The 109,237-nt window shown below is 57.7% G+C and carries 103 protein-coding genes and 2 tRNA genes; 52 read left to right on the top strand and 53 right to left on the bottom strand.

Annotated features, from left to right (window positions below):
• Positions 1-174: 174 nt before the first annotated feature.
• The 8 genes from ACVWYZ_RS04640 to ACVWYZ_RS04675 form a co-directional block, all read right to left on the bottom strand.
• Positions 175-822: a thermonuclease family protein gene (locus tag ACVWYZ_RS04640; protein WP_414343347.1), complete on the bottom strand. Its 648-nt coding sequence runs from the start codon at positions 820-822 to the stop codon at positions 175-177.
• Between the two features lie 450 nt (positions 823-1,272).
• Complete coding sequence (locus ACVWYZ_RS04645) at positions 1,273-1,746, bottom strand: YqeG family HAD IIIA-type phosphatase (protein WP_414329713.1); 474 nt, start codon at positions 1,744-1,746, stop codon at positions 1,273-1,275.
• 24 nt (positions 1,747-1,770) lie between these two features.
• Positions 1,771-3,024: an RNA-guided endonuclease InsQ/TnpB family protein gene (locus tag ACVWYZ_RS04650; RefSeq protein WP_457466402.1), complete on the bottom strand. Its 1,254-nt coding sequence runs from the start codon at positions 3,022-3,024 to the stop codon at positions 1,771-1,773.
• A gap of 132 nt (positions 3,025-3,156) precedes the next feature.
• Complete coding sequence (gene mltG, locus ACVWYZ_RS04655) at positions 3,157-4,341, bottom strand: endolytic transglycosylase MltG (RefSeq protein ID WP_457466338.1); 1,185 nt, start codon at positions 4,339-4,341, stop codon at positions 3,157-3,159.
• A gap of 102 nt (positions 4,342-4,443) precedes the next feature.
• Positions 4,444-5,205 (bottom strand): UMP kinase, encoded by a 762-nt coding sequence (gene pyrH / locus ACVWYZ_RS04660; RefSeq protein ID WP_011433861.1) that lies wholly within the window; start codon positions 5,203-5,205, stop codon positions 4,444-4,446.
• Between the two features lie 98 nt (positions 5,206-5,303).
• The gene (locus ACVWYZ_RS04665) at positions 5,304-5,453 is read right to left on the bottom strand and encodes a hypothetical protein (protein WP_011433860.1); all 150 of its coding nucleotides are present in this window, start codon (positions 5,451-5,453) and stop codon (positions 5,304-5,306) included.
• 100 nt (positions 5,454-5,553) lie between these two features.
• Complete coding sequence (locus ACVWYZ_RS04670; RefSeq protein ID WP_457440506.1) at positions 5,554-5,922, bottom strand: TMEM165/GDT1 family protein; 369 nt, start codon at positions 5,920-5,922, stop codon at positions 5,554-5,556.
• Between the two features lie 16 nt (positions 5,923-5,938).
• Positions 5,939-6,478 carry a TMEM165/GDT1 family protein gene (locus ACVWYZ_RS04675; RefSeq protein ID WP_457466340.1) on the bottom strand — a complete coding sequence of 180 codons (540 nt, stop codon included), beginning with the start codon at positions 6,476-6,478 and terminating at the stop codon, positions 5,939-5,941.
• Between the two features lie 98 nt (positions 6,479-6,576).
• On the opposite strand from ACVWYZ_RS04675, the gene ACVWYZ_RS04680 reads away from it, so the two are divergent.
• Positions 6,577-6,649: transfer RNA gene (locus ACVWYZ_RS04680), tRNA-Ile, on the top strand.
• A gap of 154 nt (positions 6,650-6,803) precedes the next feature.
• On the opposite strand, the gene ACVWYZ_RS04685 is transcribed toward ACVWYZ_RS04680, so the two are convergent.
• Both ACVWYZ_RS04685 and ACVWYZ_RS04690 read right to left on the bottom strand, forming a co-directional pair.
• Complete coding sequence (locus ACVWYZ_RS04685; RefSeq protein WP_457466342.1) at positions 6,804-8,009, bottom strand: D-alanyl-D-alanine carboxypeptidase; 1,206 nt, start codon at positions 8,007-8,009, stop codon at positions 6,804-6,806.
• A 198-nt stretch (positions 8,010-8,207) separates the two neighbouring features.
• Entirely contained in the window at positions 8,208-8,588 is a 381-nt protein-coding gene (locus ACVWYZ_RS04690) for a hypothetical protein (RefSeq protein ID WP_414389207.1), read from the bottom strand.
• A gap of 356 nt (positions 8,589-8,944) precedes the next feature.
• Here ACVWYZ_RS04690 and ACVWYZ_RS04695 point away from each other — a divergent pair, with 356 nt between their 5' ends.
• Together ACVWYZ_RS04695 and ACVWYZ_RS04700 are read left to right on the top strand one after the other, a co-directional pair.
• A complete protein-coding gene (locus ACVWYZ_RS04695) occupies positions 8,945-9,391 on the top strand; it encodes a Fur family transcriptional regulator (protein WP_011433855.1) in 447 nt (148 codons plus the stop codon).
• A gap of 206 nt (positions 9,392-9,597) precedes the next feature.
• Positions 9,598-12,039 (top strand): M48 family metalloprotease, encoded by a 2,442-nt coding sequence (locus ACVWYZ_RS04700; protein ID WP_457466344.1) that lies wholly within the window; start codon positions 9,598-9,600, stop codon positions 12,037-12,039.
• Positions 12,040-12,090: 51 nt separating this feature from the next.
• Here the strand turns inward: ACVWYZ_RS04700 and ACVWYZ_RS04705 are convergent, their stop codons facing one another.
• Positions 12,091-12,534, bottom strand: coding sequence for a phosphomannose isomerase type II C-terminal cupin domain (locus ACVWYZ_RS04705; protein WP_011433853.1), 444 nt, complete (start codon positions 12,532-12,534; stop codon positions 12,091-12,093).
• Positions 12,535-12,731: 197 nt separating this feature from the next.
• Here ACVWYZ_RS04705 and ACVWYZ_RS04710 point away from each other — a divergent pair, with 197 nt between their 5' ends.
• The 5 genes from ACVWYZ_RS04710 (at position 12,732) to ACVWYZ_RS04730 (ending at position 17,765) form a co-directional block, all read left to right on the top strand.
• Entirely contained in the window at positions 12,732-13,115 is a 384-nt protein-coding gene (locus tag ACVWYZ_RS04710; protein ID WP_011433852.1) for a 2Fe-2S iron-sulfur cluster-binding protein, read from the top strand.
• Positions 13,115-14,428, top strand: a complete 1,314-nt coding sequence (locus ACVWYZ_RS04715) for an O-antigen ligase family protein (RefSeq protein WP_457466346.1) — start codon at positions 13,115-13,117, stop codon at positions 14,426-14,428. Before ACVWYZ_RS04710 ends, ACVWYZ_RS04715 begins: the two co-directional genes overlap by 1 nt.
• A gap of 122 nt (positions 14,429-14,550) precedes the next feature.
• Positions 14,551-15,696 carry a quinone-dependent dihydroorotate dehydrogenase gene (locus ACVWYZ_RS04720; protein ID WP_457466348.1) on the top strand — a complete coding sequence of 382 codons (1,146 nt, stop codon included), beginning with the start codon at positions 14,551-14,553 and terminating at the stop codon, positions 15,694-15,696.
• A 31-nt stretch (positions 15,697-15,727) separates the two neighbouring features.
• Positions 15,728-16,615 carry a photosystem I biogenesis protein BtpA gene (btpA, locus tag ACVWYZ_RS04725; RefSeq protein ID WP_457466350.1) on the top strand — a complete coding sequence of 296 codons (888 nt, stop codon included), beginning with the start codon at positions 15,728-15,730 and terminating at the stop codon, positions 16,613-16,615.
• A 52-nt stretch (positions 16,616-16,667) separates the two neighbouring features.
• Positions 16,668-17,765, top strand: coding sequence for a GGDEF domain-containing response regulator (locus ACVWYZ_RS04730; protein WP_457466352.1), 1,098 nt, complete (start codon positions 16,668-16,670; stop codon positions 17,763-17,765).
• Here the strand turns inward: ACVWYZ_RS04730 and ACVWYZ_RS04735 are convergent.
• Together ACVWYZ_RS04735 and mutL are read right to left on the bottom strand one after the other, a co-directional pair.
• Positions 17,741-18,592, bottom strand: coding sequence for a vitamin K epoxide reductase family protein (locus ACVWYZ_RS04735; RefSeq protein WP_457466354.1), 852 nt, complete (start codon positions 18,590-18,592; stop codon positions 17,741-17,743). The genes ACVWYZ_RS04730 and ACVWYZ_RS04735 overlap by 25 nt on opposite strands.
• A gap of 36 nt (positions 18,593-18,628) precedes the next feature.
• Positions 18,629-20,377, bottom strand: coding sequence for a DNA mismatch repair endonuclease MutL (mutL, locus tag ACVWYZ_RS04740; protein WP_457466356.1), 1,749 nt, complete (start codon positions 20,375-20,377; stop codon positions 18,629-18,631).
• A gap of 326 nt (positions 20,378-20,703) precedes the next feature.
• Here mutL and ACVWYZ_RS04745 point away from each other — a divergent pair, with 326 nt between their 5' ends.
• Positions 20,704-21,366: a DUF3386 domain-containing protein gene (locus ACVWYZ_RS04745; protein WP_011431401.1), complete on the top strand. Its 663-nt coding sequence runs from the start codon at positions 20,704-20,706 to the stop codon at positions 21,364-21,366.
• A gap of 114 nt (positions 21,367-21,480) precedes the next feature.
• On the opposite strand, the gene ACVWYZ_RS04750 is transcribed toward ACVWYZ_RS04745, so the two are convergent.
• Positions 21,481-22,412, bottom strand: a protein-coding gene (locus ACVWYZ_RS04750; RefSeq protein ID WP_457466358.1) for an IS630 family transposase whose coding sequence is annotated in 2 segments (ribosomal slippage) — positions 21,481-22,076 and positions 22,076-22,412 — 933 coding nt in all. Because the reading frame shifts where the segments join, the coding sequence is not laid out codon by codon here.
• Between the two features lie 74 nt (positions 22,413-22,486).
• Between ACVWYZ_RS04750 and ACVWYZ_RS04755 the strand changes: the two genes are divergently transcribed.
• Together ACVWYZ_RS04755 and ACVWYZ_RS04760 are read left to right on the top strand one after the other, a co-directional pair.
• Positions 22,487-23,263, top strand: a complete 777-nt coding sequence (locus ACVWYZ_RS04755) for an SAM-dependent methyltransferase (RefSeq protein WP_099884669.1) — start codon at positions 22,487-22,489, stop codon at positions 23,261-23,263.
• Positions 23,263-23,595 (top strand): cupin domain-containing protein, encoded by a 333-nt coding sequence (locus ACVWYZ_RS04760; protein WP_011433845.1) that lies wholly within the window; start codon positions 23,263-23,265, stop codon positions 23,593-23,595. The genes ACVWYZ_RS04755 and ACVWYZ_RS04760 overlap by 1 nt, the downstream gene beginning before the upstream one ends.
• On the opposite strand, the gene ACVWYZ_RS04765 is transcribed toward ACVWYZ_RS04760, so the two are convergent.
• Positions 23,592-24,479 carry a TVP38/TMEM64 family protein gene (locus ACVWYZ_RS04765; protein ID WP_457466359.1) on the bottom strand — a complete coding sequence of 296 codons (888 nt, stop codon included), beginning with the start codon at positions 24,477-24,479 and terminating at the stop codon, positions 23,592-23,594. The genes ACVWYZ_RS04760 and ACVWYZ_RS04765 overlap by 4 nt on opposite strands.
• A 133-nt stretch (positions 24,480-24,612) precedes the next feature.
• Here ACVWYZ_RS04765 and ACVWYZ_RS04770 point away from each other — a divergent pair, with 133 nt between their 5' ends.
• The gene (locus tag ACVWYZ_RS04770; protein WP_011431398.1) at positions 24,613-25,287 is read left to right on the top strand and encodes a Fe2+-dependent dioxygenase; all 675 of its coding nucleotides are present in this window, start codon (positions 24,613-24,615) and stop codon (positions 25,285-25,287) included.
• Here ACVWYZ_RS04770 and ACVWYZ_RS04775 read toward each other — a convergent pair.
• Positions 25,284-26,657, bottom strand: a complete 1,374-nt coding sequence (locus tag ACVWYZ_RS04775; RefSeq protein WP_457466360.1) for a di-heme oxidoreductase family protein — start codon at positions 26,655-26,657, stop codon at positions 25,284-25,286. The two genes, ACVWYZ_RS04770 and ACVWYZ_RS04775, sit on opposite strands and share 4 nt — an antisense overlap.
• A gap of 45 nt (positions 26,658-26,702) precedes the next feature.
• Positions 26,703-27,935 (bottom strand): imelysin family protein, encoded by a 1,233-nt coding sequence (locus tag ACVWYZ_RS04780; RefSeq protein WP_011433843.1) that lies wholly within the window; start codon positions 27,933-27,935, stop codon positions 26,703-26,705.
• A 390-nt stretch (positions 27,936-28,325) separates the two neighbouring features.
• Here ACVWYZ_RS04780 and ACVWYZ_RS04785 point away from each other — a divergent pair, with 390 nt between their 5' ends.
• From ACVWYZ_RS04785 to pxcA, 9 genes are all read left to right on the top strand, one after another.
• A complete protein-coding gene (locus ACVWYZ_RS04785) occupies positions 28,326-29,360 on the top strand; it encodes a chlorophyll a/b binding light-harvesting protein (RefSeq protein ID WP_011431394.1) in 1,035 nt (344 codons plus the stop codon).
• Between the two features lie 56 nt (positions 29,361-29,416).
• The gene (gene fldA, locus ACVWYZ_RS04790; RefSeq protein WP_414358087.1) at positions 29,417-29,926 is read left to right on the top strand and encodes a flavodoxin FldA; all 510 of its coding nucleotides are present in this window, start codon (positions 29,417-29,419) and stop codon (positions 29,924-29,926) included.
• Between the two features lie 48 nt (positions 29,927-29,974).
• A complete protein-coding gene (locus ACVWYZ_RS04795) occupies positions 29,975-31,555 on the top strand; it encodes a chlorophyll a/b binding light-harvesting protein (protein ID WP_457440521.1) in 1,581 nt (526 codons plus the stop codon).
• A 237-nt stretch (positions 31,556-31,792) separates the two neighbouring features.
• Positions 31,793-32,536 carry an alpha/beta fold hydrolase gene (locus tag ACVWYZ_RS04800; RefSeq protein WP_457466361.1) on the top strand — a complete coding sequence of 248 codons (744 nt, stop codon included), beginning with the start codon at positions 31,793-31,795 and terminating at the stop codon, positions 32,534-32,536.
• A 215-nt stretch (positions 32,537-32,751) separates the two neighbouring features.
• Entirely contained in the window at positions 32,752-33,156 is a 405-nt protein-coding gene (locus ACVWYZ_RS04805) for a universal stress protein (RefSeq protein ID WP_011433838.1), read from the top strand.
• Between the two features lie 283 nt (positions 33,157-33,439).
• Positions 33,440-33,796, top strand: a complete 357-nt coding sequence (locus ACVWYZ_RS04810) for a ferredoxin-thioredoxin reductase catalytic domain-containing protein (RefSeq protein ID WP_414374512.1) — start codon at positions 33,440-33,442, stop codon at positions 33,794-33,796.
• A 112-nt stretch (positions 33,797-33,908) separates the two neighbouring features.
• The gene (locus tag ACVWYZ_RS04815) at positions 33,909-34,025 is read left to right on the top strand and encodes a photosystem II reaction center X protein (RefSeq protein WP_414374513.1); all 117 of its coding nucleotides are present in this window, start codon (positions 33,909-33,911) and stop codon (positions 34,023-34,025) included.
• A 227-nt stretch (positions 34,026-34,252) separates the two neighbouring features.
• Positions 34,253-35,656, top strand: a complete 1,404-nt coding sequence (locus ACVWYZ_RS04820) for a glycosyltransferase (RefSeq protein ID WP_011432449.1) — start codon at positions 34,253-34,255, stop codon at positions 35,654-35,656.
• A gap of 180 nt (positions 35,657-35,836) precedes the next feature.
• Positions 35,837-37,219 carry a proton extrusion protein PcxA gene (gene pxcA, locus ACVWYZ_RS04825; RefSeq protein WP_457466362.1) on the top strand — a complete coding sequence of 461 codons (1,383 nt, stop codon included), beginning with the start codon at positions 35,837-35,839 and terminating at the stop codon, positions 37,217-37,219.
• A 163-nt stretch (positions 37,220-37,382) separates the two neighbouring features.
• Here pxcA and ACVWYZ_RS04830 read toward each other — a convergent pair whose 3' ends face one another.
• Complete coding sequence (locus ACVWYZ_RS04830; protein WP_414374516.1) at positions 37,383-37,973, bottom strand: DUF721 domain-containing protein; 591 nt, start codon at positions 37,971-37,973, stop codon at positions 37,383-37,385.
• Positions 37,974-38,006: 33 nt separating this feature from the next.
• On the bottom strand, positions 38,007-39,851 hold the full coding sequence (locus ACVWYZ_RS04835; RefSeq protein WP_457466363.1) for a mechanosensitive ion channel family protein: 1,845 nt from the start codon (positions 39,849-39,851) through the stop codon (positions 38,007-38,009).
• On the opposite strand from ACVWYZ_RS04835, the gene ACVWYZ_RS04840 reads away from it, so the two are divergent.
• The gene (locus ACVWYZ_RS04840) at positions 39,833-39,964 is read left to right on the top strand and encodes a hypothetical protein (protein ID WP_414343450.1); all 132 of its coding nucleotides are present in this window, start codon (positions 39,833-39,835) and stop codon (positions 39,962-39,964) included. The genes ACVWYZ_RS04835 and ACVWYZ_RS04840 overlap by 19 nt on opposite strands.
• Here ACVWYZ_RS04840 and uvrB read toward each other — a convergent pair.
• Positions 39,961-42,048, bottom strand: coding sequence for an excinuclease ABC subunit UvrB (gene uvrB / locus ACVWYZ_RS04845; RefSeq protein WP_457466364.1), 2,088 nt, complete (start codon positions 42,046-42,048; stop codon positions 39,961-39,963). The genes ACVWYZ_RS04840 and uvrB overlap by 4 nt on opposite strands.
• A gap of 296 nt (positions 42,049-42,344) precedes the next feature.
• Between uvrB and ACVWYZ_RS04850 the strand changes: the two genes are divergently transcribed.
• On the top strand, positions 42,345-44,177 hold the full coding sequence (locus tag ACVWYZ_RS04850) for a DUF3352 domain-containing protein (RefSeq protein ID WP_457466365.1): 1,833 nt from the start codon (positions 42,345-42,347) through the stop codon (positions 44,175-44,177).
• A gap of 3 nt (positions 44,178-44,180) precedes the next feature.
• Here ACVWYZ_RS04850 and ACVWYZ_RS04855 read toward each other — a convergent pair whose 3' ends face one another.
• Entirely contained in the window at positions 44,181-44,624 is a 444-nt protein-coding gene (locus ACVWYZ_RS04855; protein ID WP_011432443.1) for an ATP-binding protein, read from the bottom strand.
• Between the two features lie 153 nt (positions 44,625-44,777).
• Between ACVWYZ_RS04855 and petP the strand changes: the two genes are divergently transcribed.
• From petP to ACVWYZ_RS04880, 5 genes are all read left to right on the top strand, one after another.
• Positions 44,778-44,975, top strand: a complete 198-nt coding sequence (gene petP, locus ACVWYZ_RS04860) for a cytochrome b6f subunit PetP (RefSeq protein ID WP_041436278.1) — start codon at positions 44,778-44,780, stop codon at positions 44,973-44,975.
• Positions 44,976-45,012: 37 nt separating this feature from the next.
• Positions 45,013-45,342: an HU family DNA-binding protein gene (locus ACVWYZ_RS04865; RefSeq protein ID WP_238376891.1), complete on the top strand. Its 330-nt coding sequence runs from the start codon at positions 45,013-45,015 to the stop codon at positions 45,340-45,342.
• Between the two features lie 12 nt (positions 45,343-45,354).
• Positions 45,355-46,815 carry a DASH family cryptochrome gene (locus ACVWYZ_RS04870; RefSeq protein ID WP_457466366.1) on the top strand — a complete coding sequence of 487 codons (1,461 nt, stop codon included), beginning with the start codon at positions 45,355-45,357 and terminating at the stop codon, positions 46,813-46,815.
• A 99-nt stretch (positions 46,816-46,914) separates the two neighbouring features.
• Positions 46,915-46,986 (top strand) — tRNA-Met (locus tag ACVWYZ_RS04875).
• Between the two features lie 133 nt (positions 46,987-47,119).
• Positions 47,120-48,049, top strand: coding sequence for a restriction endonuclease (locus ACVWYZ_RS04880; protein WP_457466367.1), 930 nt, complete (start codon positions 47,120-47,122; stop codon positions 48,047-48,049).
• Between the two features lie 120 nt (positions 48,050-48,169).
• On the opposite strand, the gene ACVWYZ_RS04885 is transcribed toward ACVWYZ_RS04880, so the two are convergent.
• The 6 genes from ACVWYZ_RS04885 to ACVWYZ_RS04910 form a co-directional block, all read right to left on the bottom strand.
• On the bottom strand, positions 48,170-48,613 hold the full coding sequence (locus ACVWYZ_RS04885) for a DUF29 domain-containing protein (RefSeq protein ID WP_457466368.1): 444 nt from the start codon (positions 48,611-48,613) through the stop codon (positions 48,170-48,172).
• A 489-nt stretch (positions 48,614-49,102) separates the two neighbouring features.
• Complete coding sequence (locus ACVWYZ_RS04890) at positions 49,103-49,747, bottom strand: Rho termination factor (protein ID WP_457466369.1); 645 nt, start codon at positions 49,745-49,747, stop codon at positions 49,103-49,105.
• A complete protein-coding gene (locus tag ACVWYZ_RS04895; RefSeq protein ID WP_414417643.1) occupies positions 49,740-51,080 on the bottom strand; it encodes an AAA family ATPase in 1,341 nt (446 codons plus the stop codon). Before ACVWYZ_RS04895 ends, ACVWYZ_RS04890 begins: the two co-directional genes overlap by 8 nt.
• Positions 51,081-51,136: 56 nt before the next feature.
• On the bottom strand, positions 51,137-53,344 hold the full coding sequence (locus tag ACVWYZ_RS04900) for a phosphoketolase family protein (protein ID WP_457466370.1): 2,208 nt from the start codon (positions 53,342-53,344) through the stop codon (positions 51,137-51,139).
• A gap of 34 nt (positions 53,345-53,378) precedes the next feature.
• On the bottom strand, positions 53,379-54,053 hold the full coding sequence (locus tag ACVWYZ_RS04905) for a cysteine hydrolase family protein (protein ID WP_457466371.1): 675 nt from the start codon (positions 54,051-54,053) through the stop codon (positions 53,379-53,381).
• A gap of 18 nt (positions 54,054-54,071) precedes the next feature.
• The gene (locus ACVWYZ_RS04910; protein WP_457466372.1) at positions 54,072-55,040 is read right to left on the bottom strand and encodes an isopenicillin N synthase family dioxygenase; all 969 of its coding nucleotides are present in this window, start codon (positions 55,038-55,040) and stop codon (positions 54,072-54,074) included.
• Positions 55,041-55,609: 569 nt separating this feature from the next.
• Here ACVWYZ_RS04910 and ACVWYZ_RS04915 point away from each other — a divergent pair.
• The 7 genes from ACVWYZ_RS04915 (at position 55,610) to ACVWYZ_RS04945 (ending at position 61,890) form a co-directional block, all read left to right on the top strand.
• Positions 55,610-56,083 carry a hypothetical protein gene (locus tag ACVWYZ_RS04915; RefSeq protein ID WP_414374534.1) on the top strand — a complete coding sequence of 158 codons (474 nt, stop codon included), beginning with the start codon at positions 55,610-55,612 and terminating at the stop codon, positions 56,081-56,083.
• 156 nt (positions 56,084-56,239) lie between these two features.
• A complete protein-coding gene (locus ACVWYZ_RS04920) occupies positions 56,240-57,310 on the top strand; it encodes a leishmanolysin-related zinc metalloendopeptidase (protein ID WP_457466373.1) in 1,071 nt (356 codons plus the stop codon).
• 114 nt (positions 57,311-57,424) lie between these two features.
• Positions 57,425-57,706 carry a hypothetical protein gene (locus tag ACVWYZ_RS04925; protein ID WP_457466374.1) on the top strand — a complete coding sequence of 94 codons (282 nt, stop codon included), beginning with the start codon at positions 57,425-57,427 and terminating at the stop codon, positions 57,704-57,706.
• A gap of 59 nt (positions 57,707-57,765) precedes the next feature.
• Complete coding sequence (locus ACVWYZ_RS04930) at positions 57,766-58,113, top strand: hypothetical protein (RefSeq protein ID WP_457466375.1); 348 nt, start codon at positions 57,766-57,768, stop codon at positions 58,111-58,113.
• A complete protein-coding gene (locus ACVWYZ_RS04935; RefSeq protein ID WP_457466376.1) occupies positions 58,113-59,012 on the top strand; it encodes a DMT family transporter in 900 nt (299 codons plus the stop codon). Before ACVWYZ_RS04930 ends, ACVWYZ_RS04935 begins: the two co-directional genes overlap by 1 nt.
• A gap of 385 nt (positions 59,013-59,397) precedes the next feature.
• Positions 59,398-60,510 carry a glycosyl transferase gene (locus ACVWYZ_RS04940; RefSeq protein WP_457466377.1) on the top strand — a complete coding sequence of 371 codons (1,113 nt, stop codon included), beginning with the start codon at positions 59,398-59,400 and terminating at the stop codon, positions 60,508-60,510.
• A 54-nt stretch (positions 60,511-60,564) separates the two neighbouring features.
• Positions 60,565-61,890: a class I SAM-dependent methyltransferase gene (locus ACVWYZ_RS04945; protein ID WP_457466378.1), complete on the top strand. Its 1,326-nt coding sequence runs from the start codon at positions 60,565-60,567 to the stop codon at positions 61,888-61,890.
• 141 nt (positions 61,891-62,031) lie between these two features.
• Here ACVWYZ_RS04945 and ACVWYZ_RS04950 read toward each other — a convergent pair whose 3' ends face one another.
• Positions 62,032-62,727 carry a hypothetical protein gene (locus tag ACVWYZ_RS04950; protein ID WP_414357768.1) on the bottom strand — a complete coding sequence of 232 codons (696 nt, stop codon included), beginning with the start codon at positions 62,725-62,727 and terminating at the stop codon, positions 62,032-62,034.
• A 687-nt stretch (positions 62,728-63,414) separates the two neighbouring features.
• Here ACVWYZ_RS04950 and ACVWYZ_RS04955 point away from each other — a divergent pair.
• A complete protein-coding gene (locus ACVWYZ_RS04955) occupies positions 63,415-64,698 on the top strand; it encodes an efflux RND transporter periplasmic adaptor subunit (RefSeq protein WP_414375006.1) in 1,284 nt (427 codons plus the stop codon).
• 118 nt (positions 64,699-64,816) lie between these two features.
• On the top strand, positions 64,817-68,026 hold the full coding sequence (locus ACVWYZ_RS04960) for an efflux RND transporter permease subunit (RefSeq protein WP_457466379.1): 3,210 nt from the start codon (positions 64,817-64,819) through the stop codon (positions 68,024-68,026).
• A 63-nt stretch (positions 68,027-68,089) separates the two neighbouring features.
• On the opposite strand, the gene ACVWYZ_RS04965 is transcribed toward ACVWYZ_RS04960, so the two are convergent.
• From ACVWYZ_RS04965 to ACVWYZ_RS04980, 4 genes are all read right to left on the bottom strand, one after another.
• A complete protein-coding gene (locus ACVWYZ_RS04965; RefSeq protein ID WP_414355602.1) occupies positions 68,090-68,347 on the bottom strand; it encodes a DUF2949 domain-containing protein in 258 nt (85 codons plus the stop codon).
• Positions 68,348-68,540: 193 nt separating this feature from the next.
• Positions 68,541-69,335, bottom strand: a complete 795-nt coding sequence (locus ACVWYZ_RS04970; protein WP_457393682.1) for a hypothetical protein — start codon at positions 69,333-69,335, stop codon at positions 68,541-68,543.
• A 128-nt stretch (positions 69,336-69,463) separates the two neighbouring features.
• Positions 69,464-70,207, bottom strand: a complete 744-nt coding sequence (locus ACVWYZ_RS04975) for a low-complexity tail membrane protein (RefSeq protein WP_457466380.1) — start codon at positions 70,205-70,207, stop codon at positions 69,464-69,466.
• 34 nt (positions 70,208-70,241) lie between these two features.
• Positions 70,242-70,466: an NAD(P)H dehydrogenase subunit NdhS gene (locus tag ACVWYZ_RS04980; protein WP_011432364.1), complete on the bottom strand. Its 225-nt coding sequence runs from the start codon at positions 70,464-70,466 to the stop codon at positions 70,242-70,244.
• A gap of 215 nt (positions 70,467-70,681) precedes the next feature.
• Between ACVWYZ_RS04980 and ACVWYZ_RS04985 the strand changes: the two genes are divergently transcribed.
• Positions 70,682-71,269: an FHA domain-containing protein gene (locus tag ACVWYZ_RS04985; protein WP_457466381.1), complete on the top strand. Its 588-nt coding sequence runs from the start codon at positions 70,682-70,684 to the stop codon at positions 71,267-71,269.
• Position 71,270: 1 nt separating this feature from the next.
• Here the strand turns inward: ACVWYZ_RS04985 and ACVWYZ_RS04990 are convergent, their stop codons facing one another.
• Positions 71,271-72,752, bottom strand: a complete 1,482-nt coding sequence (locus ACVWYZ_RS04990; protein WP_457466403.1) for a cation:proton antiporter — start codon at positions 72,750-72,752, stop codon at positions 71,271-71,273.
• 296 nt (positions 72,753-73,048) lie between these two features.
• On the opposite strand from ACVWYZ_RS04990, the gene ACVWYZ_RS04995 reads away from it, so the two are divergent.
• The gene (locus tag ACVWYZ_RS04995; RefSeq protein ID WP_414355607.1) at positions 73,049-73,924 is read left to right on the top strand and encodes an ABC transporter permease; all 876 of its coding nucleotides are present in this window, start codon (positions 73,049-73,051) and stop codon (positions 73,922-73,924) included.
• A 215-nt stretch (positions 73,925-74,139) separates the two neighbouring features.
• On the opposite strand, the gene pth is transcribed toward ACVWYZ_RS04995, so the two are convergent.
• Positions 74,140-74,814: an aminoacyl-tRNA hydrolase gene (pth, locus tag ACVWYZ_RS05000; RefSeq protein WP_457466382.1), complete on the bottom strand. Its 675-nt coding sequence runs from the start codon at positions 74,812-74,814 to the stop codon at positions 74,140-74,142.
• A 228-nt stretch (positions 74,815-75,042) separates the two neighbouring features.
• Between pth and ACVWYZ_RS05005 the strand changes: the two genes are divergently transcribed.
• Together ACVWYZ_RS05005 and ACVWYZ_RS05010 are read left to right on the top strand one after the other, a co-directional pair.
• Positions 75,043-76,263: an HD domain-containing phosphohydrolase gene (locus ACVWYZ_RS05005; protein ID WP_457466383.1), complete on the top strand. Its 1,221-nt coding sequence runs from the start codon at positions 75,043-75,045 to the stop codon at positions 76,261-76,263.
• Between the two features lie 282 nt (positions 76,264-76,545).
• A complete protein-coding gene (locus ACVWYZ_RS05010; protein WP_457466384.1) occupies positions 76,546-77,667 on the top strand; it encodes a methyl-accepting chemotaxis protein in 1,122 nt (373 codons plus the stop codon).
• 52 nt (positions 77,668-77,719) lie between these two features.
• Here the strand turns inward: ACVWYZ_RS05010 and ACVWYZ_RS05015 are convergent, their stop codons facing one another.
• Positions 77,720-78,121 (bottom strand): DUF4359 domain-containing protein, encoded by a 402-nt coding sequence (locus ACVWYZ_RS05015; protein ID WP_457466385.1) that lies wholly within the window; start codon positions 78,119-78,121, stop codon positions 77,720-77,722.
• A gap of 322 nt (positions 78,122-78,443) precedes the next feature.
• On the opposite strand from ACVWYZ_RS05015, the gene prfB reads away from it, so the two are divergent.
• Positions 78,444-79,572, top strand: a protein-coding gene (prfB, locus tag ACVWYZ_RS05020; RefSeq protein WP_414355612.1) for a peptide chain release factor 2 whose coding sequence is annotated in 2 segments (ribosomal slippage) — positions 78,444-78,515 and positions 78,517-79,572 — 1,128 coding nt in all. Because the reading frame shifts where the segments join, the coding sequence is not laid out codon by codon here.
• Here the strand turns inward: prfB and ACVWYZ_RS05025 are convergent.
• From ACVWYZ_RS05025 to ACVWYZ_RS05040, 4 genes are all read right to left on the bottom strand, one after another.
• Complete coding sequence (locus tag ACVWYZ_RS05025; protein WP_457466386.1) at positions 79,569-80,675, bottom strand: o-succinylbenzoate synthase; 1,107 nt, start codon at positions 80,673-80,675, stop codon at positions 79,569-79,571. The two genes, prfB and ACVWYZ_RS05025, sit on opposite strands and share 4 nt — an antisense overlap.
• Positions 80,676-80,987: 312 nt before the next feature.
• Positions 80,988-82,298, bottom strand: a complete 1,311-nt coding sequence (locus ACVWYZ_RS05030; RefSeq protein ID WP_457466387.1) for a M16 family metallopeptidase — start codon at positions 82,296-82,298, stop codon at positions 80,988-80,990.
• A gap of 60 nt (positions 82,299-82,358) precedes the next feature.
• Positions 82,359-83,663, bottom strand: a complete 1,305-nt coding sequence (locus ACVWYZ_RS05035; protein ID WP_457466388.1) for a M16 family metallopeptidase — start codon at positions 83,661-83,663, stop codon at positions 82,359-82,361.
• Between the two features lie 194 nt (positions 83,664-83,857).
• The gene (locus tag ACVWYZ_RS05040; RefSeq protein WP_457466389.1) at positions 83,858-85,072 is read right to left on the bottom strand and encodes a site-2 protease family protein; all 1,215 of its coding nucleotides are present in this window, start codon (positions 85,070-85,072) and stop codon (positions 83,858-83,860) included.
• Between the two features lie 417 nt (positions 85,073-85,489).
• Here ACVWYZ_RS05040 and nrdJ point away from each other — a divergent pair, with 417 nt between their 5' ends.
• Complete coding sequence (gene nrdJ / locus ACVWYZ_RS05045; RefSeq protein WP_457466404.1) at positions 85,490-88,876, top strand: ribonucleoside-triphosphate reductase, adenosylcobalamin-dependent; 3,387 nt, start codon at positions 85,490-85,492, stop codon at positions 88,874-88,876.
• A 128-nt stretch (positions 88,877-89,004) separates the two neighbouring features.
• Positions 89,005-90,006 (top strand): phenylalanine--tRNA ligase subunit alpha, encoded by a 1,002-nt coding sequence (pheS, locus tag ACVWYZ_RS05050; RefSeq protein ID WP_457466390.1) that lies wholly within the window; start codon positions 89,005-89,007, stop codon positions 90,004-90,006.
• A 67-nt stretch (positions 90,007-90,073) separates the two neighbouring features.
• On the opposite strand, the gene ACVWYZ_RS05055 is transcribed toward pheS, so the two are convergent.
• The 13 genes from ACVWYZ_RS05055 to ACVWYZ_RS05115 all read right to left on the bottom strand — a co-directional run bounded on the left by ACVWYZ_RS05055 (position 90,074) and on the right by ACVWYZ_RS05115 (position 102,069).
• Positions 90,074-90,370, bottom strand: coding sequence for a PipX family protein (locus ACVWYZ_RS05055; protein ID WP_011432377.1), 297 nt, complete (start codon positions 90,368-90,370; stop codon positions 90,074-90,076).
• A 198-nt stretch (positions 90,371-90,568) separates the two neighbouring features.
• Positions 90,569-91,144 carry a TIGR04376 family protein gene (locus ACVWYZ_RS05060; RefSeq protein ID WP_457466391.1) on the bottom strand — a complete coding sequence of 192 codons (576 nt, stop codon included), beginning with the start codon at positions 91,142-91,144 and terminating at the stop codon, positions 90,569-90,571.
• A 196-nt stretch (positions 91,145-91,340) separates the two neighbouring features.
• The gene (locus ACVWYZ_RS05065; protein WP_457466405.1) at positions 91,341-92,096 is read right to left on the bottom strand and encodes an ABC transporter ATP-binding protein; all 756 of its coding nucleotides are present in this window, start codon (positions 92,094-92,096) and stop codon (positions 91,341-91,343) included.
• Positions 92,097-92,150: 54 nt separating this feature from the next.
• Entirely contained in the window at positions 92,151-93,962 is a 1,812-nt protein-coding gene (locus ACVWYZ_RS05070) for an MBL fold metallo-hydrolase (protein ID WP_457466392.1), read from the bottom strand.
• A gap of 512 nt (positions 93,963-94,474) precedes the next feature.
• Positions 94,475-95,959 (bottom strand): cellulose synthase, encoded by a 1,485-nt coding sequence (locus ACVWYZ_RS05075; protein WP_457466393.1) that lies wholly within the window; start codon positions 95,957-95,959, stop codon positions 94,475-94,477.
• A 243-nt stretch (positions 95,960-96,202) separates the two neighbouring features.
• Positions 96,203-96,472: a 50S ribosomal protein L27 gene (rpmA, locus tag ACVWYZ_RS05080; RefSeq protein WP_011432382.1), complete on the bottom strand. Its 270-nt coding sequence runs from the start codon at positions 96,470-96,472 to the stop codon at positions 96,203-96,205.
• 76 nt (positions 96,473-96,548) lie between these two features.
• Positions 96,549-96,974 (bottom strand): 50S ribosomal protein L21, encoded by a 426-nt coding sequence (gene rplU / locus ACVWYZ_RS05085; protein ID WP_457466394.1) that lies wholly within the window; start codon positions 96,972-96,974, stop codon positions 96,549-96,551.
• A gap of 271 nt (positions 96,975-97,245) precedes the next feature.
• Entirely contained in the window at positions 97,246-98,004 is a 759-nt protein-coding gene (locus tag ACVWYZ_RS05090; RefSeq protein WP_457466406.1) for a PRC-barrel domain-containing protein, read from the bottom strand.
• 43 nt (positions 98,005-98,047) lie between these two features.
• The gene (locus ACVWYZ_RS05095; RefSeq protein ID WP_011432385.1) at positions 98,048-98,329 is read right to left on the bottom strand and encodes a chaperone modulator CbpM; all 282 of its coding nucleotides are present in this window, start codon (positions 98,327-98,329) and stop codon (positions 98,048-98,050) included.
• Entirely contained in the window at positions 98,326-99,261 is a 936-nt protein-coding gene (locus ACVWYZ_RS05100) for a DnaJ C-terminal domain-containing protein (RefSeq protein ID WP_414419461.1), read from the bottom strand. The genes ACVWYZ_RS05095 and ACVWYZ_RS05100 overlap by 4 nt, the downstream gene beginning before the upstream one ends.
• A 153-nt stretch (positions 99,262-99,414) precedes the next feature.
• On the bottom strand, positions 99,415-100,176 hold the full coding sequence (locus tag ACVWYZ_RS05105; RefSeq protein ID WP_457466395.1) for a ChaB family protein: 762 nt from the start codon (positions 100,174-100,176) through the stop codon (positions 99,415-99,417).
• A 259-nt stretch (positions 100,177-100,435) separates the two neighbouring features.
• Complete coding sequence (locus ACVWYZ_RS05110) at positions 100,436-101,290, bottom strand: M28 family peptidase (RefSeq protein WP_457466396.1); 855 nt, start codon at positions 101,288-101,290, stop codon at positions 100,436-100,438.
• Complete coding sequence (locus ACVWYZ_RS05115) at positions 101,287-102,069, bottom strand: HAD family hydrolase (protein ID WP_457466397.1); 783 nt, start codon at positions 102,067-102,069, stop codon at positions 101,287-101,289. Before ACVWYZ_RS05115 ends, ACVWYZ_RS05110 begins: the two co-directional genes overlap by 4 nt.
• Positions 102,070-102,194: 125 nt before the next feature.
• On the opposite strand from ACVWYZ_RS05115, the gene lpdA reads away from it, so the two are divergent.
• The 5 genes from lpdA (at position 102,195) to ACVWYZ_RS05140 (ending at position 106,975) form a co-directional block, all read left to right on the top strand.
• Positions 102,195-103,577: a dihydrolipoyl dehydrogenase gene (gene lpdA, locus ACVWYZ_RS05120; protein WP_414381400.1), complete on the top strand. Its 1,383-nt coding sequence runs from the start codon at positions 102,195-102,197 to the stop codon at positions 103,575-103,577.
• Positions 103,578-103,773: 196 nt separating this feature from the next.
• Positions 103,774-105,069 carry a class I SAM-dependent methyltransferase gene (locus ACVWYZ_RS05125; RefSeq protein ID WP_457466398.1) on the top strand — a complete coding sequence of 432 codons (1,296 nt, stop codon included), beginning with the start codon at positions 103,774-103,776 and terminating at the stop codon, positions 105,067-105,069.
• 233 nt (positions 105,070-105,302) lie between these two features.
• Positions 105,303-105,440, top strand: coding sequence for a hypothetical protein (locus ACVWYZ_RS05130; protein ID WP_011432392.1), 138 nt, complete (start codon positions 105,303-105,305; stop codon positions 105,438-105,440).
• Between the two features lie 94 nt (positions 105,441-105,534).
• A complete protein-coding gene (gene mutY, locus ACVWYZ_RS05135) occupies positions 105,535-106,599 on the top strand; it encodes an A/G-specific adenine glycosylase (RefSeq protein ID WP_457466399.1) in 1,065 nt (354 codons plus the stop codon).
• Positions 106,600-106,699: 100 nt separating this feature from the next.
• Positions 106,700-106,975, top strand: coding sequence for a hypothetical protein (locus tag ACVWYZ_RS05140; protein WP_099812344.1), 276 nt, complete (start codon positions 106,700-106,702; stop codon positions 106,973-106,975).
• A gap of 57 nt (positions 106,976-107,032) precedes the next feature.
• On the opposite strand, the gene ACVWYZ_RS05145 is transcribed toward ACVWYZ_RS05140, so the two are convergent.
• A complete protein-coding gene (locus ACVWYZ_RS05145; RefSeq protein WP_414349980.1) occupies positions 107,033-107,365 on the bottom strand; it encodes a hypothetical protein in 333 nt (110 codons plus the stop codon).
• 153 nt (positions 107,366-107,518) lie between these two features.
• Between ACVWYZ_RS05145 and rnc the strand changes: the two genes are divergently transcribed.
• The 3 genes from rnc to ACVWYZ_RS05160 all read left to right on the top strand — a co-directional run.
• On the top strand, positions 107,519-108,241 hold the full coding sequence (rnc, locus tag ACVWYZ_RS05150) for a ribonuclease III (RefSeq protein ID WP_457466400.1): 723 nt from the start codon (positions 107,519-107,521) through the stop codon (positions 108,239-108,241).
• On the top strand, positions 108,238-108,465 hold the full coding sequence (locus ACVWYZ_RS05155; protein WP_414399535.1) for a hypothetical protein: 228 nt from the start codon (positions 108,238-108,240) through the stop codon (positions 108,463-108,465). Before rnc ends, ACVWYZ_RS05155 begins: the two co-directional genes overlap by 4 nt.
• 188 nt (positions 108,466-108,653) lie before the next feature.
• A partial coding sequence (locus ACVWYZ_RS05160; protein WP_457466401.1) for an IS607 family transposase occupies positions 108,654-109,237 on the top strand: 584 nt, incomplete at its 3' end.

Raw genomic sequence — 109,237 nt, forward strand, 5'->3', positions numbered from 1 at the left:
TAAACAGAAAGATCAACTGGTAGTAATCCGTACTGAACATATTATACATTATTTTCAGTATAGTTGAGCTTATTATTGACTAGAGTCATGCTCTCACCGACCGGCGGAAGATGGCTGTTGAGATTATTCTCAACAAACAGGCCGGCAATTCCAGCTCTGGGTTTGGCTTGGTCTCTAGCGAGGGCCGTAGGTTGTCCAATAGCCGCGTCCTTGTCTTTTGGCTGCATCGGCAGCTTCAGTAAGAATGGGGCCGTACTTCAAGCCATCGGTTTGTGGCGACAACAGGCCATGCCCCAAAAACAGCATTTCCTGGTTGATGAGGGTATTGGCTTGCCAAACGTAGGCAGGCAAGGTGGGAGCAGGGGCTAGGGCAGGATCCAACTCCAAAAACACCTCACGTCCCAGCAGAGCAGTCTGCAGATATTGGCCGGCATTGTAAACTGCCAGAGGGGTTTGTCCGCGCAACTCCGTCCAGTTGGGGTTGATCGGGTCAGGCAAGGGATCGATCCCGATCAGTTGCACCAGCCGCAAATTCAAGTCTCCTTCAAGCTGGACAACCAGGGTGTTGTAGTTGACCACCCGAACCACGGCTGCACGTTTGAGGTCGCGCAGATCTGGACGCGCCACCAATGTTAAAGCCCAACCGGGCAATGTCGAGAATATCAACGGCAAGGCCAGAAAGCTGCCCAGCTTGATCAGGCTCCGTCCATTGGATGCCAGCAGGGATCTGGAGCGGGGGGAAGTCGGAGCAGAACGCAGGGATTTTTGCAGCATGGACTTTAGCCGTTGCATGGCGGACTTGACAATAGGGATGGTTCGCATGCTTGACCTTTGGATCTCACACCGCCCTCACACCGCCGCCTACTGGGCTTCAACGCGGGATCCGGCTCACCTGCCGTCACTCTACAAAAAATTGGGGCAGATGGGTCAGGTCTGGAAAATCTCTCTCGATTTTTGTCTTGATTTTTAGATGTGCTACCCATCCGGTCAGCAGTTGTCAGCGCTGACAACCTGTGGTTGGTCATTTCGATTCAAACTGGGACACTGTACCCACACCTAAAACATGCATGAAACATGCATGGGGCCACAGGGCTTTTCTCAGCTGCCCAGGCGTCTCACCCTAAACTGAAGTGACTAAGTCCTTCCGAGCAGCAGGATTGTCTTTTGGTCTTCTCTCTTTGCGAAGGAAAGGGGGAGTGCTTGGAAACCTTTTCAATTCAGTTTGAAACAATTACAGTTGTCCAACTCTCAAATCTCTCAAAAGCGCAGCCCCTAGAGGGTAGCAGGGTTCTTTTCGACTGCTTCGGACAAGAGGGAGTTGACCAGCACGGTTACCAACCCCAGTCGATTGCCCGCCAAAATATCCGTCAACAGGCGGTCTCCCACCATAGCCACTGCTTCTACCGGCAAGCCCATCTGGGCTACGGCCCGCCGCAAAGCCCGCCGTGAGGGTTTCCCAGCGCGGTGAATGTAGGGCAGGTTCAGGCTTTCTCCGATTTGTTGGATGCGGCTGCGATTGAGGTTGTTGCTCACCAGCCAAATTTGAAAGTGCGGACGCAACTGCTCCAGCCAAGCAGCCACAGCGGGATCCACCTCAACCTGTCGGCTCGGCACCAGTGTACCGTCTACGTCAAAGATGATGCCTTTTACCTGCCAGGCCCACAGGTCTTCTGCCCGCAACTTTAAGACAGTGCCGGCCACCACCAGATCCGGTTGCAGGAGCTTGAACCAAGGTTTGTGTACCATCCGCTCCGAAAGACCTACGAAACGCTAACAAACACTGCCAGAGTGTTCAGTGCCTGCCGCGCTTCTGCTTCCTTCCTGCTTCAGCGACCCATGACTAGCGGCAGAGTTCACCCCCACCACCCCGCCAGAGGAGTCTCCACAGGCGTCACTTCCCCCAGAGCTTGGGGTAGTTCTGTACCACCGCAACAGGTTTAGGGCTGCATTCAAGTCGCGGTCTAGCTCCAGACCACAACACGGGCAGCAAAACACCCTTTCCTGCAGTGGCATCTTCTGTCGGTGCCCACACCCTGAACACAGTTGGCTGGACGGATAGAACCTATCCGCCACCACCACCTGACAGCCGTAGAGCCGGGCCTTGTACTCTAGCTGTCGCCGTTCGCGATAGCGGGACGGAGTCCTCAACTCGTAGAACCCACAGTCTGACAGGGATCCCGCCAGCTTGCGGTTCTGGAGCAGGTTCTTTACCTGCAAGTCCTCTACCACCACCACCCGGTATCTCTTGGCCAGGTAAGTCGTCAGCTTGTGCAGACTGTCTTGCCGATCGCGTAAGCGGGACGGAGTCCTTATGTCTGCCACCCGCTTGTGAGCTTTGCCCAACTGCACCACCGCCTTCTTGCGGTTGGTGGATCCCTTCTGCTTGCGGCTCAGCCGCCGTTGCAGCCTAGCCAGCCGCTGCCTGGCCTTGCGGTAGGGCTTGGGATTCGCAAATACTTCCCCGCCGGAGCAGGTGGCCAGGTGATGGATACCTAAGTCCACTCCCACCACCTCTCCGGTCTTCTCCACCTGGGGTGTTGGAGCTTCGTACTTGAAGGAGATGTACCAATGTCCGGCTCTCAAGCTAACAACCACGTTCTTGGGTGTGGTCACCGGGAGCAGCTCTGCACAGCGCAGCCAACCGAAGATAGGTACCTTGATGCGGTTGCCAGAAGTGCGAATACTCCCTTCCAGGTAAAAGCTGTCTCGCACTCCCTTGCGTTTGAAGCGGGGAAACTTCCCCAACCCACCCCGCCAGCGCTTAAGGGCCTGCTCCAGGTTGCGGAGTGCCTGCTGAGGGGCGCATTTGGAGACCTGGTAGTACCAGGGATGCGCTTGCTTCACTTCAGCTACCAGGCGCTTGTGCAGGTCAATGGCGGTGGGGAGTTTTTGCTGGTTCTCCAGGGCTTGCCGACAGACCTCTAGGCCCCAGTTGTAGGCGTGGCGGGCTACCCCAGCATGTTGAGCTGCTAGAGTTGTTTGCTTGTGGTTGAGGATGAGTTGTGTTTGGAAGCCCAGTAACATGTCCGCCACACCGCAAAGCGTCCATGAGTTTCGTGCAACTTTTGGCTTGGCGCTCACCAGCCTCTTCCAGCTTTAGGTAGCCAATGTTGACTACTGTAAGGTTTTCGGCCTACTGCTGTCAGCCCTCCTCGGCTAAGGACTTGGTTGAGGACTATGGTGGGATCCCTGGGCAGCTTGCCGACGCTCTTGAATAATTTGCAATTGGGCTGCCTCGTGCTCTGCTAGGGTTTTGCTGAAAATGTGAGTGCCATCGTAGCGGGCCACAAAGTAGAGATAGTCGGTTTGCTCAGGCTGCAAAACGGCTTTTAAGCTGGCCAAGCCCGGACTGGCGATGGGACCAGGGGGCAAGCCCGGGTTGAGGTAGGTGTTGTAGGGAGAGGGGGTTCGCACCTCCGCAAGGGTGAGGCGGCGATCTGGGGTTTGCCGGATATTCAAGGCATATTCCACCGTCGGATCGGCTCCCAGGGGGATCCCTTTCTTAAGCCGGTTCAGAAAGACACCTGCAATCAAAGCGCGTTCTTCCGGCACCACGGCCTCCCGCTCCACAATGCTGGCCAGGGTAACCCACTCGTGCAGAGACAGGGAAGGGGTATGTTGGCGGAACAGGGGCAGGGCCACCGCGACAAATCGCTGCAGCATGGCGTTGACCACTATTTGGGCCTTTTCCCGATCCGGCAGGGATCCCTCCACCTGTTCGATGGGGAAAAGATAGGTGTCTGGGAACAGGTAGCCTTCTAGAGAGCTCAAGTGGGGGGGCAGCCAATCGAGGGGGGGAATCACCCGGGTCACGGCAATGAAGGCATCGGCTGCCAGCCAGTTGCGCTGGGCCAGAGCCTCTGCCATTTGCTCGATGCGCCAACCCTCCGGGATGGTCAGCCGTCTTTGCAGGATCCTTCCCTGCCGCAGTTGCTGGGCCACGGCCAGCATGTCCTGGTTGGGATCCAAAGCGTAGGTGCCCGCCTGAAACACCCAGTCGCGCCCGAAGGTGCGGCTCCACAGCTCCCAAGCCAGAGCTGAGCGAATCACCCCTGCTTGGCGCAGTTTTTGCCCGATCAGACGGCTGCTGCTGCCCGGCTGGATTGCTACTTGGATCGGTTCTGGGCCGCCCACCGGCTGGAGCCAGGTCTGCCACTGCCAGTAGCCCAATCCCCCGACCAGAACCAACAGGAAAATCAAGCTCTGCAAAAGACGCCGACCCCAGCGTTCGCGTAAGCGTTGCGTAGCAACATGGGGTGACCTGGGTATAGCGCCTTGGGCAGCAGAGCATTTGGGCAAGACGGGATCCTTTTGGGCCGAATGCTGAACCTGATCTGTCATTGCCTTTCCCTCCAAACGGCCTGAGCACACCCTTGAGCCAGGCTATCCTTCGGACTCAATCCTGGCTAGGGCGTCGCCGGACTCTCAAGGCCGATTTCCCCCCTAACTTGGGATCAACTCTCCTGGGCTGGGGATCCCGTTGTTCTCGACCGTCCGCTGTCCGATCCAAGTGCCGATGGGTTCTCCCTGCACCACTCGATAAATATTGCCAGGGGTAGTCAGGTCAAAGACCACGATGGGCAATTGATTTTCCTTGCAGAGGGCGATGGCGGTGCTGTCCATAACCCGCAGATCGCGGTTCAGCACATCCTGATAGCTGAGGACATCGTAGCGGCGGGCCTGAGGGTGAGTCTTGGGATCCGCATCGTAAACTCCGTCCACCTTGGTGGCTTTGAAAATCACCTCGGCATCGATCTCCGCCGCCCGCAAGGCCGCAGTGGTATCGGTGGTGAAGAAGGGGTTGCCAGATCCTGCCCCAAAAATCACCACCCGCCCCTTTTCCAGGTGACGAATGGCGCGGCGACGAATGTAGGGCTCTGCCACCTCTTGCATGGCGATGGCCGTCTGCACCCGGGTGGGGATCCCGGCTCGCTCGATGGCATCCTGCAGGGTTAAGGCGTTGATGACGGTGGCCAGCATCCCTACGTAGTCGGCAGAAGCCTGATCCATCCCTTGGGCAGCCGCCTCTTTGCGCCCGCGCCAGATGTTACCCCCTCCCACCACAATCGCCACTTGCACACCGGCCCGTACCACTGAGGCCACTTCGCCGGCAATGGACTTCAAGACCTCGGGGTCGATCCCGTAGGGGCGCTCCCCCATCAGGGCTTCACCACTCAACTTCAGTAGAATCCGTCGATATTTCATGCTTATCCGCTCCGGCCCACCCCTGCATACGATAGCAGGTTTGTTGAACTAGCTCCGCTCACAGGATTGACCGACAGAGCATCTCGACAAAAACAACCTTACTGCTGTTCTTCGCCAGCGCTGGCCTCGTTGTCGCGGGGGGCAGAACGGAAGCGGCGGCCATTGCGAGCACGACTTTTTTGGAACTGTTTGGCATATTCGCGGTTGCGCTCGGCTTTTTCCCGCTTCAGGTTGCGTTTTTTGGCCATGCTGGTTTTCCTAACCGGTTATCCGGTATGTGGTGGAGTGCTGAAATAAGGCGCTCCCCATCGTAACATGCCTGGTTGGAACTTTTCTGGGGCTTTCTGCTCAACCGGCTATTGGCAGGGATCCCCACAACAAGACTAGGCCCATCACAACAAACCCCACGCCTGCCAGGGTTTTGATCCAGCGAGGTGGGATCAGGCGGGCCACCCAAGCTCCTGCCCACACCCCAATTAGGCTGGTGCTGATCAAAGCAGCAGCAGCGCCCAAAAAGATTACCCCAGCGTTTTGCGAGCGGGCACTGAGGAGCAGGGTCGCCAATTGGGTTTTATCGCCCATTTCGGCCAGCAGAATCGAGCCAAAGCTCACCAGCGCAGCCCGTCCGGCCATTTGCCGCAGCAAAAAAGATGGAGTTTGGCTGTCGTTGTCTTGGATCAACACGTTCTTCTCCGCCCTATCTTGCTGGGTTGGCACCGGTTTCTCAGGGGGGCTAGCCTTCTGGGAGATTATCCCCTCGCCACTCCTGCCACAATACATAGCCCCCGATCACCAGGAACCCTGCACCCGCCAACCATTGTAGCCAGCCTGGGGGAATGACTTGCCCCAGACCTTCCCCCAACACTACGCTGAGCAAACTGGCGGTCACCAAGGCACCGGCGGAACCGAAAAAGATCGCCCAAGGCGATTGGGATTGGGCACTCATGAGCAAGGTTGCCAACTGGGTTTTATCGCCCATTTCCGCCACAAACACGGTTAAAAAAGTAACAAGCCAGAGCTGCAGCGGGGATCCCTCTGGGAGATTGCCGTCGGAAGAGGGGGGGGTAGTGAGGGGCAGTGCCGTCGGAGGCCCAGTACTGGGGGCGGAAGACAAGGCCAAACTCTCCCCGGCAGGCTGGAAATCCACAGCGGATCCATCCCCGTAGAGATAGTGCTGCCCAACGGCCAAGAAACCGAAACAGAGAGCCGAGGACAAAACAATCAGCCCCAAGCCCAGGGCCATTTGCCCCTGCCAAGAACGCGGCGAAGTCATGGCGTCAGACCCTAACCACCGACATGCAGCTTATCCTGTTTTCAGCCGCTTCTGGAGGAGACAAGGGCGCTAGAGTAAACGCTAGAGTAAAAGAATCAGGGGCGTTGGCCGAGCGGTTTAGGCAGCAAACTCATAATTTGCCTTACACAGGTTCGATCCCTGTACGCCCCATCGGGAATTGCTGGACGAGGTTTCTGGGTTGAGGGCTGTTGACAGCGGGCCAAGTCGATCTCAATTCCCAAACTGGGAGGGCGGACATAGGACTGCGTTCCGCTAACGCGACCGAGGTCACTCTGGGCTGAGAAAGAACCGGTTGGGCACAGTTTCAAAGACGCGGGTTCAGCTCCGTGCGGGATCCCGTATCTCCAGAGCGAGGGATCCAACGCTCAGGCAAGGTGGCAGGGGATCCCCATTGGGACTGGAGCTGGCTGAGGAATTGTCCCTGCTGGGTGCGAAAGCCGACCAGATCGGATCCGACATTCATCAGGGCAAACCAAATGTCCCCCTGCTCGGTTGGCAGTACACCCGCCAAGGTGCTGACGCTCCTCAAGGTGCCCGACTTGGCGATCAAGATCCCCGGTAACAGCCGCCGTTCCAACACCCCCACATCCTGGCCGACGACGGCAAAAGCATCGGCAAGAGAGAGCCCCTGCTCCTCCAGAAGGGATTGGATCGCTCGAAGCAAAGCTACATTGGCCCGCGGAGAAATGCGGTTTTCCACCCCCAACCCGGAACCATTGATCAGGTGTAGCTCTTCGGGCGGGATCCCGGCGATGGCCCGGGCGATTTGGGCCACTTGGTCTGCTCCCCCCACCGCATCGGCCAACATCTCGGCCATGGAGTTGTTGCTGTAGAGGTTCATCAGCTTGACCAGGTGAATGAGGGGGGGGGACTCATGTCTGAGCAAAACCTGAGCGCCGGGCGGGATCTGCTGGGCAACCCGCACCGAACCCAAAATCTCCACCTGCGGTCTGGGTGTGCCGGGGGGTAAGGTTTGAAATTGGGCCTCCGCCTCTGGCGGCCAGCGCCGCGCATCCAGCCCCTGCCGCAACAGGGATCCCGATTGCGCCACATCCCGGGAAAAGTTCATGTAAAAGCGGCCCACCACCACCAGATCCCCGCGCACCTGGCGGATCCCATAGGCATTGAGCAGGTTGCCGACGGAGAAGGCTTCCTCCCAGACGAACAAGGGATCCTCCCCCCCCACCACCCAGAGATCCCCCTGCAGCACCCCGTCGGCTGTTGGCGAGCCGGTGGTCAGCCAAGGGGTTACAAAGCGATGTTGTGGGCCAAAGTGCTGCAAAGCGGCCAGGGTCGTTGCCACCTTGGTCAAAGAAGCAGCCGGCAAGGGTGTGGATCCCTGATGCTGTCCCAAAACAAGGATTCTGTCCCGCTGAGGCGAAGGATCCTCCATCTGCAGCCAAACCCCCTGAGCTGTGGGCGAAAACCCCCGACCGGCCAACTGAGCCAGATAAGTTTCCACCTGAGGTTGCAGGGATCCCTGCTCCGTCGCCTGAGAAGTGGGAGACAAACTCAGCAACAGAGTGGCCGCCGAGAACAGTCCAACCCAGCTGGAAACCAGCTGTCTGCTGGGCCAGCCCCGCAGATGTCGTTCGTGCCGTGGCGTCAGCGTTGCGGAGCAACAGTGTTGTATAGCACCATGGGGTGCCGCAGGCATAGCACTTTTCACGGAAAACACCCTCTAAACATCCCGGCAACCGAGGGGGCATCAGCTCGTCAATTCCCAGCCACCCTCTTCCACAGGCTCTACATCGATGGTGCCGGGGGGTGTTTGCCGATAAAAACGTCCGTCTGCAACAAACAGCGGCTCTCCACAATTGGGGCAAAAGAAATGGCTGCCCTCAATGGCTTGCGATTCTGACCCACACACCGGGCAGCGATCGGTGGTAATCCAGCGGCGCGCCCACCAGCGAAAGGCCAGGAGCACCAATACCGGCAAGGACAGCAAAAACAGCAACAGAGCCACCAATCCGGCGACCAGCCACCCCAGCCCGACACTGGTCAGCAAAGCTGCCAACGCCAGGGATCCCAGCCAGAACCCCCAGCCACCCAGAGAAATGGAATAGGTTTTGGGCTGCTCAAACCGCATTTTCGTTTTCCTTCCCCGATCACTACGCTTGCCAACGCTGTCAGGATGCCGCGGGCCTTTTCTTGAGTATGTTAGCCTAGGCGCGCCCGAACACCAGAAACAGTCCGCCACATGGCTCTGCTCTGTAGGCTAGCTCATCCCGGATGGATGAGGGATTGGGTTTCCCGCACCCTTCCCGAGGCTCTCCCGGCAGCCCATGCGCCTCAGTTGCGTCCCTGTTCTATTGGGCCTGAACTGAGCCTGAACGATGTCTTCAGCAACCAAGTCGGGTGGTGTCGTCATAAATGAAGTTATTATCAATTACAGAACTTATTGACTGTTACGGCGACGTTGCCCAACAGCGGAGGGGCGGCATCATGGTCTACACCGAAGAGGCGTTCAAGGCAGAGCTCAATGCCAAAGGCTGGCGAGCCACTCGGCAGCGGGAGATCATCCTGCAAACGTTTCAAAACTTGCCTGAGGGCACGCATCTGAGCGCGGAGGAGTTGCACAAAAAGTTGCGGGAAGAAGGCCACAACATTAGCCTTTCCACCATTTACCGCACCGTCAAGCTGATGTCCCGCATGGGCATTTTGCGAGAACTGGAACTGACCGAAGGGCACAAACATTACGAGATCAACCAGCCGGCCCCCCACCACCACCACCATCTGGTGTGCGTCAAGACCAACAAGGTGATCGAGTTCAAAAACAACGCCATTCTTAACATTACTCAGAAGGTGGCCGAAAAGTACGGTTTCAAAGTGTTGGATTGCCAGCTCACCATCATCGGCATCAGCCCAGAAGGGCAGCGCTCGATTTTGTAGCCAAAAATTCCCTAGGGCTCAGGTTCTGAGGCTTTCCCAGAAGGGGAACTGTACTGGGCTGGTAGGAGGATGGGGATCCCGTCAACGGGAGGAAATGCCAGAATAGCTCCCGTGAGGCCAATCGGCAGTCGGCAACCGAGGCAACAGTTGAATGGTTGATGAATAGTTGATCTTCTTCTTCACCCCACTAGATCCGGGAGAGGGCCATGAACGAACAGGAAGTGGTGCAGTGGCTGGAGCAGGCGCTGGCCAATCCCCGCCTTAGGTTACAGGCCAAAGCCCAACCGCTCCAGGAGAGTCACAAGGCTTACGCCCTCGTCATTATGATCAACCGCCCTGCCGGCCTTGCTCTCAACTATGAGGAGTTGACGGCCTGGTTCCAGAAGGCGATTCCCACTCGCTACCCCCAAGTCAAACGGTTGGCCCTCTACAGCCGCCCCATGGGCCAGCAGGCTGCCGACTGGAAAACTCAGGTGAGGCTGGATCCGGAGCCGGCGACAGACAAGGTGGATCCCGGTTGTGTTAGCAGTGCAGAGCACTTTACCGCTACGCGACCCTCTCGCGAACCCGTCAGTGGGACGGAGTCCCCGGAGAGTCCGGATCTAAGCCGCCACTGCTTTGTCAGCGATCGCCAGTTGCTTACCGCCGACCTTCCTCAGCCGCCTGGTTTGCTCCGCCAGGCGGTTTTGGGTTTTCACAGCCTCACTTCTGGGCAAAAGCAGGAGGTTCTGCCCCTCCTGCCCACCTTGTTTCGCAATCCCAGCGCCGTCTCGACGGTGATGCTGTCGGTGGAAGCGGCCTTGTGGCTGGAGCCTCTGAAAAGCCTGAATCCCCACGAGCTGCGTCTACTGAGCGTTTGGCTGAGCCGCTATTGCTTCAACCCCAGCCGCACCCTAGCGGAATTGGATCCCGCCACCTCAGGTCTCAAAACTGGGCAAACCAAGCGCAGCTACCGCGCCCCTCAGGTGGGGGTTTCGCTGATTTTGGCCAGCTTTGCCGGCAACCTGACAATGGCCGCAGGCGTGACTCTGAGCCTGTTGTTCGGTATGGTGTTTGTGCTTTTCCTGGCCATCTTGGGCGTCTCAGAGGGGGGATTTTCCTTGGGCTTTTTCATCCTTGCCGTTCTGCTCACCCTCGCCTTCAACGCTTTGATTTTCTTCTTGTCTCCCTGGCTGATGGACTGGATCCAGCACAGCCTCTATGGCACCGAATGGGTGAGCTTGGCGGAAATTGGGCGTCGCAGCCCAGAGAGTGCAGAGGTGATTCAACGGGTTTGCCGCCAGTACAAGCTGAAGCAGCCGAAGCTGGGGCTGATCCGCGACCAAAACCCCACCGCCTTCACCTACGGCAGCCTGCCGGATACGGCCCGCATCGTCGTCAGCGAAGGGTTGTTCACCTACTTGGAAGATGAAGAGGTGGCTACGGTCTATGCCCACGAGCTGGGGCATGTGATCCACTGGGATTTCGCCGTCATGACCCTGGCTTCCACGTTGGTGCAGATTCTCTACCTTCTTTACGTCTACATGCGGGATGCGCGCGACAACGGCAAAAGGGGCAGCCTCCGCTCCCTGGCCTTGGTCGCCTACTTTTTCTATGTGGCCGGCTCCTACTTGTTGCTCTATCTGTCGCGGGTGCGGGAGTACTTTGCCGACCACTTTGCTGCCGAAACCACCGGCAACCCCAATGGGCTCTCGCGGGCTTTGGTGAAAATTGCCTACGGCATTGTGCAAGAGGGAGAGCGGGAGCGGGATGAGGAAACCCGACAGCGCAGTGCTCGCCTGCTGGAAGGAACGCGGGCTTTGGGGATCTACGATGCCAAGGCGGCGGTGATAGCAGGGACGGCCTACCGGGTTGCCTCGGATCCCGGCCAGGTGGGCAGGGTATTTTTGTGGGATCTGTTTAACCCTTGGGCCTGGTGGATGGAGCTGAACTCCACCCATCCCCTCACGGGCAAACGGGTGCGGGCGCTGAGCACCTATGCGGAGCAACTGGATCTGCCGGTGGAATTCGACATGGCCAGCGTGGTTGCCCAGGGCAAGCAGCTCAACCGGCAACAGCTCTACGGGAACTTTCTGCTGGATATACTGCTGTTGAACGCCGAGTGGCTGGGGGCGATTGTGGGGGCGCTGCTCGGGATCCCGGCTTTGCGGATGGGCTTCTATGAAATGTTTGCCGGGCTGATCCTGATGGGGGTGGGCTTGGGCCTGCTGCTGAAGATGACAGTGATGTACCCCAGCTTAGAAAACCCGCCAGCGTTGACCGTGTTGAAGGCCATGAGCAATCCCTACGCCAGCCCCTTGCGCGGGTTGCCGATGCAGTTGGAGGGGCGGGTGATCGGGCGGGGGGATCCGGGCTATCGCTTTGGCTCCGATCTCAAGTTCCAGGATGAGACAGGGATGATCTTCCTGCGCTATGCTTCCCGCTTTGGGCCGCTGGGCAACTTCCTGTTTGGAGCGCGCCAGGCAGGGGGGGTAATCGGCCAAGAGGGATCCGCAGTGGGGTGGTTCCGACGGGGGGTGGCCCCTTACCTGGATCTGGCCCGCTTCCAAACCCGCCATGGCCAGCCCATCACCAGCTACCATCCCTTCTGGCAGGCTATGTGGGCTGTGCTGTTGTTGGTGGTTGCCCTGCTGGTGATGCTGTTCTAGAGGAGCGCGATCCTCAGCAGCGAAGAGCTCGCCTAGGCCATTTGAGATTGGCTACTTTTGCCCACCGTTAACCCGGGCGTAGTCGTCGCTGAAGCGGACAATGTCGTCTTCGCCCAAGTACTGGCCGTTTTGCACCTCGATAATCACCAGAGGGATGACGCCGGGGTTTTCCAGACGATGCTTGGTGCAAGGGGGCACGTAGGTGGATTGGTTGGCCGTGATGAGCTTTTCTTCATCTCCGCAGGTGACCTTGGCGGTGCCGGCAACGACGATCCAGTGTTCGCTGCGATGGTAGTGCAACTGCAGGCTAAGGCGATGCTTGGGCAAAACCACGATCCGCTTGATTTTGTAGCCAGGGCCCTCTTCCAGCACTGTAAAGCTCCCCCAAGGCCGACTTTCAGCATTGCTCTCGATCAGCTTGTTGAGGGTTTCGGCAGAGAGGGAAGGCGAAGGTTTTTCCGGTGAGGCCAGATTGGCATTGGGGGTTTCCAGCATGGGATGCTCTCCTTGGGAGGCCTACCTGTAGCTTATCTCAACAACCAACTCGAAGTCTGTTTGTTTATCTTTAGAACCACCAACAGATCGGCTTCAGCTCCTGGGGATCCCCAGCCGGTTCAGGTTTGGTAGGGCAGTGGTTAAAATCCTGTGGAATCATGAAAAAGATTTCTGCTCTGCAAAAAGGCCACTTCCCCATGCGTTCTTCCTCTTCTGTCCCTTCTTACCCGGTTCACATCCATGACCGCCAACGGGACACTCACTATCTAATCCAGGTGCCGGCGGATCAATACATTTTGGCCAGCGCCGAGGCCCAAGGGATCCAACTGCCCTTTGCCTGTCGCAACGGCGCCTGTACCACCTGTGCGGTGCGGGTACGGCGGGGATCCCTGTACCAGCCGGAAGCCATGGGCATTTCGCGGGAGTTGAAGGAGCAGGGGTATGGGCTGTTGTGCGTGGGCTATGCCCGCTCGGAGCTCTGGGTAGAAACCCAAGATGAAGATGAGGTGTACGAGCTGCAATTTGGGCGCTACTTCGGCCAGGGGCAGGTCAGGCCAGGGATCCCCATCGAGGATGAGTGATGTCTTCTTCGGCACCGGTTTCGTCTCAACAACTGTCGCCGGATCCCTTGCCCTCTCAGCCGAGGGGCTGGCTGCTGGCGGCAGCGGCGCTGATCCCGGTGAATCTGGCCCCCAGCTTGCTGTTGGCTTTGGTGGGAACGATTCAGGGTTATACCCGCTGCGGTGGCCGGATCCTGCGGGATCCTCTATTTGGACTGGCGGCTCTCCTGAGCCTGGCTGCGGTGGGAGTGGCCTTTTGGGGGGAGGATTGGCGACTGAGCCTGCCGGGGATGTTCAACTACTGGCCTTTTTTGTTGATGCTGCCGGCCTTTGCCGATGCGCTGGCCTCTCGCGGTAGCGGGACGGAGTTCCATCCTGTAGGCCGTCGGCGTTTGGCCCAGATGTTGGTGTTGGGCAGCGGGCTGATGCTGCTTTTGGGTTGGGGAGAAGTGCTGTGGGAATGGCAGGGGCACTTCTTCTGGGGGCCGGTTTGGATCACGGGGGTTGCCGGGGGAGAGCGACCGGCGGCAGCTTTTACTTCCCCCAATATCCTGGCCATCTACCTGGTGATCCACCTGTGTTTGGCGGCAGGGCTGTGGCTGGATCGAGCCGATAGAGACTGGCCACAGGCAGTAGGGCTGGGAGCTGTGCTGGGGCTGGGATCCCTCTTGTTGCTGCTGACGGCCTCTCGCAACGGCTGGGGAGCGGGGGGGCTGGCGCTGGTGATAGGGCTGGCCCTACGGCGCTGTTGGTGGGGGATCGGGATCTTGGTCGGCATAGGGTTGGCTGGTTTGGCTGCTGCTTGGGATTGGCCGGGCTGGCGGGCCGTAGTGCCCCGATTGATTTGGAGCCGTCTGGCAGACACCTTCGATCCTCAATCGCTCTACTTTAGTTCCACCGCCAACCGGCTGGATGCTTGGCAATTCGCCCTGCAGATGGTGCAGGAGCGGCCCTTGACCGGTTGGGGCTGGCAAAGCTTTGCCGCTCTTTACAATGCTCAAGATCCGCCGGAGCTGCTGGGCCATTGCCACAATTTGTACCTGCACCTGGCGGCTGAGGGTGGGATCCCGCTGTTGCTGGGCCATCTGATCCTGTGGGGCTGGATTTTGGCGCGGGGATGGCAAGCTTGGCGGCGCTCGCAAGAAAGCGTCCTGTTGGGGATGCTGCTGGCCTTGACGGCATTTTTTGCCTCAGGGCTTTTGGACGTGGTGATGTTGGATGGCCGCATTCACCTGCTGGTAACCTTACTCTTGGGGGCAGTTTGGGGAGCCAGCCTTGAGCGGCAAAGGGACTCCATCTCCGGCAAAGAGCAAGCCCAGAGAGGTTACCGTTGAGTGCTGCAATGGGATATCCCTTAGCTGGCAGTGAGCCCGGAGTCCATCAGTTGCTCACCGATTTTTGCGACGCGGAAGCAAGCTACAGCCAAGGGGCAGTTTACCTGTAGAGGGTCTTTGCGGTGAACCTGTACCGAGATGTGTTGTGGCCTCTGCTTTTTTCTGGGCTGAGAGCCGACCCGGAAGCGGTCAAGATGGGCCTGCTGCGCGCCTTGCATTGGATCGATGCCACCCAGGCCACCGGGATCCTATCGGCTCTGGAGCGACTGTTTTGCTACCGGGATCCCCGGCTATCGGTGTCGCTGTGGGGCCTTACCTTTCCCAATCCCCTTGGGTTGGCTGCGGGCTTCGACAAAGATGGCCTGGCTCTGGGCGTCTGGCCCAGCCTAGGATTTGGTTTTGTAGAGGTGGGCACCATCACTCCTCAGCCCCAACCGGGCAACCCCAAACCTCGCCTGTTTCAACTGCCCCAAGATCGCGCTGCCCTCAATCGCATGGGCTTTAACAATCAAGGGGCGGCGGCTCTGGCCGAACGGTTGCGTCGGCTACACCAACGTCCCATCCCCATCGGAATTAACCTGGGCAAAGCCAAAATCACCCCCCTAGAAGAAGCGGCTGCCGATTACCTGGCCAGCTTCCAGCTGCTCCAGGATCTGGGGGACTACTTTGTGGTCAACGTCAGCTCCCCCAACACGCCGGGGCTGCGATCCCTGCAAGCTGCTGAGCAACTGGAGCCCATCCTGTCTGCCTTACAGCAGGAAAATCAGAAGCGAAAACCCCTTCTGGTGAAGATCGCCCCCGATCTGGACTGGCCCGACATCGACAGCATCCTGGAGCTGGCCCAAGACCATCAACTGGCCGGGATTGTGGCCACCAACACCACCCTCCGCCGCGATAACCTGAAGACCCGTTTCCTACCTGGCCACGGGATCCCCTTTGCACGGGCGGAGTCTAGGCCAATCCTTGCAGAAGCCGGCGGGATCAGCGGTGCCCCCTTGCGGGAGCGTTCCACCCAAGTCATCCGCTACATCCACCGCTCCACCCAAGGAAAATTGCCCATCATCGGAGTGGGGGGCATCTTCACCTTGGCCGACGCCTTGGAGAAACTGGAAGCGGGAGCCAGCCTGCTGCAGGTCTACACCGGCTGGGCTTACGAAGGGCCGGGGATGGTGCCGCAATTGCTCCGAGGCCTAGCCCGCTCTTCTCCCCCCAGCCCTGATGTTACACTTCCCCCAGAGAATACCCCTGTGGGTCAGATCCAGGCGTAAGATCGTTAGGGATCCCTGAGGAAGCTTGCCGGTGAACCTGCTGCAACACCTCTTCAAAACCCCCCATCCGGTCATTGGGGTGGTTCATTTGTTGCCGCTGCCCACCTCACCCCGTTGGGGGGGGGACTTGGAGTGGGTGATCGCTCAGGCAGAACAGGCAGCTACTGCCCTGGCTGCAGGAGGGGTAGACGGGATCCTTGTCGAGAACTTTTACGATGCCCCCTTTGCCAAGGATCGGGTGGACGCAGCGGTGGTCAGCGCCATGACCGTCATCGTCCAGCGGCTGAAAACCCTGGTCTCGCTGCCGGTTGGGATCAATGTCTTGCGCAACGATGGCTGCAGTGCTCTGGCAATTGCCGCCTGCGTGGGGGCGCAGTTCATCCGGGTGAATGTGCTCTGCGGGGCGATGGTGACCGACCAAGGCATTATCGAGGGGAATGCCTACCGCCTGCTGCGCTATCGCCGGGAGCTGGGGGCTAACATCAAGATTTTCGCCGATGTGCTGGTGAAACACGCCCAACCCCTAGGTCCCATCAGTCTGGATGCGGCCATCACCGACACGGTGGAACGTGGCCTGGCCGATGCCATCATCCTTTCCGGCTGGGCCACCGGCAAGCCACCCCTTCTGGAGGAGCTGGAGCTGGCCCGCAAAGTTGCTCCTCAGGTGCCGCTGCTCATCGGCTCGGGGGCTACTGCTGAAAACATCGGCAGCCTGATCCGGCGGGCAGATGGCGTGATTGTGGCCAGTTCTCTGAAGCGGTCTTCCCGTTCCGCAGGCATGCCGGCAGGCTATTCGGATCCCTTTCCCATGATCGACCCGATTCGGGTGCGGCAGTTTGTGGAAGCACTGCACCTTGGGATCCGCGAGCGGGTCTCCAACCATGCTTATTTGGCCGCTCCCGGTTCTGGTTCCAACTAGCTGTTGGCGCTAAGATTGGGATCCGACTACAATGGGCGATTCCTCTTTAGCTATGCCATCCCTTGATCTGGAGGGCTTGGATTCTGTATACCACCCTTCTGGTTCGGCTCTTGGGCCTGCAGAAGAAGAAGCCTTTTGGAGCTCTGTTCCGGCTCGCACCCCCCGCATTTGGGTTGTTGATGATGACCCAGTGGTTCGTTGCTACATTATCAATGTTCTCAAAGGCTCTCAGTACTACGTGGAAAGCTGGGAAAGCGCCCGAGCAGCTTGGGATTCCTTGCAAAGCTTGGAAGAGAGCGAGTGGCCCGACATGGTGATCTGCGACTGGGTCATGCCTGAGATGTCGGGGGTAGAGTTCTGTTGCCGTCTCAAGGGATCCGCAGCAGGGCAGTTCGTCTATTTCATTTTGCTCACGTCCCGTTCTGAAGTTGAGGCTCGGGTAGAGGGGCTGGATGCGGGGGCGGATGAATTCATCACCAAGCCGGTCGATCCTGAGGAGCTGCGGGCGCGGGTGCGGGCAGGGTTACGTCTCCAGCGGCTCACCCAAGCTTTGGCCCAGGCCAACCGGCAATTGCGAGCCCGCAATGAGTTGTTGGAGTCTTTGTCTTTGACGGATCCCTTGACCGGGGCGTTGAACCGGCGAGCTCTGGATCAGGCGCTGCCCCATTTGCTCAAGCAGGTGGGGCCCCGCGGGGAGGCTCGCTACCGCTATCTCTGCCTGCTGATGATGGATGTGGATCATTTCAAGCAGGTCAACGACAGCTACGGCCACTACATCGGCGACTGTGTGCTGCAGGCCATCGTCGGGCGGCTGCAAAATCAACTGCGGCCTTCCAGCCTGCTCTACCGCTACGGTGGAGAAGAATTTGTTTGCGTTACGCCCGGGCTTAGCCCCCCCTGCTGCGGTCGCTACGCAGAGTCTCTGCGGCAGGCTATTGCCAAACGGCCAATTGACATCTCCCCCAAGCGCAGCTTGCCGGTTACCCTCAGCATTGGTGGGATCGTGCTCAGCGAAGACTACTGCCCAGAACCGGAAACCGCCTTGCAGCAGGCGGATAGCGCGCTCTACCAGGCCAAGCAGGCGGGGCGCAACCGAGTTCACATCCTCACCCCAACCCCAGAGGTTTATCTGCCCTCTTCCAGCGGATAGCCAGAGGCCACTGCCAAGGCTTCCAGAGAGCGAACGCCTGTGTAGGTGCGGCCATTGATGATCCAGGTGGGATAGCTGGTGATCCCCGCTTCTGTGCATTCTTGAGCTTGGGGAGTGCCGGGGCCGTTGGGGGAGCACTCCACGTAGGGCACTTGGTCGAAAGCTGCCCCGAACAGCTCTTTCTGATCTTGACAATGGGGGCACCAATAGGCCCCGTACATGGTGCCGCCGATCTGCCGCAGGTGGGCTGCCAACCCTACCGCCAGGGGGCTAGGCGGGGGAACTTGGTTGGCGTACACCCCAATCGTGGTCACCAACGTGAGAAAGCCTATGAGAATGTAGCCAAAGACCAGCTTGCCCCAATCCAACCAGCGGTGGCCCAGCACGGTCACCAGCCCCAGCCCCGCCACCAAGATGATCGCGGTGGTGCAATACATGCAGAATTGCCGCAGCACCGCCACCATCAGGTAAAGCATGTACATCTCAAAGGCGGTCATGGCGGAAACGAAGCCAAACAGGGCCGGCCAGCGCCACCGCTTCACCAGTGGGATCCCATCCGGCAGCACCGCCAGCGCCAAGACTCCCAAAAATCCCAACAGGCCAACAGCCGCGGTCGGGATCCCCAAAAACTCTGCCCAACGGCTGGAGAGCACCAGGTCACACCCCCCATCCCCCGTGCAGAAGGCAGCGGGCTGCTCCGTCAGCTTGGTGTAGGTGAGATAGGCCGTCAACAGGGATCCCAGGCCGGCCAGGATCGCCAAGATCAGACGGGAATGGCGCTGCAGCCAGGTCTCTTCTTGGGCTTTGAGTTTGAGATAAGAAGCCATGGCGTTTCAGGGGTTTCAGCAGTTGGACACCCCCGATTATAGTGGGGCAGAACTGGCCTCGTCCGTGGGCTCCGACGCAGAAGAGCCGCTTGAGCGCCGCACCTGGGCAGCAAACCTGTCTCCCAGCGGATCCAGCCCCCACAGGGATCCCAGTTTGGAGTCGGAGATAGGCCGGTCGCAGAGACCCCAACGGCGGCGGAAGTAACGGGCCAGATCTTTTTCTGCCAAGGCCAGATACACTGGGCGACCATGGGGACAAGTGTGGGGGTTGGCGGTGCGCTGCCAGGCTTCCAACAGCTTTTGCATCTGCTCCAGGGTCAGTGGGATCCCATTGCGCAAGGCCCCTCGACAGGCCACCGCCACCTGGGCTGCCTGCACATCTTGACAACGGCTGAGCTCTAGCAGGGATCCCTGTACCTCCTCTGGATCTTCCGATGCAAAGGCCAGAGGAATGCGTCGGATGAGATAGGTATTGGGGCCGAAGGGTTCTGGCTCCAGCCCCAACTGCTCCAACCGCTCCAGGGCTTGGGGCGATAGTCCTTGCAGCGTTATGGGCGTCTCCGGTGCTACCAGTTGCCAATGCTGCCGGATGTACTCGTAGCGAACTCGCTCGTGGGCCAGGTGCTGCTCCACCAGCCATAGCCCCTGGGGATGCTCCGCCAAGATGTAGATCCGATGCAGTTGGGCCAGCGCCCTGAGGGGAGGCAAGGGAGAAGTTGGCCGGTCAGAGGGAGGAAGATGGCTCTGAAAATCGGGCGAGACTCGATAGACCACCTTGGCCTCGCTGGCCCGGATCAGATGCACAGAGCGGCGGCTGGCCTGCTCGGATCCCGATTGCAGAAGGGCATGCAGGTGTTGGCGCAACTGCTCCTGGCGGGCCGTCAGATGCTCCAGGTAGAGCTCGCTTTTGGCAGGATGACGGTTCCAATCCACCTGTTCTGGGGGCAGGCGCAGGTGAACAACCACCAGCGGATGGCGGTGGCGGGGCAATGCGTGGTGAAAAACCGACTGGATTAGCCGTTGCCAGTCGGGCATCTGCACAAACCGGCCGTTGACGGCCACGCGGATCCAATCGGGGTGAGGGCGATGCAAGCGATCCGGTAGGCCCAGCACCACTTCCCAATCGCTGTCCCCATCCTGGATCCGCCGATAGCGCAGATCTGAGGGATCCACCTGCGGCAACACCTGCAGCAGCAGATCTTGCAGAGACTTTCCCGGCCAGAGGCTGAGCAGCAATTGCCCCTCCTGATGCACCTGCCAACTGACCCAGGGATGGGCTAGGGCCGCATTTTGCACCAGGGTTAGGAGCGAGCGAGTTTGGGGCAAAACTCGACGGCGCAGCGGCCAGTCGGCAAACAAATCCGCCACCGTCACCACCGTTCCCAAGGCAGTGGCTGCCGGCTGCTTGTGAACCAACTCCCCCTGTCGATCGTAGGCGGCCAGCCAGCCGTGAGCATCAGAAACGTGGCGGGTCTGAATGGTCAGGGATCCCAGCCGGGCCAGGCTGTGCAAGGCTTCGCCCCGAAACCCCAGGCTGCAACCGTCCAACTTGCTGGTGGTGTGGCGACGGGCCACCTGCTCCAGCTCCGAAGCGGGGATCCCTTGGCCGTTATCGGCCACCCGCACCTGCCAGCGGCTGGGCCAGATCTCCACCTGAATGCGGGTGGCCTGAGCATCGAGGGCATTTTCCAGCAATTCTCGCAGAGCAGCCCCCAGCGAGTCGATCACCTCTCCCGCGGCCATCTGGGCGATCCGCTCTGGGTTCAGGGGTTGGATTTTGGACATGGAGTGAGTTGAGAAAGCAGACTCTCTTCCTGCCAGCTTGTCGCCAAAAGGCCAACAGCGCCGAGCTTTAGCTTAGCTCTCTCCCTCTGTTGCCAGTGGACAGCGCCTTGCCAATGGTTTTCATTAACTTCAAGGCTCCCCTCAGGCCAAGTGAAGGATTGAGGTTCCGCCTTCCTGCCCATCGGTAACCGCCAAGAACTTCGAGAAACTTCGAGAACAAGAGAGCTGAGCGGGTGGCCAGTCATAAGGAAACCTTAAAATCCCAAGGCCAGCCATCAGCCTCTACTAGGATTTAAATAGTAAAATTTCTCATTAAGGAGGAGATTATGGCAGCACAGCAAGCTCCGGCCCGAGAGCTATTCAAGGAGGCTTTTGAGAATCGCTACACCTGGGACAAAGACTTTCCTGGCTACCGAGCTGAGATAACCTACTTTCCCAAAGAAGGTGACAGCAGCCTCTCCTTCTCAGGAGTTGTGAGTATTGACCGCAACATGAAGATCGATGTTGCCGGCGTCGAGGACGAGGAGATCCGCCAGAAAATACGGGAACAGATGTGGGAAGTCATGGTGCATCGCGTTCGTCATTCCTTCGACGAGGAACACGGTGGCCACACCTTTGCCTATGGAGAGCCACAAAATTCAGACATCACTGAAGTTCTTGTTTCGGGCTTATCTTCTACCGATAGGTACTGGGTTCAGGGCAAGCACATTCAAATGGTACATCGCCATCTTGCCAATCGGACAATTACAGTCTCAGTTCAAGAGTTTTACGATACAGGTGAGGGCTACCTACCCACTCACTACACTGCTGAGTATTGTAGCCCAGGAACTGGAGAAAAAACTCAAGCAAAGATGATCTACGAAGATCGTTATCAAAAAATAGGTCGGTATTGGATTCTGGTTGAGAGAAGAATTTGGGAAGAGCAGGATGGCCAAAAAAGTTCATCCCCTCAACTTTTCCTCTTCTCTAATATTCGATTTTTCGAATAGCTGAGAAAAATAAGTTTTTCTTTGCGGCTGTGGGCATCTCTCATTATAGAAGGTGATGAGGTGCTCACAGCCAAGCTCAAAACAGATGGCCACAGGGTACAGCCTGTTAAGGACTCAAGGGGTACAATAGTAGCACTTAGCAAACCAACTTCGGAAGGAGGATGGATTGATCAGTAGTAAAGAAGTCTTCACTATCTGCTCCATGCTATATTTCCCAATTCTGCAAAGCTGCCGAATAAAATGCTTCAACACCGACCACATCATCTCAATGGGATTCAACTCCGGCGCATACACAGGCAGGTATAGGATTCGTGCTCCTGTCCCCCTAATCAATTCCTCAACTTCCCGACTCTTGTGGATATTTAAATCCTTCCTCGCATCTAGCTTCGGACATAGCTCGCTTCTCAAAAACTCCAAAAAGTCTCCTTTCTTCATCCCACCCTTGATGACACGACAGCCAACTACACCTCTCAAGGAAATAGCTCCAATAACCGTATACTTTTCACCCTTGTATCTCTGACGATAATGATAAGCCCTTTGACCACGTAAACTCCGAGATACTCTCCGCTCCATTCCCTCCCAGACTCCCGTCTGGTCGATGGCAATCAAATCCTCCGCTGGAATATTCCTGACTTCTTGACTATAAGCTAGTCGTTCCCTTTGCACCTCCTCTTCTTTGACTTTTGCACTGCGGTAGGTCTTTTTTTTAGAGTCATTCCTTGCTTTTTCAAGAAATTATGTATCGTGACGATGCTTACATTGATTCCTAAGCGCTCGCGCAACAGTTCTTGATACTGCCACAGGTAGAAGTCTGGGTGTTCTGTAATAATTGCGATCACTTCCTGCCGATGTTGTTCCAAAATGCCCACTCGCTTGGTGCCTGCTTTCTTAGGGGCTAAATCTTGAGTTTGTTGGTACTGTCGCACCCAGCGGTGTACTGTTCTTTTGGTAACCATGAAGCGTTTAGCTACCTGGCGGATGGAGGTGTTACCTGCCTGATAGGCTGCTACAACTCTTTGCCGCAAATCCAAAGAATGAGTCGGCATTCCTTTCTCTCCTTCCTCTTGAATACCTGTACCCTATTTTAAATTAAAAGGCTGTATCTTTTTTGGAGTTACCTATGTCTAAGCTGGACTCAAAAAATGCACCTGGACACCAGGTACTGGCTGCGGCAGGTAAAAAGGCACTTCGACCGGGGGGCTTTGGCGCTACCGAACGGCTCTTCAAGTTTGCCGAGTTCCGTCGAGGAGAAACTGTGCTGGAACTTGCCTCAGGCCTTGGCTACACGGCTATTCGATTGGCAAAGCGCTATGGCATACATGTTACCGGCATTGAGAAAAATCCAGATAACATTGCTCACACTCGCGCTAATGTTTCTGCAGCAGGGCTAGCCGGCCAAGTTGAGATCCTCGAGGGCGATATCTTTCACCTAGATCAAATCGATCAGAAATTTGACTATGTCTTGGCGGAAGCTATTTTAACAATGCAGTCCGATGCAGGAAAATCTAAGATTTTGTCAGGGATTTACAATTGCCTCAAGCCAGGGGGTAAGTTCCTCAGCCATGAGCTGCGAGTTGAGGGATCCAACAGCGACGCTATCCGCAAGGAGTTATCCTCCGTAATCCATGTCAATGCCAATCCTTTATCTACTGACAGCTGGCTTGCAACTGTTCAGCAAGCAAATCTTACGGTTGTCCAGTATGCCACCGGCCCCTTAACTTTGCTCAATCCCGTTGCTATTGCTACAGAGGAAGGATTGCCGACGCTCTTAACTATGGTGTGGAATGTGCTTACACGTCCTGTAATCCGGCAGCGGATCTTATCTATGAAGCAAATCTTTAGCCGATATCGAAATAACCTAGGCTACATCATACTGATTGCCAAGAAGGAGGCTTAATGATGTCTCTTGTCTCCCCTGAGTCACCTTTTTTGCAGCTCAAAGATCACATTGCTTATTCTGTGGAAGGAGTTCTCAGCAAGATCATTTGGAAAAGTGAAGTCTGCCAACATACTCTTTTCTGTATGGCGGGAGGCACAAGTATTTCCGAGCATACCTCCACAAGGGACGCTACTCTCCACGTCATTGAAGGAACTGGAGTCTTAACCCTTGCAGGTGAGAAGATCTCTCTATCTCCGGGCATATTTGTCTTAATTTCGGCAAATGTTCCCCATGAGTTAGAAGCCACTGCTGACCTTGCTTTTGTTCTGACTTTATCAAAGGCAAGTTAAGAACGCCGCCTTTTACTCAGCCAGCCGCTTAACATCGCCAAAGCAAACATTCCCAGCAAAGCAAAGCCCAGCAGCCACCTTTCCTGCTCTAGGATCCCTGCCCCCAGAGCCACTACTGGGGGTGTAGAGACGGCAATGCCCAAAGCTAGGGCGAGAAGAAAGTTCTGCCATTTTATTTGGGTTAGGCCGGCGGCGTAGGCGACAAAGTCGAATAGGCCCGTCATTAAAAAACCAGCTGTAAGAAAAATATTGTTTTCCAGATAGTTAGCTGAAAGGGCATCGACTTTGTACATCCATTGTCGCCCAACTACTCGCTGTACTAGGTCTCTACCAAACTTTCTGGCTAGGTAGAAGTTAAATGTACAAGAGATAAAATCAGCAATTGCAATGTAAAGGATTCCCGATCCAAATCCAAAGAGGGCTCCTGCCAAGATGGAGTAAAGGGTGCTGGGTATGGCAGGAATAATAATACTCAGGGAGCGTAATCCAATCAGGGCAAGGGGTGCCCAGGGGCCTAGTTTTGCTATAAATTCTCGAGTTGCCTCTGGATCTAAGCGACGGGCCAGCAAGATGGCAGCTAACAGGACAACAAGCAACAACAGCAGTGAGAGGATGTCTTTCCTTTTTCTGGAATTGATTTTGCTGCTAGAGGACAAATCCTCTGAGGGGGTAGGGGACGATCCTACTGACTCGCCATCTGCTGACTTGTCAAAGGTAGTGCCGGGCGGATAATAGAGTTCATCCTTCAGGATCCAACCTGTTTTCTGTTGCAGATAGGCATGTGTGCTCAAGCCCAGACGCTTTGCCTCGGTGGCAACAGCCTTGTAGTCTAAGCCCAATAGCTCGCAGAGCTCTTTTTGTCGAATACCAGAAGGTGGCTGCATAGGGCAAAAGATCTCTACTTTCTCTGCTAGATGCTTAAGGTTTCCGAGGGATGCTCGAAGTAGGCATGATTTTCATAAGGCTTGTTTTGCTAGTGTAGAAGGTGTCATGTATTTTGCTTTTTAGAGGTTGATAATGATCTTGTGTATTGGCGATGTTCTTAGTTTAGCAGAATTGCAACAGATTCTGTCCCTCATAGCCGATGCTGAATTTGTGGATGGTGCTCTGACGGCAGGCTGGAATGCCAGGCTTGTCAAAAACAATAGGCAAATGCCAAAGGGATCCCTTCAGCAACGGAAGATAGAGGAGATTATCTTGGCAGCTCTAGAGCGTAATTTGTTGTTCCAGATGGCTGCCCGGCCCAAGCTCATTCATTCCATTTTAATTAGCTGCTACGAAGCGGGAATGTCCTATGGCACTCATACCGACGATGCGCTGATGCTCGATCGGCATCAGCTGATGCGCACGGATATTTCCTTTACGCTATTTCTAAGTGCCCCTGAAGACTATGATGGCGGTGAGCTGAAGATCGAGAGTAGCGAGGGGGAGCAAGCCTACAAGCTGCCGGCGGGTGCTTTGATCCTCTATCCTGCTTCCACCTTGCACCGAGTTGAGCCTGTAACCCGTGGGATCCGCTATGCTGCCGTCAGTTGGGTTCAAAGCCTAATTAGGGATCCGCAAGAACGCGAGATCCTCTTTGATTTACAGACTGTGCGGCAGCAGATGTTTCAGGAATCGGGCAAGACACGCCACTTTGATTTGATCTCCAAAGTTTACGCGAACCTGCTGCGGAAATGGGCAGAGCTCTAGAGGGATCGAAGAAAATAGAGCAGGGCTTCTCTGTCTTCAGCAGCCATATTTTTAAAGATCTCGCGGGAGCGTTCAGCTTCTCCCCCATGCCAGAGAATGGCCTCCTCGAGGCTGCGGGCGCGGCCATCGTGCAAATAGCCGGAGGAGGGCAGAACTGTCTGCGACAAGCCGATGCCCCACAAAGGGGGGGTGCGCCATTCTCGGCCCGTGGCCTCGAAGTCAGCGCGGTCATCTGCTAGTCCTTCGCCCATGTCATGCAACAGCAAATCGGTGTAGGGGTGGATGACTTGGTTGGCCAGGGCAGGGATCTCATGAATGCCGGTTTGTAGCTCTGGTCGGTGACACTTGGCGCATTGGGCTTGGACGAAGAGCTTTTCCCCTCGCTGAACTTGGGGATCCTGCCAAAGGGCGCGGCCAGGCACGGCCAGGGTTTGCACGTAAACGGTTGTCGCTTGGAGAGTGGCCTCGTCGATATCTTGGCTGCCATCCGCGGCCGGAAAAAGAGGATTCGTGACACCCATGTCGTTGGCGTAGGCGGCCGCAGTTTGTTGCCTGAGGTTGGGGGTATTGGCTTTCCAACCAAACCGTCCCAGCACCAGACGCTGCTGCTCTTGATCCCAAACCAAGTTGGGGCGGCCAGAGATGCCATCCCCATCGGCGTCGTCAGGATCGGCTGCTGCCAGGATCCTAGAAGCGGGAACGGCCTCCAGTAGGCCCGCTCCAAACACCGGCTGGGGGATCCGCAGGGAGATGAGGACAGGATCGATGGGCGATCCCTCCAGAGTTAACAGCTTTACAACAGGAGAACGCAGCCTGTAGGGAGTTCCGTCGGCGTACTCTCTGGTCTGCTCTACCCAGTGCAACTCCACCTTGGCCTCTGGCCGATAGCCCCGAACGGCCTTTTCTTGAACCTGCGTGCCGATGCCGGCCACAGGGGGAGTGTTGCTATGAGGAGCAATGGCCTCCCATCCAAAAGGCTGGGGATCCCCGCTTCTATCCAGGGATCCAACCTGGCTGACTCTGACGACCCGCTGCCCCTTGTCAGGAAAACCTCGGCCGTTTTTAACATGACAACCGGCGCAGGAGTTGTTGTTGAACAGAGGCCCAAGGCCGGGGTTAACAGGCGCCGGAGCGGTGACGAAGCGAGCCTCAAAGGCGATGTCCCCCAGGGCATGCAACCTGGCCCAGCGGGGATCCAAGTTGGGAGCCGGCTGCTCGTAGGCTGTTGAGGTGCGGTTCCAAAGGGTTGTTTCGCCACCCGCTCGAGGGGGCAATGGCTGGGATCCCTCTGGGGCAGCGGGGAAAGCCAGAAAGCTCGCCGCCCAAAGAGAGGCCAATCCCAGCATGAAAATCTGGAGAAGACGACGCATCGGCTATCAAAATATCGGCAACTCAGCTCTTTTGGGACTTTCTTACTACTGCAGGAGCGGCACAACTTCCTGAGCAAAGCTGTCGAAAGCGTCTTCAATTTTTTCCATAGCGGCAGTAATAGATCCACGGGCATTGGCATCGCAAAGGCTTTTTTCGATAGGGGCAGGGATCCCCTGGAGAGCCGCCGCCGCTGCTTGTAACTCCGACTGAATTTGACTATCCAAATTGGGATTGATGTCCCGGACAAATTGGCTCAGGCCACGACCTTTTCTATCTCTAAATCCGCCCAAGTAAGCATACTGAACGCTGCGCACATTGGCCTGGAACTCCGGCAGCGAATGGTGGGCAAAGCGACTTTCCAGCAGAAAAGGATTTTGCTGGGCGAAGGCTTCGCCAATTTTGACCTTGCCCAGCTCGTCCAACATGCCGAGAATACCTTGGGCTATTTCTTCAGCAGCAGCTTGCAGCGTGAGATAACTCTTGCTGCCCTCGCCGGCTTTTACCCATTCTTCGCGAAAAGCAGGCAGCCCTTGCACTCCCTCTGTCCAGCTTTTGAGCAGCTTTGCCGCCGTATCCGCCAAAACTGGGCCAAGGGCAGCCAAGTACTCCCGATCCCGCTCGGTAAAGTCTTGCAAAGACTTGTTGTTATCCACGCCAAAGAGCAAGAAGGCCACGGCATGAAATCCCTTTTGCCCGCTTTCCAACTCGGCCACGGTCTCTGGAGTGAGGGGATCGCCGCTGTTGAGAACTTCCAGCACCTCCACCTCGTTCAGGGGCCATTCGTCCAAATCCGCATCCAGCCCCAAATAAGCCGCCGGCCCAAAGGCAAAAGCCTCGCTCTCCTCCCAAGTGATGCGGGCAACAGACCAAGCCTGGCGAGCCGCTTGCAAAGTCTGGGCATTGGGATCTTGCACGAAGGCCTGGATGGCCTGAGACAGGGCCTGGGTATCGGCGACCAACTGCTCATAGGCAGGGATCACCACCTGATCGGCAAAGTCGAGCAAAATCTGCCGATCCTGAAACCGCTGCTCAGGAGAGAGCACAACGGCTGGCCGGCGAGAGCCTGCCCCTTCTTCCCCACCCTCGCCGCCGCCATCCACCGGGATAGGCCGACACTCCGGGTTCATTTGAGCTGCCTGCTGAGGCGAAGCCTGGCTCAGGGCCGGTGGATCCCCGCCGCCCGCAGCCGAGGGATCCTTTTGGGTTTCCCCGCAAGCGGCCCCGCTGACCAGAACATAAAGCCCTATCCCCGTCCACAGCTTCAGATACCTCGACATCTCCTCCGACTCCTTTGCCCTCGACTTGGCCAACTTTGGCTTGATTGTAATCCAGCTATTGCGACTCAATCTTAAGAAGGGAGAGATTTTTATCACCGGCTGCCACCGGATCGCCCGGCTCGTCCCTCTGCGGGCCAGCTTCCATCTGCAGCTTCCCCAGGTGGGGCTATGGGCGGATACAAGTCCGACTCTTAACAAAACTTAACTCTAAAGACATTGATATTTGTTTGCAAGAAGCCTAGAGTAGGTCACAGCTCGCTGTTGAGATTTACTCTCAACAGTTGGTTACGTGTCTCGAAAGGATGTGTCCGTGCGGCCAGAGGCGGGCCTGGGGCAAGGTCTCTGGCCTTTTCCTAGAAAAGCTTGTTTAGAAACGCAAGAGGAGCGGAGATGACAGCGACGACACTCAAGCAAGAAGGGGGATCTAGCTCGCAACAACAGATCCCGTGGTGGGCGGGCAACGCCCGTTTGACCGATCTTTCTGGCCGGCTGCTGGGGGCGCATGTGGCCCATGCCGGGCTGATCGTTCTCTGGGCAGGGGCGATGACCCTGATCGAGTTGGCCAAGTTTGACCCCAGCCGACCGATGTATGAGCAGGGGCTGATTCTCTTGCCCCACCTGGCCAGCTTGGGGCTGGGGGTGGGATCCGGCGGGGAAGTCCTGGATACGGATATCTACTTTGCGGTGGGAGCGATCCACCTCATCAGCTCTGCCTTTTTGGGGTTTGGCGGCATTTTTCATGCCCTGCGCGGGCCGGCGGTGCTGGATCCCAAAGCCTTTCCCCTGTTTAGCTACGACTGGCAAGACAAAAACAAGATGACCACCATCCTAGGGATCCACCTGGTGCTGCTGGGATTGGGAGCCTGGCTTTTGGTGCTCAAGGCAGTGGTGTTTGGCGGCTTGTTCGACCCGGTGGCAGGAGAGGTGCGCCTGGTGTCTCCCAACTGGAACCCCTTTGGCCACCTGTTGGGCATAGAAGGGCGCCACTGGATCGCCGGGGTGGACACTTTAGAAGACGTGGTGGGCGGCCACCTCTGGCTGGGCTTGCTCCTGGTGGCAGGTGGGGTTTGGCATATCGCGACCAAGCCTTTTGCCTGGGCAGAACGGATTTTTATCTGGTCTGGGGAAGCTTATCTTTCCTACAGCTTGGGAGCTTTGGCCTTGATGGGATTTATTGCCGCCTATTTCGTTGCCGTTAACCCAGTGGTCTATCCCGAAGTTTTCTATGGGCCGCTGCTGCAGGTGGGCTTGGATCGCTATCCCTTCTTTGAGCAAGGGGGAGCTCTCACATCTAGGGTTTGGCTGGCCAATGCCCATTTTTGGCTGGCCTTTTTCTTCCTTCAGGGCCACCTGTTCCATGCCCTGAAAGCGCGAGGGTTCAATTTCCGTACCGGCAGAGTAGAACTTGCAGCGCAGCAGGCCTAACGGCAATCTAGCCATCTGATTTTGAGCTTTGCACTTGCAGTTTCGAGGTAGGAGCAATGGCAAAAGTAGGTCTATTTTTCGGCACTCAAACCGGAAATACCGAGAGAGCCGCTGAGATGATCCAAAAAGAGCTGGGCGAAGACAATGTAGATTTGATCAACATTGCCGAGGCCACGGTTGAGGACTTTGATAGGTACGACTACTTAATCATCGGCTGTCCAACTTGGAATATCGGGGAGCTGCAGGCCGATTGGAATGGGTTTTTCCCCTATTTGGATGAAATCGATTTTTCCGGTAAGACGGTAGCCTATTTTGGAGTTGGGGATCAGTTGGGCTATCCCGACAACTTTCAAGATGCCATGGGGATCCTGGCCCAAAAAATTGCCGAGCGCGGCGGAAAAAACGTCGGCTCCTGGCCTACAGAAGGCTACGAGTTCAATGAGTCCAAGGGAGTGGTTAACGGCGAGTTTGTCGGCCTTGCTCTGGATGAAGACAATCAGCCGGAGCTGACGGAAAAACGAATTAAAGAGTGGACGGCCAAACTCAAAACACTCTTCAATCTGTAATCTCAAACTCGGCTTCTTAGCTTGTTGTGGATACTGTGGGAGTTTGTCATGACTGGCGCAGTTCTATCTTCATCGCCTACCTCTGCTGAGGGATCCCCTCAGGTGAGCTGGCTGGCGGGCAATGCTCGCTTGGTGAATCTGTCCGGAAAGCTGCTGGGGGCCCACGTGGCCCATGCGGGGCTGATCATGCTGTGGGCCGGCGGCATGACCTTGTTCGAGGTGGCCCACTGGGATCCAAATCAACCTATGTACAGCCAGGGGCTGATTTTGTTGCCCCATCTGGCCAGCTTGGGCATCGGCGTCAACGCAGAAGGGGTGGTTACGGATCCCTATCCCTTTTTTGTCGTGGGCGTTCTGCACCTAATTGCCTCGGCAGTGCTGGGGGCAGGAGGGATCTTCCATGCCCTTTTGGGACCAGAGGTGCTGAGCAAGGGGAAAACCTTTGCCGAGTTTTTCGGCTACGACTGGGAAGATGACGACAAGATGACCACCATCCTGGGGATCCACCTGCTGCTGCTGGGGCTGGGTGCATGGCTGCTGGTGGCCAAGGCTCTCTTTTGGGGAGGGCTGTACGATGCCAACCTGGGCCGCGTGCGGATCGTTGCGGATCCCACCCTCAATCCGCTGCGGATCTTCGCCTACTTGACGCCGCTGATGGGTCAGCAGGGCATGGCCGCCGTGGACAACCTGGAAGACCTGGTGGGGGGACACATCTACGTGGGCCTGCTCTGCGTGCTGGGGGGATGGTGGCACATAGCCACGCGCCCCTTTGCCTGGGCCAAGCAAGTCTTGATCTACTCGGGCGAAGCCTACCTCTCCTACAGCCTGGGGGCCCTGGCTTACATGGGCATCTTGGCGGCCTATTTTGTCAGCGTCAATGAGATCGCCTACCCTGCGGCTTTTTACGGGCCGCTGGGGCTGGCCGCTGACGAAAGGGGAATTGTAAGCAGCCGTACCTGGTTGGCTACAGCCCACTTTGTCTTGGGGATCCTGTTTTTGGCGGGGCACATCTGGCATGCCATCCGGGCGCGGGCGGCGGCCAGCGGCTTTGACTTCCAGCGCGGGGGCTGGGTGCGAGCCACAGATCCCCAGGTGGGCAACTTGGACACGCCGGTAAACCAGGGCGATCTCACCCTGCTGCTGCTGCAAAACCTGCCCATCTACCGGGAGGGCTTGTCGCCTTTCCTGCGCGGTTTGGAGATCGGCATGGCCCATGGGTACTTCCTGGTGGGGCCGTTTTACAAGTTGAGTCCGCTGCGGAATTCGGAGCAAGCCCTGACGGCAGGTACGCTGGCGGCCATTGGTCTGGTGCTGATCCTAACGGTTTGTCTTTCGATCTATGGACGAGTCTCTTTTCCGCGCTCGCGGCTGGTGGCGGTGGTGAACACCCCCTATGGAGAGGTGGCCTATCCGACGCCGGGAGTGCAACTGATGGCGGAATCGCAGGGATCCCCTCAGCCGGTGCGAGTACCGGCAGGATCGGAGGACTTGCCCGAAAACTTGCGCACCCGTGCCGGCTGGAGCCAGTTGGCGGGAGGGTTTCTGGTGGGCGGCGTTGGCGGTGCCCTGTTTGCCTACATGCTCCTGAACAGTGCGGACGTGTTGGCCCAGATTTTGCCTGGGCTGTGAATGAGGTTTGAGGCTCCCTGGTTCGGGGATCTGCAGAAAGGAGAGGGGTATTGTCCCCTCTCCTCTATCCAGATCGGCTCGGATCCTTTGGGCCGCATTTTCCAATGGCAATTGCACTGTTCACAATTGCATGGTTCAACCGCACTTTGCCGGTTGGTTTCTGGCTACTGGACTTTGTAGATCTTTTGTTTGGCTAGCAGCCTTGATGGTTTTAACAGTCGAGATGGAATAGCGAATATGAGTTTAAGCTCCGCTTCTGCGCTCGCTTTTGAGGCCCTGTATCTGGGCATTTCTCCCAGTCTCAAGCTCTTTGATCAGCCTTTATTAGGATCCCTGGGGAAATGCTTTCGGATAGCCTACTGGGAGTACCACCAAACCCAGGATGAGCCTTGTAGCCTGGAGACTGTAATCACGCTGCTATACGAATATCTCAAAGCTTGGGATCGACCCGTTCATCTTATCGGCCACGGCTTGAGCGGGGTGGCCGCTTATCTTTTTGCCTGCCGTTACCCACAGCGGGTACAGTCTCTGACCTTGCTGGCCGTGGGAGGTTGGCCTGCTACCACTTGGCATGCCCATTTCTATGTGCAGCGAAAAATCTTTTGCTGGAGTCGGGAACAACTCTTGGTGCGTATAGCCCAGAGCCTTCTACCTACTTCAGAACAGCGGCGAGCACGCTCACTCTCCTATGCTCTGGCTAAAGATTTGGATACTTCTCCCATACCTCACTCCCTATTTCAGGTGATAGCGATTCCAGCCCAGAAAGTGTCGGTGCCGATGTTGGTTTGCGCCAGCAAGGATGACCCCATTGTGGATCCTGCTTCGCTCGAGAAGTGGAGAAACCACCTAAAGCCAGGGGATCAAATGTGGTTTTGCCCTGGGGGGCGACACTTTTTTCATTATTCTTTTCCAAGTTTGGTCAATCTGAAAATAATGGATTTTTGGCAGGAATTGCGTAAACTTCAGCCCAGCATGGCTTAGGGCGGCTGGACTTTCGCGGGATGATAGAATGGCTACTCATCCAAACAGCAGAGGAGCTCCGTTTGCAGCTAGGGCGAAGCAGCCCAGGTGGAGCCCCTGACAACAGGAAAACGGGCAGGGGTGGAATGAGGCCATTGAGCTCCCGGTAAAATTGATAGAATAGGGCAAGCCCCCAACTTGGATAGGGAATGGGCTTGACCGCGGAATCCTCGGCTATGTTCGACAAACTGCTCTTTCCCATCGATAACTCGCGTGAGACCAGCCACGCCTTGCCCTTGGTGGCGGACATAGCACAGCGCTACAAGAGCCAAGTGTATTTGCTTTCTGTGCTGGATGATACGGAGCTTGACCCGGAGCGAGCCGAGCAAGCTCGGCAAAACATCCACAACCTGCTTAAGCAAACGGAGTCCGGCCTGCATCAAATCGGCCTCAGCAACGTCAAGAGTGAGTATCGAGAGGGGAAGGTGCCTTTTGTCATCTGTGATGTGGCAGACGAGCTGGAGATCAGCCTGATCGTGATGGGCTGCCGTGGCCTCACCCTGTCTGGAGAGGGGCAGAACAACTCTGTAAGCCACCGCGTGATCGATCTCTCCCCCTGCCCAGTGTTGGTCGTGCCCTGAGGAGAGGGATCCCATTAACGGTATTCTCTGGAGTACGCCAAGGCCAGCTCTTGTTAAGGCGCTTGGGTGTTGCCTTGTGTAACAGCAAGGGCGTAATCTTTTGTCTTGCCCGGAGGTCTGCAGTACAACGAAGAGCGAGATACAGCTTTTCCCGACGTTGTGGGGGGTCTCAGTAGGATCCCGGCCCCGCATACGTTTGTACCGACTTCAGGAAGTGTCCCTGGAAAAAGCTGTGGGCCCCATTGCTAGCAACAGCCGGTTAGTTCCACTTTTGGGAATCGTCATGGAAAGTCGTGGTTACAACAAGTCTTCACAGAAGAGCTTTGAGTTGATGCGGCATTTCGCAGAAACCTACGCCAAACGCTCCGAGACCTTTTTCTGCTCGGATCCGTCAATTACAACGGCGGTGATCGAGGGCTTGGCTCTGCACAAAGAGCAGTTGGGCGCCCCGCTGTGTCCCTGTCGTTTTTACGAAGACAAAGAGGCGGAAGCAAAAGCAGGCTATTGGAATTGCCCCTGTGTACCCATGCGGGAGCGAAAAGAATGTCACTGTATGCTGTTTTTGACGCCGGATAACCCCTTTGCCGGCACCAGCCAGACCTTACAAGAGGTGCCTCTGGAATACCAAACCACCAAATGACAGCGCCTGGCAGAGGTCGGGAAACAGAGGCAGGCTTTGGAAAGGTGACAGGGCTCGGTATAATCGGAAAGCTGTTGGGCAACGGTTATTTGCACGAGGAGGAAACGCTCTTATGACTCCCTCACTTGCTAACTTCCTCTGGAGCTTGGTGGCCGGTGCAGTTGTGCTGGGGACTCTCTTTGGTGCCATCATCTTGGTCAGCCAAAGGGATAAAGTGCGTCGTCGCTGAGATCCCTGCTCGTCGGCACCTGCCCGCCGATGCTTCGCTTTTCCCTGTACCGCGGTCGCCGGGTGGGGGGAGACTCGGGTGCTGAGATGTGGCTGCGGTACACAATTGCCGGAGTGCTTCACCCCTGTTGTCAAGAACCCAGCCGGGTTGGGTGACCAGCAGAGCATCCATAGCACCTTATGATCAAAAGCTGAATCTAGCGACACCCTGGGGCTCCCTTGCCGGCATTGACCCACCCCTTGTATTACTGGCGGCAAAAAAACCGCTACTACCACGAGGATCTAGAGCGGCTGCATCGCTTTTTTGTCCCTGCCGGTTTGCGCATCTTGGAGATTGGTTCCGGCACGGGATCCCTGCTCAATGCCTTGCAGCCCAGCTTCGGGGTGGGGATCGACCGGGATGCGGACATTGTTGCCCAAGCTCAGGCAGAGTTTCCCCATCTCCATTTCCGGGTGCAAGATGCCCACACGCTGGACAAAGGGGATCCCGTCTTGGCGGAGCCTTTTGATGTGATCTTGCTCGTCAATACCCTGGGCTACCTGGCCGACATCCAGCAGGTTCTCCAGCAGTTGCGCCGCTTCTGTACCCCACGCACCCGCCTGATCCTCTCCCACCACAACCCGCTCTGGGAGCCGATTCTGGGCTTGGCAACCGCTCTCAAGCAACGGATGCCTCTGCCGGCAGCCAACTGGTTATCGGCAGCCGATGTGGCCAACCTGCTGCACTTGGCAGGATACGAGGTCATTCAGCAGGGCAAGCGGCTGTTGTTGCCGCGGCGGATCCCGTTCCTTTCGACTGTGATCAACCGGGTGATTGCCCCATTGCCCGGGATCAACGCCCTCTGCCTGACAGAGTACACGATCGCTCGCCTGCAGCCCGACCCGGCTTGGGATCCCCCCCCTGAGCAGCAGCCTTCCTGCACGGTGGTGATTCCGGCTCGGAACGAAGCGGGCAACATTCGCCGCTGTGTGGAACATTTGCCCGAGATGGGATCCCGCACCGAGATCATTTTTGTGGAGGGGCATTCCAGCGACGGGACTTGGGCCGAGATCCAGCGGGTGCAGGCGGAATACCAAGGGATCCGCAATATCCGGGCTCTGCGGCAGGAGGGCAAGGGCAAGGGGGATGCGGTGCGCAAGGGGCTGGCTGCCGCTACAGGGGATGTGTTGATCATCCTCGATGCCGATTTGACGGTACAGGCAGAGGACATGCCCAAGTTTTTCCGGGCTGTGGCTTCTGGGCGGTGCGACTTTGCCAATGGCTGTCGCCTTATCTACCCCCTGAAACCGGAGGCAATGCCTCGGCTGAACCAATGGGCCAATCGTTTTTTTGCCGCTCTCCTCTCCTATATTCTCGGCATCCGCATCAAAGATTCCCTCTGTGGCACCAAGGCCCTGTGGCGGGAGGATTACCAGCAGATTGCCAAGCTGTGCCAAGAGTGGGGGGATTTCGACCCGTTTGGAGATTTTGACCTGTTGCTGGGATCCGCCAAGCGCACCCTGAAGATCCTGGATATCCCCGTGCGCTATTTCCCCAGAACCTATGGTCGCTCCAACATTCACCATGTGCGAGAGGGGCTGCGGCTGCTGCAGATCTGTGGCTTTGCCCTCAAGCGCTTTAAGGGATACTGAAGTTTGCTCTGACCCAAAGGTGCCGGTCTGTACTTCTGTCGAGGCAGGGCCAGTCTTTGCAAGTGCTTCTCCGTATTTGGGATCCCTGCTCAGCTACCCAGAACTCGTTACAATAATTGGTCAATTGGATCACTGTAACGTGTGGATTGGCCCTGATGGGGAGTGCCACAGGAACAAGCAATGGGAGAATCCGTATTGAGCAGGCTGGGCCAATGGATCTCAAATACCCCCCTGCGCTCCCTTGACCAAGCTTATGAGGCTGCCCTGCGCATTAAAGCCATCGAGGATCAATACTTCCAGGGAGGATCCATCGGCAGCAACGGGCAACATGGCCAGAATGTCAGCCGCTACTTTCAAATTCAACTGCGCCGGCAACTGCGCCAGATCGATCTGCGTTTGGCAGAGTTCAGAGCCAGCAGCGCCTTTTCTCGCCTGCCGGATCCCGAGCAAAATGGCAGCGGCCCTACTTCTGCCCAAGATAAAGCTCAACAACTCCATGCCGCTGAGGCCAATGTTTCTGAAAGCAGCAGCGAAAACTCCGAGAATGGTTGCCAGAGACGAGATCTTTCCATTTTGGAGAAACTGCAGTTTATCGATCAGGTGACTTCTCGATACAAACGCCCGACCAGAAAATCCCAGCCCATCTCTGCTTCAATTTCCACTTCACCTGAGCCTCTCGAACCGCCAGAACAACCTACCTCAACTGAACCCAGTTCTTCTAATGTCTCTGTCAAGGCAGGCTCCGGCAATGGCGCTGCCCCGGTCGCTTCCAAAGCTGCGATTCTGCCCCGTTCTATTCTGCGCACGGCCAGCCAAATCCGCCGTGAGCTGAGTTCCCAGGCCGAGGAGGAACTGATCCAAGAGTATCGGGAGGCTCGCATTCGCACACTGGTATCGATTCGTTTTCTGTTGTTGTTGGCCGTTTTGCCTCTGCTCACCCAGATCCTCTCGAAAAACTTTCTGTTTGGGCCATTGGTGGATCACTTCCAACAACGGGAGCCTGCCATTGTGGCTCTAAGCCACGAATTCCAAGAAAAAGCCCTGTCAGAGTTCGAGTTTTTCAAGGAAAGAATAGAATTTGAGCGAGCTTTGCACCATCAACCCCCAGAGTGGGATCTGGAATCAGAAGAGCAACTGTCCATGAAGGCAGAGGAACTGCTGAAAAAATATAGCCGTAGGAACTCGGAAGGATTGAAGAATATCCTTGCTGATTTGCTTTCGCTGCTGGTGTTTGGCTGGCTTATCTTTATTGGGCGTGAGGAAATCGAAGTCCTCAAGTCTTTTTTGGATCGTCTGATCTACGGCCTCAGCGACAGTGCCAAGGCTTTCATTATCATTCTTTTTACCGATGTGTTTGTCGGTTATCACTCACCCCACGGCTGGGAGGTGCTGCTGAGTAATTTGGCTGCTCATTTGGGGGTACCGGAGAACCGCGATTTTATCTACGGCTTTATTGCTACTTTTCCGGTTTTCCTAGATACGCTTTTTAAGTATTGGATCTTTCGCTATCTAAACCGTGTATCGCCGTCTTCGGTGGCCACCTATCGGGCTATGAACGATTAAGGGTTCGCAGTTGCATTTCAAACTGGGTTGAGACGCTTCCCAAGCGCTCCTTGCCGCTGCCGTAACCATCCACAACCTCTCTCAGAGGAAGAAAGAAGTTGGGGATCGACCTGACGAATCGTTTGATTGCCATTTGAAGCAACCGTAATTCGAGTTTCCTGAGTTAGCTGGGCGGGCGTAAGGATTGTCGATGGCAGAACCCGCAGACAAACCAACGCTCCAATTCGGCGGCAGGGGTAGGACAGCGGCAGGCGGGGCAAGGGAACAGGTTTTGCTGGGTTTGTTGTTGCTTCACCACTCTGGCCCAGCGCTCGAAAGCCACTTTCGGGTCGGAGGTGGGCTGTTTTGGATTGGGGCTGCGACAGGATCCAGGGCGTTGTCCATCTTGGTCTGCTAGGCGGGGAGCGCCATAAAACTTGCTGGTCAGCTCCGCATCAGGATGGGGGGCAGCCGGGCTGGATCCCTTGTGCCAGGCACCAGAGCTGAAGCGGATATCGCTGAGGGGAGATTGTAGCCGGCTGTTGAGTTTCCTGAGAATGATCTGGCGTTGCAAGGTTAAGTTTTGTGCCCAGGCCGGGGTAGAGGTGGCCACCTGCAGCACCTGTCGGCGCAGGCTGAGAGGATAGGTTTGGGCGGCTACGGCCTCTCCGACGAGTTCGGGCCAGAGCTGCCGCAGGGTTTGCATTTGCTTCAGTTCAGCCCAACGGGGATGGCTGCCAAAGCTTCCCAGTACCTCATCTAACCGCTGCAACATGGTGTCGATAGGGTGTCAATGGCAGGCAATAGCTTAGGAAACACCATTTTGGTCTTCCGGCGATTGAGCCGCTTCTTTGAGGGCAGAGTGAATGGAGTCGGTATCGGGCAAAGAAGGGGATCCGCCATTTTGACTGAGGGGGGCAAATCCCTCTAGGCTGCGGATATGAATATCTTGTTGCGGGAAGGGGATGCGGATCCCACGTCGCCGAAACTCAGCCTCGATCAGGAAGTTTAGCTCGCTGATCAAGACAAACTGATCTTGAGGACGGTTGATCCACACCAGCAGCTCAAAGTTAAGTGCAGAAGGGCCAAAGGACTTGAGCCAGACTTGGGGGGCAGGGCTGCTCAACACCCGAGCATTTTCTCTGGCGGCGCTGAGCAGGGCTTCGGTAACCAAGGCGGTATCGGAGCCGTAGGCCACGCCCACAGGAATGTGAATGCGACAGCGGGGATCCCGGTAGCTCCAGTTCACCACCTTCGATTCGGTAAAGCGGGAGTTGGGCACAATCACAAAAATGCGATCCAGGGTGCGCAAGACGGTGGCCCGTGGGCCAATGCGCTCCACTGTGCCGAGCAGGTTGTCCACTTCCACCAGATCCCCGATTTGGATGGGGCGCTCCAGCAAAATGGCAATGTAGCTGATGTAGTTGTTGGAGAGGTTTTGCAAACCAAAACCGATCCCCAAACCCACCGCCCCGGCAATAACCGCCAAGGAGCCCAGATTAAGGCCGCTGAAGGGCAAGACCAGAAGGATGCCGAACAGGGTCAGGATGTACTTGAAGATGGCCGCCGAAGACTCTTGGGTGCCCAGATCCAGCCCCAGGCGTGCCAAAAAGCGCTGCTTGAAGCCAACACTGACGTAGTGGGCGCCAGTAAAAACCAAGATAGAAAGGAGGAGGAAGACCAGCAAGCTGGCAATCGAAACGCTGGAGTTGGGCAGAGGTTGGGTGAGAACGCCCAGAGCCGTGGCGACCACACGACCCAGGCCCAGGTAAAAGGAGCGCTGAAACGGTCGTAGGGCAGGGATGAAGCTGATACCGCGATCCAGCGAGATGCCGGCGATGAGGATTGCCCCCACGCCCCGCAGCAGCATCCCACCCACATCGATCCAGGTGCCCCAGGCCTCTCCGGCCTTAAGCTCCAACCAGCCTTGCAGACGGGTTAGGCTGCGGTCGAACAGCCGCCAGAGGAAGAACCCCACCACCAGGGTGGCGATCCCTGCCAGGAGGGTCAGAACCAGCACGCGCGGATCCTGGGCCCGCTGCAGAGCCAGCAGATCTTCGCGGTAATCGGCAATCGCTTGCTCCAACCGCCGCGCCCAACTGTTAGCCACCAGACGCACGTCATTCAGGCTCACCTGACCCGGTGCCACCCTGCGCTCTGCGGCAGCATCGGCATAGGTGACGGTAAACAAATACCGTTGGGTGGCCTCAAAGCGGCCTCTTTCCCCCAGGCGTAAGATGTATTGCCCATTGGCATCCTGGGCTACCCGTACCTCTGGCTGTGGCAACTGCCCTTCTTCGAGAAAGCGCTCGATGATTGCCCGAACGTTGTCGGCCCGCACATCGCTGGGGTAGTCTGCCGTCTGCAGGCGGAACACCGGTATGTTCCCGACCAGCACTTCTGTGCCCTCTTGGCCGGTCAAAGGGATCCCGACTGGGCTGGGAGCCGGAGCAGGGGATCCCTCAGGAGTTGGCGCTTCAGCCGGTGTGGGTCGGGGATCGGCCAGGAAAAAGTTGGGATCCCGAAATTCAAGGGCTTGAGCCAAGGGGATCCCTGAGGAGGCAGAGGCGACGGCAGGGGTAAGCCAGAGACCTATCCCCACCGTCAGCCCAATCAAGAGAACTGCTCGCCGAAATGGGACGGAGTCCTGCATGGCCGGTTTGGTACGAACGCCTATCGATCAATTGGGGATCCCTGGTGCTGCCCCGCAAGCTCATGGTGGCACAAGCCGACCTCAATTTTGGCCGATCTGAGCAAGGATTTTAGGTGCCCTGAGAATGGCCCAGAAGGCGTTGACGCAGCTTTTTGATTCTATCTCGCAGCTCGGCGGCTTCCTCAAATTCTAGGTTTTTGGCGGCCTCTTTCATCTTCAGTTCCAGTTGGCCGATCAGCTCCGGAATCTCGGAGAGAGGGATCTCTTGCGCAGCTTGAAAGGCTTTTTCCAAATCTGGGTCGTTAAGTTTGCGGGAGATGGCCAAAAAAGACAAGATGGCATTGCTGTTTTTCTTGACGATGGGCTTGGGCGTGATGTTGTGTTGGCGGTTGTATTGCAATTGAATTTCGCGGCGACGCTGGGTTTCGGCAATGGCCCGGGCCATGCTGCTGGTCATGGTGTCGGCGTACATCACCACCGTTCCACGGACATTCCGCGCTGCCCGCCCGATCATCTGAATCAGGGAGCGCTCTGCTCGCAAAAACCCTTCTTTGTCGGCATCCAAAATGGCCACCAAAGAAACTTCTGGCAAGTCCAACCCTTCCCGCAGCAAGTTGACCCCCACCAACACGTCAAAGGCCCCTTCTCGAAAATCTTGTAAGATTTCAATTCGCTCAATCGAGGTGATCTCGGAATGCAAATAGCGAACTCGGATCCCTCGCTCCTGGAGATATTCTGTGAGATCTTCTGCCATCCGTTTGGTGAGGGTGGTCACGATCACCCGTTCGGCAGATCCCTGCTGAGAGCGTTCCAATCGCAAGTAAATTTCTCCCAGCAAATCGTCCACTTGCCCAGCCGTGGGGCGCACATGCACCTCGGGATCCACCACCCCAGTGGGCCGAATCACCTGTTCGATAACCCGACCGCTGCCCTGCACATAAAACTTCAAGGTCTTGCCATCTTCCACCCGGGTTTCAAATTGGGCCTCGCTCTGCTCTAGTTCCCAGTTGCCGGGAGTAGCCGAAACAAAGATGCACTGATGAACTTTGGCCCAAAACTCTTCGGCTTTGAGGGGGCGATTGTCGAGGGCGCTGGGCAGGCGAAAACCGTGATCCACCAGCACCTGCTTGCGGGCACGGTCGCCATTGTACATGCCGCGAATTTGGGGCACGGTCACGTGGGATTCATCCACCACCAGCAGCCAATCGTTGGCCTTGAAATAATCCACCAAGCAGGCGGGGGGCTCTCCTGCTTTGCGTCCCGTTAAATGTCTAGAGTAGTTTTCGATCCCATTGCAATAGCCCACCTCCCGCAGCATTTCTAGGTCGTAGCGGGTGCGCTGTTCCAGCCGTTGGGCTTCCAGGAGCTTGCCTTCTTTGAGAAAGAGGGCCAGTTGCTCTTCCAGTTCTTGCTCGATGTTGAGGATTGCCCGCTCCAGTTGTGCTTCCGGCGTTACAAAGTGCCGAGCAGGATAAACTCTAAGGGCGCTGAGGCTGTTCAAAATCTCACCTGTAACCGGGTCGATTAAGCGAATGGCCTCGATCTCATCCCCAAAAAATTCGATGCGAATTACCCGATCCTCATACGCCGGCACAATTTCCAGCACATCTCCTTTGAGGCGAAATCGCCCTCGCACCAGCTCTAAATCGTTGCGCTCGTACTGGATGCTGGCCAGAGCCCGCAAGACATCCCGTTGGTTGATCTCCTGGCCGACTTTGAAGGGGATGGAAGCCTTCAGGTATTCTTCTGGCATGCCCAGACCATAGATGCAGCTCACCGAGGCCACCACAATCACATCTCGCCGTTCAAACAAAGAGCGGGTAGCCGAGTGCCGCAGCATATCGATTTCATCGTTGATAGAGGAAGATTTGGCGATGTAAGTATCGGTGCTGGGAACATAGGCTTCCGGTTGGTAATAGTCGTAATAGCTGATGAAGTATTCGACGGCATTATTGGGAAACAGCTCTCGTAGCTCATTGCACAGTTGTGCCGCCAGCGTCTTATTGTGGGCCATCACCAAGGTGGGCCTGCCGATTTGCTGGATGGTGTGGGCGATGGTAAATGTTTTGCCGGTTCCGGTTGCTCCCAGCAAGGTTTGAAAACGATGGCCTTCTGAAATCGACTTCACCAAGCCGGCAATTGCCTTAGGTTGATCTCCGGTGGGTTGATAGGGAGAAACCAGTTGAAACTCTGACATGGGTTTGACTTTCGGATGGGCCTAGATAGCTGCCGGGCTGGTCAAGGCAGGGCTGATCTGCACGTTGGTTTGGAATGGTGGTGCGGATCACAAAGGCTTGTGGGGTGCCTCTAAACTTGGCCGCCTGCTCAGCGGTGGGCTCCAGCTGGCACACCAGGGTTAGCCTCTGTTCCATGGTAAGGTTTTATCATGCAGGACTGAGGGCAGCGCTTCTTCCTGGGCCTGTTCATGCCAGTGATGTGAAGCATTAGGGCCTGGGTACACGCGCTACGTCTCCCTCGGTGAAGAGATGAGATATGGGACGACGGCAACTCTTGCGCGGGATCCTAATCGGGTTGGGTCTTCTGGCCGCCCTGATGGTGTGGGTTGTCGTGTGGCTGCTCACCCGCAGTCCGGTAGCTTTGTTGCTGGCCCACCCGGAGCTGCCACCCATTGTGGGCTTTGCCCCCAGCTCTGCGCAAGCGCTGCTGGTGTTGGCTGTTCCCCTGGACGAGGTGCAAGCGTTTTGGCAAGCGGCAACTCCTGCCCCCCAGCGACGCGCTGCCCGTCAGCAGTGGCAAAAGTTTTTCTCCCCCGAAGGCCCGGGCTGGCTGGGATCCATGCTGGCCGGGGGATCCCTTGATTTCGAGCGGGAGGTGCGGCCCTGGCTGGGGAGGAGCACCCTCTTGGCCAGCTTGCCGGAGTGGGGCACTTTGGTTGCCCTGGAAACGCGGGATGCGGCGCTCTCTCAGTTTGAGCTGAACCTGTTGTGGGAACGGCAGAGCTTGGCCGGGAGGCCGGTGCAGGTGGACACTTACAAGGGCATTCAGGTGGTGTCTAGCCCGATTCCGGGCCTGCAGGGGTTCTCGGCAGCCGTTTTCGGCGAGCAATACGTGTTGCTGGCGGAGCAGCCTGCTGCCATTCGGGCTGCAATCGATGCTTGGCAGTTGCCGCAGTTGTCTCTGGTGGCTCAGCCTCTGTTTCAGCAGGTCATCCAGCCCTTGCGGGAGGCGCATGTGGGTTGGGCCTTCTGGCAAAATCCAGAGGCGGTTTCTCCAGACGGGCTGACGTTGCAGGCGGTAGGGCTGGGGTTGGGGGTAAACTTCCGCGGCTTGGTGGCCGAAAGTGCTGCCCTCTGGCATGCGCCTGCCGGGTTCTCCTTGCCGACAGCAGAAGCCTTTCGCCCGCAGATCCTTCAACATCTGCCGGATGAGACCTTGGCGCTGGTTTCCGGAGAGAATCTGGCCTCAGTTTGGCAGAGCCTGGGGCAGATCCAGCCCCTAAATCCCCTGGGATTGCGGGTGGATCCCGGCCAGTGGCTGCAGCGCTTGCAATCTCAGGTGGCGCTGGACTGGCAGCGTCTGTTGCCGGAACGGGGAGAGTTTGCCTTTGCCCTTTTGCCCGGGGACGGGGATCCAGCCTGGCTGTGGGTCGGTAAGCTGCCGGATGAGTCGGTCGCGACAGCGGGACGGAGTCCTTATTTCGACTTGGATGAGCGGGCACGCGCCCAAGGCTGGCAGGTAATCTCTCTGGCAACGAAGCGCGGCACCGCCACTGCCTGGGCCCAACCGACCACTCCTGCGGGGGAGACGGAGTCCTTGCCGTCAGAACCCCCGCCGGTGGCGACAGCGGGACGGAGTCCTTACCGCTCTATCCATCGACCGGAGATCCCTGTGTTGGCAGGCGAGCCGCTGGAAGTCAGCGGGAAAGGAGGATCCGCGTCATTGCAGGCGGCAGAGGCTCTCCCCCAGTCGCGTCAGCGGCGCGGAGCGCTAACGCTGCCAGGGATCCCGCTGCCGGCACAGGTGTATCATGCCGATCGCAGAGGCTATTCCTACCTGGCCTCTTCTTTGGGGGCTCTGGAGACGGCCCTCGCGGATCCCCCCTTGAGTGCAAATCGCGCCTGGCGCAAGTTGGTGGCTTCCCTGCCCCACCGCAATTTGGGCTATGGCTATGGATCCCTGGGGTTGCTCTTGGAAAGCGAGCTGCCCGACCCGGTCGCGTCAGCGGCGCGGAGCGCTAAGGGATCCCGCTGGGCATCCACGCGCTTTGCCTTCGCCACCACAGCCCTAGCGGTTTCTGAAGCTCCCTACCCCGATCGGGGCTGCCAGATTACCCAAATGGGCAAGCTGTTTTGGGAGTGGCATTGAGGGTCAGACTATCCAGGGATCCCGGCAGTTGGCGTGGATGTATTTGGCCAGGTAGACCTGGTTGCCTGTTTCATTCCACTCCACAAAGTCGAAGATTTGGGTGAGCAGCAGCATTCCTCGGCCCGACTCTTCGGTTTCCAAGATGTTATGTTGGCATCGGTGGAGCTTCTCTTGGGGACAAAAGCCGGGCCCTTGATCTCGCACCAGCCATTGGTAAAAGGGCTCCGAGCTGGCGTACTCGATGATCACCTTCTTGTTGGGGTCGAGGCCGTTGCCGTGGCGGACGGCATTGATGATTGCTTCCTGTAGGCCCAAACGTATTTCCGCTCTCCAGGCAGGAGGGACTTTTGAGATCAAGAGATCGAGGACAGGCTGAGTGTAGAGGGTGGAGGGAAAGCTGATAACGCTCCAGGAGCAGTGGGCGGGTTTGAGGGAAAGGGCAATCACGGAGGCGGTCTTCCCGGGGGCGCAGCACTCTTACTCCATCCTAGCAATCCCATCGGGGTCAACTCCAGCAGAGGTGCGGCAGGATCTTGGCAAGGAGACTTTTGCCGTACCATCTTGAGTGGTAAGTCTCTTCGCGGTTTTGCCGAATCGGCTATGGCAATCAAAGTTGGCAATAAGGTCAAAGTTCGCTCTGTCCAGGATCGCGGACAAGAAAACCTCAGCGCCCTGGTGGGCAAAGAGGCTGTGGTGCTGGCACGGCGTGTGGTCGATGGCAGCGGTGTCGGCTACATTCTGGAGTTTCCCGATCGCTCTCGACATTGGTTTTTCGAGAGTGAACTGGAGGTGCTCTAAGCCCCTGTCTGTGTTCTGTTGTCTAGAGGGTCGGTTGGTGGCTTCTCCTCCTCATTTGACTCGCCGTTTGCTGGCCCGCCAGATGGCCGCGCAGGTGGATGGCCTGACCGTGGAAATGGCTGCTGCTGCTCTGGAGGCTATGCTGGACAGCATTAGCCAATGCCTGGCCCAGGGGGGATCCGTGCGGCTGGCTCGCTTTGGCACGTTCTCCCTGCGCCATCGTCCCGCCCGGCAAACCTATCATCCGCGCACCAAGGCCCCTGTTCACATCCCGGCTGCCGATGTGCCTCATTTTGTTCCCAGCCCTGAGCTGGGGCGTCCAGCTGGGGTTCGGGTGTCCAAGTCTGAGTCCGCGGGATCCGTGTAGGGTAGCTGCAGAATGACCGTCCTGCTGTGGTTTCGCACCGACTTGCGCCTGCTGGATCACCAGCCGCTGACGCGGGCCTGCCAACAGGGATCCCCTTTGATCCCCTTGTATTGCTTGGATCCCCGCCAGTTTGGCCAGACTTCCCTTGGGCTCCGCCCCAGAACCGGCCCTTTCCGCGGTCAGTTTTTGCTGGAGAGTTTGGCAGATCTGCGGCAGCAGTTGCGGTCGCGCGGCTCGGATTTGGTGATCCGCCAGGGACAGCCAGAACAGGTGATCCCCACCTTGGCACAGGAGTGGGGGGTCGAGGCGGTCTATGCCCATGAAGAGGTGGGCACCGAGGAGAAGGAGGTGGCGGCTGCTGTTGAGCGGGCTTTGCGGTCTCTGGGGATCCGGCTGCAGGTTGATTGGGGCCATACCCTCTATCACCCTGAGGATCTCCCCTTTTGTCTCTCGCAACTGCCGGAGCTGTTCACCCGCTTTCGAAAGCAAGTCGAGGAAAGCACTCCCATCCGGGATCCCTTGCCCATTCCCTCGATCCCCCCCCTGCCATCGGGTTTGGATCCCGGCCCTCTGCCCACCCTGGCCTCGCTGGGGCTATCTTCACCTGCTAGGGATCCACGGGCCCGCTTCACCTACCTTGGCGGCAGCACTGCTGCCCATGCCCGCCTGCAAACCTACTTTTGGGATCTGGATCGGCTGCGCATCTACAAAGAAACCCGCAACGGCATGTTGGATCCCGACGATAGCTCCCGGCTTTCTGCTTGGTTGGCGCTGGGCTGTATCTCGGCCCGCACCGTCTATGCCGAGGTCAAGCGTTATGAGCAGGAGCGGGTGCGCAATGAGTCCACCTACTGGCTGGTGTTCGAGCTGCTGTGGCGGGATTATTTTCGGTTTATCTTGGCCAAGCACGGCGCCAAACTGTTCCGTCCTTCTGGGATCCAAGGGATCCCTATCCCTTGGCAGCAGGATTGGCCGCGCTTTCAGGCTTGGTGTCGGGGTGAGACGGGCTACCCCTTGGTGGATGCCAACATGCGGGAGCTGGCGGCTACCGGATTTATGTCCAACCGGGGACGGCAGAATGTGGCCAGCTTTTTGACCAAGAACCTGGGCATCGACTGGCGCATGGGCGCTGAGTGGTTTGAGTCGCTGCTCATCGACTACGACGTGGCCAGCAACTACGGCAATTGGAACTACACCGCCGGCGTAGGGAACGATGCCCGTGGCTTCCGCTACTTCCACATCCCCAAGCAATCTCGCGAGTACGATCCCAAAGGAGACTATCTGCGCCACTGGTTGCCGGAATTGGCCGGGATCCCGGGGGATAAAATCCACGAGCCCTATCGCCTCACTGCTGCCGAGCAGAAGCAATTTGGAGTCCGATTGGGGGTGGACTACCCTCGCCCACTGGTGGATTTGGAGAAGTCTCTCGCGGCCAACCGACGGGTTTACGAAGCTGCCCTGGCCTGCCGATAGGCATTGCCTTGTCTGGGGCTTCTTCCCGAGAGGGGGCTGAGGGGATTTTCTGAGGCGCAGTTCCGGCCCAAGAGTGCTATTCTAGTTAAGCGCTGTCCTGGCTCAGTAGCTCAGCGGTAGAGCAGGGGACTCATAAGCCCTTGGTCGCGTGTTCAAATCACGCCTGAGCCATCCATGCCAAACTCTTGTCAGAGGTTTCCGAGCCTGACAGATACCCTAGCTGGCTTGCAGCAGAGGGTTGGCGTAAAGTTATGGGTGGAACCTACTTCGGTTTGAGATCCCTGTCTTCACATCGGTTCTACAGATGGCCGTTCCGGATTATCAGAGCTTGATGTTGCCACTTCTTCAGTTTGCAGCCCGCAAAGGCACTGAAATATCAACCAGCGAGGCTGTTGAAGCTCTAGCAAAGGAACTGGGCCTCACAGAGGACGATCTCAGGGAGATGCTGCCGAGCGGTGTACAGCCAACCTTTGTCAATCGCGTCGGCTGGGCTGCAACTTATATGAAAAAGGCAGGGCTGCTGGAAACAACGCGCAGAGGATTCTACCAAATTACTGACCGCGGAAGAGATCTTCTTGAAAAACAGCCCAAAACCATCAATGTAGAGTTACTCAGGCAATATCCTGAATTCCGAGAATTTGAGGGGCCCAAAGGCACAAGAAGCAGCAACAAGGCAAGCAAACAAAAAGCTTTATCAGAGACTTCGGCAGCGACACCATTAGAGCAGTTAGAAGCTGCGTATGAAAATCTCCGTGACAAACTGGCCGATGAACTGCTTGCCAAGCTAAAGAAAGTATCGCCTGCCTTCTTCGAAAAGGTTGTTGTGGAACTGCTGGTCAAAATGGGCTATGGAGGTTCACGAGCAGATGCGGGCAAAGCAATTGGCAAGAGTGGAGATGGTGGAATTGATGGGATCATAAAAGAGGACAAACTCGGTCTTGATGTTGTGTATATTCAGGCAAAGCGTTGGGATAGCAATCCGGTAGGTCGTCCTGATGTCATGCAGTTTGTGGGTGCTTTACAGGCTCAAAGAGCAAACAAGGGTATTTTTATCACTACCTCCAGGTTTACTGAAGACGCTAGCAGCTACGTTTCGCAGATCGGCAGTAAGATTGTTTTGATTGACGGCGAACAACTAACAAATCTAATGATTGAGCACGATGTTGGCGTATCTACAGTTTCATTGTATCCGGTAAAGAAGATTGATAGTGATTATTTTGAAGAGAGCATCTAACATCGGAGTGAGAAAATTGAGCTGCTAGGGCCAGCAGAGTTAACACAAGGAGCAAAGCTAGCAAAGTTCATGTAGTGCCATCGCCTTCTTAAGTATGGGCATAAGTATCGAGGTCTAGCGTCACTGGGAATTCTCCTGTTCGGGGTAAAAGTTGGGATCCATCACCTGATCCAATGTGTAGGGACACTGGGCAGGCAAATCGTCCAGAGATAGAGGCGTTTCTTTAACCACCAGCAGGACGCTCTTTTGATAAGCTTTATTCATTGCTTCAACCAGATAAGACTTAAGGCTGGGATTATCCGCAATTAACTCCTGCACCTCTTGCCGCTGTTCGATGATTGTGGCTGTCCAACTTTTGCTTCGTTGTTGAGGCTGAAACTGCCACTTTAGCAAATGGCCCACCAGGATCCCTAGCCGATTCACCAATTCGCGGCGTTCTTGCCTGCCCAAAGCCTCAATCTCCTCCACCAAGTTGGGAATATCCAATCGATCCCATTGCCCCGATCTCAGCAGTGCGGCTTGCTCTTGCGTCCAGGCATAAAAGTCGCAGTCGTAAAGCGCCATGATCCATTCCTAACAGGACACCGGCCAAAGATAAGTCAATCCTACCGGTTCCAGCCGTTGAGCTTCGACCTCATAAGTTTATCGAGTCCTCAAACTCTGTAGCTACAAAGCCTCGGATCTGTGGCAGCGTTGGATCCCAATGGGGCCTGACCCTGAACAATATGAGGTTTCAACAGGTCTGGAGCGCTTGATCACGGCCCAGGATCCAGGCGATAAGGGGGGGATCCCTGTGGTCAAGATAATACCGGACGGTTTGGGTCAGGTCGATCTCCAAGATGCTGGTGATCATCCTGTGCATGAGCTCCAGATGGATCCGGTCGTCCTAGGTAAGCAGAGCATACCTGCCATGGAGGCTGTTGTTGAGAGCGGCCAAGGCTGTTTGGGGTGGCAGTAGCCATTCAAAGGGAGGCTTGAGGCAGGCATCCCACAGCAAGCGGAGTCGGGCCTCGGTGATGTGGAGAGGAGAATATGTTTTTGAAGGGATCCCTTTCAGCTCTCTCCTTTTTTCCGCGAGCGAGTTGAGGTCGCTTTCTTCGCGCCAGCGGATGCGGCAGATCTCTTGGATGATTTCTTCAGAGTAGGGGGCAACGCTGTAGGAGTTACGAAAAATACTTCCGATAGGGCATCCAGTTTTTTGCCTCGCGTAATTTTGCACCCAAGCTTGGTTATGGGGGTTAAGTCCTGCCACCAACTTCTATCCGCCTCTGCAATCCGGGCAGCTGCAATGGTTACATCGACTCCCTTGAGGGGACTGCTGGGTTGCTCGGCTAGGTATCTTAGCGCAGCCAAGATAGTCTCTCTCGATGTATTGGTCAAATTTACCTTCGGAACAATTTCTTTGGCGAGAATCTGGGCCTGCTTAACCTGCTCTGGATCAGGATCGACAACGATACACCATAGCCTTTCCAGTCCCGCTTCTTGAGCAACTGCATAGACAAAATGGTTACCAATAACCTTGTACTGATAGTCGCCAGCCTCGACCACCAGCAGAGGAACCCAGTTGTGTCCTCCTGTCGCCCTTAGCTGATCTGCGGCTGCGGCAACAAGGAAGGAGGGAGCAGAAAACCCATCGGCGGGCGTAATGCTCTCAAGGGGTAAGTTAACCAATCTACCTAGATCTGAAAACTCACTCATCGATAAAGTACTCACGGGCAAGACTCTGGTAGTATTCTAAAACTCTCCTGTCCTTAAAGACGGCAGGAATTCGAGCAAACTTTGCAGAGGATATCACTGCATAGTCAGGTATCCTAAAAATGCTTTTGTTTTCATTACCTTTCTTAAAATGCGGCCAGAAATATGGACGTAGATCTACACTTTTCTCCTGGTTGATAAGCTTACTTATCTCTTCGTGAGCTAGTCTAATAGTGTATTCACTTCCCGAAGAGACGCCGTTGAAAAAGGTAGGCAAAGCAATAGGGCCACCATCCTGTCGTGACCTAGCAGTTTCTGGAACAAAGCTGGTGATTACTCTAGCAGCATTATTCAGGGAAGACAGATCGTCGGGGCGGGTAGGTATCAAAATAACATCGGCAGCAAAAACACCACTTTGGCTGAAGTAAAGCCATTGAGTTGGGCAGTCGATTAGGATGTAATCATACTCATTGCGAAGAGGAGCAATGAGATCGCGAAGGCGCCGAGTTCCCTTTGGGATATATGCTACTGCCCGGCTATCAGTCAACGTCTCTAGTTCAGGGTCTCTTGGGATAATGTCGAAGATGGAAAATCCCTTGAGTTTATATGTTTGGACAATGGCATGGACGTCTATTTTGGGATCCTTTAAACATTGCGTCAGTGTAATTTTTCCAGGAGTGGCTTCCAAACTTCTTGTCAGATCACCCTGAGAATCAAAGTCAACAACTAAGACCTTTTTTCTCTTGGTTGCTAGTGTTGTGGTTGCTAGTGTTGCCGCAAGGTTAATGATCGTCGTTGTTTTGCCTACGCCCCCTTTATTGTTATACACGCATACAGTCAGAGCGCGCTCATAGTTTTCTATCTTGTCTCGCAAGTTACGCACTATGCTCTCAATGTTATCTGAGCTAATATCAAGGTTTGCTGTAGCGGGGTGAACGACTTTTCCGTGCTTCCTCCAAAGCTGGATGTTATTTGCATTGGTGATAATTCCCCATTTTGCAGATTTGCAGTTCTTGGCAAGCAAGTAACTTTCTATCTGACAAACCGCATCTCTATAGCAAGATCCTTCTCTGAGATTAACTGCTCTAGATTTTGCCTCCAAAAGCAAGTAGGGATTCTTCGGGGATCTAAAGAAAATATCTTCAGGATCTCCGTTCTTTCTTGCTGCGAGATCGACCTGGCCGCAACCTGTCTCGAATTCTTCTCTAATTTCCAACTCGTCAAAGCCAAGCGCCTGCAGGAGAGGAACAGCAAAGTGTTGGACAATAACTCGCTCTACCCTCTCGGTGGGAGATATCCTCTCAAGCTTCTCTCGGAGAGAGCTAGCCGCAGTCATAGGAAAAAATAGGAAAAAATAAGGTGGACAATGCTAACCAAGCTAAAAGCTCGCCCTCAGCATAGCAGTTGCTTGGCTCGTTCTGCTAGTGCTTGGGCTGTCAGGCCGTTGTAGTCCATCAATTCGGCGGGGGTGGCGGTGGTTTCGCCGCGTTTCCAGGCAAAAATGTCGCGCGGGCCAGTGTAGCGCAATGTCAGAGGCTCCAACATCAGGCTGGCCCCGCCTGTTACGCCGATGAGGGCCTCGCCGGCAAACCAAGCGGCAAATTCTTGGTCGGACATGAATTCCCCATCTGGCTGGGCACAGGTGGACCAAGCCACGTCGCCGGGGCGATACAGACGGCGGGGGTTAATCACCGAGACGATTTTGCAGCCGATCCCTTGGGCTTGGAGCTGTTCAGCCGCCTCGAACACGGGCAGGAGAATCATATCCCCCACCACGGCAAAGACCACGGTGCGGGATCCGGGAAACTCCTGAAGGACGGTGCAGCCTTGCTCTACTGCTTGGCGGGCTTGTTCTAGGGTGGTGCGGATGGGCAGGGGGGTTTTGCTGGCGATGATAGGGATCCCTTTGTTGTGGGTGGATAAGGCCCATTCGTAGGCAGCTTGGGCACAGTTGGCATCCGGCGGGAAGAGGGGAAAGATGTTGCCGTTGCGCATCATGGCTGCCAGGTAGGCCTCAATTTCCGGGCGTTGGTGGGTCCAGCCGTTACGCCCCTGTTCCAGAGCGCCGGCAGTGAAGAGGGCAATGGCCGAGGGGGTGGGCCGGCGCAGCTCCGCCATGGCTTGGGTTACCGTCTGCCAGATGGGTAGGCCGTTGACGGCAAAGGACTCGTAGGAGCACCACAGGGAGCGTCCGCCGAAGAGGGCTAGGCCCGCCGTTAGCCCCGCGCAGGCATCTTCGCTCAGGGGTTCGTAGACCTGGCCTTGGGGCTGTTGGTTGTATAAGGGATCCACCGTGGGGTGAATCACCTTGAGACCTTGGTTCACATTGGCGATGCCGGAAGCTTCGTTGCCGTCGGCATTGGCCACCAAAAAGTCGGGATCTTTCTGCCCCACCTGCACCACCAGGGATCCGATGGCAGTGGTAGAAACCTGCTTGTCCCCCAGGGGAAACTCCGTCAGGTTCAGGGATCCCAAAGGCGGCAAAGGCCGAACGAACTCTGTAACCGCCACCTTGGCGGCTGGCCCCCCGGCTGCCCGTTGGCAGTTTTGTCGCACCAGGGCCCAAGCTGCCGGATGTAAGGCCCGCGCCCGCAGAGCCGCCACAATGTCCGGGTGATCCAGAGTGTGGTGGCCGTAGAGGTTGTGGGACTTGGATCCCTTGGCATGTACCCCAGCCCCCTTCAGTTGCTTGAGGATGAAAACCGTTAATTGTCCGCTCAGGGCTGATTGGATGGCTCGCTCCATTTCGATCAGCACCCTTTGGGCAAAGGCAAGGCGGGCTTCTAGGGAAAACTGAGTGCTGTCGACGTAAGGGCCAGGCTGTTGGGCATCGTCAAAGTCCTTGGCATCCACCAACACCACTTCCTCAAAGCCGTTGCCCCGCCAATACTCGGCCATCTGGGCGTTGCTGGCGGTGGAGATCATGCTGTGGTGCTCTTGGCTGTAGCCGTTCCAGACCAGCACCGGCAGGAAGTTGGTGCGCTGCGGGAAAGCGGTGTGAAAGTGAATCATGGAGCTCATCACATAGGGCTCTCCCAGGCCGCCATCCCCAATCGTGACCGGGAAGAGGCGATCTGGATAGAGCAGGGCTCCTGCCATGGCAAAGTGCTGCCCCTGCCCCAGTGGCCCAGCCGGTGCCAGCAGTCCGGGAATGTAGCCAGAGAGGTGACCCAACAGCCCTTCCCGTTCTCGAAAACGGGCCCGTAGGTCGGAGACGGTGTGGATGCCCATCTCGGCCAGGGATCCATCCAAGAACATGGCCGCGTAAAAGCCCGGCGCGTGGTGCCCGACTTCGGTGGGGATGTTCTTCTGGCCCAGGTACACCAGAGCTGCATAGGCTTCTGCTTGGCTGGCAAATCCGCCCGGATGGCCTGAGGCTTTACTGGCGGTCATTTGCAGGGTGAGGTAGCGCAAGGCATCGGCATAGAGCAAGGTTTGGTAGGCGGCCATGCGACTGCCGGGATCCCTCAGTTTCCCGGTGCCGGCATCCACTGCAGGGGCCTGGCCCAGGCGGTCAAATTCCGGCCAGGGATCCCCGAAGTACTGGATCCCTTCGCAAAAGGCGGGGACTTGGGCAGTTGCCTCCTGAGCCAGTGTCATCGGTTCAGCCTCACGCTTGTTGGGTTATTCACACTCACTGTAAACCCGATAACGCTTTTTGGATGTTCTGAGCAGAACTCGTCCAGCCGACGATGCCCCCTTGCGCCCGGATCATCTCCAGGGTGGCTTGCTTGAACTCTGGGAAGTAGCTGGCGGTGCAATCTTCCACCAGCAGGCACTCATAGCCGCGGTCATTGGCCTCGCGCATTGTGGTTTGCACGCAGACTTCTGTGGTTACCCCGGTGAACAGCAGGTGGGTGATGCCGCGCTTTTGCAAGATTGCTTGCAGCTCGGTGGCGTAGAAAGCCCCCTTGCCGGGTTTGGGAATGACGATCTCTCCCGCAAGCGGAGCAAGCTCAGGGATGATGGCGTTGCCCGGTTCTCCCCGAATCAAAATCCGCCCCATAGGGCCTTCGTCCCCAATGGTCAGGGATCCCTTGCCGCGTTTGCGCTTGCTGGGCGGGCAATCGGAGAGATCTGGCTGGTGACCCTCTAGGGTGTGGATGACGGTTAAGCCCTTTTGACGAAAAAAGTCCAGCAGCCCCTTCAGGGTGGGCACAATGGATCCCAGTTGGGTGACATCGTTGCCCAGCATCTCCCCAAAGCCGCCTGGTTCCAGGAAATCTCGCTGCATATCGATGATCACCAGGGCCAACTGAGACAGGCTGGGAACTTCATACTCGTAGGGCAGGGCTGGGATCCGAAACATAGAGACCCCCAGTTGGGATCAATGCTGGGGCGGGGATCCTGCCTCGGCCAGGCCAATTTCCCTCAACCGCTGGGCCAAGTATTCTCCGGCAGTCAGGGAAGGGAACCGAGGGATCCCGCCGGTGCGGGCCACACAAGTCGGCAAGGGCGTGAGATCCACCTCTGGCCGCGGATGCACAAAGAAGGGAATGGAAAAGCGGCATTCTTGAGGGTTGTCGGGGTTGGTCACCCGATGGGTGGTGCTGCGCAACAGGCCATTGGTGAGGTTTTGCAGCATATCCCCAGCATCGACAATGATCTGACCAGGGAGGGCCGAAATGGGCAGCCAAGATCCATCTCGTTGCAGAAGCTCTAGACCTGGTGCGGTGGCTTCACACAAGAGCGTGATCAAGTTGATGTCTTCATGGGCTGCAGCTCGTAAACTCTGGGGAGAGGCTTCAGCGGGAAGGGGCGGATAGTGAATCACCCGCAAGAGATTGGCTCCTCCTTCCACCGCTTTGGGCAAGTATTCGGCAGGCTCCCCCAGATACAGAGAGACCGCCTGCAACAGGCCCTGGGCACAGGTTTCCAGTTGGGCGAACAGCTCTACCATCACCCTGCGAAATTGGGGCACCTCCCGAGGCCAGATGTTGGCAGGAAGGTGGGGATCCCCTTCGCGCCCGATGTGCCAAAACTCTTTCAAGTCAGGGTAGGGGTGATTTTTGGCATGTTCTTTGCCGAAGTGGGTGTACCCTCGTTGCCCCAGCAGCGCCGGATCCTCATAGGCTCTCTTGGTTGGCTCTGGCAAAAGAAAAACGGCTTCTGCGGCTTCATAGGCTTCCCGGATCAATTCCGGCGATAGGCCATGGTTGACCAAGGCAAAAAAGCCAATCTGCTGCAGGGCTTCCCCCACCTGGCGGACAAACTGCTCCCGCTCACCTGCCGTTCCGTTTTGAAAGGCGGCGAAATCGACAACTGGCAGGGTCTGGCGTTGGGGAGTGGTTGCCATGGCAGAAGTCGTCTCTGGTGGAAAGTCAACACTTTCTCAGGCAGCGGGCTTGGTACCCTATGCTATCCTTCCTAAGAAGCCAAGGGGAGAGTTCTGAATCGAAGACGGTCTGTTCGGGGTTCATCTACAATATCTAGAGTCTAAAGCTGCTCAGCTACTTGCCTTCCCACAAGATGCAGGTAGAATCCTGCCGGACAGCCTCTGTCCCTTTTGTCTGGAGATTGCACCTTGTAGTGGCCTGTGCCCTTTTTGGAAGGCTGTGATAAAGTCGATAGAAGCAAAGCTATGGATTGATTTTGCCTTGAGAGCAGTCTGAGCCCTGGGTAGGCGGAATGGAGCGAGTTGTTCTGTTGTTGCACTGGGTTAACTGGATAAAGCAGGGCAGGCTACTTCTCTCTTTTTTAGCTGATTAAAGTTTTTGTAAAGTTACGGATACCTGTTGCTTGTCAACCATAACCGCGCCTAGAATTGCCGAGGATTGATGTTTCTGGAGATGGTTTGCAGACACTATTGATTTTGCTTTCCTTTGCTTGCTCTCAATCTATTGACCTTTCGAGACCGACTGCCCTATGACAGACACTCATCCCTGTGCCCCCTGTATTGTGAATACGGGAACTTTGGTGAACAAGCGGGATATTTACCGACTGCTATCCGATTTGGCCCGTGTTCGCTACTTTGATATCGTCGATGGCTCGGTACGGAAGCAGGGGGAAGGCTGCGTGGTGGATGTTTTTCAGGATCCCACTGCTGCCACACTGGTGGTAAACCGTAGCCTCTACTTAAATGTGAACAGCTTTGATTATGCCTGTCTGCGGGATCCCGCTTCAGAAGAAGAGATGGCCAACCTGGGCAAGGAGCAGCCGGGCGTGGTTATCGATTTGGTTCAAGACGGACGCATTCTGCGCTTGGTTCCCCTGGTGGAGCCGCGCTCGGATCCCGAGGAGCTCTTGGGGGATAGCCAGGCGTTGCGGGCAGCGGTGGACGTTTTGGCTGCAGGCTGGGGCATAGAAGAAGAAGGATCTTCTGACTCTTTGGATTGTTAGATTGAGGGCTTCCGACCTGAAGATATAGACCTCCAAACCCACCTCTTCCCGGCCTTGAAGTTGGCCGGTGCGGTGTGACGCAAATCATGCTCAGGAGGAGGGTCGCAACCGGTATGATCCAACTGGGCCGTGAGGCTCTTTGCGTTTGGGGGTGGTGTGAATTCAAGGCAGCGACTGCTTTTGGGCAGAGTGTGGGGCCTGCGCCTGCTTGGATCCCTGGTGGCTGTGCTTCTGGTACTGGTGCTCAAGGCTTGCGGCGGAAGTGGTGGTTCCTCTTCTGTAGGTGTCATTCCCACTCCCATTCCAACCCTCATTCCCACCTCTACTCCAACTGTTGTTCTCACCCCTACTCCGACTGTCATTCCTGCCCCTTTGCCCTCGCCAACGACTGCGCCTGCTTCCCAGTTCACCATTGACGTTCGCTTTCCCGACAACAGTCTCACCCCCACCCAGCAGTCGATCGTCCGCAATGCCGCTCTGCGCTGGCAACAGATCATCGTTGGTGACCAGCCGGATCTGCCCCCCACCACCATTCGGGCCGACGAATGCGATCGAGGGTTTCCCAGCACGCCACTCAATTTCCCCATCGACGATCTGCTGGTGGAGGTGCGGGCCAGAAACCTCGGCAACGAGCGAATTTTGGGGGGAGCTGCTCCCTGTTTTGTGCGGGCCTCTAACGGTCTGCCTTTCTACTCCGTCATTTTGTTCAACAGCCAAAACCTATCGGCTTTGGAAGAGCGAGGGGATCTGCCCATTACTGCCCTGCACGAGTTGGGCCATGCCTTGGGCTTCTTGCCCATCGTCTGGGATCCCAAGGGGCTAACGGTGGGCTTGGTGAGGCGGGATCAGCCTACGCCCCCTGGCTATGATCCCCGCTTTATCGGCCCCAGGGCGGTCAGCGCCTTCGCCACGCTGGGAGGAAACGCGCCCTCTGTTCCTTTAGAAAACGAGTTTGGGGAGGGATCCCGAGATTCCCATTGGCGGGAGAGCGTCTTGGGCCGCGAGCTGATGACCAGCCGCATCGACCGGGGGGTAGCCAACCCCTTGAGCATTCTCACGGTGGGAGCAATGGCAGATATCGGCTATGAGGTGAATCCAGCAGCGGCGGATGGCTTTGCTTTGGGGCGCAGTAGAGGGATCCCTCAGCCTTTGGAACTGCAGGAGCTGGAGTTGATCCTGCCCCTACAGCAATTTGACGCCGAGGGCAGGCGGGTGGGGGATCCCTGAGAAAAAGAGCATATTTACTCATGGCCAAGATGCTGCTTCTTAACAATAATGAAGGTCAAGTTGTACAACTTCACAACTTCGACAATCTCTCACCTCATTTCTTTGCAATGAGCCATGGGTATCCTCAAGAAGCTTTTCGGCGGCCTGTTCTCCTTTTTCGGCATTCTCTTCAGCGGCTTGGTGGATTTTGTTACCGGGCCTTTTCGTTCTGCACCAGCTTCTCCCAGCTCTGCTCCTGCGGCTACAGCAACTGCTCCTGCCAACAAGCCCAAGGTGGTGGTGGAGAAGCCTTTTGTGACCAATGAGATCTCGGCTCCGCGTCCTAACCGTCGCCCTGGCCCGGCTTTGGATGTGTTCCGGGCTATGGTTCAGGAGATCCCTTCGGCGCGAGCTTAGTCTGCCCATCTTCGGGAGCAGCCCGTAAGATGGAGGTGAAACGCTGGAGACTGCTCTCTATGTCCGATCTCTCTTTCTCAGAACAAGAACGGCTGAAACAGCTTGAGCGTGAACTGGAGCAGGCGGCTGCAGCCTCTGGGGAGTCGGGAACATCCGTTGCGTCTCGGGGGAAAAGTGCCGTCCGAGCTTGGGTTGAGACTTGGGGGCGTCCACTGGTGACGGTCTTCGCCATTCTGGGCTGTATTCTTCTGGTCGGGCTGTTCTTCCGGGTTTTCGGCACCGTTCTCAGGTGGGCGGTGGTGGCGGGGTTGGGCTATCTGCTCTATGCCTGGGTGGTGGCACCGCGGCTGGGCCTTCCCACCGGAGCTAAGTCGAAGCCAGAGGACAGCAATCTCGACAGCTTTTGATGCCTAGGGATCCCTGGCGAGCATATGCTTACCTGGCGGCGGCCATCTTGGGCTGGGCTACGGCTGCCAGCGCTTTTAAGTTTGGGTTGCGGTACCTGTCGCCGACGGTCTTGCTGATTTTTTCGGCATTGAGCTCTTGCTTGATCCTGGGGATCGTTTTGGTGGTTACAGGGCGGGCAGGGTTCCTCGGCAAGCAGAGGGGATCCCAAGTCCGCCTATCGGCTCTTCAGGGGCTGCTCAACCCCCTTGGCTACTATGGGGTGTTGTTCCAGGCTTATGACCGCCTGTCGGCTCAGGCGGCGATGGCTTTGAACTACACCTGGCCGCTGGTGCTGGCTCTTTTGGCGGTGCCGCTGTTGGGAGAGCGCTTTCGCTGGCGGCTGGTGTTGGCCTTGGGGGTGAGCCTGCTGGGAGTGGTGCTGGTGGCTACGGGGGGATCCTGGGGCACCTTGCAGGTGGAGGATCCCTGGGGGGTGCTGCTGGCGGTGGGCAGCTCTGGACTCTGGGCGCTCTATTGGCTACTCAATGTGCGGGATGGGCGAGATGCGGTGCTGAAACTATTCATGGGGTTTCTCTTTGGCAGCCTCTACGGTCTGCTGCTGCTGCCGTTGCAGGAGGTCTCTTGGAGCCTTGCCGGGCTGGGTTGGGCAGCTTACATTGGTCTGGCGGAGATGGGCTTAACTTTTGTGTTTTGGCTGCGGGCTTTGGAGTTGGCGGGCCACCGGGGATCCCTGGCCAACTGGGTGTATGTGACGCCTTTTTTGTCGTTGGGGTTGATTGCGGTGCTGTTGGGCGAGACGATTGCGCTGGGATCTGTGGTGGGCCTGGGCTTGATCTTGGCGAGTAACCTGTGGGGATCCCATAGGGAAAAGCCCCCCGCGGATCCTGTTCTGTCTTGAGGTGGTCGCGTTCGCGCCAGCGGGACGGAGTCCTATCGCGTTAGCGGGACGGAGTCCTATCGCGTTAGCGGGACGGAGTCCTATCGCGTTAGCGGTGCAGAGCATGACTCTAGTCAATAATAAGCTCAACTATACTGAAAATAATGTATAATATGTTCAGTACGGATTACTACCAGTTGATCTTTCTGTTTACTTTCGAGTCTGCCAACATGGTAGCCAAAGCAAAGCAGAAAATTGGTAGTAAGACGACACGGAAACTGCGCTTTGGGTATTCTACTCAAAGCTTTGCGGGATACCGCCATTCTGTTTGGAAACAAACAGAATGCTATCGCTGCATAGTTGAACAGTGATGTTCAGCAGTGTTCAGCGTAAATGTATCAGCACAATGAATCCCGTTCCTCTCTATGTGGCGGCAACAGCTCACGGGTTTGGGCACGTTACCCGTCTGGCGGCGGTCGTGAATGCTTTGCTGCGGCGGGATCCCCATGTTCTGCCCATCTTTGTTACGCCGGCTCCCCGCTGGCTCCTGGAGCGTTACGTGGAGGGGAAGTTTCTCCATCGGCCGCGGGCGTTGGATGTGGGGGTGGTGCAGCCGGATGGGCTGCAAGCGGATCTGCCGGCTACGTTGGCTGCCCTCAAGGCGTTTAAAGCCAGCGCTGCGGAGCTTGTTCGAGAAGAAGCGGATTTCATTCGAGCCCAGGGGGTGCCTTTGGTGTTGGCGGATGTGCCGCCCATTGCTGCGGCGATTGCCCAGGCTGCTGGGATCCCTTGCTGGATGGCCAGTAATTTTGGCTGGGATTTCATCTACCAAGAATACGGCCCTGAGTTTCAACCGTTTGTGGCCTGGGTTCGGGAGCTCTATGGGCAATGTGACCTTCTGTTTCGCCTGCCTTTTAGCGAGAGCATGGTCGCGTCAGCGGTGCGGAGCACTAGCGCTTTTCCGCGTCAGCAGGAGGTGGGGCTGACGGGATCGGATCCCCGCTACGGGCCGGAGGAGGTTGCCGCCCAGTTGGGGTTACACCCGGAGCAACCCAGGGCTTTGTTTACCTTTGGCGGGCTGGGGGTGCAGGGGTTTCCTTACGAGCGGCTCCAAGATTTTCCCGACTGGCAGTTTCTCACCTTTGATCCGGAAGCTCCTCCCTTGCCCAACTTGCGGGTTTTGGATGGGCAGGTGTGGCGACCGGTGGATGTGATGCCCCTCTGCCGCTGGGTGGTGTCCAAGCCGGGCTATGGCACTTTGGCGGAGGCCCTGCGCAGCCGCACACCTATGGCCTGTGTTACCCGCTCTGGGTTTGCCGAGTCGCCGTTGCTGGTTGAGGGTCTGCAGCGCTACGGCTGGCATCGCATCCTCTCCCCAGAGGAGTTTTTTCAAGGATCCTGGGACTTTTTGCAGGATCCCGCCCACCCGCCCCAGAGGCCGGATGGGTTGGATCTGCAGGGGAATGAAACCCTGGCTGCGGCCTTAGAGGCATTCCTGCGGGGGAGGGATCGCGGGTAGGATAGGGGGCAGCTTTCTGCAGCGGATCCCTTCACGGTAGCGGTGTGGAGCCCTATGGCTAGCAGCTCGTTCGGGTCAGCGGTGCGGAGCACTGCGGAATCTTTGCGGCAACTGTACGAAGAACTGCCCTACCCCAATGTTTCCATTGAGGCCTCGGGCCGCAACGCCATTGAGGGGCTGTACCGCCTGAGCTTGACGACGGCTCAGTACGCTCGCACTCGCGCCATTGTGCCCAGCGAAGGCGCTCTCATTTTGAATGCTGGCTGCGGCTCGGGCTGGGAAACGTTGATCTTGGCGGAGGCCAATCCGGGGGCGCGGCTGGTGGTGTGCGACCTGTCGGCAGAGTCGGTACGGGTGACGGAGCGACGCTTGCGCTACCACGGTTTTGGAGAGGTGGAGTTGTATGTTCTCGACCTGTTGGATATCGAACAGTTGGGGTTGGAATTTGATTTCATCAGCCTTAACGATGTGCTCTATCTGCTGGACGATCCGGTGGCGGGGCTAAAAGCCCTCAAGCGGGTTCTCAAACCTGACGGGATCCTGCGGGCCAACCTGCACCACGCCTACCAGCGGGAGGTCATCTTCCGCATGCAAGAGGCGTTTCGGCTGCTGGGGCTGTTTGATCTACCCACTCCTGAGGCCTGTCAGCGGGTACGGGAATTCATGGCCAGTTTGGCCTCGGACGAAATGCGGGCAGCCCTGCGCTGGAACCCTGAGATCTACAAAGACGACACCAACATCCGGGCCAACTACCTCTTGCCAGGAGACAAGGGCTTCCTGATCCCCGACCTGATGCGCATGCTCGAGGAAGCTGAGCTGGGCCTGGTTTGTCTGGTGGACTATGCCGACTGGGATCCGGCGCTTTTGTTCAAGGAGAGGGCCATGCCCCCCTGGTTGCAAGCTGAGTTGGACAAGCTCTCGCCTGCGGATCAAAATCACTTTTATGAGCTGATCTACCCCAACCATCGCCTCATTGACTTTTGGGCGGAACACCCCGGCTCTTCCTTGGTCTTGCCCTGGAGCGACGCCGATTGGCTGGGGGGCAGAGTGCAGCTCAACCCCATCCTGACCGACAACGTCGAATTTCGCCAAAACTTTGCCAAAGCTCACGAGAAAAAGCTGGAGTTTGCTATGAATTGGCCGGGGGCTAGCTATGGGCGCCTGACCATTCCAGCTCCTCAGATGGCTTGGTTGGGATCCCTGTTGCAGGGGCCAACGCCGGTGAAGGCCATGATTGAGCAGGCAGCTCAGGTCAACACGTTAGAGCCGGAAGCGGCCCAGGAGGAGGTGCTCACCTACCTGGCAGGGCTGGAGTCGTTTTTGTTTGTGATGTTGGATCCTGCACCCGTTCCAGGAGAAGGAGTTTTTCCAATCGCTTGAGATCCCCGAGCCTTTCTCCCAAGGGTAGAGGGAAGCCAATGGGCCGGTTCACGGCAACTTGGAACGACTATTGAGGGATTGAGGCTCTGCCGGGCTGCAAGAACGGTCTTGGGCAGATGTCAGATGGGAAGAGATCCCTCTCTAGCGATCCACCAGGCGCAGCTCGAAGGTGAGGATGTTGGCGGCCAAAATCTCCAAAGCCCCGCCCTCAATGAGGTCGCGAGTGAGGGCAGCCCCGGAGCCACTTTGTTGGATCAATTCGCGGCTGCGGCGCACCGTCTCCTGTCGCTGGGGATCATCCACAACCACCTGCCGCTGATTGGACAGGCTGAGGCGATAGAAGTTGGGCAAATCTCCCCGGGTGGCATCAATGGCCAGATTGGTCTCTTCGGGGGCCACACGGAAGGGGGCGCGAGCGGTGAGCAGAGCCACCTGAATATCTTGATCCCGCCCATCGAGACCCTGCAGCTCGGAGATATCGATCTGGAAGTTGAGGGTATCGCGGTCGCGGGTGAGGCGATTGACCCGTACCTGGTTAAAGCCGACCGCAAACTCTCGTTCCGGCTCTCCAAACCGCTGGATGGTGGCCTGCAAGACCGACTCTTCGTTGAGGGGGGTAACCCGAATGAGGTAATCCCAGTCCCGCACAAAGGTGTACTCGTTGGGCCCCACACGGACGTTGGGATCCACCAAGTTGGCGGTGGGACCGGGGCTACCGGCCCGGCTGAGGGCCACCACGTACCAGTAGTTGGGGCTGATGGGCAAACCCAGAGTCATGCGTACTTCCAACACAGGCCGGGCCCAAGCTGCAACAGCCGTGAGAGCTGTTATGGCCATGGCCCCGAAGCAACTCCACAGCCAGCGCTGGGGAGGAAAATTAAGCTGCGGCGGGCGAGAGCAAGTGATGGCTGTAGTTCTCATTCAAGCCTTTTCAAGGGCAGTTGCCTGTCTGATACATTCACGCTGAACTCTCCTGAACATAGTTCAGGAAAGAAGCGATCGCATCCTGCCTATCTCTGAGCAGGAAGGGGGTATCCCGCAAAGCCCTGAGGAATACCCCCGAGCGCTTTCCCCCTTCACTTCCCGGCAACCGTTGCGGTGGACTTAAGGATCAGGGGGAAACTTGGTCTACTATATCCCTCTCAATGACTTTTGCCAAACCGCCTAAAGCTCAGTAAATTCAGCAAAGTTCAGGGTTTTGGGGGTTAGAGGCATGCTCTCCGGCAGGGGGTGGAAGCCTGAACTCCTTTCCTGCTGATCTGGGAACAGTCTAGCCAGGAGTGGCGTGCCCTCAAAGGGTATCCTTATCGCGTTAGCAGGACGAAGTCTCATTGGGGTGGGGCGAAGCGCGGCGAAAGTTTTTGTTAAGCATACACCTTAGTTCCGGACTGGGAAGATTTCAAGCGCTTTTGCACAGGTTTGGGGAGGCTCTCGTTCATTACCTTGGTTGGTTAAGCAAGTGCAGGGGTGGGATCCCTTTGTCCACCTACCTGTCCCTATGCCTATTGTGGGAGCAACTTGACGATGCGAGCGCGAACGGCCTTGCCGCTGCTGTGTCTTTCTTTGCTGTTAACTGCCTGCCGAGCTGGAAGGCCGCCCCAGGAGATGGAGGGGGACGGCCAACCCCCCACGCCAGTGGGAATAGGAGTGGTGGAAGAACGGATGATTGAGGAGGCGTCGGAATTTATCGCCAGCCTCGGATCCCAGCAGGTGGCCAGCATCCGGCCCCAGGTGAGCGGACAGGTGACTCGGGTGTTGGTGCAGTTGGGATCCCAGGTGGCTGCTGGGGCACCTCTGTTTGAGATCGACAGCCGTCAGCAACAGGCGGCGGTGGCCGGCCAAACGGCGGGGATTGCCGCGGCCCAAGCCAACCTGGAGAGCAGCCGTGCTCTGCTCAGCCAGTTGCGGGCGGATCGGATGCGCCTAGAGGCAGCGGCGGAGTTTGCCCGGGATCTGCACGAACGTAACCTGCGCCTATTGGCGGAGGGGGCCATCAGCCAGTTGCAGGTGGATCAGTCCAGCCGCGATCTGCGCCAGGCGGAGGCGGCTTTGGCAGCGCAACAGGAGCAGATCCGCGCCCAGGAGGCAGCGATTTTGCGGGCAGAGCGAGAGGTGCAGCGGGCCCAGGCAGAGGCGGAGCGGCAGCAGGTGCAATTGCAGTTTTTCCAGGTCACGGCTCCCTTTGCGGGCATTGTGGGGGATGTTTTGGTGAGGCAGGGAGACTACGTGACACCGCAAACGGTTTTGACTACCCTGACCCAAAACCAGGCACTGGAGATCAACCTCAATATCCCCCTGCAGCGGGCCCCGCAACTGCGCATCGGCACCCCAGTGCAGCTCCTGGACAGCCGCGGCGAGGTGATCGGCACCAGCCAGATCTCCTTTATTGCTCCCGAGGCGGAAGCCAGCACGCAGTCGGTTTTGGCCAAGGCCCTTCTGGAGAATCCAGCCGGGCAGTTGCGCTCGGCGCAGTTTGTGCGGGCTCGTGTCATCTGGGAGGAGCGACCGGCCTTGCTGATTCCGGTGACAGCGGTGGCCCGCTTGGGAGCGCAAACCTTTGTCTACACAGTGCAAACGACGGAGCCGCCAGCAGAGGGCATGCCCCCGGGGGCGGTGGCGGTGCAAAGGCCGGTACGGCTGGGATCCATCCACGGGAACAGCTATGAGGTGCTGGAGGGCCTAGAGGCCAATGAGCCAATTGTGCTCACTGGCCTGCAAAAAATCCGCGATGGCGCACCGATTATTGATGAGGTGATCCTTCAGCAGAGGGGGCAGCAACAAGGTGGAGAGGGGGGATCCCCGCCCTAGAAGAGGCTGTGCATTCTCAGCAATTCTTATTTGCCCCAGTTTTGGCCCAGTCATCCAAGCTTCAACTTGAAGGGCGACCAGCTCAACCGGTATCTCATCGCAGCGGATCCTTAGACTTATGTTCGTTGACTTTTTCATTCGCCGTCCTGTTTTCGCTACCGTCTGCTCCATCATCATTGTGCTGGTGGGGGCGGTGAGCATTCCCCTACTGCCGGTGGACTACTACCCTCAGGTGGCGCCGCCAGCCGTAACTGTGACAGCCGTTTACCCTGGGGCCAATGCCGAGACGGTGGAGACGACGGTGACCAACGTGCTGGAGCAGGAGATCAACGGCGTCGAGGGCATACGCTACCTCTCTTCGGTGAGCAGCAGCAACGGTACCAGCCAAATCACGGTCACCTTCAGCCCCGATCGGGATCTGGACATAGCGGCTGTGGATGTGCAGAACCGAGTTGCCCGAGTTCAGGCGCGGCTGCCGGCAGAGGTGATCCAAAACGGCATCAGCGTGGAAAAGGCCGGCGACAGTGCTTTCGTGCAGGTGGTGGCGCTGCGTTCGCAGGCAGGGGAATATGATGAGCTGTTTTTGAGCAACTACGCAGAGCTGTTTGTGCGGGATGCTTTGCGGCGCATCCGGGGCGTGAGCGATGTCATCATCTTTGGAGAGCGCACCTATGCCATGCGCATCTGGCTGGATCCGACGCGGCTGGCCAGCTATGGTCTGACAGCTCTGGATGTGGTGAACGCGGTGCGCCAGCAGAATATCCAGGTGCCTGCCGGCCAAATTGGCAGCCAGCCCAGCCCGCCGGATCAGGAGTTTCAGATCAGCGTCCAGGCAACGGGGCGGCTCTCACAGCCGGAGGAGTTCGCCCAGATTGTCCTCAGGGCCAACCCCGATGGCAGTTTGGTACGCATTGCCGATGTGGGTCGGGTGGAGCTGGGAGCGCAAAGCTATGATACGTTCTTCCGCATCGGGGGACAGGAGGCGGTGGGGATCGCCATTACCAAGCAGCCGGATGCGAATGCCTTGGAGGTCTCGCGGCAGGTGGAGCAGACGTTGGAGGAGCTCTCCCGCAACTTTCCGCCCGGCTTGATCTACGAGATCCCCTTCGATGCCACCCTGTTCATTACCGAGTCGGTGCAGGAGGTGATTTTCACTCTGTTGCAGGCGATTGGCCTGGTGGTGTTGGTGCTGTTTATCTTTTTGCAGGATTGGCGCATCACCCTCATTCCCACCATCACCATCCCGGTAGCGCTGCTGGGTACTTTTGCTTTTGTGCGCCTGTTTGGCTTTTCCATCAACACTCTGACCATGTTTGGCCTGACTCTGGCCACCGGTCTGGTGGTGGACGATACCATCGTGGTGGTGGAAAATATCTCCCGCTATATCCGTGATCGCGGCATGCGGCCTCTGCAGGGGGCCTCGGCGGGGATGAATGAGGTGTTGGGGGCGGTGATTGCCACTACGTTGGTGCTGTTGGGGTTATTCCTGCCGATTGCCTTTTTTCCCGGCACCAGCGGTCGCATCTATCAGCAGTTTGCCGTCACCATTGCCGTGTCGGTTTCGCTGTCCACGTTCAATGCCATTACCTTGGCTCCGGCTTTGTCGGCGCTGCTAATTCGCCCCCGCTCAGAGCAGATGTTTTGGCTGCTGCGCTGGTTTGACCGCGCCGTGGAAGGGATCCGAGCGGCCTACTGCCGCCTGCTGGAGCTGGTGGTGAAGCTGCGGCTGTTGGTGGTGGCTGGATTTGTCGCCTGTTTGGGCCTCACCTACTGGCTGTTCCAAATTGTGCCGACGGGGTTTGTGCCGGATGAGGATCAGGGCTTTTTCATCACCATTGTCCAGGGGCCGCCGGGGGTTTCCCTCAACTATACCGACAGGGTGATCCGGCAGGCCGCCGCTATTTTGGAGGGGATCCCTGAGATCGAAAATCGGGTGATCGTGGGGGGGTTCAGCTTTACCGGGCCCTCGCCGGGGAATGGGCTGATCTTTGCCACCCTCAAGCCCTGGGAAGAGCGGCGGCAACCGGAGCAATCGGCGCAAGCGATTGTCAACCGGCTATTTGGGCCTTTTTTGGGCGGGATCAGCCGCGCATTGGTGATCCCGATCCTGCCGCCGGCCATTCCCAATTTGGGGGTTGCGGGCGGGTTTACTTTCCAGCTTCAGGATCGGGGGGTCAACGATTTCAATCTGTTGGAGCAGACGGCCAACACCCTGTTTTTTGTGGGCAACTCGCCGCCCCAGCCGGGCCAACCTCCCTTGGGCCTGCGGGTTAACCCGCCCACTTTCAACGCCAATTCGCCGCAGCTAGAAGTACAGGTGGATCGGGAGATGGCCCAGTTGCTGGGGATCCCTCTGTCGGATGTCTTCGGCACGCTGCAAACGCTGTTGGGGGGCACCTACGTCAATGATTTCGACCTGTTCAACCGCAATTACCGGGTCTACGTGCAGGCAGATCAGATCTTCCGGGCCAACCCAGAGAGCATCGGCCAGTTCTACGTGCGCGGGGGCCAGGGGCAATTGGTTCCGCTGAGCACTTTGGTGCAGGTGGAGGAGACCACCGGCCCGGCCATCATTAACCACTTCAACCTTTTCCGTTCTGCCGAAATTCAAGGTAGCCCCCTGCCGGGCTTCAGCTCAGGGCAAGCGATTCGGGCAATGGAAACGCTGGCCGCCCAGTTGCTGCCCCAGGGGTTCGGCTTCGAGTGGTCGGGCCTTTCCCTGGAAGAAATCGAGTCGGGAGGACAGGCGCCGCTGATCTTTGCTTTGGGCCTGGTGTTCGTTTTCCTGGTGCTGGCGGCGCAATTTGAGAGCTATGTGGATCCCTTGATCATTTTGTTGGCGGTGCCGCTGGCGGTTCTTGGGGCTCTTTTGGCGCAACTGCTGCGGGGCTTGACCAACGACGTCTTCTGCCAAGTCGGGTTGGTGATGTTGATCGGGCTGGCCAGCAAAAACTCCATCTTGATTGTGGAGTTTGCCAACCAGTTGGTTGCCCAAGGGATCCCACTGCTCAAAGCTGCCACCCAAGCAGCCGAGACGCGCTTCCGCGCCATTCTGATGACCGCCCTGAGCACCATCCTGGGTATTTTCCCTCTGGCAGCGGCCACGGGCGCAGGGGCAGCCAGCCGTCAGTCGCTGGGCACGGCGGTGATCGGCGGTATGCTCGTTTCAACGGTGCTCAGCTTGCTGATTGTGCCGGTGCTCTACCTGGTGATCAAAGGGATCCAGGCGCAGATTTTGGGGGGATCCCCTTCGCCTGTGGATCTGGCGCATCTGCCCCCACCGGAGGATCCCAAGGATCTGCTGCCTGGTGGCGACAGCGTTGGGTAGCAAGAGGGATCTGCTTGCTTCTTCTCTTCTGGCGGAAAAGCGAGTGGGGGAAGGGGGCACCTTTCATCCACCGAGGGCCCTGTCTTCGAGCAGTTCGAGCTCGGCTCCGCCGGGCATTTTTTCCCAGAACTGAGCCAGGTGTTGCAGGCCCACAAAGCCCAACTGCCAGAGGATCAAGGCTAGAGGGCCGTGCTGCTGCCGTTGGATCTTCAGGGCCAGAGCCAGTTGTTTGGGCTTGAGGAGCTGTTGCTGCTCAGCAAACTGGCAGAACTGTCGATCCCATTGGCTAAGGGCTTGTAAATCCGGCAGGGTCGGTTCCATAGGTTTGGCCGGGCAGGAAAGGATTGAATGTCGAGGATCGGGATCCTCGTACTGATTCTGGGGATCTTCTTGCGGATCCCTTGCAACAGGTTTCTTCCAGGGTACGTGAGCGCCCAGGCATCCCCAAGGCCAGTTCGGGCAGAGAGCACTGAGCTTTGTCGCAAAGCTGGCTTATAGATCCTGGCAGGACGGTCTATCCCCAGGGGTCGTCGTCGAAAGGACTATCTGACCAATAGCCACTCTGCTGGGATGGGGGGGGCTGTTGGGGGAGAGGAGGCGTGTAGGCAGGAGGCGGTGTTGGGATGGGGGTGGGTTTTTCCAGCTCCTCAAGTCGAGGCAGGTCGGCGGGCTTGGGCTCGACACCAAGGCTTCTCAGCTTGGCTTGCGTTTCTTGCACTTGAGCATTGAGCTCTTCCAGGTAGGCGCGGTAGTGGTTGGCAGCTTCCAGGTACTGCTTGGCTTTCTTTTCGTTTTCCCGGACGACCGCCTCCAGTTCTTTGGTGCGAACGGTGTAATCGGCCTCTTGATTGGTGAGGTTTTCGATGGCTTGGTTGAGTACAGCCCGCCGTCGCTCCAGTTGGGCTACAATTTCCGACAACTGTCGTTCTCGCTCGCTAAGGCTGCGTTCCCGGTTTTGAGTTTGTTCCAGTTGAAAGCTGGCCTGGCTGAGCTGCTCTCGCAAATACATCACCTGGGGCTCCGTCTCGTTGCGTTCCTGTTGCAACTCAAAGACCCGCGCTTCCAAGTGATCTTTTTCCTGCTGCAACACTTCCCGCTCGTTCAAAAGACGGGTGTAGAGCTGGTTGAGAAAGTCCACCTCCATCACCACCTGGCTAAGCTGAGTGGCGTATTCCCCAACCAAAGCCAACTCCCGAGCGAGGTTTTGGGTTTCACTGGTGGCTTGATCGGTGAAAAACTGAGGAAGTTGGGTGGTTTCTCTGAGGCGTTGGGTAAATTGCTTGAAGCGGAAAGAAAAGTTGCTCGCCATTGCCGGTGCGGTAGCCTCGAAGATCAGGGGAATGCCGATGGTTGGATTTCACAGGGCTTGGATTGCTTCCAATCTACTTGGATTGCTTCCAATCTAACATCGAGCTACAGCTTTTGCGGAAGCTTGCCTTAGGTGGGATCGGGGGGAGTTTCAGGGGCCGGCATGGCAACTTCCCCAGAGGGATCCCGTTTCTCGGATTCCGGCTGGGGGTTTTCTGTCGCTCTGTTTTTATCCTTGTCTTTTTGGTCTTTCGAGGTGCCTTCTGAATCTTGGCCGGAGATGCGGCGCAACAGCCGTTGCAGGAGTGGGCTGCGGCGATCGCCGATGACGGAGAAGCGGCTTTCGATCTCTTCGACGGGGACGGGATCCATTTGGGCCAGCTCCGGCTCGCTGAGGAGGAGTACCCGTATCGTTGCAATGGGGATCTGCAAGAACAGGTTGGATCCCCAAAATCCAAAGGCAGCTATGGCTAGGCCTGCCAGACGGGTGCCGTTGCCAGGGGTGAGCGGGGCAAAGAGGGGGGCAAAGTCGTAGAGGCGCTCACCGACTTCCAGCATCAGGATTGCCGCCAACAGCGTCAAAATCTTATGTTCGGGGCTGAGGAAGGCGGCCAAGATGCGGCGCTGCTCGAGGGTGAGTTCTTCTGGGGGGACAGAAGCCACCCACACGCTAAAGATGTCAAACGGTTTGCGCCACTGCATAGCAAAGACCGGCCCAATGCCCACCACGGCCACCCAAGCCTGCTCCGCCCCCACCGGCAGGAGGGGATCCCCTGTGGCCAGCCCGATCAGGGTCAGCCCCACCCACAAGGGGAAGAGGAGGATGCCGGCGGCATGGATCCAGAGGAAAGGTTCCTGCCAATGGCTGCGCATGGGGAGATGCCAAAAGGGACAGGGGAGAGCAGGGCTAGGGGCGGGATTTGTCCACCACTTCCAATTCTGTGAGGCGGAAGGTGACCAATTTATCCCAGTTGCCGCCTTCAAAGAGGACAGCGGCATGGTTGTCGGTAACCCGCTGTACCTGGCCCTCAAAGCAGTAGTAGGTGTCGTTGGGGTTGATGACCCGCACGGCAACGCCGGGGTAGATCGGGGGAAGGGCTTCGAGGAGGGTTGGGGTTGGAGTCGTGTTCACGTTTCAGCTATCCTCTTTTTTTGCAGAAGCTCTGCCTTACTATTATGGGGGAAAGCCCCTCTCTTGCCGAGTCTCCCCCTCGTTGACCTTCTCCCCACAGCGGTTCGCCGAGGGTTGGGCAATGGGCTGAGGTGTGGCTGCCAGCCCGCTAACACGAAAGGGGCCTGCACTGCGACTTCGACGGTCAATCCAGCTCCAGCTCAAGGCCCCAGACCATGGCTACCGGCGCACAGTCTTCCCCCTCCCAAATCTGGCATGTGTTGGTGATCGATGATGAGCAGGGACGGCGGGCTGTGGCCCTCAGTGCTGCCACCTATTCCATCGGCAGGGATCCCAGCAATGCGATTGTCATCGATTCGGCGGCGGTTTCCCGGCAACACGCGCTGCTGCTGCGGCTACCCCAAAAAGATGGCCAGTATACCTACCGGCTGCTGGACGGCAATATCGAGGGCAAGCGCAGCACCAACGGCGTCTCGGTGAATGGGCAGAGATGTCTGAGCTGGGATCTCAAGGATGGGGATCAGATCCTGTTGGGGGATCGGGTGCGGATGCAGTACTGCATTCGTCGGTTGTCGGACGAAGATTTTCAGCAGTATCTCCAGTCTGTAAGCTTTCGCAGCGTGAAGGCGGAGGTGGTGGATCGACGCTCCACAACACTGCAGCGGTTTGATCCGCCCTCGATGCAGGCAATTTTGCCCCAAGAGGAGACGACGGAGAGAATTGACGTGAAGCCTCAACGCCGCAATCCGCTGCGGCTGCTGTTGCAGACGCTCTGGGAGCGTTTGAGGGGAAAGCTGAGATAATTTAGCCCTCAGGAATGCCCACCCGTTCTGAGTCTGGGAGCGCTGATGCAGTCTCGTCGGTGCTGTCTTTGCGCTCTTGCTCTGACGCTTCTGCCTGCAAGTCCAGGAGGGAGGGGGAGTTGGCTTCCCCAATCAACACTCCCCGCAGCCAGAGGGGAGCGACAAAGGTGGTGGCAATCACCATGACGATAATGCTGACATCGAGGGCATCGGAGAGAACCCCACTGGCGGCCCCCACACCGGCAAACACCAGGCCCACCTCACCCCGGGGAATCATGCCCACTCCGATGGCGTAGCGGTTGATGCCCGGCTTGCCAAAGGCCCCCAAGCCCGCTGCCAGCTTGCCCACAATGGCAACTCCGATCAAGAAGACGGCAATGATCAGCCCCTCTCGGTTGACGGGGAGGGTGGGGTTGAGTACGGCAAGGTTGGTTTTGGCCCCAACGCAGACGAAGAAGATGGGCACCAGTAGGTCGGAAATGGGCTTGATCTGTTCTTCCAGCTCTTGCCGTTTCTCGGTTTCGGCCAAGATTAAGCCAGCGGCAAAGGCGCCCAAAATCGCTTCTAGATGAATGATTTGCCCCACATAAGCCAGCAGAAAGGCGAGCACAAGGGCGGGCAGAAGGGGGTTACCTCGGGTCTTCAGGCTGTTGAGAAGGGCAACAAAGTAGGGGCTGAGAAGGCGCCCCAAAACAATGGAGCCGACCAAGAAAAGGATGGCACTGAGGATGATGATGCCAATATCGGAAAGGTTGACTTCTCCGTTTTTGGCCAAGCCCGCCACCACGGCCAAGATGATGATGCCCAACACGTCATCCAAGACGGCGGCACCAATGATCACCTGTCCTTCTGGGGAGGTGAGTTTTTGCAGCTCGGCCAAGACGCGGGCGGTGATGCCGATGCTGGTTGCTGTGAGGGCAGCGCCGGCAAATATGGCGGGGATAACGGGCACATGAAACAGGTAGAGCAAGCCCAGGGTTCCGGCCAGGAAAGGCACAGCGACCCCGATGACGGCTACGGCTGCGGCTTGAGGGCCGACCCGCAACAGCTCGGCCAGATCCGACTCGAGGCCGATTTCAAACAAAAGGACGATCACCCCGATCTCGGAGAGGATGTCGATGATCTGGCTTTGGGAGGAGAACACCTGTACCAGGGATCCCTCGTCGAGTCCGGCAGTGGCTTGCAGAAATTGCATCAGTGCTGAGGATTGGGCCAAGGCGTGCAGCTCTTGGCCGGAAACTTGTCCTTCCGGGAAGACCAACAACCCCAGCGCGGAGGCCCCTACCGCGACGCCCCCCAGCAGCTCTCCCAACACGGGGGGAAAACTCAGGCGGACGGCAATTTCTCCGGCGATACGGCTGGCCAGATAGATGACCACTAGAGCCATCAGCACCGCTACCAGGATCAGGGGCGAAAGATTGGCAGCTCCTTCAATGGGGGCAGCGGCTTCGACGGCAAGCAAAACGGGATCCCAGCAATTCAACAGCAAGATCTCAACCTCAGGTGGACTGCTTTTTGTCTTGGGTTGGCACAAGCAGAGCGGCTCTGTTCAGGCAATCGCTCTGCCAGAAGACTGTTACAAAGGCTAACCCTCATGGCGATCCGCTTGCAATGCCTGCATCGGCACTTTATGAGGACTCTGTCCCGCTGATGCCAACAGAATGGTTTCCGATGAAGTTGCTCTGGTTGGAAATGGCTATATTTCTATGGCGGTGCGGGTTCTCAGCTTGGGATCCCAGGTGCCGTGCACTCTGTCTCGATCTACCGCGAGGATTAACGGTGATATCTCCTCTACGCACGCTGAGTGAACGCTGGCTACCCATCCTCCTGACAGGGATCCTACTGCTGCTGGTTTGGGATCCCTTGGCGATTTGGGCGAACAGCCCGGCGGCGCAACGCCTCTTGGAGCAGGGCACTGCAGACTGCAGCACGGTCAGGGAGTGTGCTCGACTATTGCGCAACCCGATCCTGCCTTCTTTGGGTCAATTGGCGGAGGGCTTGAGAAATATGGCGTTCCCCCTCACTTCCACGAGCGCAGTTGGGTATAACGCTCTGGTCACGGCAGCAGAAACGCTGGTGGGGTTGGGGCTGGCTTTGCTGGTGGGGTGGGCAACGGCGGTGGCGTTGGTGTTTTCGCGAGCTTTTGAGCGGATGATGCTTCCCTGGATTGTTGCTTCCCAGAATGTGCCAATTGTGGCTTTGGCGCCGGTGCTGGCGGTGGTGCTGGGGCAATATGGGGTGCGGGGTCTGTTGCCGAAAGCAATCGTGGCGGCCTACATTGCTTTTTTCCCGCTGTCGATCGGCATTGCCAAGGGGTTGAGCAGTGTACCGCCTCTGCAATTGGATTTGATGCGCACTTACCATGCCCACCCGCTGCAGGTATTTCGCTGGGTGCGGATCCCGGCGGCTATGCCGATGGTGTTTACCAGCCTGAAGGTTGCGGTGGCGATGGCTCTGGTGGGGGCTATTGTGGCAGAGATTTCGATTGTTAGCTTTGCAGGGCTGGGGCCGATGTTGTTAAGCCGTTCCTATTACGGCGACATGGTGGGGTTGTGGGTGATCATGCTGGTGGCGGCAGCTTTGGGGATCCTCTTGGTGCAGGGGATTGGCCTGCTGGAGAACATCTGGACGCGGTGGCGGCGACCCACTCCGTAACCCACTCAACACTGGGGATCGACGGGGCTTTGGATCTGATTTCGCGATGGGGGTTTCGTGGGCTGCTCTGGTTCCATCGGTGGATAGTCCAGATAATTGACACTTATCTGGAGTATTGCCCTTCATCCCTTTGCATCAGGGGGACGAAGCCCTTATCACCCCGCTCCTGGAAAATCCCTCAGAGCCAACAACCCAGGTGGACGACGAGCTGCTCCTCAGGAGGAAGCCTCGCCATGGCCCGGTGCAGGGTTGGATCCATCCAAATCGGACGATGGCCCAGACAGATCCAGAGGATTAAAGCGGTTCATGGCTGTCCTCAGTCCCTCTTGCCAGCAGCACTCCACGGCCTCTACCGCCACATCCAACACCCGCTCCAGCACCTCTTGTTCTGCAGGGGCGAATCCACCCAACACATGCCCGACCACATCTTGGCTGCCCTTGGGTTTGCCCACCCCCAAACGCAGCCGTGGAAACGCCTCGCTCCCCAAGTGCTGAATGATGGACTTCATGCCGTTGTGCCCACCGGCAGAACCGGATCCCCGCAGGCGCAGACGACCCAGCGGCAGATCCATATCGTCGTACACCACCAGCACAGAGGCGAGATCTAACTTGTACCAATCCAGCACCGCCCGCACCGATTGGCCGGAACGGTTCATGTAGGTTTCCGGCTTGAGCAAGCGTCGCTTTCCTCCCAGGGCAAACCCTTCTCCGTAGCTACCTTGGAATCGCTTCTCCAAAACCAACGGGATCCCCCAGCGCTGCGCCAGCCGATCCACCACCATAAAGCCGCAATTGTGGCGGGTATTGGCGTATTGAGGGCCGGGATTGCCCAGGCCCACAACGAGCTGCAGGGAAATCTCATCGGTTCCCTTGGGCTTGACCTGGGTCACAACGTTTCTCACCTCCTCGAGCTAAAGTAAGGCATCGCTGCTTTGAGTGGTGTTGGCGTGTTTTCGGGCTGCTGGTCGCCCCGGAGGTTCGGATACCCAGCCGGACTGAGTCGGGACAGCGGTGAGGATCCCTGGGGGCAAATGGCTCGCCGCCCATGACTCTGCCATTGTTTATTGTCAACGCTCATTGTGAACGCTTCTGACCAAACCTGCCATCGAGGACCAGCCGTGCCCCACCTGTCCACCCCCTTCAGCCCTCACCCTGGCGGAACTGAATTCGAGGCCTTGGATGCCTTACGCCTCAGCCAGCGTCTGATTCAGGTGGGGATTGCCCTCTCCTCAGAAACAGATCTGGGGCGGCTGCTGGAGTTGATCGTTGCTCAAGCCCGAGAACTGACCCACTGTGATGGGGCCAGCCTCTTTGTCCGAGAGGGAGAAGAATTGCGGTTTTTCGTGGTCAACCGCCATGAGGAGCTGCGGGATCTGCGCTTGCCCCTCAGCCCTTCCAGCATTGTGGGCTACGTGGTGCTCACCGGGGAAAGCTTGAATTTGCCGGATGTCTACCGCCTGCCCGCCGACCGGCCCTATGCCTTTAACCCACAGGTGGATCGGCAAACCGGCTATCGCACCCGCTCCTTGCTCACCGTGCCGATGCGGGATCCCTCAGGCAAGATCCTTGGCGCCCTGCAACTGTTGAACCGCCTAAAGCCGGATCACCCCACCCCCCTAGCTCCTGACCAGGTGGCTGAGTGGAGCCAACCTTTTTCTGAGCTGGAAGTCAGCGTGGCAGAAGCCCTAGCCTCCCAGGCGGCGGTTGCCTATCAAAACGTCCAATTGCGGGAAGAGCTCAAATCTGCCCACTTCGAGACCATCTTCTGTCTGTCTCTGGCCGCAGAATACCGGGATCAAGATACCTCCTTTCACCTGAAGCGGATGAGCAACCACTCTCGCATCATCGCCAAGCACTTGGGCCTATCCAGCCATGAGCAAGAGCTGATCTTCTACGCCAGTCCCATGCACGATGTGGGCAAAATCGGGATCCCGGATGCCATCTTGCAAAAGCCGGGGCGTCTGACCCCAGAAGAGCGGCAGATCATGAACCGCCACCCTGAGATCGGCTACGAAATTCTCAGCAAGTCCGACTCCGAGCTGATGCAAAAGAGCGCCATCATCGCCCTTACCCACCACGAGAAGTTCGACGGCAGTGGGTATCCGCGCGGCCTCAAAGGAGAAGGGATCCCTCTAGAAGGGCGGATTGTGGCCTTAGCCGATGTCTTCGATGCCTTGGCCAGCCGTCGCCCCTACAAAGAAGCCTGGGCTTTGAATGAGGTCTTTCAGTTTGTAGAAGACAACAGCGGCAGCCATTTCGACCCGCAAGTGGTGGCCGCCTTTAACCGAGGACGCAGCGAAATTCTGGAAATCTACCACCGCTATCCAGAAACCCGCTAAATCCAGCTCCAGATCAATCAGGGATCCAAGATACCAACCCAGAACATTCAGCTCCAAAGGGATCCATCCCCGCAAACTGCAAAGAAGGGATCCCAGGCCATCCTTTCCGTACAATCCCGCAGAATCTTATGGGCAAAAGGTGGGATCCCAGGGCAAACTGAAGGTGGTCGATTTTCTGCACAAATTACCCCATTGAAGGCCGATCTAGAGCCGACTTTTTGTGTTCCTCTACACATCAGTCTCCAACCCATCTGTACCCAACCTGTGCCGAGGATCCCTGTGATGGCTACCCTGACGAACCCGCCCACTCCCACCCTATCGATCAACACCAAGCTGCGTGACTTGGCCTTGGTGGAGTTTCAGGTGAACGAGTCCACCCCTTGCGAGAATGTGGTGCGCCGCCTGGAAGATGACAGCAGCCTTTCAGGAGTCATCGTGCTGGACGAGCGGTCGCAGGTGCGGGGAATGTTGACCCGCCGCGCCATTTTGGAGTGGATGCTCAGCAAGCCCTACGGCCTGGATGTGTTTTTGAAGCGGCCCATCAGCTCCATGGTAGAGTTCCATAGCCGGGATTTTCTCTTGCTCCCCGGCGACTGCGATGTCATCCAAGCAGCCGACCGAGCTTTCCAACGGCCCGAAGAGACCATCTATGACCCCGTGGTGGTTCAACTGGGATCCCAGGACTACCGCCTTCTCGATGTGCCGGTGTTGTTGGTGGCCCAGGCTCAGGTGCATCTGGCCACCCAGCGCAAGCTACAGGAGCAGCAGGAAGAGATGAAAAGGATCTTGGCAGAGCTGGAGCAGGAAAAAAACCGCAGCCTCCAGTATGCCCGGGATCTGGAGCGGCAAAAAGCCGAGATCCTCAACCAAAACCTGGCCTTAGACATGGAACGTCGCCGGGCCCAACAGCGCTCCGAGGAGTTGGCTCGCCTTAACGCCCGCATCATTGAAATCAGTTCTGTGCTCTCTGAGAGAGGCAAATCCACCTTTGCCGCCACCTTTGCTGGGGTAGAAGCGGTGCGCACCCTCTTCCAGGAAATTGCCGACAACAACCAGGAGCTATCCCGCGAACTCAAGGAGATCAACACCATCGTGGATTTGATCGTGGAGGTGGCAGGATACATTCGCCTGCTCTCCTTTAACGCGGCTGTAGAGGCCAACCGCAGCGGTGGTGCCGGTGGCTTTGGAGCCATTGCCCAGGAGATCCGCAAATTGGCCGGGCGAACCACTGAAGCCAGCAACCGCATTCGCAGCTTGGCAGATCGCATCCAGCGCCAGAGCCAATCCACACTGCAATCGGCCCAGAGCAGCGCTGAGGTAGTGCAATCCCTTTACCAGCAGGCCCAGTCGGCCCAGTTGGCCCTGGAAGAGCTGCAAACCCTGTTGGAACGAGCCCAAATCTAGCCTCCCTTTTGAGATTCTTCTGGATCCTGAGAGCCTGAGGTTGCCATGGTGGCTAGGGGGCAGCTTTCCCCTCTCGAATCTCATAAGTATAAAATTGCCCAGCCACGGCAAGGGTTTCAAAGTGGTAGGTGGGCAAGGAAATCCCCAGCGGGCCAAAGTTGAGCAACGACAAATCGGTGGTATAGAGGCTGAAGAGGATAAAATTCTGCCGGCGGGTTTGGCGCATGAACAAAGCTTCCAGTTCGGGCTGAAGCTCTCGGACAAGGGCATGACATTCCTCAATCAAAGTGACCAAGAAAGACGGGATCTGAGCGCAGTATTCTCGCGCAGCGTAGGCGGCCAGTTGTTGCCCTGCATGGGTTCTGTACTCTTCTAAGGTGGGATTGGTGATGGCCAAAGCAGCCACTCCTCCCGCCAAAACCAGCCCGGAAAGCAAGGAAAAGACCTTTAGCATCGCAGCCTCCGAAACCAGGTTTTCCATTCTGCTACAGGCTTGAGCCACCTCAACAGGGATCTTCCGGCAGAAGCCAAAGGGTTCTGTCCCGCTGACGCAATCGACCAAAGCCGACCCGTCGATCCCGTAGCCCTTTCGCCAGCCGCCTGCGCGGGATCAACAGCCAAACGCTCTACCCCGAAAGGACTCCTAGGAACCCGGTTCACCGGCGCTGCACGGCAACAGTGTTCCGGCAAGCCCGCAGAAGGGCTATATCCCTTGATTGAGTTGCTGGCCCACAGGATAGGATGGGATCCGATGTGCAGATGGTTTGATGTTCTCTATGGAACTTGCCGATCTAAGACGCACCCTAGAATCGCTCACCTTACGCCTGAGCAACGCTCAGGACTATCTTTGACCTGCCTCACCTGGAGCAACAGATCGCCATCCTAGAGCAGGAAGCCTCCCAGCCCCAGTTTTGGAATGATGTAGAGGCAGCCCGCCGCCACATGCAGCAGCTCAACAGCCTCAAAGCCTCCTGGGATCAGGTGCATCGCTGGAAGGATCGCCTAGAAGATGCCGTCAGCGCCCTTGAGCTGCTCCAAGAAGAGCCCGATCCAGAACTCTTAGCCGAGACAGCGGGATCCCTGGCAGTGGTGGAGCGGGAGTTGGGCCAGTGGGAGCTACAGCAACTGCTCTCCGGCCCCTACGACAAAAACGGTGCCATCCTCACCATCACCGCCGGCGCAGGGGGAACCGACGCCCAGGACTGGGCGGAAATGCTCCTGAAAATGTACACCCGCTGGGCCGAAAACCAGGGCTACAAGGTCAGCCTCTCGGAATACTCCGAAGGTGCCGAAGCCGGCATCAAGTCCGCCACCCTGCTGATCGAAGGCCCCTACGCCTATGGTTATCTCTCTGCCGAGAAGGGTAACCACCGGATGGAGCGCATCAGCCCCTTCAACGCCAACGGCAAACGGCAAACCAGCTTCGCCGGCGTAGAGGTGATGCCGATCCTGGAAGAGGAAAGCGAGTATGAGCTGAAGATGGAAGATCTGGAGTTCGAGACCTCCCGCTCGGGTGGAGCAGGTGGCCAAAACGTGAACAAAGTGGAAACAGCAGTGCGGGTGATCCACAAGCCCACCGGCATTGCTGTGCGCTGTACCGAAGAGCGCTCCCAACTGCAAAACAAAGAGCGGGCCATCCAGATCTTGAAGGCCAAGCTGATCGAGATGGAAGAAGAAAAACGCAGACAAAAGCTGGCCGAGATTCGCGGCGAGATGGTGACTCAGGGCTTTGGGGGGCGTATTCGCACCTACACCTTCGATCCTTACAAGTTGATCAAAGATCACCGCACCAACGCCGAAACCTACAATGTCGAGGCCTTTATGAACGGTGAGCCGAGCGAGCTGATGCACTTTATTCAAGCCTACTTGCGGCAGGAAAATGCCAAGCAAGCCGCTGCCGTTTAGAGTCGGCTCCAGCGCTCCCACACTGCCTGCATCAGAGCAAGCCGCTCCTCCGGTGAGGCCATTTGGAGCTGAACGGGATCCCCTTCTGGAAAGACCCCCCCTACCCCCCACCCCACAGCTCTGGGGCAAGCCGTCTTCTCCTGCAGGGATCCCGCCCAGGCCAGTCCATGCCAAGCGCCGATGGCAGTCTCCAGCGCAGAAGAAAAAACCAGATCCAGGCCGGGATGTCGGCTGAGATACTCCCGCAGCGCGATACAGGAGCCCACCAAAGATGGCTTCACCACCAGGATCCCTGTCCATCCTGAGCGATGGACGGCTTGCAACTGTTCCAAACAGGCCACCGATTCATCCAAAGCAATGGGGGTCTGGTACTGGCGGCTGAGCTCCACCAGATGGGAGTGCTGATTCGGCGGCAGAGGCTGCTCCAAAAACTCGATCTTGCCCGGCGAGTCCTGGTTAAGCCGATCACAAACGGCCAGCCACCGGTGGGCCTCCGCAAGCCCTAGTCCCCCATTGGCATCCAAACGCAGACGGGATCCCGGCGGCAACCGCTCCAGCCATTGCTCCAGCTTCTCCAACTCCTGCTGCATGGGATCCCTCCCCACCTTGAGCTTGTACACCGCTCGCGTCAGCGGGACGGAGTCCTTGTAGGCTCCCGACGGGATGGTCTCCCCCAAAAGTTCACAGAAAGAGAGCAAAGAGAGATCCCTATTCAACCCATCGGGATCCCGACAGGCCAGCCAAGCGCATTCAAACCCAAACCGGCAGGTTGGCAGTGCTTCTGGGATCCCCAAAATATGCGCCTCCGACAAAAGAGGGGGCAACTGCCGACAAAACTCCAGAGCCTGCTCCAGGGTTTCGCTGCCAAACCAAGGGATGGGAGCAATTTCCCCATATCCTTGACAGCCTGTCTCCCGATCTGTAAGCCGGATCAGGATCCCTTCGCGCACGGACCACAGTCCGTGGTGGGTACGCAGGGGCCGCCGAAAGGGACGCCGATAGGAGCAAAACGCAAAGGAAAACCGCTCTTCCAGCCGCCTGAGCGGTGCAGACTCCTCTTTCTGGGTATCCCCTGCGGGTGATCTACTGTGCCTACCAACCACAAAAAACCAAGCAGGATAGATAGATAAAGAAGGGAAAAACTCCGGCTTTCTCAGAGGTCTGCTCTTCAGATCAAAAACGATCCCCGTCGCTTTCTTTAACACCCTGAGATTGACTCATAATGGCTCATAATAATATTTTTATAATAGTATTTATTTATAATAATGACCTCAATCCAAAGTTCTGGTCACTTCAGGTCAGGGTGAGACACCTGGGCTACTGAAAAAAGCCTTCTGGCACAATGCATTATGCATTATTGCTCCGCAACGCTGACGCGACGACGCAACCAACGTTTTAGGTGTGGGTGCAGTGTCCTAGTTTGAATCGAAACGACCATAAAACACCGGCTCAACTTCTGCCAAGGCAGCTTCCGGCCCCACCAGAGCAATGGCCGAGTTGGTCAGGTAGGTTTTTGCGGCTTGATGGAGCTGCTCTGGGGTGAGTTGCCTGACCCTCTGCAAATACTGCTGGTCAAACTCCATGCCCAAGCCCAAAATCTCGTACCAGCCCACCAGTTGGGCCACCTGGGCATTGGTTTGTTTGCTGAGGGCGTATTGGCCCAGAAGTTTGCGCTGCGCCATTTCCACCTCCGCCGGATCGAGGGGATTGGCCTGCAGACGGTGGATTTCTGCTTGTAGGCGCTCCAGGGCCACCTGAGTATTCTCTGCCGCAGTGCCCATGTAAACCCCAAAAGGGGCGGGATCCCGACGGGTGGCAAAAAAAGCCGAGACCTCATAGGCCAGGCCACAGCGCTCCCGCAGTTCCACGAACAGACGGCTGGACAGACCGCTCCCCAAGTAGGTGGCCAGCAACTTCAGGGCCGGATAATCCGCAGAAGCAGCAGGGGATCCGCGAAACCCGATCAAGATCGTCGTCTGCTGAGTGGGCTGGGGCAACCTCAGCAGTTGGGGATCCCTCAGAGGGGGTAGGGGAACATCCCGATCCTCTGGAGAGGGGCCGGGAACAACCCAGTCCCCCAAAGCCGCTTCCACCTGGGCAGCCATTTGCTCCGGCGGCTCTGGGCCGATCACCACCATCACCATTCCATTGGGACGACAGTAGGCCGCGTGATAGGCCACCAAATCCTCGCGGGTCAGGGATCCCACCGTCTCCAGCCGTCCCAACCCCGGCAGGGCGTAGGGATGATCCCCATAGAGGGCCTGTCGCACCTGATCGAAAGCCAGGCTGAAAGGCCGTTCCTGCTGGGCGCGAATGGCTTGCAGCATCAACCCCTGCTCTCGCGCCACCTCCTCTTCAGGAAAACTGGGATCCCGTAATATCTCCGCCAGCAAATCCAGCAGCTCCGGGAAATCGGCAGCCACACAGCGCAGGCTCACCTCGAAAGAGTCGGCAGAGCTGTCCACCGATAGCGAGGCCCCCAGCGATTCCACCCCAGCAGCAATGGCCTGGGAGTTGCGCCGATGCGTGCCTTTGGTGAGGACAGCCGCCATCAAGTGGCTCACCCCCGCCTGTTGCGGTTGCTCTGCCCGGCTGCCACCGCGGAAAAAACAGTGGGCAGCCAAGATCTCCACCGTTGGGTTCTGGCCCAGCAACAGCGTGATGCCATTGACCAAAAGGACGCGCTGTAAACGGCCACGTTGGGTGGCAAGCAGAGCAGAGTTCATGCAGGCAAGGGATCCCGTCCAAAATCCGAAAGTCAAGAGTCCAGAGCGTCGAGGCAGCGCTCACCGACAGGCCAGTTGCAGCTCCGAGGCCATTGCTGGATCGAGGGCAGTCGGCTTGAGAACGGTGACTACATAAGCCTCCGGAGACAAGTACTGCTGAGCCAACTCCCGGATCTGAGCCGGAGTAAAGGATTGCACCAGCTCCAGGTACTCTTGAATGCGTTGCACCCCGCCCAGCGTCTCGTAGTAGCCATAGATGCCCGCCAATTGGCTGGGGGACTCGGCGGAGAACAGAAACTCATGGATGAGCATACGCCGGGTGCGATCCAACTCTGCTTGGCCAATGCCATCCTGCTGCAGCTTTTCAATCTCGTGCAGGATCGTCGCCTCCACCCGCGCCACATCCTTCGGCTCCAGCTGAGCGCCGATACAAAACAGTCCCCCCTCCTTCAACACCAGCGAAGAACAGCCAATGGCCCTCACCCAGCCCCGCTGTTCCCGCAGCAGATGCACCAGCCGCGAAGTACGGCCATCTCCCAGCAGAGAAGCCAACATCTCCAGGCCACAGGCTTGCTGCCAATCGTCAATGCCAACAGTAGGCCAGGCCAACTTCAGGCGGGCTTGCTCCAAGCGGGCATGGTCGCTCTCCCGGCGCAGGATCCCTTGGGGACGAGGCTGGGGCGGGATGGGGGGGCTGGCCGGTGCTGGCCCAGCAGCAGAGCTGCCAAACTGCTCCTCCACCAAGGCCAACGCCCGCTCGGGATCGATGCCACCCGTCACCACCACCGTCATGGATTCAGGCCGATACCAAGCGCGGTGGTAAGCGCGCATCACCTCAGGGGTCAGTTGCATCAAGCTTTCCGGTGTGCCCAACACCGGTCGTCCATAGGGATGCTCCCCATAGGCGGTCTGCATCAAAAGCTGATAGGCCGTGTAGTCCGGGTTGTCGGCGGCGCGGCGAATTTCCTCCAGAACCACCTGCCGCTCCCGCTCAAACTCTGGATCCGGGATCCCGGCCCGCAAAACCACCTCTGCCAAGTAGGGCAGGGTATCCGCCAGGTCGGCAGCAGCCACCGTAATGTAGTAATGGGTGTAGTCTTGGCCGGTGGCAGCATTGGTAACTCCGCCCCGTCCTTCCACGGCCCAATCCAGCTCACCAGGGGCCAGCCGCTCGCTGCCCTTAAACACCATGTGTTCCAAAAAATGGGATAGGCCCAGCCACTCCGGCGGCTCATGGCGTCCGCCTGTCCGTACCCAGACATCAACGGTTACAGAATCGGCAATAGGGATGGGATGAAGGATAACGCCTAACCCGTTGCTCAGTCGGTGGGTGTAGGCGGGCAAAAGACGAGGAGAGCGGTTCAAAATTCTTAACTGATGGAGAACAGTCTTAATTGTAGATGGAGAGGGTCTCCCGGAAATAGTATCTGAGACTACTTTTCTTGGTCTTCTCTCCCCGGCTTGCGGAGGCAAAACGCTCCGCCCCTTTTGGGGAACCTTTTGTGGAAGAGGAAGAACCTAGGCGCCTTGGGCCGCCCCCTGTCCACCCATCTCCCCAACTAAGGCTCTTGATGGAAATCCGGGGATCCCTGCCAAGCCAGACTGGGGGATCCCTCTCCGGCCAGATTGTCCTCCACCTGAAATCCAGGGGGCCATTCTTCGCTATCGCGCACCCGCTGCACCACCTCTTGGGGCAGCACGACCCCCAACTGCCGGGCAGCCATGGCCACCACATCCCCCCGGTCGATCAAGCCAGCAATGGCGCCGGTGGGCGTGAAAACCAAAATGCGGCGGGGTTCTGCCTGGCGCATCATCTGAATTACCTGGGGAATGGGGGTCTCTTCTCGTACCCCCTGCAGTTGCTCCATCGGCTTGAGAATGGCTTTCAGGGTGAGGCGATCCCACTGGCTGCGCTCGATGTCGTTGAGCAGTTCTGGCCTGACCAACCCGCGGTAACGGCCATCTTCCTCGGCAAAATAAACCTCCGCTGGCTGAGTTGGGGCTTCCGGCCTGAGAGAAGAAGGCACCAGATAGCGATCCACAAACTCCCGCAGGCTCATGTTCGCGTCCAAAACCCGAAACTGGCGGGTCATCACATCTGCAGCTTTCAGGCGGGCCAGCACCTGCTGCAGTTGCGCGTACTGGCTGTAGCGGCGGGCGGTGTTCAAAATAAACAGGCCGATCAACCCCACCCAGAGGCCGTTGAGGCTCCCCCAAAATACCACCAGCAGACCTAGCCCCACCAAACCCCAGCCCACCCCCTGGCCGGCTCGGGCCGCCCACAGCATACCCTTTTGCCGATCCCCTGTCCAACCCCAGATGGCCGCCTTGAGCATTTGCCCCCCATCCAGAGGCAGGCCCGGCAGCAGGTTAAACAGGGCAATCGTCAGGTTGATGGCAGCCAAGCTGGTGAGGGTTGAGGCCAGCATCGACTCCGGCACAGCCCAAGCCCGGGCCACGCTGAAGAAAACAAACAGACCCAAGCTGAGGAGAGGGCCTGCCACCGCCACGCAAAAAGCCCCAAGGGGGCGGGGAACTTCCCGCTCAATCGCCGCCATACCCCCAAAAATAAATAGGGTTATCGAGTTAACCCGTACCCCATAGGCGCGGGCCACCAAGCTGTGGGCCAACTCATGGGCCAGCAGAGAAAGAAACAACCCCATCGCCGTCAACACCCCGTAGGAGAGCACCAGCAGGAGGGCCGCCGGGAACCAGGTGTAGTCGATGAAAAAGGGGATCCCCCACAAGCTACCGATGCGCAGGCGACTGGTCATGACGATACAACTCCTTACACAGCTCTCACTGGGGAGAAGGCCCAGGAAGGTGCCGTTGAAGACGACAAGCAGCCCCTTAACTTGGGATCCCTCTCCTCCACTGTAGCCCTTCTGCCGGGCCTTCCGTTCCCTTGCGGCTCCCCCGGCAGACAGCGGGCCTGCCCTATCCCTAGAGGCTCTTAAAGATCTTCTCAGAGCAGATCTTCTCAGAGCACAACACTACCTACAACACCGGATCCCTGAAGATTGTGATAACGTGGTTGGGCGTTGGGTCGGCGGGGCCAACCAGCACTCAAAAGTTGGAACGACCGAGCTTTAGCAGGGGAGCTTTGCAGAAGAGGTGTAGCTATGGTGTGGACTTCGTCCCACTCAGGCGAACAGAGCGAAGAAGTACAGGGACTTGATCCCGCCCAGACGATGGGAGCCGCGCCTCCAGGCGAGTTTCCGGCCACAGCCCCGGCGGCCAGCCCGGTGTTCTACCGCACCTACAGCCGTCGCCGCCCAGATGGCAGCCGCGAGACTTGGAGCGAGGTTTGCGATCGCACCTTGGCCGATATTGCCCGGTTGGGGCGCTTCACCCCTCAGGAGCGGCAGTTGGTAGAACGTCTGCAGCGGCAGTTGAAGGCGTTGATCTCCGGTCGAGCCTTGTGGGTGATGGGCACCGACTGGATCCAGAAGCCGGAAAACTTCTCCGGCGCCTACAACTGCACCAGCACCACCGTGGTGGACTGGCAGGCTTTTGGCCTGATGATGGATTTGGCCATGATGGGCTGCGGCACAGGAGCGGTGCTGGAACCCCAATTCATCAACCGCTTGCCTCCCATCCTCAACCGCCTTCAGGTTCACGTCAAGGGATCCATCGGCGCCACCCCTCCCGAAGAGCGGCAGGAACACACCCGCATCCACTGGCAGGGATCCCAGGTGCACATCCAGGTGGGGGACAGTCGCCGCGGCTGGGTGGAGTCCTACCAAGCACTGCTGGAGCTGGCCTCGGATCCCGGCTTTGGCGGTCAGGTGGACGTGACGGTAGATCTGAGCGATATCCGCCCTGCCGGCGAGAGGCTGAAGGGATTTGGGGGCGTGGCCAACCCCATTAAGCTGCCCGGCTTGTACGAGCGCTGTGCCGCCATCCTCAACAGGGCAGTAGGGCGGCAGTTGAACTCCGTGGAATGCTGCCTGCTCATTGACGAGGCGGCGGTGGTGGTGGTGGCGGGAAACATTCGTCGTAGCGCTGGCATTCGTCAGTTTGCTGCCGACGACCAGCTGGGATCCACCGCCAAAGACAACTTGTGGCAGCAGGACGAAAACGGCAACTGGAGAATTGACCCCGAGCGAGATGCCCTGCGCATGGCCAACCACACGCGGGTGTTTCACCGCAAGCCAACGCGGGAAGAATGTGTTGAGGCCGTGCGGAAGCAGTTTTACTCAGGCGAGGGGGCCATCCAGTGGGCCGGGGAAGCCGTAGCACGGGCCAATTGCGACCTTATCCCACCCGACCTAAAACCCGACTTTCTCAAAGCCTATGAGGCAGGAACGGCCCGAGAATGGCTAAAGGGACGGGATCCCTCCCTAGGGGAAGAGGAACTTCAGGATCGCCTGTGGCGCTATGGGCTGAATCCCTGCGTGACAGCCGATACCTGGGTGCACACGGGCGATGGGCCGCGCCAGGTGAGAGACCTGATTGGGAAGCAGCACAGCACCTATGTCAATGGAGAACTATTCAGTACCACACCGGAGGGGTTCTTCTACTCCGGTACCAAGCCTGTGCTGAAGCTTTTGACCAAGGAAGGGTTCTCTCTGCGGCTGACAGGCAACCATCGGGTTCTCAAAGTCACCGCTCAAACCCAAAAGGCACAATACACCGAGTGGGTACCGGCAGAAAGCCTACAACCGGGCGACCGCATCCTGCTGCACAACCATCGCGATCTCACCCCGTGGGATGGGGCGGGTACCTGGGAAGAAGGCTGGCTTTTGGGGAATTTGCTGGGTGACGGTAGCCTTACGGCAACCCCGTGGAACGACACGGCTTTATTACGCTATTGGCAAGATACCCAAGCCGAAATGAGCCAGTATGCGATTCAGCTTTTGCAAACGGCAGTGGGTTACGAGCCCCGCCAGCCAGAGGCATATCACTATGCGCAGCTTGGGTTGCGGGTTATCGGCTCCAGGGGGTTGGCAAAACTGGCGGCCCAGTTCGGCATGAGGCCCGGACAAAAGCAGATGACAGAGGCGCTCGAAGCCACCAGCTTCCAGTTTCATCGAGGCTTCTTGTGCGGGCTCTTTGATGCGGATGGCAGCGTGCAAGGTAATCAGGAGAAAGGGGTTAGCGTGCGGCTCTCTCAAAGCCATCTGGGTACCCTCAAAGCGGTTCAGCGCATGCTGGCGCGGCTGGGCATCATTGCAGTTTTGTATGAGAATCGCCGTCCTGCTGGATATCGCCTGCTGCCGAACAGTGCTCGCCAACCTGCACCATACGCTTGCAAAGCCCAGCACGAATTGGTTATTGCCAACGACAACTTGCATCTGTTCCAGGAATGGGTCGGCTTTCGGGAACCGCACAAAGCCCAAAAGCTAGAGGCACTGCTGAATGGCTACAAGCGCCAGCTCAACCGAGAGCGGTTTGCTGTGACGGTTGCTGCCCTTGAGGCAGACGGGGTAGAGCCGGTGTATGACTGTACTGTCCCCGGCCCAGCGTGCTTTGATGCCAATGGGTTTGTTGTCCACAACTGTGGCGAGATTATTGGCCACACATTCCATTGCAACTTGGCCGAGATCCACCTCAACCGTTTGGATCCCCACAACCGGCAAGAGCAAGAGGAAGCCTTCACGGCGGGAGCCCTCACGGTGGCAGCTCTACTCCACCACCGCTTTGTGGAACCCCGCTTTCAGCGCTCGCGGGAATGGGATCCCATCGTCGGCGTCTCGTTCACAGGCCTGTTCGACTTTTGCGTCAAAGCCTTTGGGGTTGAATGGCTGCGCTGGTGGCAGGAAGGGAGACCCGATACCCCCATCGGGAAGGAATTCAAGCAGCAGGAGCGGGAATACCTCAGCCGCTGGAAGGAGATCGTCCACCGCGTGGTCTGGGACTACTGCGACCGCCACAGCCTGCGCCGCCCCAACCGCTGCACCACGGTTCAGCCCGCCGGCACCAAGTCGCTGCTCACCAACGCCTCTCCCGGCTGGCACCCGCCCAAAGCCCAACGCTACATCCGCCGCATCACCTTTGCCAAAAATGACCCGGTGGCGCTGGCCTGTCTGGACTATGGCTACTCGGTGGTACCTGCTCAGGCGGACAAAGATGAAAACGGGAACTTGCTCAACGACCCCTTTGATCCCCGCTGTACCGAATGGCTGGTGGAACTGCCTGTGGAAGTAGAATGGGCCAACCTGCCCGGTGCTGGCCAGATCGAGATCGAGCAATTCTCGGCCCTGGCCCAGTTTGACTTCTATATGCAGGTTCAGAAGTACTACACCACCCACAACACCTCCGCCACCATCGAGCTGCGGGAGGACGAGGTGGAAGCTCTGGGATCCCGTATCTACGAAGCCATCCGCGACGACGAGGGCTACATCAGCGCAGCGCTGCTGGCCCGCTTCGATGCCCCCTTCCCCCGCCTGCCTTTTGAGAAAATCGACAAGCCCACCTACGAACGACTGGTGGCCGAGGTCAAAAAGAGACGGCGGACAGATAACTTCTTCGCGGCCCTGGCCCGCTACGACCGCAACTTTACCTTGGCAGCAGAGGGGCCGGCGGGGTGTGACGCTCTGGGGTGTCTGCTGCCAGATTCGGCGCCTCAGAGCTAACCCCCAAATTCTCCCCGCTGCTGGCCATCCCCACTGGCTGGGAAAGCACAGTCAGGCTCCCTCCTGTGATACTTTTATAGGGATTCCCTCAACCCCCAGGGATCCCTTCTGCCCTTAGAACTGCCCCCATGCAAGACGAAAAAGACACGCTTCGCCAACAGTTTCTCACCCTGCAAAGCGAGGCCCTCGCCCAAGTGGAACAAGCTGACAGTCTGGAGGCTCTGGAACAGATCCGCATCGACTACCTGGGCAAGAAAGGTAAGCTCTCCAAAATCTTGGGGGGGATGGGGAAGTTGCCCCCAGAAGAACGGCCTGCCATCGGCGCTTTGGCCAACACCTTCAAAGAAGCTCTCCAATCCAGCCTGGAGCAGCGCAAACAGGCCCTTGGCGAAGCTCAACTGCTGGCCCGCCTAGAAGCAGAGCGCCTAGATGTCACCATGCCCGGGCCCCGTCGGCCTCTGGGGCGGATCCATCCGCTGCAGGCCACCATCGACCGCATGCTCGATATCTTTGTGGGCATGGGCTACACCGTGGTGCATGGGCCGGAGATCGAGACGGAGTACTACAACTTCGAGGCCCTCAACACCCCTGCCGACCATCCGGCGCGGGATATGCAGGATACCCTCTACCTGGCCGACGGCTATCTGATGCGTACCCAAACCTCCTCGGTTCAAGTGCGCTACATGGAGCAACACCAGCCGCCGCTGCGCATTGTGCATGCCGGTCGGGTGATGCGCCGCGATACCGTGGATGCCACCCACTCCGCTGTGTTTCACCAGATGGAAATTTTGGCGGTGGGCGAGAACCTCACCTTTTCCGACCTGAAGGGCACCCTCAACACTTTCATCACCCGCCTATTGGGCAAGCGAGAAACCCGCTTTCGGCCCAGCTATTTTCCCTTTACCGAGCCTTCTGCTGAGATGGACGTGCGCTTTGGCTCGAAATGGCTGGAAATCTTCGGCTGCGGCATGGTGGATCCCAATGTATTTCAAGCGGTGGGCTACGACCCGGAGCGCTACACCGGATTTGCGGCAGGGATCGGCATTGAGCGGATGGCCATGCTCCTCCACGGCATTCAGGATATCCGCCTGTTTTATACCAGCGACCTGCGCTTTCTGTCTCAGTTTTAGGTGGCTATCTTATCTGAGGAACAAAACCCTCGTCCTGAGCCCTGCAAGACCTTCAGAAAACCCTCTTTCAGGAAAAGGTTTGCTTGTAGATCAACTGCAATTGTTCTAGCTCATCTTGGCGGGCAGCACGGCGCAGCAGGCGCATTTGCTCTTCGATGAGCTGGCGAGCCTCATTACGGCTAATCGGATCGAAGACCAACTCCTCCATGGCAGCAGGATCCCCGCTGTTATCCGGCGGCCTGAAGTAAACCCGAAAAAAGAGCCTTTGGGCGTAGAGAGTGGTGAAGAGAGCCTGATTTTCGTCGACCTGACACAGGCTGTAGAGCAGACCAAATGTGGGGTGATTCAGATACAACTCATTCATGCCCAATAGCGTATCACTCTTGGGGGAGAGGAGAGACTTTTCTTCCCGGTCGGTGCCAGAGAAAGTTCTGGAAATGATGTGGCTATGGCTCTTGAGACCGAGGGTTTGAATCACAAGTTCCGCCCAGCTCGATTTTGGCCGTTGCGACTGGATTCAACATTAGCAAATTAACAAAGTTTTTAGACATGGGTCAGGCCGTTATCGCCGCTGCTGTTCCTGCACCTTCCTCTTCGTGTCATTCAATTCGTTTTCCACCTCTAGCTGACGAAATTGCTCTTCCAATTCATCCCAAGCCTCGAAAGGTTTTCCCCAAGGGCTGAAATTCCGGTCCGGGTTGTCGATGCCTTTGGCTTGCGCGGCTCTTACCTCCTGCAGCTTAGCCTTCACTTCTTGGCGGCGCTGGCGAATTTGCGGCAGCAGCGCTTCCATTTGTTGGATTTTCTCCTTTTGGGCCTTCATTTGACTCCATAGCTGGCTGCCCCTCTCCAACAGCTCAGCTTCCCGGCGTCGCGCTCCTTCGGCTAGATCGGGGCGATTGGCCCGCTGCGCCTTCTCAATGCGAAAGTGCCAGGTTTTGATCTCCTCAGCCAAGTTGAGAATGCTTTTTTGGAGAGCTTCCTCTTGGGCGCGGCTTTCCTGCAACAACCGCAGGGTATCGGATTCCTGCTGGCGCAACTGCTCATCGAGGGCTTGCAGCTCGATCTCAGGGTGGGCCCTGAGAAATTCTTCCAGGCGGGTTTCCAAAAACCGGATGATATCTTCGATCAGTTTCATGGACGGATCCTCTTCCCAAGCCCTCAGTTGCGTTTAGAGTAGCCCAAGCTGGGCCATCCTAGATAGGGTTATCCCATGCCCGTTTAAGACATTCCCTTCGACCTTCACCCAAAGTGAGGCCAGGGATCCATCCGGCACGCCAGTTCACCGCAACTGGGAACTCTCCTGAACCCAACTGCCCCCAGGCGGATCCCTCTCAATCCAGCAAACGGCCATCCCCAACCCGGATAATGCGCTGGGCGGCCTGGGCTACTTCAAGGTCATGGGTGACCACGACCAGGGTGATGCCCTGCCGGTGGAGCTCCGCAAAAAGGTTCAGCACTTCCTGGCCAGTATGGCTATCCAGAGCCCCAGTCGGCTCATCAGCCAGCAACAGTTGGGGTCGGTTGACAATGGCACGAGCAATCGCCACCCGCTGCTGTTGGCCGCCGGAGAGTTGGGCCGGGCGCTGATGCAGCTTGCTCCCCAAGCCCACCTGTTCTAGGGCTTGCTTGGCCCGCTGGCGTTGCTCCGGCTCCGGGATCCCAGCATAGGCCAAGGGCAGCATGACGTTCTCCAGCGCCGTCAGGACGGGCAGGAGATGGAACTGCTGGAAGACAAAGCCAATTTTCTGGTTGCGAATGTGGGCCAAGTCGCGATCGGTCAGCGTGGAAACTTCCACCCCATCCAGCCAGTAGCGCCCTGAGCTGGGCCGATCCAAACAGCCGATGAGGTTCATCAACGTGGATTTGCCGGATCCAGAGGGCCCCATAATGGCGCAATACTCTCCCGGCTGGATCGCCAAGTCGATATCGTAGAGGGCCTGAAAACTGCCCTCCGGCAGTGGATAGACTTTGTTCACCCCAACCATCTGCACTACGGGCGGGCTGGCCGCAGCCAAGGCCTCGGCTGGGCGCTCCAGGGATCCGACCGGCCCACGGCGATGATTTGCCCAGGAATCTTGCTCAAGCATGGTTGGCACCGCGACTTGCCCCATTCTAGCCTTTGGGCTTCCCTGGCTTGACGGCTAACCGGAAGAGCGGATCTCCTGCGGCTGATGGTAGGGGCAGCTCCCCTGGGGATCCACCCTGAGGCGGTAGAGGGGAGAGCGTTCCTGATCGCAGCGAAAGGCTTGGGCTTGGGAAGTCAAGATCTGGCGGGCAAAGCGACAATTTTGGCACTTTTTGCCACCGTGATGACTGGATACAGAAGGCTGTTTTGGACGCGGCACGATCCCTGCTGGAGAGGGAGCAGCCTCTGCCGGGCGGATCAGCTCCCGTGGAGAAAGGCCGCGCAGCACCAGTTCGGATCCCTGCCAGCGGGCTTCCACTAAGCCGGTATCGGCCCAGGCCGGCCAACGGGGATCCTGGGTGATCTGGGGCGGCAGACGCACCTGTACCCCCGCCAAAGTCCGCGGCGACCCCTGCTCCTGCCAAACTTCTTCCACCTCCCCCTCATAGCGCAAAGGGGGATCCCTGATCTCGGCGGGGGAACCGGCCTTCAGCTCCGCGAGCCTAACTGGGGTTTGTAGGTGCCCATCGGGCAACTCCAGCCAATGCCCAGGCTGAGGGCAGTGGACATGGTAGCGATTGCACAGCTCCGGCAGATCCGCCAGATCCTGAGCCTGCTTGGGGTCGGCGTGAACCAAGACCAAATGCTGGGGGCGAAAGGTGTGGATGATCTGGGTGAGATGCCCGACATCGTTGTGGCTGTGCCAGGTTATCCATTCAACGGCAATGCGGGAGCGCAGCGGCGCCGGCCAACGCTCAAACGGGGTAGCCAGTTCCACCTCTGGCAGCCGCACCAGCAGACAGGAGCGCTGCGGTTGGGCCAGCAATCTCGACCAGATGGGATCCCAAGCCTCAGGCCCAGCATCGGCATCGCACAGCAGCAAGCCTTGGGGCAGAGGATCCGCCTCGGTAAGGGGCTGCACCTGGGGGTGTAGGCGGTCTTCCCAGAACAAAGGCTGATAGGTGGCGAAATTGCGCACCGCCTCCGGCAGGTAGGGAAGCAAACGCTCATAGAGATCGCAGCCTGCCGCCAACCCTGGCGCCACCCACACCTTATCGCCGCGCGACGCTTTCGCAGACAGCGCTTGGGGAGACTGGGTAAAGCGATGGTGGGCTTTGAGGAGAAAGATCAGCTCCTGCCCCAACCCCAGCACCGGCAGGGGAAACAGCACCGTTTGCCCCGCTTCCAGGGCGCTGAGCAACCGCTCCACCAGGCGATTTTCCAGGTGACGACGGGCCGGATGACGGGTGGATCCCAGCGAGGCTTCCATAAGCAGCACATCCGGCTGCCAGTGACGCAAAGCGGCGAGATCCAAGCCGGGGGCAAAGCGAGTTGAGGCCAGCGAACAGTCGCCCGTGTACACACAGGTTTGGGCCGGAGAGGTTTGGGTATTTTGCAGCAGGGTCGCCGCCGCCCCTGGCAGATGCCCAGCCGCAAAGAAAGTGAGCATCAGATGGGGCAAAATCTCTCGCGCCCGGCCCAAAGGCAGCGCCCGAAAGGGGGGAAAGCGAATGTCCCGGTCGTAGCCCGGCCAAATACCGCGCTCCCACAGACCAGCGGCCAAATGGGCGGTCACCGGCGTGGCGTAGAGAGGTACCTGAGGATAACGGCGATGAAAGGCAGGCAGCCCCTGCACATGGTCGAAATGGGCATGGCTGCAGATCACCGCATCCGGGATCCCTGGCAGAGCCTTAAAGAGAGCAGGAGCGGGCAACCCACAATCGAGAAGCAAGCGGTGGCATCCGATCTCCACCCAATAGGCACAGCCCTGTTGACGGGGATCCGTACCCAGGGGTAGCAGTCGCAGGGGCGGTCTCTCTGACTCCACAGTTGCGTCGTTTTTACCTACAAGCCTACAAGACCACTTAAAGCCTGAAAAAACGGTTGGGAACTCAGACAGGGACTCCCCCCAGCGCTTACTAACGCACTCTCTTTTCTAGCAAATCAACTCGGCGTCGTTTTATGTTCTGGGTCTCTACAGTCCTAATGAGTCCCGATTCTAGGTCAAGCTAAGATACCAATCTAGATTCCAGCATAGCTTTTGCCATCCAACCCTTTCCACATAGCAGAGAGATAGAATCCCAACAGCCAGGTTCCGGAGAGGGTTGCCAGCTCAGGAGCAGATCGTCAGTTTGGACGCGGGCTGTCTTGGCTCTGCACCCCTAAGAATCTCCGCTCGTGCCAGCGGTGCGAAGCCCTTACAGTCGCTTCAGTCTGGGGTGAGACACCCGGACTACTGAGAAAAACCTTCTGACCCGGTGCATTATTGCTCCGCAACGTTATTGCTCCGCAACGCTGACGCGAAGACGCGACCCATGTTTCAGGTGTGAGCGCAGTGCCTTAGTTTGAATCCAGATGACCGTAATTCTCCTCTGCCCACTCGGCGGTGCGGTTGTTGAGCAGGGCAAGGCCGGCAAAATCGTGATCGTCGGGGCGCACCGTCAGGATCATCAGGTTGTAGAAGGCCCAGACCAAGCCAAACAGCAGCTCAGGCCAAGAGGGATCCCAACTGCCGGCAGAACGCAGGGATCCCACCCCCATAGCCAGAAAAGTCAGCACAATAGCCAGAGCCTGAGGCCCCAAGGAGAGCTGGGAAGGCTGCTCGGGATAGGGGGGCACTCCCTGCAGACTTTGCACCAGCGCCTGGATGGACTGAAAAAACTGGCTGCCCGTCTGCCGTTCCGACTGCCAAGCTGCCCCCCACAAATGCGGGGGAAAGGCCAAGAGCCAACTGATGCGCCCTAGGAGAGCATAAGGCAAAAACCACGCGAAGAAGACCCGGTCAAAGGCCGGCACTGGCATCCACCCCGTGCAGAGAAAGACCATCGGCACCGCCAAGTAGACCAGCTCCGCCATCCCACCGGCAGCCCAGAGGGCCAGCCACAGGTATTGAAAGCGCTGCTGCTGTGTGGTCGGCTTGCCCCAGAAGGGATTTTCCCTCAAGGCCGAAAACAAAGCCAGCAAAGCAACGCGGCGGTTGCGCAAGGGCAACAAAACACCCGTAACCTGGGTTTGGCGAACCAATTGAGACTGCCAGCCGCGGCAGTGCATCTGACACCCCAACTGCACAGGGCGACGAATGTCGATCCGCGGGATCCCTTCCAAAGCCTTGCGCCGGATGAGACAGCCAGAACCCAACAGGGGTGCCGCCTGGTAGCCCTGGGATCCCACCGCCAAGAGCTGCTGCAGTGGGTGAACGGCTCTGGGCTGGCCTAGGGTGCGCAGCATTGCCTGCACAAAGCCAGTTCGGTTGACAATTGGAGCCCGCTCCGGCGAGTCGTAAAAGTGGGGCAAGGTCTGCCACAGGAAGTCCCGCTCGAGAAAATGGCCCGGCTGTACTAGGAGGAGATACTCCCCTTGGATATGAGGGGATCCCATTGCATAAGCCAGGGGGTCGGCTGTGGGGCTAGGGCAGGCCCAGTATTCGCAGGGAATGGCCCGGGCCGCCTTGGCCATCTCCTCATCCTCTACCCGATCCACAATGTGGACAAACAACCGCTCCCAAGGGTAGTCGAGGTGCAGAGCCGAGAGCACCGTCTGCCGGGTTGCCTCTACGGAATCCCACTGGCGCAGCACCAGTACATCCACTCGCGGTAACTGGAAAAACGACCGCCGCAGGACCTCTGGGGATGGGATCGTCTCTCTCGGCACTTGGGGATAGCGGCTGAGGGTAAAGCCCACCGCCGCCAGCCAAACATACAGCTCTGCCCCCCAAAACAAAAGGGATCCCAAATCCATCAACCCGGCTGTCAGTCGCCAGTAGAGGTACATCACCCCGGCAATGAGGTGAAGCAACCCTGCCCAGCGAAACAAATACACCCGCATCAGCTTTCTGCCTTCCGTGCTTTTGCCATTTTCGCCCTCGAAGGGGCAGGGATCCCTAGCTCCTCTCCTCTTCCGGCTGGCCCCAACCTGCAAGACCGGAGAAATTCAGGAATCAGCAACAGCAAAACCCTGTCTGCTCTGGAGCAGACAGTTTTCAGCCCGGCAAGCAGCTTGGTCGACAGAAGCGAGAATCTTCTCTTGCGGAAGAAACTCTCCCAGGCAGTTTCAAAGCTGGGCCTTTCCCTACTGGGCAGCCACCTCAGCTGGGTAGACACTCACCTTTTGCCGCCACTTGCCATAGCGCTCAAAAGTCACAATGCCGGTGACCACAGAATACAAGGTGTCGTCGCCGCCGATGCGCACGTTCACCCCTGGGTGAAACTTGGTGCCCCGCTGCCTGACCAGAATGTGGCCGGGATGCACCAGCTCGCCCCCATAGCGCTTCACCCCCAGCCGCTTGGCATTGGAATCTCGACCGTTGCGAGTGCTGCCCGTTCCCTTCTTATGAGCCATAACGCCTCCTATGCAACTGCGTGATCAACAGAAACGAGATAAAAAAATCGGGATTCAGGACACCTGAGTTCAGAGTTTATTCCTCATCCGCAGGGATCCCTGTCGCCGCTGCCGAAGGGGCTGCCTCTGGGTTAGACTCTGGAGCCGATTCCGCACGGGATGGTGCCGTGGCTAGGGGCACCCCATTGAGTTCAATAGACTCGATCAGCAGACGGGTCAGCGGTTGCCGATGGCCTCTCTTTTTGCGGGTCTTTTTCTTTGGCCTCATCTTGTAGACGATGATTTTATCGCCGCGCCGATGCTGTAAAACCCGTGCCCTGACGACCGCCTCCGAAACGTAGGGATGCCCCAATGTGATTTGTCCCTCGTGGTTGATCAACAGCACACGAGACAAATCGAAGGGGCTGTTCTCCTCCACTTCCGCCAGGCGATCGACCTCGTAAAAACGCCCCGGCTCCACCCAAAGCTGCTTACCGCCGGTTTCCACAATTGCGTAAGTCATCTTTCTCCCTGCCGTACAGGTGCCCTGCGGGGGTCTTGAAACCTGATCCGAGCATTGACAGCGATCCCAAATCTTAGCGGAAAAGGCCGCCATCTGTCAGCTAGAGTTGGGCGAGGGTGGCCATTTCCAACGGGTTTGCAACAGTTCCGACGGCGCAGTGGGACGGAATCCCCCTGCTGCTGACCCTCACCCCCAGCCCCCTTAGAGGGAGAGGGGAGTTAAGAATCAACTTCGCAGCATCTGTAGCGACCGCAGGCCAGAGGTTGCAGAGTCATTCTTTGCTATTCGTCAGCTTCTCCCAAGCAGCCTGAAGGGCAGCCTGCATGCGCTGAGCGGCGCGGCTGAGGCGATGTTGCCAGGTTTCCCACTTGTGTTGCAGAAACTCTGCCGCCTCGTCCAGTAGGGAGAGATCGAACTTGCCCCCTTTGGCCAGCTCGTCCCGCACCTGCTTCACCTTAACGCGCACCACCTCGGGCGGATCCTGTGGGCCAACCAACGCCTTGAGGCGATCCCCCATGCGCTGGATAAGCTGTTTCACCTGCCGAGATTTTTCGCTCCAAAAGTTCTTTAAGCCTTCCGCTTCCGATTTCAGCCGTTGCGGAGCATCCTCCTTAACCACCACCGCGTCCACATCAATGGCTTCCACGTCCTCAGGCAGGAGAACAGCCCGCCCCCCCCAAGGCTCGGCAATGCTGCCACCCAGAATATAAGCGGCAATCGCTCCAGTCTCCCAGTCAAAGAGAAAATCCTCAATCCAGCCGACCTCTCGATTCCCAATGCGCACTGTGCGACGGTAAAGAGAGCTGAGAGGGGTGAGGGGGGTAGCAAAAACGGTAGAGTAGGTCAGCAGCGCGTCTGGCCCGATGAGAGAAATCTGCTCCAGGGGGGTGTATCCCTGCTGGCTGGTGAAGTAGCATACCCGCCCCGTTGGGTCAACCCAGACTTCTTCTACAGTGCCCAAGGCGGTAGCAGTGCTGCCATCGAGGGCCAGCAAGCCCACCACTTGGCTACGTCGGATGATCTGTTCCATAGGGTTCATCGAGTTATCTCCTTGATGGGTTAGCTGGGCAGCCTCAAAATCCGCGGTAATGGCGCAGTTGCCCCCTGAGCCGGGCAATTTCCTGAGCCATGTCCAAGACCATCGCCGCCCCCGTCCAGTTGAGGCCTAAGTCTCGGTGTAGGCGGCTCATTTGCAACAACCGCCTGAGCTGTTGGGGGGTCAGGTAGCTGCTCTCGGCCTCCACTAAGCCTTGGGCCAGCAGCCATTCCAGCAGGTGGGGAGGGATCCCCAACAGTTCCGTGGCCTGCTCAAAGGTATAGAGCCGTTCTTCCACCCGCACAATCGCCAAGCTCATAGATTCACCTCCTGCAAGTGGGCGCGGGGATCCCAGCTACGGCTTTGGCGCAGCTTTTCGTAGAGATCCCGCTCGGTCTGGGAAAGGGATTTGGGTGCCACCACCTTCAGCCGCACCAGCAGGTCGCTCCGCTGGCCTTGGGGATCCCGCCAGCCTTGGCCGCGCAGCCGCAGGGTTTGGCCGCTGTCTACCCCGGCAGGGATCCTCAGTTGCACGCGACCCGTAGGGGTGGGAACTTCCGCCGTCCCTCCCAAAGCCGCCTCGTCAGGAGTAATGGGCAGCTCGCAGAGCAGGTTGTCCCCGTCAAAGCGGAAGAAGGGGTGGGGGGGCAGCTCCAGGGTGAGGTAGAGATCCCCTCTTGGCCCTCCAAAGGGGCTGACCTGGCCTTTGCCCTTGACGCGGATGCGACTGCCCGGCTTAGCACCGGGGGGAATGCGGATGGTTAGCGTTTCTCCATCCAGGTTCAGCCGTTTCTGGGTGCCGTGGAAAGCTTCTGCCCAGCTGAGACCCAGAGTGCCCTCCACATCCTGCCCCGGCAGATCCACCGAGACAAACGGCCCAAAGCCGCCGGCGAAGCCCTGGAACCCGCTGCGGCGGGATCCCATACGGCCCAACAGCTCGTTGATAAACTCCTCGAAGCTGGCGTATTGGGCGAAGCCCTCCATGCCCGGCATTCCAGCAGCAGAACCAGTACCCACCCGCTGCCAGTACTGCCCAAACTGGTCGTAGCGCCGCCGCTTTTCCGGATCTGAGAGCACCTCGTAGGCTTCGTTGATCTCCTTAAAGCGCTCCTCTGCCGCCTTATTCCCAGGGTTGACATCGGGGTGATACTGGCGGGCCAGCTTGCGATAGACGCGCTTGATTTCCTCGGCAGAGGCATCTCTGCTGACGCCCAGGATCTTGTAGTAATCCTTGAAGTCACTCGCAGCCATAGGCTCACCCCTGCAAGGTTAGGTTAGAGTTTTTCGGGCTATTCTCAGGATATAAGGTTGCAGCTAAAAAATTGGAGCAGACCCAGAACACGTACAGGCAGAGCGGCGAGATGGCGCTTTACTGTGCTCTCGCTACTTCGGAAACTTTTTGGGCTAGGGCTTGCGTTTGGAGAAGATCCCTTTCTCATCTCGTGTGAAAATTTGCTTGACCTTTTCCCAAGCTTTGAGGAGTGCATGGGTGGAGTTATTGCTCTCTTGTTTGGCTTGGTTGTAGGCTTCCACAAAGGTTTGCTGCGCTTCTTCCGAGAGGTCAGCGCGGATTTCCGGCGAGATGCTCTCTGGGGTTAAGTCTCCCTCTGGCTCACCGGGCAAGTTCAAGTCGGCAATGGAAACTTCCTCTCCGCCAGCACTCTGCAGCAGCAAGTAAATTTCGCCCGACTTCTCTTCCGGTACTTGCACCACCAACAAGAACTCGCCCGCCTGTATCCGGGTTTGGTAGATGGCGGCTTTCTCCTGCGGCATACCCAAGGCAATCAGGGCGGATCCCAGGCCCGCTCCCAGTGCTCCGTACAAAGCGCCGCCCGTTGCCCCCAACAAAGCGGCTCCCAGAGGCCCAGCGGCCACCACTGCCCCCAAAAAGGGAATGAACAGCACCCCCACGCCAGTGAGCAGCCCCAGCAGGGATCCGAACAGGGATCCATAGATGGCCCCATTGGTCAGACCGTCCAGAACCACCTCTTTGCGGGTGATAAACCCGGTAATTTTGGCTTCGGTTTGAAAGTTGCGGCCAATAATGGAGATGCGATCGTTGGGAATGCCACGGTTCAAAAGCCGCTGGATACACTCTTGCAGCTTGCCCTCTTCTTTGAAGGCGGCGGAAACACACTTTTTGGGAGCTTGGGCAAAAGCGCTCATACGCAATCTCCTGCTGAGTTTTACAGTGCCAAGGCAGGTTTTTTAACCTTTTCCCTGCTACTACTCTCGTCTTACTACTCTCGTCTATTGTCTCCCCTCTTCAGCAAAGGACTCGGTCGCAGAATCGCGAACCCCCTGGAGAAATCTCCGTACTGAGGATGCCAACTCTACCCTTACCCCCAGCCTCCTTCCAGAGAGAGGGGAGTTGGGATTCAACGCACGCTACTTGCTGCCGGAATGACTGGGGGGTTTGGAGGAGCTATAGCAAGCGGATCCCGGCCATCAAGCCCTGGCAGACCCCCGTCAGGAAGTCTTGATCTAGGGTTTCGAGGGTGTCGCTTGGCTTGTGGTAGTGAGGGTTGCGCAAGAAGGCGGTGTCGGTAACCATAACGGCAGGGTAACCCGCATCCCAAAAGGGGGAGTGATCGCTCAGGCGAGTGGCAGGCAGGATTAGGCCCCGCTGCCCGGCCAACAACCAACAGCAAGGGATCCCCGCTTTTTGAAAATCACGCTGCAGCTTGAGCAGATCCCCCCAGGTGGGCCAGTTGCCGATGAGACCGATGTAATCTCCCCGGTTGGGGTAGAGCTTCTCAAGGCCAGCGGGGTAGCGTTGGGATCCGGGGGTGGGATCCCGGTAGCCCAGCATTTCCAAAGACAGCATCAGCCGTAGGGATTGCCTCTGACGTTGAAGAAACTGGGCGTAAGCCCCACTGCCCACCATCCCCCGCTCCTCCAGGTCAAAAGCCACCAGCCACAGGGGGGAAGGGGCAGGGTTGGCGGCAAAATGGCGGGCCAATTCCAGCAACACCGCTATGCCGCTGGCGTTGTCGTCTGCTCCAGGGGTTGCCGGGGCAGCGTCAAAGTGGGCTCCGATGAGGATGGGTTGGCGGCCAGAACGGGATCCCGGCAATTTCAAGATCCAGTTGCGGTGCAGGCGGCCACCGGCCTCAAAGGGGAAGGACTCCAGGGATCCCCAGCCAGAGAGCTGCTCTTGGATGTAGCGCTCCACTTGGCTATGGCCCAGGGGCGACCAGTCGGGATCCCGGGGCTGGGCCACTTGCTGCAGATGAGCCTCTAGGCGCTGCCGCAGGTCTTGGAGATCTGACGCCATCATGAGCTTCCCACTCCAGACCGGGCAACTTGAGCATGGATCTGTCGGGCCAACTCCAGGGTGAAGTAGCGGTGGGATCCCACCGTTCCCGCCAACACCCGAAAGGGATTCTCAGGATCCCCTAGGTGATCCAACACCAAAGCTGCCCCGGAAAAATCCTGATCCCGAGTATAGTCGTTTACTGTCACCACAGTGGGGACCCCCGCTTGTTGGGCCGAGCGCAGCCCATTCTCCGAGTCTTCAAAGGCCAGGCAGGCCTGGGGGGGCAGCCCCATCTGTTCCAGGGTGTAGAAGTAGATGTCGGGGGCGGGCTTTTTGGCGGGGACAATATCGCCGGCAGCGATCACTTCAAACCAGCTTAGGCTCTCCGGCAGTGTGTGCTCCAAAAGGGCTGTTACATTTTCCGGCGTGGTGGTGGTGGCAATGGCCAAGCGGATCCCAGCAGCTTGGGCCTCCTGCAGTAGCCGCTTGACACCGGGGCGCAAAGGGATCCCGCCTTTGGCCAACAGAGCCGTGTAGTGGCGGGTTTTGGCCTGGTGCAACCGGGCAATCAGAGCCACCAGATCTTCCCCAGGGAGCAGCGGCGGCTGAATGGTGTCGATAAAGTGGCGAATGCGCTCTTTACCTCCCGTAATGGCCAAGAGCTGGCCGTACAGCTCCACCGACCAGTGCCAGTCCAGCCCTGCCTCGGCAAAGGCGGCGTTGAAGGCCACGCGATGGCCATCCCGCTCCGTGTCCGCCAGCGTGCCGTCCACATCGAAAATCAAAGCTTGCAGTTCCATGCGTACCCCCGCTCCCCCCCAGCTACAAGCGACCCTATGCTACCCCATGGTTTGGGTGCTCTCAGCCTGGTTTCTGGGAAGGCCGACAAGATGAGAGAATGAAGCACCGGTTATCCAATCTCGCCATGAGCTTCGATTTTGACTTGATCATCATCGGTGCCGGCGTCGGCGGTCACGGCGCTGCTTTGCATGCTGTCGAATCCGGCCTGAAAACCGCCATCGTCGAAGGTGCAGAAATGGGCGGCACCTGCATCAACCGCGGCTGCATCCCCTCCAAGGCTCTGCTGGCCGCCTCAGGACGCCTGCGGGAACTGCAACACAGCTCTGAGCTGGGCATCCAAGTGGGATCCGTCCAGGCTGACCGGGGAGCGATTGCCGCCCATGCCGCCCAGGTGGTGGAGAAAATCCGCGCCGACATGACCCGCTCCCTAGAGAGGCTGGGGGTAACAATCCTGAGAGGGCGGGGCAAGTTGGTGGCACCCCAGCAGGTGGAAGTCCAGGAAGAGAAGGGATCCTATACCTACACGGCGCAGGATGTTATTCTTGCTACGGGCTCCCGCCCCTTTGTGCCCCCTGGCATCGAGGTGGATGGCCGGACGGTGTTCACCAGCGACGAGGCGGTGCGGCTGGAGTGGATCCCGGAGCGCCTAGCGATTATCGGCAGTGGCTACATTGGCCAGGAGTTTGCCGACATCTACACTGCCTTGGGATCCCAGGTCATCCTCATCGAAGCCCTGGAGACCCTGATGCCGGCCTTTGACCCCGATATTGCCCGCCTGGCCCAGCGGGTGCTGATTAAGCCCAGGCAAATCCAGACCTACGTGGGGATCACGGCCAAGCAGGTGATCCCTGGCCAGCCAGTAACGATTCACCTCTCCAACGGCGAGACGCTGCAGGTGGATGGCTGCTTGGTGGCTGCCGGTCGGATCCCGGTCTCAGAGGGGCTGGGCTTGGCCGAGCTGGGCATCGACACCGGCAAACGGGGGTTCATCCCCGTCGATAGCCGCATGGCCACCGATTTGCCTCACCTCTGGGCCATTGGGGATGTGACAGGCAAAATGATGTTGGCTCACGCGGCGGCAGCTCAGGGGAGAGTGGCCGTGGAAAACATCTGTGGCCGTACCGCCTATATGGACTACCTGAGCATTCCGGCAGCGGTGTTCACTCACCCGGAAATGGGTTTTGTAGGGCTGACCGAACCTCAGGCCAAGGAGGAAGGCTACAGCGTGGGCACGGTGCGCACCTACTTTGGCGGCAACTCCAAGGCCATTGCTTCGGGAGAGACGGAGGGCATGGTCAAGCTGGTCTTTGACAAGAGCACCGGCCTATTGCTGGGATCCCATATCTTCGGGCCCCATGCGGCGGATTTGATTCACGAGGCAGCTCAGGCCATTGCTCGCCGGGCCACGGTGCGAGAACTGGCCGGCTTGGTGCACGTTCACCCCACCTTGGCAGAGACGCTGGAGGAAGCCTACAAGCGGGCAACTCACGCTCTGGCAGGGCCTTAGCCAACGGCTCGGCAGAGGGTCGCCTGCCTCACTCGGTTTTGTGAGGACTCCGTCCCGCCCGCTCTGCCTCCGGCGGGGTTTACAACCAGGCTGTGAAGGGCCAGGTTCTCAGACGGGCAACCCAGCAAGATCTCCCGGCTCAAAGCGTCAAGAAGACCTTAGGATGGGGGGGAACGCGTGGGAGGAAGTGCTTTTGGTGAGCGAAGCCGAGATTACCCAGGCAGTGCAGGCCCAGTACGAGACTTTCCCCTATCCTCCTATTCCTTACGACCGGCCCTTTGAGGGCTTCTCCAGTCTGGGCAGCTATACCTTGGCGCAGTACGCCCGCACCCGCACCTTGCAAGAGCCCACAGGATCCAGGTTTTTGGTGGCCGGGTGTGGCACCGGCTGGGAAGTGCATGGCATTGCCGCCAGCAACCCCGGCTATGGGTCGGTGGTCGGGATTGACATCAGTCGCCCAGCCCTGGAGATGGCCCAGAAGCGAATTAAGCACCACGGCCTGCGCAACTGTTCGGTGCAGTACGGGGATCTGCTGGATCCCTCTACTTGGCCCGAAGGCAGCTTTGACATGATTAGCTCCTACGGGGTAATCCACCACACTGCCGATCCCGTCAAGGCTTTGAGGAACTTGGCCTCGCGCCTAGCTGCCGACGGGGTGATGGCTCTGATGCTCTACAACCGTTCCGGCCGTTGGCACCTCTACCGCATTCGCCGCGCTTTGGAGCTGCTGGGCATTACTCCGCCGGCCACTCCGGAAAAAATTGAATTCGTGCGGCAATTGTTAAAGGCAGCTCATCCTACTTCCATGCTGGCCCAGCATGCCAAGGCCCACCAGGACTACTACCTCCACGATGAAAATATCGTCGATAACTTTTTCCACGCCAACGACATCCCTTTTGACATCGGCGAGATTCCTGACCTTTTGGCCCAAGCCGGGCTGGAGTTTATCGATGTCGCCCCCTACTCGGACTATTGGAATGCCAGGCCGTTGATTGCCGCCACCCACCCGGAGTTCCATCGCCGCTACGAGGCCCTTGCTCGCATCGACCAACTGCGGGTCATGGAGTATCTGGAGCCCCTATATCACACGCAAAATCTCTTTTGGTGCTGCCATCAAGGTCAAAAGATAACAACTTGGGATCCCTTTACAGTCGAATTTTTTAAGGGATCCCGCTGGCAGCTCAACCCCTTGTTTGTCCGCTATGGCAGCGTGCGCTACTGGGATCAAAAAATCCCCTTTTCAGATCTGTTGGGCAAGCTGGATCCGGCCCAGATCCTGACCCAGAAGATGGATATTTTCTGGCCCGTCGCCCGTATCCCTGGCAAGATGATGGCCTCTACCCGCTACCAGGTGGTGGAGCTGCTGCTGCCCCTGGCCAATCAAGCCCGTTCTGGCGCTGAGATCCTGGCTGCCCATGAAGAGAGAGCCGACCACCTTCTCAACCTATTTCGACAGTGGGAAGCAGACCGGTTAGTCCTGCGGGTTGCCTAGCTTCTGGTTATTCCAAACAGTCCAAATCACCAGGGTCAAAGTCTGTTCCATGCTAAGGTTGTATCATGCATGACCGAGGACGGTGCTTCTCCCCAGGCATGTTTGCGCCGGCGGTGCGGAGCACCTCTACTGGGACATCTTCGCCACAGCTTTCCCTGTGAATAGAGCTGGCAGATCTGGATCCCGATCAACATCCATGGCAACCCCAACGCCAGAGCTGGTAGGAGGCAAGGATGGCTGACTACAATCGCGGCATTATGAAGTTCAAGGGGGCGGATAGCCCAATTGTCGTTTTGATCTCGGCAGGGATTGTGGCCGGTGTGGTTTCGGCCCTGATCTGGTGGGCTTTGCACTTTGCTTACGCGGCTTGAGTCTCAGCCTCTTCCAGAAGCTAAGGGCAGCTTTTCCTGCGCTGCAAGCCTCCCGGACAAGGTAGGGAATTGGGACGAGGCTTTCTTGCAACGCTTGCGGCAGTCTCTTCAACGTTGGTACCGTGAACACGGGCGGGATCTGCCCTGGCGCCGCACCCGGGATCCCTACGCCATTTGGGTTTCGGAAGTGATGTTACAGCAGACCCAGGTGGCAACAGTTATCCCCTACTTTCAGCGCTGGATGCAGACCCTGCCTGGGATCCCAGCATTGGCGGCAGCCCCCCAGCAGCAGGTGCTGAAACTGTGGGAGGGCCTAGGCTACTACCGGCGGGCCCTGAACTTGCACAAAGCCGCCCAAATCCTGGTGCGGGAACGGAACGGCGAGTTCCCCAGGGATTTGGAGCAGGTGCTGGCTCTGCCGGGGATCGGGCGCACCACAGCCGGCGGCATTCTCAGCGCTGCCTTCGATCAGCCTTTGCCCATTTTGGATGGCAACGTCAAGCGGGTGCTGGCTCGCTTGGTGGCTTTGCAGCAGCCTCCGTCCCAGTGTCTGTCCCTGCTGTGGCAGCTTTCCGAGCAATTGTTGGATCCCGTGCAGCCACGGGCTTTTAACCAAGCCCTGATGGATTTGGGAGCTACCGTCTGTCGTCCCAAAAAGCCTCACTGTGGCCAGTGCCCTTGGCAAGCGGATTGCAGCGCCTACAATCGAGGTCAACACCAACAATTGCCTATGTCTGCACCCCGTGCCTCCCGTCCTCATAAGCAAATCGCGGTTGCCATTGTTCTGCGGGGAAAAGAAATCCTTATCGATCGACGACTGGAAAGCTCAATGCTCAGCGGGCTGTGGGAGTTTCCCGGAGGCAAAATCGAGCCGGGAGAAACGGCTGCTGAGTGTGTAGTACGGGAGGTAAAAGAAGAAATCGGCATCGATATCGAGGTGGTCGCGCCGCTAGCCACCGTCGAACATGCCTATACCCATTTCACCGTTACTCTTATCGCTTTTATCTGTCGCTACCTGGGCGGAGAAGCCCAAGCCCTGCAATGTAGCGAGGTGCGCTGGGTCAGCCCGGCGGAACTGTCGGAATTTCCCTTCCCAGGGGCCAATCAAAAGTTGTTTCCCCACTTGTATGCTTGGCTGGCAGAGCATGGCAACCCATGATGAACCCACCCAATCCGCCAAATGGCTTAGACCCTTCTGGAACGTTTGCCCCAAGACATTCGATAGGATAGTAGATGTCCTGCTGCCGTGAGCTACGGATATGCTTGTCACTCTGGAAAAAGCGGGGGAGATTCTGGCTAAGGGATCCCACACAGCCATCACAACCACAGATGGCAAGATCGCGCTGGTGCCCAAGGGAAAAGAAACCCTCAAACTGACGGCCAACGAAGCCATTAACCTAATGTTTTACGTCGTCCGCTCCGCTGAACCGGCAGAGACGGTGATGGCCCAACTGGAGGAGGCAGTTGCCAAAGCTCAAGCCCCCGATCCAGCCGAGGAACGGGCCAGAAAATATCGAGAACTTCGTGGCGTCTAAAGGGGTGGCATTCGTGCCGGGTGGAGCCTTTCGCCAACTGGAGAGAGACTCCAAAACTTAAAAGCAGGAGGAGCTGAGGGCGACAAACTTCCCATCGGTGGTCCACCCCAGCAACATTGGCTCCTGCGGTTGAATGGCCCGTCCGGTGAGAGCACAGCATTGGGCTTGGTGGGCCGTGGCCGGGAAGCTGGCCCGAATATCCTCAGGACTGAGGGTGGCAGCCCCTTGAGAGTGACGCAGGACATAACTCCAAAGAATTTCCCGTATGAGGGCCTGGTAACCCTGATTTCCGGCCAACGCCTTCAGTCGCTGCTTCAGCTCACGTTCCAGCCGAATGCTGGTCACTTCCATCTGGGTCGTGGGAATGGGGGAATGGGCGCGGATGGGCATGCAGGGATCCTCCCTCGAAAAGCCTATACTACTCCTGTAGCATAGCTGGCTTACCGCCTGAGCGGGGATCCCGGCCTGGGTGAGATGGCTCAGGTCAAAATGGTTGCAAGCTGTGCAGTTCTGACCGCTAAGGCAACGTCAGCACCTGAGTGTATGGTTGAGTTGATCCCGCCCCGTCGCCGTGCCTTGGAGCATTTGCTGGCCCGCCTTGGATTCAGGGATCCGGCTTTGCTGGAACAACTGCGCTGGGATCTGCTGGATCAGGCCTTGATTCACCCTTCTCTGGATGGCCAGCGGAACAACGATCGGCTGGAGTTGTTGGGGGATTCTGTCCTGCGGATTTTGGTTACGGAATTCTTGTTTCAGTCCTATCCCCATCTGTCGGTGGGAGAGCTGACCGCGATTCGCTCCGACCTGACCAGCGATGCTTACCTGGCAGAACTGGCGGATCTGCACGGCTTGGATCGCTACCTCGAGGTGGGATCCAGCTCTCAAAACGACTTGGCCGGACGGGGTCGGCGGCTGGCGGATGCTTTCGAGGCTCTGCTTGGGGCTTTTTATCTCAGTTGGGGTATTTACACGCTGCCCAGGCTGCATCCCTGGCTGGATCCCTATCTACACCGGCGAGTGGAGCAGTGGTTTCAAGACCCCACTCGGCGCAACCCCAAAGCAGCCCTGCAAGAACTCACCCAACGCCTTTGGGGCAGCCTGCCGGAATACCGCCTGGTGGCCGCCCAGGAACATCCCCCCCATTTCACCATGGAAGTCTGGGGGCAAGGACGGTGCTGGGGTCGCGGTGAAGGTCGCTCAAAAAAGGCTGCGGAAATGGCCGCCGCTGCCCAAGCCTACAAACACTTGCAGTCGGAGCAGACATGAGAGGCAGCCACCGCTACGAGTTGGCCAGTTGGTTGTTTTTGCTGGGGAGTGGCCTGTTTGCGGTGAGCGAGGTGATGACCTTGGGCAGTGACCCCTCTCTGTGGGATCCCGCAGCTCCAGCCTTTCTCAATCTCAAGGTTGTCCAAACCCTGCTGGGGATAGGAGCCAGCCTCCTGTTCGTCGTAGGCAGTGCTCTGTTCATCCTCGATGCCCGTCACCGCTGAGATGCGCCCCTTATCCAGCAACCACAATAGCCCTTCTCCGAGAGCGGAGAGAGGCGAATCAGATGAGAAGCTTGCTAATAAGGACTTCTTCCGGCTACGGGATCCGCAGGCGAGAGCATGACTCTAGTCAATGATACGCTGGACTATACTGAAAATAATGTACAGTATGTTCAGTATGGCTGCTTGGTATGGCTAGGTATGTAAAACCGAGAGAAGCGGCGGATTATTTTGGGGTGTGTCTCCACACCTTGAGGCGATGGGAACAGAAAGGCTGGATCAATGCAATACGTACGCCATCTGGTAGAGCAAGAAGGTATGACCTCGACAGCTACATCAAAGCGCCAAAGAAAGACAAGCGGGTCGTTTTGTACGCCCGAGTCAGCAGTCGGGGGCAGAAGTCAGATTTGGAGCGACAGATTGCAAGGCTGGTTAGCCTCTATCCTGGAGCCGAAGTGGTCGGAGAGATTGGAGGCGGTCTCGACTTCAAAAGACCAAAGTTCCTTGCCTTATTGGAACGAGTTCGTGCGGGAGATGTCGGAACAATTGTGGTCGCTCACAGGGATCGACTCTGCCGGTTTGGATTTGAGTTCGTTGAGTGGTACTGCCGTCAATACGGGTGTGAAGTCTTGGTTCTCGACGACGATCACCTTTCTCCCCAGCAGGAACTGGTTGAGGACATCCTCACCATCCTGCACTGCTTCAGCAGTCGGCTCTACGGACTCAGGAAGTATCGGGCTGCAATCGAGAAAGATACGGATTTATCCGGAGCCAG

This window comes from Thermostichus sp. MS-CIW-37 (genome assembly GCF_054060065.1).

Coding starts and splice junctions, on each gene's coding strand:
- ACVWYZ_RS04910 (WP_457466372.1), bottom strand. CDS start 55,040: ATGGCAACCACTCCCCAACGCCAGACCCTGCCAGTTGTCGATTTCGCC.
- ACVWYZ_RS04730 (WP_457466352.1), top strand. CDS start 16,668: ATGCCATCCCTTGATCTGGAGGGCTTGGATTCTGTATACCACCCTTCT.
- ACVWYZ_RS05130 (WP_011432392.1), top strand. CDS start 105,303: ATGGCTGACTACAATCGCGGCATTATGAAGTTCAAGGGGGCGGATAGC.
- ACVWYZ_RS04795 (WP_457440521.1), top strand. CDS start 29,975: ATGACTGGCGCAGTTCTATCTTCATCGCCTACCTCTGCTGAGGGATCC.
- fldA (WP_414358087.1), top strand. CDS start 29,417: ATGGCAAAAGTAGGTCTATTTTTCGGCACTCAAACCGGAAATACCGAG.
- ACVWYZ_RS04645 (WP_414329713.1), bottom strand. CDS start 1,746: ATGGTACACAAACCTTGGTTCAAGCTCCTGCAACCGGATCTGGTGGTG.
- ACVWYZ_RS04830 (WP_414374516.1), bottom strand. CDS start 37,973: ATGTTGCAGCGGTTAGATGAGGTACTGGGAAGCTTTGGCAGCCATCCC.
- lpdA (WP_414381400.1), top strand. CDS start 102,195: ATGAGCTTCGATTTTGACTTGATCATCATCGGTGCCGGCGTCGGCGGT.
- ACVWYZ_RS04690 (WP_414389207.1), bottom strand. CDS start 8,588: ATGCGGTTTGAGCAGCCCAAAACCTATTCCATTTCTCTGGGTGGCTGG.
- ACVWYZ_RS04945 (WP_457466378.1), top strand. CDS start 60,565: ATGGCTAGCAGCTCGTTCGGGTCAGCGGTGCGGAGCACTGCGGAATCT.
- ACVWYZ_RS04760 (WP_011433845.1), top strand. CDS start 23,263: ATGATGTCTCTTGTCTCCCCTGAGTCACCTTTTTTGCAGCTCAAAGAT.
- ACVWYZ_RS04950 (WP_414357768.1), bottom strand. CDS start 62,727: ATGGCCATAACAGCTCTCACGGCTGTTGCAGCTTGGGCCCGGCCTGTG.
- ACVWYZ_RS04780 (WP_011433843.1), bottom strand. CDS start 27,935: ATGTCGAGGTATCTGAAGCTGTGGACGGGGATAGGGCTTTATGTTCTG.
- rnc (WP_457466400.1), top strand. CDS start 107,519: ATGGTTGAGTTGATCCCGCCCCGTCGCCGTGCCTTGGAGCATTTGCTG.
- mltG (WP_457466338.1), bottom strand. CDS start 4,341: ATGACAGATCAGGTTCAGCATTCGGCCCAAAAGGATCCCGTCTTGCCC.
- uvrB (WP_457466364.1), bottom strand. CDS start 42,048: ATGTCAGAGTTTCAACTGGTTTCTCCCTATCAACCCACCGGAGATCAA.
- nrdJ (WP_457466404.1), top strand. CDS start 85,490: ATGGGAGCCGCGCCTCCAGGCGAGTTTCCGGCCACAGCCCCGGCGGCC.
- ACVWYZ_RS04985 (WP_457466381.1), top strand. CDS start 70,682: ATGGCTACCGGCGCACAGTCTTCCCCCTCCCAAATCTGGCATGTGTTG.
- ACVWYZ_RS05065 (WP_457466405.1), bottom strand. CDS start 92,096: ATGCTTGAGCAAGATTCCTGGGCAAATCATCGCCGTGGGCCGGTCGGA.
- ACVWYZ_RS04715 (WP_457466346.1), top strand. CDS start 13,115: ATGTCTTCTTCGGCACCGGTTTCGTCTCAACAACTGTCGCCGGATCCC.
- rplU (WP_457466394.1), bottom strand. CDS start 96,974: ATGACTTACGCAATTGTGGAAACCGGCGGTAAGCAGCTTTGGGTGGAG.
- ACVWYZ_RS04695 (WP_011433855.1), top strand. CDS start 8,945: ATGGTCTACACCGAAGAGGCGTTCAAGGCAGAGCTCAATGCCAAAGGC.
- ACVWYZ_RS04955 (WP_414375006.1), top strand. CDS start 63,415: ATGCGAGCGCGAACGGCCTTGCCGCTGCTGTGTCTTTCTTTGCTGTTA.
- ACVWYZ_RS04770 (WP_011431398.1), top strand. CDS start 24,613: ATGATCTTGTGTATTGGCGATGTTCTTAGTTTAGCAGAATTGCAACAG.
- ACVWYZ_RS04840 (WP_414343450.1), top strand. CDS start 39,833: ATGGGACGGAGTCCTGCATGGCCGGTTTGGTACGAACGCCTATCGATC.
- ACVWYZ_RS04705 (WP_011433853.1), bottom strand. CDS start 12,534: ATGCTGGAAACCCCCAATGCCAATCTGGCCTCACCGGAAAAACCTTCG.
- ACVWYZ_RS05115 (WP_457466397.1), bottom strand. CDS start 102,069: ATGGAACTGCAAGCTTTGATTTTCGATGTGGACGGCACGCTGGCGGAC.
- ACVWYZ_RS04675 (WP_457466340.1), bottom strand. CDS start 6,478: ATGACTTCGCCGCGTTCTTGGCAGGGGCAAATGGCCCTGGGCTTGGGG.
- ACVWYZ_RS04755 (WP_099884669.1), top strand. CDS start 22,487: ATGTCTAAGCTGGACTCAAAAAATGCACCTGGACACCAGGTACTGGCT.
- ACVWYZ_RS05105 (WP_457466395.1), bottom strand. CDS start 100,176: ATGAGCGCTTTTGCCCAAGCTCCCAAAAAGTGTGTTTCCGCCGCCTTC.
- ACVWYZ_RS04940 (WP_457466377.1), top strand. CDS start 59,398: ATGAATCCCGTTCCTCTCTATGTGGCGGCAACAGCTCACGGGTTTGGG.
- ACVWYZ_RS05015 (WP_457466385.1), bottom strand. CDS start 78,121: ATGCTAAAGGTCTTTTCCTTGCTTTCCGGGCTGGTTTTGGCGGGAGGA.
- ACVWYZ_RS04975 (WP_457466380.1), bottom strand. CDS start 70,207: ATGCGCAGCCATTGGCAGGAACCTTTCCTCTGGATCCATGCCGCCGGC.
- ACVWYZ_RS04890 (WP_457466369.1), bottom strand. CDS start 49,747: ATGAGTGAGTTTTCAGATCTAGGTAGATTGGTTAACTTACCCCTTGAG.
- ACVWYZ_RS04700 (WP_457466344.1), top strand. CDS start 9,598: ATGAACGAACAGGAAGTGGTGCAGTGGCTGGAGCAGGCGCTGGCCAAT.
- ACVWYZ_RS04885 (WP_457466368.1), bottom strand. CDS start 48,613: ATGGCGCTTTACGACTGCGACTTTTATGCCTGGACGCAAGAGCAAGCC.
- ACVWYZ_RS04710 (WP_011433852.1), top strand. CDS start 12,732: ATGCGTTCTTCCTCTTCTGTCCCTTCTTACCCGGTTCACATCCATGAC.
- mutL (WP_457466356.1), bottom strand. CDS start 20,377: ATGTCCAAAATCCAACCCCTGAACCCAGAGCGGATCGCCCAGATGGCC.
- ACVWYZ_RS04850 (WP_457466365.1), top strand. CDS start 42,345: ATGGGACGACGGCAACTCTTGCGCGGGATCCTAATCGGGTTGGGTCTT.
- ACVWYZ_RS04640 (WP_414343347.1), bottom strand. CDS start 822: ATGCGAACCATCCCTATTGTCAAGTCCGCCATGCAACGGCTAAAGTCC.
- pyrH (WP_011433861.1), bottom strand. CDS start 5,205: ATGAAATATCGACGGATTCTACTGAAGTTGAGTGGTGAAGCCCTGATG.
- ACVWYZ_RS04915 (WP_414374534.1), top strand. CDS start 55,610: ATGACAGACACTCATCCCTGTGCCCCCTGTATTGTGAATACGGGAACT.
- ACVWYZ_RS04765 (WP_457466359.1), bottom strand. CDS start 24,479: ATGCAGCCACCTTCTGGTATTCGACAAAAAGAGCTCTGCGAGCTATTG.
- ACVWYZ_RS04800 (WP_457466361.1), top strand. CDS start 31,793: ATGAGTTTAAGCTCCGCTTCTGCGCTCGCTTTTGAGGCCCTGTATCTG.
- ACVWYZ_RS04935 (WP_457466376.1), top strand. CDS start 58,113: ATGCCTAGGGATCCCTGGCGAGCATATGCTTACCTGGCGGCGGCCATC.
- ACVWYZ_RS05145 (WP_414349980.1), bottom strand. CDS start 107,365: ATGCCCATCCGCGCCCATTCCCCCATTCCCACGACCCAGATGGAAGTG.
- ACVWYZ_RS04810 (WP_414374512.1), top strand. CDS start 33,440: ATGGAAAGTCGTGGTTACAACAAGTCTTCACAGAAGAGCTTTGAGTTG.
- ACVWYZ_RS04650 (WP_457466402.1), bottom strand. CDS start 3,024: ATGTTACTGGGCTTCCAAACACAACTCATCCTCAACCACAAGCAAACA.
- ACVWYZ_RS04970 (WP_457393682.1), bottom strand. CDS start 69,335: ATGGCGAGCAACTTTTCTTTCCGCTTCAAGCAATTTACCCAACGCCTC.
- ACVWYZ_RS05100 (WP_414419461.1), bottom strand. CDS start 99,261: ATGGCTGCGAGTGACTTCAAGGATTACTACAAGATCCTGGGCGTCAGC.
- petP (WP_041436278.1), top strand. CDS start 44,778: ATGGCAATCAAAGTTGGCAATAAGGTCAAAGTTCGCTCTGTCCAGGAT.
- ACVWYZ_RS04905 (WP_457466371.1), bottom strand. CDS start 54,053: ATGTTTCGGATCCCAGCCCTGCCCTACGAGTATGAAGTTCCCAGCCTG.
- ACVWYZ_RS05030 (WP_457466387.1), bottom strand. CDS start 82,298: ATGAACTCTGCTCTGCTTGCCACCCAACGTGGCCGTTTACAGCGCGTC.
- ACVWYZ_RS04745 (WP_011431401.1), top strand. CDS start 20,704: ATGGCAGCACAGCAAGCTCCGGCCCGAGAGCTATTCAAGGAGGCTTTT.
- ACVWYZ_RS04900 (WP_457466370.1), bottom strand. CDS start 53,344: ATGACACTGGCTCAGGAGGCAACTGCCCAAGTCCCCGCCTTTTGCGAA.
- ACVWYZ_RS04775 (WP_457466360.1), bottom strand. CDS start 26,657: ATGCGTCGTCTTCTCCAGATTTTCATGCTGGGATTGGCCTCTCTTTGG.
- ACVWYZ_RS05060 (WP_457466391.1), bottom strand. CDS start 91,144: ATGAAACTGATCGAAGATATCATCCGGTTTTTGGAAACCCGCCTGGAA.
- ACVWYZ_RS04925 (WP_457466374.1), top strand. CDS start 57,425: ATGGGTATCCTCAAGAAGCTTTTCGGCGGCCTGTTCTCCTTTTTCGGC.
- rpmA (WP_011432382.1), bottom strand. CDS start 96,472: ATGGCTCATAAGAAGGGAACGGGCAGCACTCGCAACGGTCGAGATTCC.
- ACVWYZ_RS05140 (WP_099812344.1), top strand. CDS start 106,700: ATGCTTGTCACTCTGGAAAAAGCGGGGGAGATTCTGGCTAAGGGATCC.
- pxcA (WP_457466362.1), top strand. CDS start 35,837: ATGGGAGAATCCGTATTGAGCAGGCTGGGCCAATGGATCTCAAATACC.
- ACVWYZ_RS05075 (WP_457466393.1), bottom strand. CDS start 95,959: ATGCGGGTGTATTTGTTTCGCTGGGCAGGGTTGCTTCACCTCATTGCC.
- ACVWYZ_RS05155 (WP_414399535.1), top strand. CDS start 108,238: ATGAGAGGCAGCCACCGCTACGAGTTGGCCAGTTGGTTGTTTTTGCTG.
- ACVWYZ_RS04930 (WP_457466375.1), top strand. CDS start 57,766: ATGTCCGATCTCTCTTTCTCAGAACAAGAACGGCTGAAACAGCTTGAG.
- ACVWYZ_RS04880 (WP_457466367.1), top strand. CDS start 47,120: ATGGCCGTTCCGGATTATCAGAGCTTGATGTTGCCACTTCTTCAGTTT.
- ACVWYZ_RS05090 (WP_457466406.1), bottom strand. CDS start 98,004: ATGGAACAGATCATCCGACGTAGCCAAGTGGTGGGCTTGCTGGCCCTC.
- ACVWYZ_RS04735 (WP_457466354.1), bottom strand. CDS start 18,592: ATGGCTTCTTATCTCAAACTCAAAGCCCAAGAAGAGACCTGGCTGCAG.
- ACVWYZ_RS04805 (WP_011433838.1), top strand. CDS start 32,752: ATGTTCGACAAACTGCTCTTTCCCATCGATAACTCGCGTGAGACCAGC.
- ACVWYZ_RS05110 (WP_457466396.1), bottom strand. CDS start 101,290: ATGATGGCGTCAGATCTCCAAGACCTGCGGCAGCGCCTAGAGGCTCAT.
- ACVWYZ_RS04960 (WP_457466379.1), top strand. CDS start 64,817: ATGTTCGTTGACTTTTTCATTCGCCGTCCTGTTTTCGCTACCGTCTGC.
- ACVWYZ_RS04665 (WP_011433860.1), bottom strand. CDS start 5,453: ATGGCCAAAAAACGCAACCTGAAGCGGGAAAAAGCCGAGCGCAACCGC.
- ACVWYZ_RS04835 (WP_457466363.1), bottom strand. CDS start 39,851: ATGCAGGACTCCGTCCCATTTCGGCGAGCAGTTCTCTTGATTGGGCTG.
- ACVWYZ_RS04785 (WP_011431394.1), top strand. CDS start 28,326: ATGACAGCGACGACACTCAAGCAAGAAGGGGGATCTAGCTCGCAACAA.
- ACVWYZ_RS05055 (WP_011432377.1), bottom strand. CDS start 90,370: ATGAATGAGTTGTATCTGAATCACCCCACATTTGGTCTGCTCTACAGC.
- ACVWYZ_RS05040 (WP_457466389.1), bottom strand. CDS start 85,072: ATGACCAGTCGCCTGCGCATCGGTAGCTTGTGGGGGATCCCCTTTTTC.
- ACVWYZ_RS04870 (WP_457466366.1), top strand. CDS start 45,355: ATGACCGTCCTGCTGTGGTTTCGCACCGACTTGCGCCTGCTGGATCAC.
- ACVWYZ_RS05095 (WP_011432385.1), bottom strand. CDS start 98,329: ATGAGCTTGGCGATTGTGCGGGTGGAAGAACGGCTCTATACCTTTGAG.
- ACVWYZ_RS05010 (WP_457466384.1), top strand. CDS start 76,546: ATGGCTACCCTGACGAACCCGCCCACTCCCACCCTATCGATCAACACC.
- ACVWYZ_RS04815 (WP_414374513.1), top strand. CDS start 33,909: ATGACTCCCTCACTTGCTAACTTCCTCTGGAGCTTGGTGGCCGGTGCA.
- ACVWYZ_RS04965 (WP_414355602.1), bottom strand. CDS start 68,347: ATGGAACCGACCCTGCCGGATTTACAAGCCCTTAGCCAATGGGATCGA.
- ACVWYZ_RS04895 (WP_414417643.1), bottom strand. CDS start 51,080: ATGACTGCGGCTAGCTCTCTCCGAGAGAAGCTTGAGAGGATATCTCCC.
- pheS (WP_457466390.1), top strand. CDS start 89,005: ATGCAAGACGAAAAAGACACGCTTCGCCAACAGTTTCTCACCCTGCAA.